General features: G+C 59.7%; 110 protein-coding genes and 1 rRNA gene (1 of these 111 cut by a window edge). 48 read left to right on the plus strand and 63 right to left on the minus strand.

Annotated features, from left to right (window positions below):
• Positions 1-80 (plus strand): 5S ribosomal RNA (rrf, locus tag WA302_RS25355); the annotation flags it as partial.
• Positions 81-152: 72 nt separating this feature from the next.
• On the opposite strand, the gene mobB is transcribed toward rrf, so the two are convergent.
• Complete coding sequence (mobB, locus tag WA302_RS24195) at positions 153-671, minus strand: molybdopterin-guanine dinucleotide biosynthesis protein MobB (protein ID WP_049295012.1); 519 nt, start codon at positions 669-671, stop codon at positions 153-155.
• Positions 671-1258, minus strand: coding sequence for a molybdenum cofactor guanylyltransferase MobA (mobA, locus tag WA302_RS24200; RefSeq protein ID WP_025304724.1), 588 nt, complete (start codon positions 1256-1258; stop codon positions 671-673). The genes mobB and mobA overlap by 1 nt, the downstream gene beginning before the upstream one ends.
• 148 nt (positions 1259-1406) lie before the next feature.
• Between mobA and WA302_RS24205 the strand changes: the two genes are divergently transcribed.
• The 3 genes from WA302_RS24205 to dsbA all read left to right on the plus strand — a co-directional run bounded on the left by WA302_RS24205 (position 1407) and on the right by dsbA (position 3414).
• Positions 1407-1676 carry a YihD family protein gene (locus WA302_RS24205; RefSeq protein ID WP_004931268.1) on the plus strand — a complete coding sequence of 90 codons (270 nt, stop codon included), beginning with the start codon at positions 1407-1409 and terminating at the stop codon, positions 1674-1676.
• A 98-nt stretch (positions 1677-1774) separates the two neighbouring features.
• Positions 1775-2761 carry a serine/threonine protein kinase gene (locus WA302_RS24210; protein ID WP_049209084.1) on the plus strand — a complete coding sequence of 329 codons (987 nt, stop codon included), beginning with the start codon at positions 1775-1777 and terminating at the stop codon, positions 2759-2761.
• A gap of 29 nt (positions 2762-2790) precedes the next feature.
• Entirely contained in the window at positions 2791-3414 is a 624-nt protein-coding gene (dsbA, locus tag WA302_RS24215) for a thiol:disulfide interchange protein DsbA (protein WP_025304721.1), read from the plus strand.
• Positions 3415-3457: 43 nt separating this feature from the next.
• On the opposite strand, the gene WA302_RS24220 is transcribed toward dsbA, so the two are convergent.
• The gene (locus WA302_RS24220; RefSeq protein WP_025304720.1) at positions 3458-4354 is read right to left on the minus strand and encodes an acyltransferase; all 897 of its coding nucleotides are present in this window, start codon (positions 4352-4354) and stop codon (positions 3458-3460) included.
• A 497-nt stretch (positions 4355-4851) separates the two neighbouring features.
• Between WA302_RS24220 and polA the strand changes: the two genes are divergently transcribed.
• Together polA and WA302_RS25360 are read left to right on the plus strand one after the other, a co-directional pair.
• Positions 4852-7650: a DNA polymerase I gene (gene polA / locus WA302_RS24225; RefSeq protein WP_336064770.1), complete on the plus strand. Its 2799-nt coding sequence runs from the start codon at positions 4852-4854 to the stop codon at positions 7648-7650.
• A gap of 191 nt (positions 7651-7841) precedes the next feature.
• Positions 7842-7889 (plus strand): spot 42 RNA, inhibition of DNA synthesis, encoded by a 48-nt coding sequence (locus WA302_RS25360; RefSeq protein ID WP_071892919.1) that lies wholly within the window; start codon positions 7842-7844, stop codon positions 7887-7889.
• Between the two features lie 278 nt (positions 7890-8167).
• Here the strand turns inward: WA302_RS25360 and yihA are convergent, their stop codons facing one another.
• A complete protein-coding gene (gene yihA / locus WA302_RS24230) occupies positions 8168-8812 on the minus strand; it encodes a ribosome biogenesis GTP-binding protein YihA/YsxC (RefSeq protein WP_025304719.1) in 645 nt (214 codons plus the stop codon).
• Between the two features lie 734 nt (positions 8813-9546).
• Between yihA and yihI the strand changes: the two genes are divergently transcribed.
• Both yihI and hemN read left to right on the plus strand, forming a co-directional pair.
• Entirely contained in the window at positions 9547-10086 is a 540-nt protein-coding gene (gene yihI / locus WA302_RS24235) for a Der GTPase-activating protein YihI (RefSeq protein WP_072008264.1), read from the plus strand.
• A gap of 182 nt (positions 10087-10268) precedes the next feature.
• Positions 10269-11642, plus strand: a complete 1374-nt coding sequence (hemN, locus tag WA302_RS24240) for an oxygen-independent coproporphyrinogen III oxidase (protein ID WP_049209085.1) — start codon at positions 10269-10271, stop codon at positions 11640-11642.
• Between the two features lie 34 nt (positions 11643-11676).
• Here hemN and WA302_RS24245 read toward each other — a convergent pair whose 3' ends face one another.
• The 4 genes from WA302_RS24245 to glnA all read right to left on the minus strand — a co-directional run bounded on the left by WA302_RS24245 (position 11677) and on the right by glnA (position 15986).
• Entirely contained in the window at positions 11677-11799 is a 123-nt protein-coding gene (locus WA302_RS24245) for a YshB family small membrane protein (protein ID WP_015379453.1), read from the minus strand.
• A 113-nt stretch (positions 11800-11912) separates the two neighbouring features.
• Complete coding sequence (gene glnG, locus WA302_RS24250) at positions 11913-13325, minus strand: nitrogen regulation protein NR(I) (protein ID WP_025304716.1); 1413 nt, start codon at positions 13323-13325, stop codon at positions 11913-11915.
• An 8-nt stretch (positions 13326-13333) separates the two neighbouring features.
• On the minus strand, positions 13334-14383 hold the full coding sequence (gene glnL, locus WA302_RS24255) for a nitrogen regulation protein NR(II) (protein WP_004931246.1): 1050 nt from the start codon (positions 14381-14383) through the stop codon (positions 13334-13336).
• Between the two features lie 193 nt (positions 14384-14576).
• On the minus strand, positions 14577-15986 hold the full coding sequence (glnA, locus tag WA302_RS24260) for a glutamate--ammonia ligase (protein ID WP_025304715.1): 1410 nt from the start codon (positions 15984-15986) through the stop codon (positions 14577-14579).
• A gap of 370 nt (positions 15987-16356) precedes the next feature.
• Between glnA and typA the strand changes: the two genes are divergently transcribed.
• From typA to fabY, 5 genes are all read left to right on the plus strand, one after another.
• Positions 16357-18180, plus strand: coding sequence for a ribosome-dependent GTPase TypA (gene typA, locus WA302_RS24265; RefSeq protein WP_004931243.1), 1824 nt, complete (start codon positions 16357-16359; stop codon positions 18178-18180).
• Positions 18181-18345: 165 nt separating this feature from the next.
• Positions 18346-18936 carry a glucose-1-phosphatase gene (gene yihX / locus WA302_RS24270; protein WP_025304714.1) on the plus strand — a complete coding sequence of 197 codons (591 nt, stop codon included), beginning with the start codon at positions 18346-18348 and terminating at the stop codon, positions 18934-18936.
• A gap of 51 nt (positions 18937-18987) precedes the next feature.
• Positions 18988-19881, plus strand: a complete 894-nt coding sequence (locus tag WA302_RS24275) for a virulence factor BrkB family protein (RefSeq protein WP_025304713.1) — start codon at positions 18988-18990, stop codon at positions 19879-19881.
• The gene (gene dtd, locus WA302_RS24280) at positions 19878-20315 is read left to right on the plus strand and encodes a D-aminoacyl-tRNA deacylase (RefSeq protein WP_025304712.1); all 438 of its coding nucleotides are present in this window, start codon (positions 19878-19880) and stop codon (positions 20313-20315) included. The genes WA302_RS24275 and dtd overlap by 4 nt, the downstream gene beginning before the upstream one ends.
• Before the next feature lie 21 nt (positions 20316-20336).
• Positions 20337-21284, plus strand: a complete 948-nt coding sequence (fabY, locus tag WA302_RS24285; protein ID WP_025304711.1) for a fatty acid biosynthesis protein FabY — start codon at positions 20337-20339, stop codon at positions 21282-21284.
• A 38-nt stretch (positions 21285-21322) separates the two neighbouring features.
• On the opposite strand, the gene WA302_RS24290 is transcribed toward fabY, so the two are convergent.
• Entirely contained in the window at positions 21323-22984 is a 1662-nt protein-coding gene (locus tag WA302_RS24290) for an AsmA family protein (RefSeq protein ID WP_043141072.1), read from the minus strand.
• Between the two features lie 128 nt (positions 22985-23112).
• On the minus strand, positions 23113-24513 hold the full coding sequence (locus tag WA302_RS24295; protein WP_025304709.1) for a nucleobase:cation symporter-2 family protein: 1401 nt from the start codon (positions 24511-24513) through the stop codon (positions 23113-23115).
• Positions 24514-24753: 240 nt separating this feature from the next.
• Between WA302_RS24295 and gltS the strand changes: the two genes are divergently transcribed.
• Entirely contained in the window at positions 24754-25965 is a 1212-nt protein-coding gene (gene gltS / locus WA302_RS24300) for a sodium/glutamate symporter (protein ID WP_025304708.1), read from the plus strand.
• A 42-nt stretch (positions 25966-26007) separates the two neighbouring features.
• Here gltS and recG read toward each other — a convergent pair whose 3' ends face one another.
• The 6 genes from recG to WA302_RS24330 form a co-directional block, all read right to left on the minus strand.
• On the minus strand, positions 26008-28089 hold the full coding sequence (gene recG, locus WA302_RS24305) for an ATP-dependent DNA helicase RecG (RefSeq protein ID WP_060448516.1): 2082 nt from the start codon (positions 28087-28089) through the stop codon (positions 26008-26010).
• Positions 28086-28781 (minus strand): tRNA (guanosine(18)-2'-O)-methyltransferase TrmH, encoded by a 696-nt coding sequence (gene trmH / locus WA302_RS24310; RefSeq protein WP_033639122.1) that lies wholly within the window; start codon positions 28779-28781, stop codon positions 28086-28088. Before trmH ends, recG begins: the two co-directional genes overlap by 4 nt.
• 5 nt (positions 28782-28786) lie before the next feature.
• Entirely contained in the window at positions 28787-30898 is a 2112-nt protein-coding gene (gene spoT / locus WA302_RS24315; protein ID WP_015379445.1) for a bifunctional GTP diphosphokinase/guanosine-3',5'-bis pyrophosphate 3'-pyrophosphohydrolase, read from the minus strand.
• A gap of 18 nt (positions 30899-30916) precedes the next feature.
• Entirely contained in the window at positions 30917-31192 is a 276-nt protein-coding gene (gene rpoZ / locus WA302_RS24320) for a DNA-directed RNA polymerase subunit omega (RefSeq protein WP_004931221.1), read from the minus strand.
• A 54-nt stretch (positions 31193-31246) separates the two neighbouring features.
• Positions 31247-31870, minus strand: a complete 624-nt coding sequence (gmk, locus tag WA302_RS24325; protein ID WP_033636481.1) for a guanylate kinase — start codon at positions 31868-31870, stop codon at positions 31247-31249.
• Between the two features lie 211 nt (positions 31871-32081).
• Entirely contained in the window at positions 32082-32699 is a 618-nt protein-coding gene (locus tag WA302_RS24330; RefSeq protein WP_025304704.1) for a trimeric intracellular cation channel family protein, read from the minus strand.
• A 253-nt stretch (positions 32700-32952) separates the two neighbouring features.
• Here WA302_RS24330 and WA302_RS24335 point away from each other — a divergent pair, with 253 nt between their 5' ends.
• Positions 32953-33387, plus strand: a complete 435-nt coding sequence (locus WA302_RS24335) for a DUF3574 domain-containing protein (protein WP_060448514.1) — start codon at positions 32953-32955, stop codon at positions 33385-33387.
• Positions 33388-33421: 34 nt separating this feature from the next.
• Here WA302_RS24335 and WA302_RS24340 read toward each other — a convergent pair whose 3' ends face one another.
• On the minus strand, positions 33422-34606 hold the full coding sequence (locus tag WA302_RS24340; RefSeq protein WP_230121145.1) for a NupC/NupG family nucleoside CNT transporter: 1185 nt from the start codon (positions 34604-34606) through the stop codon (positions 33422-33424).
• Between the two features lie 361 nt (positions 34607-34967).
• On the opposite strand from WA302_RS24340, the gene WA302_RS24345 reads away from it, so the two are divergent.
• Positions 34968-35357 carry a hypothetical protein gene (locus WA302_RS24345; protein ID WP_049205347.1) on the plus strand — a complete coding sequence of 130 codons (390 nt, stop codon included), beginning with the start codon at positions 34968-34970 and terminating at the stop codon, positions 35355-35357.
• Between the two features lie 55 nt (positions 35358-35412).
• On the opposite strand, the gene WA302_RS24350 is transcribed toward WA302_RS24345, so the two are convergent.
• Complete coding sequence (locus WA302_RS24350) at positions 35413-36276, minus strand: YicC/YloC family endoribonuclease (RefSeq protein WP_015379441.1); 864 nt, start codon at positions 36274-36276, stop codon at positions 35413-35415.
• A 126-nt stretch (positions 36277-36402) separates the two neighbouring features.
• Between WA302_RS24350 and rph the strand changes: the two genes are divergently transcribed.
• Complete coding sequence (rph, locus tag WA302_RS24355) at positions 36403-37119, plus strand: ribonuclease PH (protein WP_025160305.1); 717 nt, start codon at positions 36403-36405, stop codon at positions 37117-37119.
• A gap of 96 nt (positions 37120-37215) precedes the next feature.
• The gene (gene pyrE / locus WA302_RS24360) at positions 37216-37857 is read left to right on the plus strand and encodes an orotate phosphoribosyltransferase (RefSeq protein WP_004931204.1); all 642 of its coding nucleotides are present in this window, start codon (positions 37216-37218) and stop codon (positions 37855-37857) included.
• Between the two features lie 31 nt (positions 37858-37888).
• Here the strand turns inward: pyrE and slmA are convergent, their stop codons facing one another.
• From slmA to coaBC, 3 genes are all read right to left on the minus strand, one after another.
• Positions 37889-38485 carry a nucleoid occlusion factor SlmA gene (slmA, locus tag WA302_RS24365; protein WP_025304700.1) on the minus strand — a complete coding sequence of 199 codons (597 nt, stop codon included), beginning with the start codon at positions 38483-38485 and terminating at the stop codon, positions 37889-37891.
• Between the two features lie 251 nt (positions 38486-38736).
• Positions 38737-39195, minus strand: coding sequence for a dUTP diphosphatase (gene dut, locus WA302_RS24370; RefSeq protein ID WP_016929680.1), 459 nt, complete (start codon positions 39193-39195; stop codon positions 38737-38739).
• The gene (gene coaBC, locus WA302_RS24375; protein ID WP_038630299.1) at positions 39173-40390 is read right to left on the minus strand and encodes a bifunctional phosphopantothenoylcysteine decarboxylase/phosphopantothenate--cysteine ligase CoaBC; all 1218 of its coding nucleotides are present in this window, start codon (positions 40388-40390) and stop codon (positions 39173-39175) included. The genes dut and coaBC overlap by 23 nt, the downstream gene beginning before the upstream one ends.
• 183 nt (positions 40391-40573) lie before the next feature.
• Here coaBC and radC point away from each other — a divergent pair, with 183 nt between their 5' ends.
• The 4 genes from radC to mutM all read left to right on the plus strand — a co-directional run bounded on the left by radC (position 40574) and on the right by mutM (position 42832).
• Positions 40574-41257, plus strand: coding sequence for a RadC family protein (radC, locus tag WA302_RS24380; RefSeq protein ID WP_025304698.1), 684 nt, complete (start codon positions 40574-40576; stop codon positions 41255-41257).
• Positions 41258-41519: 262 nt separating this feature from the next.
• Positions 41520-41756 (plus strand): 50S ribosomal protein L28, encoded by a 237-nt coding sequence (gene rpmB, locus WA302_RS24385; RefSeq protein WP_004931195.1) that lies wholly within the window; start codon positions 41520-41522, stop codon positions 41754-41756.
• Between the two features lie 11 nt (positions 41757-41767).
• Positions 41768-41935, plus strand: a complete 168-nt coding sequence (rpmG, locus tag WA302_RS24390) for a 50S ribosomal protein L33 (RefSeq protein WP_002442576.1) — start codon at positions 41768-41770, stop codon at positions 41933-41935.
• A gap of 81 nt (positions 41936-42016) precedes the next feature.
• Positions 42017-42832 carry a bifunctional DNA-formamidopyrimidine glycosylase/DNA-(apurinic or apyrimidinic site) lyase gene (gene mutM / locus WA302_RS24395; RefSeq protein WP_025304697.1) on the plus strand — a complete coding sequence of 272 codons (816 nt, stop codon included), beginning with the start codon at positions 42017-42019 and terminating at the stop codon, positions 42830-42832.
• A gap of 3 nt (positions 42833-42835) precedes the next feature.
• Here mutM and coaD read toward each other — a convergent pair whose 3' ends face one another.
• The 3 genes from coaD to waaA are packed head-to-tail and all read right to left on the minus strand — an operon-like array spanning position 42836 to position 45376.
• A complete protein-coding gene (gene coaD / locus WA302_RS24400) occupies positions 42836-43321 on the minus strand; it encodes a pantetheine-phosphate adenylyltransferase (protein WP_033631353.1) in 486 nt (161 codons plus the stop codon).
• A gap of 3 nt (positions 43322-43324) precedes the next feature.
• Positions 43325-44098, minus strand: coding sequence for a glycosyltransferase family 2 protein (locus WA302_RS24405; RefSeq protein ID WP_025304696.1), 774 nt, complete (start codon positions 44096-44098; stop codon positions 43325-43327).
• A complete protein-coding gene (gene waaA / locus WA302_RS24410; RefSeq protein ID WP_025304695.1) occupies positions 44099-45376 on the minus strand; it encodes a lipid IV(A) 3-deoxy-D-manno-octulosonic acid transferase in 1278 nt (425 codons plus the stop codon).
• 125 nt (positions 45377-45501) lie between these two features.
• On the opposite strand from waaA, the gene WA302_RS24415 reads away from it, so the two are divergent.
• Complete coding sequence (locus WA302_RS24415; protein ID WP_025304694.1) at positions 45502-46515, plus strand: glycosyltransferase family 9 protein; 1014 nt, start codon at positions 45502-45504, stop codon at positions 46513-46515.
• A gap of 44 nt (positions 46516-46559) precedes the next feature.
• Here WA302_RS24415 and WA302_RS24420 read toward each other — a convergent pair whose 3' ends face one another.
• Genes WA302_RS24420 through rfaQ form a run of 3 tightly spaced genes read right to left on the minus strand, consistent with a single transcriptional unit; the run spans position 46560 to position 49869 of the window.
• Positions 46560-47660, minus strand: coding sequence for a glycosyltransferase (locus WA302_RS24420; RefSeq protein ID WP_197791478.1), 1101 nt, complete (start codon positions 47658-47660; stop codon positions 46560-46562).
• Between the two features lie 2 nt (positions 47661-47662).
• Positions 47663-48790, minus strand: coding sequence for a glycosyltransferase family 4 protein (locus tag WA302_RS24425; protein WP_197791479.1), 1128 nt, complete (start codon positions 48788-48790; stop codon positions 47663-47665).
• Positions 48787-49869 (minus strand): putative lipopolysaccharide heptosyltransferase III, encoded by a 1083-nt coding sequence (gene rfaQ, locus WA302_RS24430; protein WP_043141032.1) that lies wholly within the window; start codon positions 49867-49869, stop codon positions 48787-48789. The genes WA302_RS24425 and rfaQ overlap by 4 nt, the downstream gene beginning before the upstream one ends.
• A 210-nt stretch (positions 49870-50079) precedes the next feature.
• Between rfaQ and WA302_RS24435 the strand changes: the two genes are divergently transcribed.
• Positions 50080-51036 (plus strand): polysaccharide deacetylase family protein, encoded by a 957-nt coding sequence (locus tag WA302_RS24435; RefSeq protein ID WP_025304690.1) that lies wholly within the window; start codon positions 50080-50082, stop codon positions 51034-51036.
• Positions 51037-51044: 8 nt separating this feature from the next.
• Complete coding sequence (locus tag WA302_RS24440; protein ID WP_025304689.1) at positions 51045-52139, plus strand: glycosyltransferase family 9 protein; 1095 nt, start codon at positions 51045-51047, stop codon at positions 52137-52139.
• Between the two features lie 36 nt (positions 52140-52175).
• Here the strand turns inward: WA302_RS24440 and WA302_RS24445 are convergent, their stop codons facing one another.
• The 6 genes from WA302_RS24445 to rfaD are packed head-to-tail and all read right to left on the minus strand — an operon-like array spanning position 52176 to position 58549.
• A complete protein-coding gene (locus WA302_RS24445; protein ID WP_197828612.1) occupies positions 52176-53153 on the minus strand; it encodes a glycosyltransferase in 978 nt (325 codons plus the stop codon).
• Positions 53150-54391 (minus strand): O-antigen ligase family protein, encoded by a 1242-nt coding sequence (locus tag WA302_RS24450; protein WP_043141024.1) that lies wholly within the window; start codon positions 54389-54391, stop codon positions 53150-53152. Before WA302_RS24450 ends, WA302_RS24445 begins: the two co-directional genes overlap by 4 nt.
• 28 nt (positions 54392-54419) lie before the next feature.
• On the minus strand, positions 54420-55586 hold the full coding sequence (locus WA302_RS24455; RefSeq protein WP_197828613.1) for a glycosyltransferase: 1167 nt from the start codon (positions 55584-55586) through the stop codon (positions 54420-54422).
• The gene (rfaC, locus tag WA302_RS24460) at positions 55583-56548 is read right to left on the minus strand and encodes a lipopolysaccharide heptosyltransferase RfaC (RefSeq protein ID WP_025304685.1); all 966 of its coding nucleotides are present in this window, start codon (positions 56546-56548) and stop codon (positions 55583-55585) included. Before rfaC ends, WA302_RS24455 begins: the two co-directional genes overlap by 4 nt.
• 2 nt (positions 56549-56550) lie before the next feature.
• The gene (gene rfaF / locus WA302_RS24465) at positions 56551-57597 is read right to left on the minus strand and encodes an ADP-heptose--LPS heptosyltransferase RfaF (protein ID WP_142591858.1); all 1047 of its coding nucleotides are present in this window, start codon (positions 57595-57597) and stop codon (positions 56551-56553) included.
• Between the two features lie 22 nt (positions 57598-57619).
• Positions 57620-58549, minus strand: a complete 930-nt coding sequence (gene rfaD / locus WA302_RS24470; RefSeq protein ID WP_025304683.1) for an ADP-glyceromanno-heptose 6-epimerase — start codon at positions 58547-58549, stop codon at positions 57620-57622.
• Between the two features lie 239 nt (positions 58550-58788).
• Between rfaD and kbl the strand changes: the two genes are divergently transcribed.
• Both kbl and tdh read left to right on the plus strand, forming a co-directional pair.
• Positions 58789-59985, plus strand: a complete 1197-nt coding sequence (kbl, locus tag WA302_RS24475) for a glycine C-acetyltransferase (protein ID WP_004931154.1) — start codon at positions 58789-58791, stop codon at positions 59983-59985.
• Positions 59986-59994: 9 nt separating this feature from the next.
• Positions 59995-61020 carry an L-threonine 3-dehydrogenase gene (tdh, locus tag WA302_RS24480; RefSeq protein ID WP_025304682.1) on the plus strand — a complete coding sequence of 342 codons (1026 nt, stop codon included), beginning with the start codon at positions 59995-59997 and terminating at the stop codon, positions 61018-61020.
• Positions 61021-61060: 40 nt separating this feature from the next.
• Here tdh and WA302_RS24485 read toward each other — a convergent pair whose 3' ends face one another.
• Genes WA302_RS24485 through gpmM form a run of 3 tightly spaced genes read right to left on the minus strand, consistent with a single transcriptional unit; the run spans position 61061 to position 64905 of the window.
• On the minus strand, positions 61061-62014 hold the full coding sequence (locus tag WA302_RS24485) for a divergent polysaccharide deacetylase family protein (RefSeq protein ID WP_049205333.1): 954 nt from the start codon (positions 62012-62014) through the stop codon (positions 61061-61063).
• A gap of 2 nt (positions 62015-62016) precedes the next feature.
• Positions 62017-63351, minus strand: coding sequence for a murein hydrolase activator EnvC (envC, locus tag WA302_RS24490; RefSeq protein ID WP_025304680.1), 1335 nt, complete (start codon positions 63349-63351; stop codon positions 62017-62019).
• 9 nt (positions 63352-63360) lie between these two features.
• A complete protein-coding gene (gpmM, locus tag WA302_RS24495) occupies positions 63361-64905 on the minus strand; it encodes a 2,3-bisphosphoglycerate-independent phosphoglycerate mutase (RefSeq protein ID WP_089181448.1) in 1545 nt (514 codons plus the stop codon).
• A gap of 297 nt (positions 64906-65202) precedes the next feature.
• Between gpmM and WA302_RS24500 the strand changes: the two genes are divergently transcribed.
• From WA302_RS24500 to cysE, 5 genes are all read left to right on the plus strand, one after another.
• Entirely contained in the window at positions 65203-65637 is a 435-nt protein-coding gene (locus tag WA302_RS24500) for a rhodanese-like domain-containing protein (protein WP_016929700.1), read from the plus strand.
• Positions 65638-65665: 28 nt separating this feature from the next.
• Positions 65666-65914, plus strand: coding sequence for a glutaredoxin 3 (grxC, locus tag WA302_RS24505; protein WP_019452217.1), 249 nt, complete (start codon positions 65666-65668; stop codon positions 65912-65914).
• Positions 65915-65971: 57 nt separating this feature from the next.
• A complete protein-coding gene (secB, locus tag WA302_RS24510; RefSeq protein WP_025304678.1) occupies positions 65972-66442 on the plus strand; it encodes a protein-export chaperone SecB in 471 nt (156 codons plus the stop codon).
• On the plus strand, positions 66442-67461 hold the full coding sequence (gpsA, locus tag WA302_RS24515; protein WP_060448503.1) for an NAD(P)H-dependent glycerol-3-phosphate dehydrogenase: 1020 nt from the start codon (positions 66442-66444) through the stop codon (positions 67459-67461). Before secB ends, gpsA begins: the two co-directional genes overlap by 1 nt.
• A gap of 106 nt (positions 67462-67567) precedes the next feature.
• Complete coding sequence (gene cysE, locus WA302_RS24520) at positions 67568-68389, plus strand: serine O-acetyltransferase (RefSeq protein WP_025304676.1); 822 nt, start codon at positions 67568-67570, stop codon at positions 68387-68389.
• A 61-nt stretch (positions 68390-68450) separates the two neighbouring features.
• Here cysE and WA302_RS24525 read toward each other — a convergent pair whose 3' ends face one another.
• From WA302_RS24525 to cpxR, 5 genes are all read right to left on the minus strand, one after another.
• Positions 68451-69122 (minus strand): DUF3313 domain-containing protein, encoded by a 672-nt coding sequence (locus WA302_RS24525; RefSeq protein WP_025304675.1) that lies wholly within the window; start codon positions 69120-69122, stop codon positions 68451-68453.
• A 104-nt stretch (positions 69123-69226) separates the two neighbouring features.
• Positions 69227-70000, minus strand: coding sequence for a CHAD domain-containing protein (locus WA302_RS24530; RefSeq protein WP_025304674.1), 774 nt, complete (start codon positions 69998-70000; stop codon positions 69227-69229).
• A gap of 50 nt (positions 70001-70050) precedes the next feature.
• Positions 70051-70524, minus strand: coding sequence for a tRNA (uridine(34)/cytosine(34)/5-carboxymethylaminomethyluridine(34)-2'-O)-methyltransferase TrmL (trmL, locus tag WA302_RS24535; protein WP_025304673.1), 474 nt, complete (start codon positions 70522-70524; stop codon positions 70051-70053).
• A 43-nt stretch (positions 70525-70567) separates the two neighbouring features.
• Entirely contained in the window at positions 70568-71962 is a 1395-nt protein-coding gene (cpxA, locus tag WA302_RS24540; protein ID WP_015379421.1) for an envelope stress sensor histidine kinase CpxA, read from the minus strand.
• On the minus strand, positions 71959-72657 hold the full coding sequence (gene cpxR, locus WA302_RS24545) for an envelope stress response regulator transcription factor CpxR (protein ID WP_025304671.1): 699 nt from the start codon (positions 72655-72657) through the stop codon (positions 71959-71961). The genes cpxA and cpxR overlap by 4 nt, the downstream gene beginning before the upstream one ends.
• A 148-nt stretch (positions 72658-72805) precedes the next feature.
• Here cpxR and cpxP point away from each other — a divergent pair, with 148 nt between their 5' ends.
• The 4 genes from cpxP (at position 72806) to WA302_RS24565 (ending at position 76687) form a co-directional block, all read left to right on the plus strand.
• Positions 72806-73285 carry a cell-envelope stress modulator CpxP gene (cpxP, locus tag WA302_RS24550; RefSeq protein WP_004931122.1) on the plus strand — a complete coding sequence of 160 codons (480 nt, stop codon included), beginning with the start codon at positions 72806-72808 and terminating at the stop codon, positions 73283-73285.
• A gap of 132 nt (positions 73286-73417) precedes the next feature.
• The gene (gene fieF, locus WA302_RS24555; RefSeq protein WP_141999164.1) at positions 73418-74320 is read left to right on the plus strand and encodes a CDF family cation-efflux transporter FieF; all 903 of its coding nucleotides are present in this window, start codon (positions 73418-73420) and stop codon (positions 74318-74320) included.
• A gap of 231 nt (positions 74321-74551) precedes the next feature.
• Positions 74552-75514 (plus strand): 6-phosphofructokinase, encoded by a 963-nt coding sequence (gene pfkA, locus WA302_RS24560; RefSeq protein WP_004931116.1) that lies wholly within the window; start codon positions 74552-74554, stop codon positions 75512-75514.
• 183 nt (positions 75515-75697) lie between these two features.
• On the plus strand, positions 75698-76687 hold the full coding sequence (locus WA302_RS24565) for a sulfate ABC transporter substrate-binding protein (RefSeq protein WP_043140999.1): 990 nt from the start codon (positions 75698-75700) through the stop codon (positions 76685-76687).
• A 65-nt stretch (positions 76688-76752) separates the two neighbouring features.
• Here WA302_RS24565 and tpiA read toward each other — a convergent pair whose 3' ends face one another.
• Both tpiA and WA302_RS24575 read right to left on the minus strand, forming a co-directional pair.
• The gene (gene tpiA, locus WA302_RS24570) at positions 76753-77520 is read right to left on the minus strand and encodes a triose-phosphate isomerase (RefSeq protein WP_004931113.1); all 768 of its coding nucleotides are present in this window, start codon (positions 77518-77520) and stop codon (positions 76753-76755) included.
• A 127-nt stretch (positions 77521-77647) separates the two neighbouring features.
• Positions 77648-78232 carry a DUF1454 family protein gene (locus WA302_RS24575; RefSeq protein ID WP_043140996.1) on the minus strand — a complete coding sequence of 195 codons (585 nt, stop codon included), beginning with the start codon at positions 78230-78232 and terminating at the stop codon, positions 77648-77650.
• A 199-nt stretch (positions 78233-78431) separates the two neighbouring features.
• Here WA302_RS24575 and WA302_RS24580 point away from each other — a divergent pair, with 199 nt between their 5' ends.
• Positions 78432-78851 carry a DUF805 domain-containing protein gene (locus WA302_RS24580; RefSeq protein ID WP_043140990.1) on the plus strand — a complete coding sequence of 140 codons (420 nt, stop codon included), beginning with the start codon at positions 78432-78434 and terminating at the stop codon, positions 78849-78851.
• Positions 78852-78862: 11 nt separating this feature from the next.
• On the opposite strand, the gene fpr is transcribed toward WA302_RS24580, so the two are convergent.
• Together fpr and WA302_RS24590 are read right to left on the minus strand one after the other, a co-directional pair.
• Complete coding sequence (gene fpr, locus WA302_RS24585) at positions 78863-79609, minus strand: ferredoxin--NADP(+) reductase (protein ID WP_043140987.1); 747 nt, start codon at positions 79607-79609, stop codon at positions 78863-78865.
• A gap of 3 nt (positions 79610-79612) precedes the next feature.
• Positions 79613-80224, minus strand: a complete 612-nt coding sequence (locus tag WA302_RS24590; RefSeq protein WP_043140982.1) for a helix-turn-helix transcriptional regulator — start codon at positions 80222-80224, stop codon at positions 79613-79615.
• 297 nt (positions 80225-80521) lie between these two features.
• Here WA302_RS24590 and emrD point away from each other — a divergent pair, with 297 nt between their 5' ends.
• Positions 80522-81706, plus strand: coding sequence for a multidrug efflux MFS transporter EmrD (emrD, locus tag WA302_RS24595; protein ID WP_025304666.1), 1185 nt, complete (start codon positions 80522-80524; stop codon positions 81704-81706).
• A 194-nt stretch (positions 81707-81900) separates the two neighbouring features.
• Here emrD and glpX read toward each other — a convergent pair whose 3' ends face one another.
• The 3 genes from glpX to WA302_RS24610 form a co-directional block, all read right to left on the minus strand.
• Positions 81901-82911 (minus strand): class II fructose-bisphosphatase, encoded by a 1011-nt coding sequence (glpX, locus tag WA302_RS24600; RefSeq protein ID WP_025304665.1) that lies wholly within the window; start codon positions 82909-82911, stop codon positions 81901-81903.
• A gap of 130 nt (positions 82912-83041) precedes the next feature.
• On the minus strand, positions 83042-84550 hold the full coding sequence (glpK, locus tag WA302_RS24605; RefSeq protein ID WP_025304664.1) for a glycerol kinase GlpK: 1509 nt from the start codon (positions 84548-84550) through the stop codon (positions 83042-83044).
• Between the two features lie 42 nt (positions 84551-84592).
• Positions 84593-85438, minus strand: coding sequence for an MIP/aquaporin family protein (locus WA302_RS24610; RefSeq protein WP_004931095.1), 846 nt, complete (start codon positions 85436-85438; stop codon positions 84593-84595).
• A 524-nt stretch (positions 85439-85962) separates the two neighbouring features.
• Here WA302_RS24610 and zapB point away from each other — a divergent pair.
• Entirely contained in the window at positions 85963-86202 is a 240-nt protein-coding gene (gene zapB, locus WA302_RS24615) for a septal ring assembly protein ZapB (RefSeq protein WP_004931092.1), read from the plus strand.
• Positions 86203-86262: 60 nt separating this feature from the next.
• Here the strand turns inward: zapB and rraA are convergent, their stop codons facing one another.
• The 7 genes from rraA to priA all read right to left on the minus strand — a co-directional run bounded on the left by rraA (position 86263) and on the right by priA (position 94313).
• Positions 86263-86748, minus strand: a complete 486-nt coding sequence (rraA, locus tag WA302_RS24620; RefSeq protein ID WP_004931090.1) for a ribonuclease E activity regulator RraA — start codon at positions 86746-86748, stop codon at positions 86263-86265.
• A 75-nt stretch (positions 86749-86823) separates the two neighbouring features.
• Positions 86824-87741 (minus strand): 1,4-dihydroxy-2-naphthoate polyprenyltransferase, encoded by a 918-nt coding sequence (locus WA302_RS24625; protein ID WP_015379416.1) that lies wholly within the window; start codon positions 87739-87741, stop codon positions 86824-86826.
• A gap of 96 nt (positions 87742-87837) precedes the next feature.
• The gene (gene hslU / locus WA302_RS24630) at positions 87838-89172 is read right to left on the minus strand and encodes an HslU--HslV peptidase ATPase subunit (protein WP_025304663.1); all 1335 of its coding nucleotides are present in this window, start codon (positions 89170-89172) and stop codon (positions 87838-87840) included.
• Positions 89173-89184: 12 nt separating this feature from the next.
• Positions 89185-89715 carry an ATP-dependent protease subunit HslV gene (gene hslV, locus WA302_RS24635; protein ID WP_004931085.1) on the minus strand — a complete coding sequence of 177 codons (531 nt, stop codon included), beginning with the start codon at positions 89713-89715 and terminating at the stop codon, positions 89185-89187.
• A gap of 102 nt (positions 89716-89817) precedes the next feature.
• A complete protein-coding gene (ftsN, locus tag WA302_RS24640; RefSeq protein WP_197825473.1) occupies positions 89818-90732 on the minus strand; it encodes a cell division protein FtsN in 915 nt (304 codons plus the stop codon).
• A 65-nt stretch (positions 90733-90797) separates the two neighbouring features.
• On the minus strand, positions 90798-91826 hold the full coding sequence (gene cytR / locus WA302_RS24645) for a DNA-binding transcriptional regulator CytR (RefSeq protein WP_025304661.1): 1029 nt from the start codon (positions 91824-91826) through the stop codon (positions 90798-90800).
• A 291-nt stretch (positions 91827-92117) separates the two neighbouring features.
• Positions 92118-94313: a primosomal protein N' gene (gene priA / locus WA302_RS24650; protein WP_049205326.1), complete on the minus strand. Its 2196-nt coding sequence runs from the start codon at positions 94311-94313 to the stop codon at positions 92118-92120.
• A gap of 200 nt (positions 94314-94513) precedes the next feature.
• Between priA and rpmE the strand changes: the two genes are divergently transcribed.
• Positions 94514-94729, plus strand: a complete 216-nt coding sequence (gene rpmE / locus WA302_RS24655; protein WP_004931078.1) for a 50S ribosomal protein L31 — start codon at positions 94514-94516, stop codon at positions 94727-94729.
• Positions 94730-94806: 77 nt separating this feature from the next.
• Here rpmE and metJ read toward each other — a convergent pair whose 3' ends face one another.
• Positions 94807-95124 (minus strand): met regulon transcriptional regulator MetJ, encoded by a 318-nt coding sequence (gene metJ, locus WA302_RS24660; RefSeq protein WP_006317756.1) that lies wholly within the window; start codon positions 95122-95124, stop codon positions 94807-94809.
• A gap of 304 nt (positions 95125-95428) precedes the next feature.
• Between metJ and metB the strand changes: the two genes are divergently transcribed.
• The 3 genes from metB to metF all read left to right on the plus strand — a co-directional run bounded on the left by metB (position 95429) and on the right by metF (position 100153).
• Positions 95429-96589: a cystathionine gamma-synthase gene (gene metB / locus WA302_RS24665; RefSeq protein ID WP_025304659.1), complete on the plus strand. Its 1161-nt coding sequence runs from the start codon at positions 95429-95431 to the stop codon at positions 96587-96589.
• Between the two features lie 2 nt (positions 96590-96591).
• On the plus strand, positions 96592-99027 hold the full coding sequence (locus tag WA302_RS24670; RefSeq protein ID WP_043140969.1) for a bifunctional aspartate kinase/homoserine dehydrogenase II: 2436 nt from the start codon (positions 96592-96594) through the stop codon (positions 99025-99027).
• Positions 99028-99256: 229 nt separating this feature from the next.
• Positions 99257-100153, plus strand: coding sequence for a methylenetetrahydrofolate reductase (gene metF, locus WA302_RS24675; protein ID WP_004931071.1), 897 nt, complete (start codon positions 99257-99259; stop codon positions 100151-100153).
• A gap of 107 nt (positions 100154-100260) precedes the next feature.
• On the opposite strand, the gene ppc is transcribed toward metF, so the two are convergent.
• Both ppc and argE read right to left on the minus strand, forming a co-directional pair.
• Entirely contained in the window at positions 100261-102897 is a 2637-nt protein-coding gene (gene ppc, locus WA302_RS24680; RefSeq protein ID WP_025304657.1) for a phosphoenolpyruvate carboxylase, read from the minus strand.
• A gap of 257 nt (positions 102898-103154) precedes the next feature.
• On the minus strand, positions 103155-104300 hold the full coding sequence (argE, locus tag WA302_RS24685; RefSeq protein ID WP_038630012.1) for an acetylornithine deacetylase: 1146 nt from the start codon (positions 104298-104300) through the stop codon (positions 103155-103157).
• A gap of 216 nt (positions 104301-104516) precedes the next feature.
• Between argE and argC the strand changes: the two genes are divergently transcribed.
• From argC to argH, 4 genes are all read left to right on the plus strand, one after another.
• Positions 104517-105521, plus strand: a complete 1005-nt coding sequence (argC, locus tag WA302_RS24690; protein WP_025304655.1) for an N-acetyl-gamma-glutamyl-phosphate reductase — start codon at positions 104517-104519, stop codon at positions 105519-105521.
• Between the two features lie 20 nt (positions 105522-105541).
• Positions 105542-106315, plus strand: a complete 774-nt coding sequence (argB, locus tag WA302_RS24695) for an acetylglutamate kinase (RefSeq protein WP_016929723.1) — start codon at positions 105542-105544, stop codon at positions 106313-106315.
• Between the two features lie 25 nt (positions 106316-106340).
• Positions 106341-107561: an argininosuccinate synthase gene (locus WA302_RS24700; RefSeq protein WP_019452247.1), complete on the plus strand. Its 1221-nt coding sequence runs from the start codon at positions 106341-106343 to the stop codon at positions 107559-107561.
• Between the two features lie 69 nt (positions 107562-107630).
• Positions 107631-109004, plus strand: a complete 1374-nt coding sequence (gene argH, locus WA302_RS24705; protein ID WP_025304654.1) for an argininosuccinate lyase — start codon at positions 107631-107633, stop codon at positions 109002-109004.
• 36 nt (positions 109005-109040) lie between these two features.
• Here the strand turns inward: argH and WA302_RS24710 are convergent, their stop codons facing one another.
• The 4 genes from WA302_RS24710 to WA302_RS24725 form a co-directional block, all read right to left on the minus strand.
• Positions 109041-109367, minus strand: a complete 327-nt coding sequence (locus tag WA302_RS24710) for a type II toxin-antitoxin system HicB family antitoxin (RefSeq protein WP_019452249.1) — start codon at positions 109365-109367, stop codon at positions 109041-109043.
• Complete coding sequence (locus WA302_RS24715; RefSeq protein WP_025304653.1) at positions 109354-109614, minus strand: hypothetical protein; 261 nt, start codon at positions 109612-109614, stop codon at positions 109354-109356. The genes WA302_RS24710 and WA302_RS24715 overlap by 14 nt, the downstream gene beginning before the upstream one ends.
• A 162-nt stretch (positions 109615-109776) precedes the next feature.
• Entirely contained in the window at positions 109777-111225 is a 1449-nt protein-coding gene (locus tag WA302_RS24720; RefSeq protein ID WP_089196355.1) for a dihydrolipoyl dehydrogenase, read from the minus strand.
• A gap of 72 nt (positions 111226-111297) precedes the next feature.
• A complete protein-coding gene (locus WA302_RS24725; RefSeq protein ID WP_015379403.1) occupies positions 111298-112029 on the minus strand; it encodes a glutathione peroxidase in 732 nt (243 codons plus the stop codon).
• 151 nt (positions 112030-112180) lie between these two features.
• Between WA302_RS24725 and oxyR the strand changes: the two genes are divergently transcribed.
• Positions 112181-113098: a DNA-binding transcriptional regulator OxyR gene (oxyR, locus tag WA302_RS24730; RefSeq protein ID WP_025304651.1), complete on the plus strand. Its 918-nt coding sequence runs from the start codon at positions 112181-112183 to the stop codon at positions 113096-113098.
• Here oxyR and sthA read toward each other — a convergent pair.
• Positions 113081-113542, minus strand: partial view of a Si-specific NAD(P)(+) transhydrogenase gene (sthA, locus tag WA302_RS24735; protein ID WP_004931047.1) — the 3' portion only. The gene runs 936 nt beyond the window's last position; 462 of the gene's 1398 nt are visible here — the last part of the coding sequence; its start codon lies beyond the right edge, outside the window; its stop codon occupies positions 113081-113083. The genes oxyR and sthA overlap by 18 nt on opposite strands.

Below are 113542 nucleotides of genomic sequence, written 5' to 3' on the forward strand. Positions count from 1 at the left end.
ATGCCGAACTCAGAAGTGAAACGCCGTAGCGCCGATGGTAGTGTGGGGTCTCCCCATGCGAGAGTAGGACACTGCCAGGCATCAAATAAAGCCGAAAGCCCTGAACTGACGTTCAGGGCTTTTTGCTGTGCGTAAAACGTAAAAAAGCGCAGCTACGCTGCGCCTTTCAACCACTCGACAATAAAATCGGCGATGCTTTCCGGCTGATTGAGATCCAACTGCTTAGCCGTGATGGATAGCGGTCGGTCGCTGGCTACCGCCACGACAAACTGATCCAGCATGTCTTCTAGCGGCCTACCGATCTCGGCCCGATAAAGCAGGATCTTGCTGACCGGCTCATGTTTGAACCCTTCCACCAGAATCAAGTCGACCTTATCGGCATCAAAACGCTCTGCCAGGTAGCGTAGATCCAAAGGTTGTTGCTCCGGCGTTTCGGTCATCAATGCCCAGCGGCGATCGCTGGCGACCAACGTTTGGTCGGCACCCGCTTTGCGCAGCTCATAGCTGTCTTTACCCGGTATATCCACATCCATATCGTGGTGCGTATGCTTTATCAGCCCAACCCGCACCTGGCGCTGTTTCAGCAGCGGGATCAGCTGTTTGAGCAAGGTGGTTTTTCCCGTTCCGCTATAGGCACCGATGGCCAGCAAAGGGGGCAATGAACGATTCATTACTTTAGCTCTCGTGCTTGCTGCCAATTCCGGCAGTCTTCCGGCGTATTCAGGTTATGAAATGCCGCTTGTTGTCCGCAGAACGCCACGCGTTGTGCCCCAATTTGATGCAGGAACAGCATCAGCTTGCGTTCACCTCGGGCCAGATAGTCAGCCAGCTGCGGTGCTATTTGGCTATGCAATAACGCCAGCGTAGGGTGATCTCGTTCACCATCGCTGGCAAAGGCCGCCTGCGCCGCGCCTTTTTGCCGCCAGAGTTGTGCGACTAAGTCGGCGGGAAAGTCGGGGACATCACAGGGGACAAAGACCACCCATTCGCTGTGAGCCTGTGTGAGCCCGGCGAGCATCCCGGCCAACGGCCCGGCGAAGTCGGGCGTCAGATCGCCAATCACCGGCAAACCGCTCGCCTGGTAACGTGCCTGATTGCGATTGGCGCTGATGGCGACGGAGGCCACTTGCGGGCGTAACCGAGCCAATACGTGTTGATAGAGTGCGATCCCGCCAATCGACACTAGGCCTTTGTCTTCACCGCCCATGCGCGTGGCCCGTCCGCCGGCCAAAATGACGCCGCTGATTTCTTTATGCATCTCGTTTATCCCGCCTTGTCGATGCGCTGATTGTAGCGCTAAAGCCAGCGCGACATCAGGATTTACCTTTATTGACAAGCCGGTTCTTTCACTGCGTGGGTAAGCCTGTTACTTTGTGAGTTTATTCATGCTATTGGACGATATTGAGATGAAAACGCATCGCGTAAACGAGTTGATCGAGCTGTTGCACCCGGCCTGGCAGGAAGATCCCGATCTCAATTTGATGCAGTTTTTGCAAAAGCTGGCGAAGGAAGCGGGCTTCCAGGGCGAGTTGTCCGAATTGAGCGATGATATTCTTATTTACCACCTGAAAATGCGCGGTAGCGCCGGCACGGATCAGATCCCGGGTCTGAAGAAAGATTACGAAGAAGATTTTAAAACGGCGCTGTTGCGCGCTCGCGGCGTTATCAAGGACTGATCCTCGTGCGGTGCGAGAAAGCATAGCGCGTGAAATGCGCCATTAATGCTACTATTTCTCATTCCCGGCACCATGCTGTCAGCGATCAAACGAACGTTATGAATAACTCTGCTTTTAATTTCGACACCCTGTCGCCCGATTTGATTATGGACGCGCTAGAAGGGATTGGCCTGCGCGTTGATTCCGGCCTGACGGCGCTGAACAGCTATGAGAACCGCGTCTATCAGTTTATGGACGAAGATCGCCGACGCTACGTGGTGAAGTTTTACCGTCCGGAGCGCTGGAGTGCCGCACAAATCGGTGAGGAACATCAGTTCGCTCTGGATCTGGCCGGCGCGGAGATCCCGGCGGTGGCGCCGCTGGCGCTGCAAGGCACTACGCTGCATATGCACGGCGGTTTTTTCTTTACGCTGTTCCCCAGCGTGGGGGGCCGGCAATATGAGATAGACAATCTGGATCAGTTGGAATGGGTAGGCCGTTTTCTGGGGCGTATCCATCAGGTCGGCGGTGAGCGTTTGTTTGCTGAGCGGCCGACCATGGGGATTGAAGAGTATCTTATTGCCCCGCGTCAGGCGCTGGCCGATTGCGAGCTGTTGCCGGCAGCGCAGCGTGAAGCGTTCCTGCAGGCGACGGATAACCTGATTGCGGCGATCAAGCCGCACTGGCATCTGAACTGGCAGCCGCGTCGTTTGCACGGCGATTGCCATCCGGGCAATATTCTGTGGCGCGACGGCCCGCTGTTTGTCGATCTTGATGACGCGCGCAACGGCCCGGCGGTGCAGGATTTGTGGATGCTGCTGCACGGTGAACGTCGCGATCAACTGATGCAGCTGGATGTCTTGCTGGAGGCGTACGGCGAATTTGCCGAGTTCGATCAGCGCGAGCTGGCGTTGATTGAACCCCTGCGGGCGATGCGCATGGTGTATTACCTGGCCTGGGTCGCTCGCCGTTGGCAGGATCCGGCCTTCCCTAAGAGTTTTCCGTGGATGGCGGAGTCTGATTTCTGGTTGTCTCAGACTGCGGCCTTCACCGAACAGGTTAAGCTGTTGCAGGAGCCTCCTCTGCAGCTGACGCCAATGTATTGAAGCTTTAACACAATGGAGAGTTTAGTCTTATGAAAAAAATATGGTTGGCGCTCGTTGGCATGGTGATGGCATTCAGTGCCTCGGCGGCACAGTTTAGCGATGGCACTCAGTATGTGACCTTGGACAAGCCGGTGACCGGCGAGCCGCAGGTACTGGAGTTCTTCTCCTTCTACTGCCCGCACTGCTACCAATTTGAGCAGGTCTATCACGTGTCCGAAAACGTGAAAAAGGCGCTGCCTGCCGGCACCAAAATGACCAAGTACCACGTGGAGTTCCTGGGGCCACTGGGCAAACAGCTGACTCAGGCGTGGGCGGTGGCGATGGCGCTGGGCGTGGAAGATAAAGTAAGCCCGCTGATGTTTGAAGCGGTGCAGAAAACCCAGACCGTGCAAACGCCGGACGATATCCGTAACGTCTTCGTAAAAGCGGGCGTGACCGCCGCAGATTATGACGCAGCTTGGAACAGCTTCGTGGTGAAATCTCTGGTGGTTCAACAGGAGAAAGCCGCGGAAGATCTGCAGCTGCGCGGCGTGCCGGCGGTATTTGTGAACGGCAAATACATGGTTAAAAACGATGGCCTGGATACCAGCTCGATGGACGCTTACGTGAAGCAGTTCGCCGACGTGGTTAAATTCCTCAGCCAGCAGAAATAAGCCTGATTCAACATGAAAAACGCCGGCATTGCCGGCGTTTTTTTTATCCATATTGCCGCTTCAATTTATCCAGCAACCGGTCTTTTTCCTGCCACAGCGTATTCAGCCATAGCTGGAAGCGCCGCTTGAACAGCTTGTCGTTGAAGTAGTCCCCGTGCAGGGTTTCATCGATCGGCAACGTCTCAATTCTTACTACGATACGCGTCAGACGACCGCACAGCATGTCCAGAAAAGGCCGTTGGTTATTTTCCGGATAGAGCAGGGTAACGTTCAGCACTTTGTCGAACTGATTGCCCAGCGCGCTAAGGGTAAACGCGATGCCGGCGGCTTTGGGCGCCAGCAAATTGCGGTAGGGTGAATTGCTTTTAATTTTCTTGGCTTCGGTGAAGCGCGAACCTTCGACGAAATTGACGATGGTGGTTGGGCGCTGGCGGAATTTTTCGCAGGAACGGCGCGTCGTTTCGATATCCTTGCCGCGTTTCTCCGGGTGCTTGAGCAAATAGGCACGGGAGTAACGTTTCATGAATGGCATATCCAGCGCCCAGCAGGCCAGGCCGACGAAAGGTACCCAGGCGAGCTGTTGCTTGAGGAAATACTTATTCATTGGAATATGATTTCTGAACAGCACGCACAACACGACAATGTCTGACCAACTTTCGTGATTGCTGATCAGCAGATACCAGTTTTTACGATCCAGCCCTTCCAGCCCTTCAATATCCCAACGCAATTGCCCGTTAATACGCAATAACAGCGCCAGCCCCTGACACCAACACCACATCATGAAATCGGCGAAAGCCGAGATATATCGCCAGACGGCGGGAATGGGCACCAGGAGTTTCACGATGCCGGCCAACGTGATGGGGATGGAACACAACACCGTCACCAGAATGGTGAGTATGACGGAAATGATAAAGATAACAGGCGTTAACAATCTTGGCATGGTTATGGGCTGACGGTTGTTGGGAACATCGTTGCATGCCAAAGCGCATGAACAAAAGCCTATTTTAACAGAGATCGTCGGGGTAAAGCGCCGCTAAAAATCACTGTTTTTCGTCTCATCGGATAACCATTTGCTGAGTTTTCGTGCAACTTTCCCAGCTTGTGCTAGGGTAATTGAGGCGCCGAATTTGATTAATAGTGCGATTAAAATCCGGCGAAAGTTATATCCACAAATTCAATAAAAGCCAGTAATAAAGCGTCGCCGGAATTCGTTCTTTTAACGCGGTGATTTAAATAGGAATTTTATTCGCCGTTATAACGATAATCACAGCGTTATAATTCGGTCTCTTTTCTATGCACAAAGTTATCCACAGGTAAGATCTTGCGGATCCTCGCGCACCATCACATCATTTTCGTCCGCAATGCACGCTAAGGTTCGTCTCCGGCGGCCAGCTATGGCATGCTTACCCCTATGTCCGATCACGATAAAGAAACGCTATGGCCCAGATTGCAGAAAACCCACTAATCCTGGTTGACGGTTCCTCCTACCTCTACCGCGCTTATCACGCCTTCCCGCCGCTGACCAACTCGGCGGGCGAGCCAACCGGCGCGATGTATGGCGTGCTGAATATGCTGCGCAGCCTGCTGCTGCAGTATCAACCGAGCCACGTTGCCGTGGTGTTTGATGCTAAAGGGAAGACCTTCCGCGACGATCTGTTCGCTGAATACAAGTCACACCGGCCACCGATGCCGGACGATTTGCGTGCGCAGATCGAGCCGCTGCACAGCATGGTCAAGGCGATGGGCCTGCCGCTGCTGGTGACGCCCGGCGTTGAGGCGGACGACGTCATCGGTACGCTGGCGCTGGAGGCCGAAAAGGCCGGCCACGCGGTGCTGATCAGCACCGGCGACAAAGACATGGCGCAGTTGGTGACGCCGAACGTCACCCTGATCAATACCATGAACAACACGATCCTCGGCCCGCAGGAAGTGTGCGATAAATATGGTATTCCGCCGGAGCTGATCATCGACTTCCTGGCGTTGATGGGCGATTCATCGGACAACATTCCCGGCGTGCCGGGCGTGGGCGAGAAAACCGCCCAGGCGTTGCTGCAGGGGATCGGCGGGCTGGATGCGCTGTACGGCAATCTGGAGAATATCGCCACGCTGAGCTTCCGCGGCGCCAAAACCATGGCGGCCAAGCTGGAACAGAACAAAGAGGTCGCGTATCTCTCCTATAAGCTGGCGACGATCAAAACCGACGTCGAGTTGGATCTGACCTGTGCGGACCTGACGGTCTCCGCGCCGGATGTCGACACGTTGCAACAGCTGTTCAAACAGTACGAGTTCAAACGCTGGCTGGCGGACGTGGAGGCCGGCGTCTGGCTGGAAAACAAGAAAGCCGCGGGCGCGAAAGCTGCCGGCGCCGCCAAATCGGCCATCGCTGCGGAAACGCCGAAAGCGCTGGCGGAGGCCAAGCTGTCTCAGGACGGTTATGTCACCATCCTGGACGAAACGACCTTTACCGACTGGCTGGCGCGGCTGAAAAAGGCCGACGTATTTGCCTTCGATACCGAAACCGATGGCCTGGATACGCTGACCGCCAACCTGATCGGCCTGTCCTTCGCGATCGCGCCGGGTGAAGCGGCTTATTTGCCGGTGGCACACGATTATCTGGATGCACCGCCACAGCTGGATCGCACCTACGTGCTGGAAGCGCTCAAGCCGCTGCTGGAGGACGAGAAGGCGCTCAAGGTCGGGCAAAACCTGAAGTTCGACATGAGCCTGCTGGCGCGCTACGGCATCGAGATGCGCGGTATCGCCTATGACACCATGTTGGAGTCCTATGTGCTGGACAGCGTCGGTGGCCGTCATGATATGGACAGCCTGGCCGATCGTTATCTGGGCCACAAAACCATCACCTTCGAAGAGATCGCCGGCAAGGGTAAAAACCAGCTGACGTTCAACCAGATCGCGCTGGAGCAGGCGGCGCCTTACGCCGCCGAAGACGCGGATGTCACGCTGCAGCTGCACCTGGCGATGTGGCCGCAGCTGAAACAGAGCGCGGAGCTGCTGACGGTATTCAATGAGATTGAAATGCCGCTGCTGCCGGTGCTGTCGCATATCGAACGCACCGGGGTGCTGATCGATCCGGCCATTTTGTCGGCCCACTCTCAGGAGCTGGCCAAGCGTTTGGCGGAACTGGAGGTGCAGGCCCATGAGCTGGCGGAAGAGCCGTTCAACCTGGCGTCGACCAAGCAGCTGCAGGCTATCTTGTACGAAAAACAAAAGCTGCCGGTGCTGAAGAAAACCCCGGGCGGGGCGCCGTCCACCAACGAAGAGGTGCTGGCCGAGCTGGCGCTCGACTACCCGCTGCCGAAGGTGATCCTGGAATACCGCGGCCTGGCGAAGCTGAAGACCACCTATACCGATAAGCTGCCGCTGATGATCAATCCGGTCAGCGGCCGGGTGCATACCTCGTACCATCAGGCGGTGACCGCTACCGGCCGTCTCTCCTCGAGCGATCCGAACCTGCAGAACATCCCGGTGCGCAACGATGAAGGGCGACGCATTCGCCAGGCCTTTATCGCGCCGGAAGGCTACCGCATCGTCGCGGCCGACTACTCGCAAATCGAGCTGCGCATCATGGCGCATTTGTCACAGGATGAAGGGCTGCTGAAGGCCTTCGCCGAAGGGAAAGACATTCACCGCGCCACGGCGTCGGAAGTTTTCGGCGTGCCGTTGGATAAAGTGACCGGCGAGCAGCGCCGCAGCGCCAAGGCGATTAACTTCGGCCTGATTTACGGCATGAGCGCCTTCGGCCTGGCGCGTCAGCTGGGGATCCCGCGTGGGGAAGCTCAGCGCTATATGGATCTCTACTTCGAGCGTTACCCAGGCGTGCTGGACTACATGGAGCGTACCCGCCAGCAGGCCTCAGAACAGGGCTATGTCAGCACGTTGGATGGTCGCCGTCTGTACCTGCCGGACGTCCGCTCCAGCAATGGCATGCGCCGCAAGGCGGCCGAGCGCGCCGCTATCAACGCCCCGATGCAGGGCACGGCAGCTGATATCATCAAGCGTGCGATGATTGAGGTCGACGCCTGGCTGCAAGGGCAGGAGAAGCCGTTGGTGCGCGCAATCATGCAGGTGCACGATGAATTGGTGTTTGAGGTGCACGAGTCGGTGCTCGAAGAAGCCAGCCAACGTATCCGCCAATTGATGGAAGGCAGCATGACCTTGGCGGTGCCGCTGAAGGTTGACGTGGGCGTCGGCATGAACTGGGATGAGGCGCACTGATCGTCGGGTTATCGCCGGATGCGCTAACTGGCGATAACCTAAGCACTTTTCGTAATTAAGCTACAAGATTCGGCGATAGTTTCCCCAACTTCGCCGTTCTTGCGCCGCAAATTGTGTAAGTAAACTACAAAAAATTCTTTTTCCCTGCGAAAAAATGATGTAGAGTTACAGGCGTAGGGTACAGAGGTAAGATGTTCTATCTTTCAGACCTTTTACTTCACGTAATCGGATTTGGCTGAATATTTAGCCGCCCCAGTCAGTATTGACTGGGGCGTTTTTTATTGTAAAAACAGCAGCAAACCATACGTTTTTCCTATCGCTCCGCACCGCTTTTCGTTCCTGCTTCCATCCTTTCGACTCGCGTAATCCGGCGAGATAAGCCAGCCCTGGCGATAAGTTTTTATGATGGCTTTATTTCAAAACTGTAATTAGATAACAAAAAATTTCGTCTGCGGCCGTTCGACGGGGATAAAAAAGCCGATGCGGTGAGGCATCGGCTCTGGCGTTAGGCCTGGGCTTATTCGCCGGTTTCGTCTTCCGGCAGCACTTCCGGCGGGATCTCGTTAAACCAGGTGTCCAGCTTCTGGCGCAGTTTGTCGACGCCGATCTTTTTCAGCGATGAGAAGGCTTCGACCTGGATATCCCCCATAAACGGCAGCACCGCTTCACGCACCATGTTGAGCTGCGCCTTGCGTGCGCCGGAGGCCAGCTTGTCGGCCTTGGTCAGCAGCACCAGCACCGGCGTGCCGACGTCGACCGCCCACTGGATCATCTGCTGGTCGAGATCTTTCAGCGGATGGCGAATATCCATCAGCACCACCAGGCCTTTCAGGCTGTTGCGCATCTGCAGATATTCGCCCAGCGCGCGCTGCCATTTGCGCTTCATCTCTTCCGGCACTTCGGCGTAGCCATAGCCCGGCAGGTCGACCAGGCGGATGCCGTCTTCCACTTCGAACAGGTTGATCAGCTGGGTGCGCCCCGGCGTTTTACTGGTGCGCGCCAGGCTTTTTTGGTTGGTCAGCGTATTCAGCGCGCTGGATTTACCGGCGTTGGAACGGCCGGCAAAGGCGACTTCAATTCCTGCATCCCCCGGCAGATGGCGAATATCGGGTGCGCTGGTGACGAAATGGGTCACATGATAGTTGTAGTTCTTGCTGGTCAAAATTTTTCGTCTCCGTGAGGATGGCTAACTGGTTGGCGATTATAACTGCATCAGCGGTAAAAATGGCGTGTTTCTCCGTTTTTAAGCGGCGGGACGCGATAAAACGGCAGTTATGCCGCGTGTGCGTTGTGAGACATTTGCCATTCGAATCGCGGGTAATGTCGCTTTATTCGAAAGTGATATTTTTGTTTTTGTTTTAAAAACAAAGCGTTGTTTTTTCGTTGTAGGGAAATGTCGTTCAAATTGGCGTCAGGTGCCTTGAGCCTTCGCAACAATAACGTAAAGTAGTCGTTAACGCAGGGTTGCGCAGGATTAGGGAACATCCGGGAAGGATGACAAATCTCAGGGAATGCACAGGGCGTGCAATGAGTGCCAGGATGAACGCAAAAGGAAGTGACCCTTTCGCACCGGAACAGGCGGCAGGCACATCGGATGGTGAAGTATCGGCAGTTTGGATGCCCGCAGGAAGCGCGCTCGGGAAGAGCGGATGCGAATGGATTGCGCCATGGACGATTTTCCTTTCAGGATGAAGGACGTAGTGGCAGGGAATGCGGTTATAGCAGAAGGAAAAACCGGGATGTTGCATGTACGCAAGGAGCGCGTAACAGGAATACCCTTCGCAAGAAGGTGCGAAATAGGCGGCAGGTTTAACCTGCCGCCTTTTTTCTTTGTCCGCTTTCTGCTAGATTCCGCCGCAATTCTATACTGAATCTACATACCTAAGAGCACACGCTATGAACCAGCCATCAAAAGCACCTCGCGGCAGCGCGGCGAAGTCAAAAACGAAAAAGAAAAGCCGTATGGAGCTCGATCAGGAAGCGCGTGAGCGCAAACGCTTGAAAAAGCGCCGCGGCCTCGCTTCCGGTTCGCGCACCCAGGTCGAGTCCGGCAGCCAGAAGAACAAATCGGCGGCAGAAGCCAAAGATCCACGTATCGGCAGTAAAGTGCCGGTTGCGCTGGTGGTCGACGAAACCAAAGTGAAGGCCAAACCGCAGCCGAAGCCGAAGGCCGAAGCGAAACCACGCCTGTCGCCGGAAGAAGAGTTGGCGAAGCTGGAAAATGACGAGCGCCTGAACGCGCTGCTGGATCGCATCGACGACGGCGAAACGCTGAACGCGGAAGAGCAGACCTATGTCGACAAAACGCTGGATCGCATCGATGTGCTGATGGACGTGTTGGGTATCGAACTGGGTGAAGACGACGACGAAGAAGAAGAGAAGCAGGAAGATATTCTGAAGCTGCTGAAAGGCGGCAATCCGAAAGACGCCTTTTAACGCGCCATGTGGCTAATCCCGACAATAGCCCTACTCTTGATGTGTTATCTGCTGTGGTTATTCGGTAAACTATGGCGGCTGTCTAAGCGCAAAGCGCGTTTTCGCAGTGCTTCCGTGGCCAGACAGCGCAGACAACCGCCTCTCTCCCGGCCCGGTAGAAAAAGATATCGGAAGGAGTGAGCATGTCAGAGCAGACGATTGTCTGGGATTTGGCCCTGATCCAAAAATATAACTACTCAGGGCCGCGTTATACCTCATACCCCACGGCGCTGGAGTTTAACCAGTGCTACGACGAAGCGGCGTTTCAACGCGCCGCTGCGCGCTATCCTGAGCGACCGCTGTCGCTGTACGTGCATATCCCCTTCTGCCATAAGCTGTGCTACTTCTGCGGCTGCAACAAGCTGGTGACGCGCCAGACGCACAAGGCCGACGAATACCTGAACGTTTTGGCGCAAGAGATCGCCAGCCGTGCGCCGCTGTTCGCCGGCCGTAAAGTCGGCCAGATGCACTGGGGCGGCGGTACGCCAACCTACCTGGACAAAGCACAAATCAGCCGGCTGGTGGCGTTGCTGCGCGAACACTTTGATTTCCTGCCCGATGCGGAGATGTCGATCGAGGTCGATCCGCGCGAGATAGAGCTGGATGTGCTCGATCATTTACGCGCAGAAGGCTTTAACCGTCTGAGCATGGGGGTGCAGGATTTCAACAAGCAGGTGCAGCAGCTGGTCAACCGCGAGCAGGACGAAGCCTTTATTTTCGCCCTGATCGAGCGGGCCAAAGCGCTGGGCTTCCGCTCAACCAATATCGATCTGATCTACGGCCTGCCGAAACAGACGCCGGAAAGCTTCGCTTTCACGCTGCAGCGGGTGGCTGAGCTGAATCCCGATCGCCTCAGCGTGTTCAACTACGCGCATATGCCCAACTTGTTCGCCGCCCAGCGCAAAATCAAAGACGCCGATCTGCCGGGCGCGCAGCAGAAGTTGGATATCCTCCAGCAGAGCATCGCGTTCCTGACCGACGCCGGCTATCAGTTCATCGGCATGGATCACTTTGCCCGCCCGGACGACGAGCTGGCGATCGCCCAACGCGAAGGCAAGCTGCACCGCAATTTCCAGGGCTACACCACTCAGGGCGACAGCGATCTGCTGGGGCTGGGCGTGTCGGCCATCAGCATGCTCGGCGACAGCTATGCGCAGAACCAGAAAGAGCTGAAGCGTTACTATGACAGCGTGCAGGCGCAGGGCAACGCGCTGTGGCGCGGGCTGGCGCTGACGGACGACGATTGCCTGCGGCGCGATCTGATCAAAACGCTGATCTGTAACTTCCGATTGGCGTATCAGCCGCTTGAACGGCAATACGGCATCGATTTCACCGCTTACTTCGCCGAAGACCTGCAGCTGCTGGCGCCGTTTGAACGCGATGGGCTGGTGGAGCGCGACGAGCAAGGCATTCGCGTCACGCCGCGCGGGCGCTTGCTGATCCGCAATATCTGCATGTGCTTCGACCGCTATCTGCGGCAACAGGCGCGCAGCCAGCAGTTCTCTCGGGTGATCTGAGGATGAAAAAACAGCCGCTGATGCGGCTGTTTTTTTAACTGAAGAAGTTAATCAGCGCGGCGCACAACACCGCGGCGACCGCCGCCTGCGGGGTGTGGCTGGCGGCGGAGCCCAGCTCCGCGCCCTGAGAAATGAACACGATGAATGAGTCCAGCATCGTCAACCTCCAGAGTGTGCGACATGATCATACTGCGCCCGCTCCGGCTGTAAAGCCTGAGGTTGGCGTTTTTTTGTGCGCCGGACTGCGTTTTTCATCATCCACCCACGCTCCTATTCCATGCCCAGCTCTTTGAGCTTGCGGGTCAGGGTATTGCGTCCCCAGCCCAGCAGGCGTGCGGCTTCCTGTTTGTGCCCCTGGGTGTGGCGTAGGGCGGTGGTGAGCAGCGTACGCTCCATCTCCGGCTGCGCTTCCGACAGCAGGTTTTGATGACCGGAACGCAGCGCGCGATCGGCCCACTGAGCCAGCAGCGTGGCCCAGCTGTCCGGCAGGCTGTGGCTGGGGCTCTCCGGCGCGGCGGTTTCGAACAGTTCGCTCGGCAGATCCTGAATCAGCACCTCTTGCCCGGCGGCCATCACCGTCAGCCAGCGGCAGGTATTCTCCAGCTGGCGCACGTTGCCCGGCCAGGGCAGGCGGGTCAGCGCGGTTTCGGTTTCCGGATGCAGGTTCTTGGCCTCGACGCCTAACTCTTTGGCGGCGATCTGCAGGAAGTGGCGCGCCAGCCGCGGGATGTCTTCCCGGCGCTCGCGCAGCGGCGGCAGGTGTACGCGGATCACGTTCAGGCGATGGAACAGGTCTTCGCGGAACTTGCCTTCCTGTACCCGCAGCTCCAGGTTTTGGTGCGTGGCGGCGATAATGCGCACGTCGACCTTCACCGGCGCATAGCCGCCGACCCGGTAGAACTGGCCGTCCGCCAGCACCCGCAGCAGGCGCGTTTGCACGTCGAGCGGCATATCGCCGATCTCGTCGAGGAACAGCGTGCCGCCGTCGGCCTGTTCAAAGCGTCCCTGACGGATTTGGTTCGCACCGGTGAAGGCGCCTTTCTCGTGGCCGAACAGCTCCGACTCGATCAGATCCTTGGGGATGGCAGCCATGTTCAGGGCGATGAACGGCGACTTGGCGCGCGGGCTGTGGCGGTGCAGCGCATGCGCCACCAGCTCCTTGCCGGTGCCGGATTCGCCGTTGATCAGCACGCTGATCGACGAACGCGACAGCCGGCCGATGATGCGAAACACGTCCTGCATCGCCGGCGCTTCGCCGATGATGTCCGCCGCCGGATCGCTGGCCGGCTGGCTGCGCACCGGCTGCTGCTGCTCCTGATAATGGCTGATGGCGCGCTCGACCAGCGCCACTGCTTCGTCGATGTCGAACGGCTTCGGCAGGTAGTCGAAGGCCCCTTGCTGATAGGCGCTGACGGCGGCATCCAAATCCGAATGCGCGGTCATGATAATCACCGGCAGCATCGGATGGCGCTGTTTGATCTGTTTGAGCAGCGCCAGGCCGTCTATACCCGGCATGCGGATATCGGATAGCAGCACGTCGGGGGTTTGCGTGGCCAAGGCTTCCAGCACGTCATTGCCGCCTTCGAAGGTGGCGCAGCTCAGGCCCGCGCCGGTGAGCGCGCGCTCAAGCACCCAGCGGATGGAGCTATCGTCATCGACGATCCAGACTATCCCTCGTTGCATAGCAAACCTCACTGACGAATGGGCAGGTAGACCGAGAATTCGGTATGACCTGGCCAACTGTTGAATTCAATTTTTCCGCAATGCTGATCGATCAGATTGCGGGCGATGGATAATCCCAGGCCGGTACCGCCTTCACGGCCGCTGACCATCGGGTAGAACAGCGTGTCCTGCAGCTGCGCCGGCACGCCGGGGCCGTCGTCTTCGACGTCGATACGTGCCGCCAGGCGGTAGCGGGTACCGTGCAACGTAATCTGAAACGCGGTGCGGGTGCGCAGCGTGATGGTGCCGCCCGCCTCGCCCAGCGCCTGCAGCGCATTGCGGGTGATGTTCAGCAGCACCTGTTCTATCTGATCCGGGTCATGAGCCATTTCCGGCAGACTCGGATCGTAGTCGCGCACCAGCGTGACGTTATCCGGCATTTCCAGGGACACCAGTTGGCAGACGCGCTCCGCGACCTGATGAATGCTCTGGGTAATATGCTGGCCGGGCCGCTGCGGCCCGAGCAGACGATCCACCAGATTACGCAGCCGATCGGCCTGCTCAATGATCACCTTGGTGTATTCGGTCAGCGCCGGATCGGGCAGCGCTTTGGCCAGCAGCTGCGCTGCGCCGCGCAGGCCGCCCAGCGGGTTTTTAATTTCGTGCGCCAAACCGCGCACCAGATCGCGGGCTGCCACCTGTTGGGCATGTTGCAGCTGTTCCTGGCTCAGGCGGCGCTGATTGTCCATCGGCGCCAGCTCGACCAGGATATAGCCTTCCGGCAGCGCCTGAGCGGTCAGGGAAAGGATATGCGCGCGGCCGTCGACCACCAGGGTCACTTCGTTGTCCGTGAAGCCCTGCCCGGCGCGCAGGCTTTCACGCATCAGAGAGACGTTCAGCGAAAAATAACCGAGCAAATCGGGCAGCGGCGTGCCGAACAGCTTGCGGGAGCTTTGCGCCAGCAGCTGCTGTGCCGCCGGGTTGGCGTAGTGAACCGCCAGAGAGTCATCCAACAGCAGGATGCTGTTGATGAGTGAATTGAGGATCTGCCCAGCATCGGGCAGCTTGCCAGTTGCCATACAGCAGACTCCTGCACCTTTTTAGTGCATCTATCCTACTCCATCCGGGATCGGCGCGGTATGGAATAGTTTTGCAGAAAATACGGTGGAGAAAAAAACCCATCCGAAGATGGGCTGAAAGTTTCCACGGCAACAAAAAAGCGATAACAAAAATATGGGCGCCGTCCGCCTGCGCAGACGGCGCGGGTAGGGCTTAGACGCTGTAGTACAGTTCGAACTCAACCGGGTGTGGCGTCATACGAACGCGGTCCATCTCTTCTTTGCGCAGTTCGATGTAGGCATCGATCGCATCGTCGGTGAACACGCCGCCGCGGGTCAGGAACTCGCGGTCTTCGTTCAGTGCGGCCATCGCCTCGTCCAGCGAGCCGGCCACTTTTGGGATCTCGGCTTCTTCTTCCGGCGGCAGGTCGTACAGGTTTTTGTCCATGGCGTCGCCAGGGTGGATCTTGTTGATGATGCCGTCCAGGCCGGCCATCAGCAGTGCGGCGAAGCACAGGTATGGGTTAGCCGCCGGATCCGGGAAGCGGGCTTCGATGCGGCGCGCTTTCGGGCTGGCGACCACCGGGATACGGATGGACGCGGAGCGGTTACGGGCGGAGTAGGCCAGCATCACCGGCGCTTCGTAGCCCGGCACCAGACGTTTGTACGAGTTGGTGGTCGGGTTGGCCAGGGCATTGATCGCCTTGGCGTGCTTGATGATGCCGCCGATGTAGAACAGCGCGGTTTCAGACAGGCCGCCGTATTTGTCGCCGGCGAACAGGTTGGTGCCGTTCTTGGACAGCGACATGTGGCAGTGCATGCCGGAACCGTTGTCACCGAACATAGGCTTCGGCATGAAGGTCGCGGTTTTACCGAAGGCGTGCGCCACGTTATGCACCACGTATTTGTAGATCTGAATTTCGTCGGCTTTCTTGGTCATGGTGTTGAAGCGGGTTGCCACTTCGTTCTGACCGGCGGTCGCCACTTCGTGGTGGTGCGCTTCAACCACCAGGCCCATCTCTTCCATGGTCAAACACATGGTGGAACGCAGATCCTGCGAAGAGTCGACCGGTGGAACCGGGAAGTAACCGCCTTTCACCGCCGGACGGTGGCCTTTGTTGCCGCCGTCGTATTTTGTGCCGGAGTTCCAGGCGCCTTCGATGTCGTCGATGGCCACGTGGGAACCGCGGATGCTGCTGCCGAAGCGAATGTCGTCGAACAGGAAGAATTCAGGCTCTGGCCCGAACAGGACGGTGTCCGCGATGCCGGAGGAGCGCAGGAAATCTTCGGCGCGTTTGGAGATGGAACGCGGGTCGCGATCGTAGCCTTGCATGGTGCCCGGCTCGAGAATGTCGCAGCGAATGATCAGCGTTGGTTCTTCGAAGAACGGATCCAGAACCGCCGTGCTGGCATCCGGCATCAGTACCATGTCAGATTCGTTGATGCCCTTCCAACCACCGATAGAGGAGCCGTCAAACATTTTGCCTTCTTCGAAGAAGTCGGCGTTTACCTGATGAGCCGGGATAGTCACGTGCTGTTCCTTACCCTTGGTGTCAGTGAAACGCAGGTCTACGAATTTCACTTCATGCTCATTCAGCATCGTCAAAACGTGTTCAGCGGACATACTTAACTCTCCCGGTTTATCATTGTCGTCGTCGTGGAACGAATCTGTGGAACTGGCTTTTTTTCGCCTTGAAAAGACTAAAGCGAAAAGCGTGCCAACTTTTTAAAAAGGCGTTCATCGCCTTTCTGCGCGGGTTTTACCCAGCCACAGTATGCACCATCAGCGATAAATTGCACCGTCATGGTGCAATTGGGGTGAGCGTGGGCACCGAAATGGTGCAAAAGTGCAACGATTGCGGCTTTTTGCACCGTGAAAGGGATCACAAACTGACCGGTACGCGGTTGTTTATAAGAGATGGTTGTGATCTTGTTTAGTCCCTCGCTTAATACGTGTACAATAGCGCGCTATTTCTAATGCCCGAGGCAAAGCTGTGATCGAAAATTTGCGTAACATCGCCATTATTGCCCACGTTGACCATGGTAAAACCACCCTGGTTGACAAGCTGCTGCAACAATCCGGTACTTTCGGAGAGCGTGCGGAAGCCACCGAACGCGTAATGGACTCCAACGATTTGGAGAAAGAGCGTGGGATTACCATCCTCGCAAAAAACACCGCCATTAATTGGAATGGTTACCGTATCAACATCGTGGATACCCCAGGACACGCCGACTTCGGCGGTGAGGTAGAGCGCGTGATGTCGATGGTTGACTCGGTGCTGCTGGTTGTGGATGCAATGGATGGCCCTATGCCGCAAACCCGCTTCGTGACCAAGAAGGCCTTCGCCAACGGTCTGAAGCCGATCGTGGTCATCAACAAGGTTGACCGCCCTGGCGCGCGCCCTGACTGGGTTGTGGATCAGGTGTTCGACCTGTTCGTGAACCTCGACGCGACCGACGAGCAGCTCGACTTCCCGATCATCTACGCTTCTGCGCTGAACGGCATCGCCGGCGTCGATCACACCGACATGGCGGAAGACATGACCCCGCTGTATCAGGCGATCGTCGACCACGTGTCTGCGCCGCAGGTTGAGCTGGAAGCGCCATTCCAGATGCAGATCTCCCAGTTGGACTACAACAACTACCTGGGCGTTATCGGCATCGGCCGCATCAAGCGCGGTAAAGTGAAGCCGAACCAGCAGGTCACCATCATCGACAGCGAAGGTAAAACTCGCAACGGTAAAGTGGGTAAAGTGCTGGGTCACCTGGGTCTGGAGCGTATCGACAGCACCCTGGCGGAAGCGGGCGACATCATCGCCATCACCGGCCTGGGCGAGCTGAACATCTCCGACACCATCTGCGACACCAATGCCGTAGAAGCGCTGCCGGCGCTGTCCGTCGACGAACCGACCGTCACCATGTTCTTCAACGTCAACACCTCGCCGTTCTGCGGTAAAGAAGGTAAGTACGTGACGTCGCGTCAGATCCTTGACCGTCTGAACAAAGAGCTGGTGCACAACGTGGCGCTGCGCGTTGAAGAAACCGACGATGCGGACGCCTTCCGCGTCTCCGGCCGTGGCGAGCTGCACCTGTCGGTGCTGATCGAAAACATGCGCCGTGAAGGTTTCGAGCTGGCGGTTTCCCGTCCGAAAGTTATCTTCCGCGAAATCGATGGCCGCAAGCAGGAGCCATTCGAGAACGTAACGCTGGATATCGAAGAGCAGCATCAGGGTTCCGTGATGCAGGCGATGGGCGAGCGTAAAGCTGACCTGAAAAACATGGATCCGGACGGTAAGGGCCGCGTACGTCTCGACTACGTGATCCCAAGCCGCGGTCTGATCGGCTTCCGTAACGAATTCATGACCATGACTTCGGGTACCGGTCTGCTGTACTCCACCTTCAGCCACTACGACGACGTGCGTCCGGGCGAAGTGGGCCAGCGTCAGAACGGCGTGCTGATCTCTAACGGCCAGGGCAAAGCGGTCGCGTTCGCGCTGTTCGGCCTGCAGGATCGCGGCAAGCTGTTCCTGGGCCACGGTGCGGAAGTGTATGAAGGCCAGATCATCGGTATTCACTCACGTTCCAACGACCTGACCGTAAACTGCCTGACCGGTAAGAAGCTGACCAACATGCGTGCTTCCGGTACCGACGAAGCGACTACCCTGGTTCCGGCCATCAAAATGACCCTGGAGCAAGCTCTGGAGTTCATCGATGACGACGAACTGGTAGAAGTGACGCCGACCTCGATCCGTATCCGTAAGCGTCACCTGACGGAAAACGATCGTAAGCGTGCCAGCCGCGGTCCAAAAGATGCTTAATCGCTGATTGAGTGTCCCCTGCTTAGGGCGCGGTTCTCGCGCCCTGAGTTTTTTCCTCTGTTGTTCCCCGTTTGTGCGGCGCGCTATGCGCTTTTCCGTTCGCTCCCTGTTCAGCTGTTCCTTTTCCCGCTACAGTGAAATCTCACCGGCCCATAGGAGAGGACTATGCTGTATATCTTTGATTTAGGTAATGTGATCGTCGATATCGATTTCAAGCGTGTGCTGGGCGTGTGGAGCAATTTGAGCGGCACGCCGTTGGCGGTGCTGTCCGATCGTTTCACCATGGGTGAGGTGTTCCAGCAGCATGAGCGCGGTGAAATCAGCGATGAAGACTTCGCCGGCAAACTGTGCGATGAAATGGGCATCGCGCTCAGCTTTGAGCAGTTCGCCACCGGTTGGCAGGCGGTATTCGTCGCGCTGCGCCCGGAGGTGATCGACATCATGCAGCGCCTGCGCAACGAAGGTCACCGGGTGGTGGTGCTGTCGAACACCAACCGTCTGCACTGCAACTACTGGCCGCAGCATTACCCTGAAGTGGCTGCCGCCGCCGATCATCTCTATTTGTCGCAAGATCTCGGCATGCGCAAACCGGAAGCCAACATCTACCAGCATGTGCTGGCCGCGGAAAACACCGCTGCCGCCGACGCGGTGTTCTTTGACGATCACCCGGCGAACGTCCTCGCCGCGCAGGCGCTGGGGATCAAGACGGTGCACGTCACCGATCGCGACGTGGTGCCGGCCTATTTTGCTCAATGAGCACAGGGCGCGTTAAGCTTAAGGCGTATCAACGGACATCAAGGAGTGACCATGTCGTTTTTCCGCCGCAAGAAGCTACCCTCTGCGATTAAGCCAAGCGTCACCTTCGGACGGCTCCTGTACCAACGCATCGACCACGATGGCCTGACGATGTTGGCGGGCCATCTCGCCTACGTTTCCCTGCTGTCGCTGGTGCCGCTGGTCACCGTGGTGTTCGCCCTGTTCGCCGCTTTCCCGATGTTTTCCGACATCAGCGAACAGCTGAAGAGCTTTATCTTTTCCAATTTCGTGCCGGCCGCCGGCAATGTGATCCAGAACTACCTGGAACAGTTCGTCGCCAATTCCAACAAGATGACCGCCGTCGGCACCTGCGGGCTGATCGTTACCGCGCTGCTGTTGATTTCCTCGGTGGACAGCGTGCTGAACACTATCTGGCGCAGCAAGAACAAGCGGCCGATCGTCTTCTCCTTCGCCGTGTACTGGATGGTGCTGACGCTGGGGCCGCTGCTGGTGGGCGCCAGCATGGCCATCAGTTCTTACCTGCTGTCGCTCAACTGGTTGGCGCAGACCGGCGTCAATGGCCTGGTGGATCAGGTGCTGCGCATCTTCCCGCTGATTTTGTCGTGCATCTCCTTCTGGCTGCTGTATTGCATTGTGCCGACGGTGCGCGTGCCGCCCAAAGATGCACTGATTGGCGCGGTGGTGGCCGGATTGCTGTTCGAACTGGGCAAGAAGGGATTCGCGCTGTACGTCACCATGTTCCCCTCCTATCAGCTGATTTACGGCGTGCTGGCGGTGATCCCGATTTTATTCCTGTGGGTCTACTGGAGCTGGTGTATCGTGTTACTCGGTGCGGAAATCACCGTGACCATCGGCGAATACCGCGACTACCGTCGGCAGAAGGCGGAGCAACAGGAACAAAAACCAGAAGGGCAGCAGGAATGATTGCGTTGATTCAACGGGTGTTAAACGCCAGCGTCACGGTGGGTGGCGAGACAGTAGGCAAGATTGGCCCCGGTTTGTTAGTGTTATTGGGCGTGGAGCAGGGCGATAACGAGCAAAAAGCGCAGCGCCTGTGCGAACGCGTGTTGGGATACCGCATTTTCGGCGACGAAAACGACAAGATGAATCTCAACGTCCAGCAGGCCGGGGGCAGCGTGCTGGTCGTTTCGCAGTTCACCCTGGCGGCGGACACCCAGAAGGGCATGCGGCCCAGCTTTTCGCGCGGCGCCGCGCCGCAGGAAGCCGATCGGTTGTATCAATATTTTGTAGGCCAATGCCGTGAACGCGGCGTAGAGACCCAGACCGGCGAGTTCGCCGCCGACATGCAGGTGGCGCTGGTCAACGATGGTCCGGTGACATTCTGGCTACAGGTCTAAGCATTCGGAGAACAGGCGTCTATGTATCACCTACGAGTACCCGTAACAGAGCAAGAACTGAAGGAGTATTACCAGTTTCGCTGGGAAATGCTGCGCAAGCCGCTGCACCAGCCGGTGGGTTCGGAAAAGGATGCCTATGACGCCATGGCCCATCACCAAATGGTGGTGGACGAGGCCGGTAAAATTGTCGCCATCGGGCGGCTGTATATCAATGCCGACAACGAGGCGGCGATCCGTTTTCTAGCGGTAGACCCGACGTTGCAGGATAAAGGGTTGGGAACGCTGGTGGCGATAACGCTGGAGTCCGTCGCACGGCAGGAAGGCGTGAAGCGGGTGGTGTGCAGCGCCCGTGAAGACGCGGTGGATTTCTTCGCCAAGCTGGGCTTCGTCAATCAGGGCGAGATCACCGCGCCGCAGACCACCCCGATCCGTCACTTTTTAATGATCAAACCGGTGGCGACGCTGGACGATATCCTGCATCGCCCTGATTGGTGCGGCCAATTGCAGCAGGCCTGGTATGAACACATTCCGCTGAGCGAAAAGATGGGCGTGCGCATCAGCCAATACACCGGCCAGCGCTTCGTCACCACCATGCCGGAGATCGGCAACCAGAATCCGCACCACACGCTGTTCGCCGGCAGCCTGTTCTCGCTGGCGACGCTGACCGCCTGGGGGCTGATTTGGCTGCTGCTGCGCGAGCGCCATCTCGGCGGCACCATCATTCTGGCGGACGCGCACATTCGCTACAGCAAACCGATTACCGGCAGGCCGCGTGCGGTGGCGGATCTGGGCTCGCTGAGCGGAGATTTGGCGCGTCTGGCGCGCGGCCGCCGCGCGCGCGTGCACGCCGAAGTGCATCTGTTCGGCGACGAGGATAAGGGCGCGGTATTCGAAGGCACCTACATGGTGTTGCCGGCCGAGCCGGATGTGCCGCTGGATCAGGGCGGCTCTGAAGCGCTGGAAGAGTAGGGTGGCGGCCCTGCCCTGAGAGCGGGCCGCGCAGCGCATTACGGCAGCTGTTGGTTCACCGCTTGGCCGTCGCCGGCGGTGGCCTGTAGATTGCCCTTCAACGAGGCTTTGAACGGCCCGTCGCTGTTCAGCAGCCCTTTCAACTGCAGCTCAAGGTTGCCGTCGCCCGTCAGCGGCACCGGCTGCCATCCCCATTGCTGCAAGGTATTGATCGGTACCGAACGGCCGCGCAACGTCAGCTGGAACGGCTTGCCTGGCAGCTGATCGACGGTCGCTTTGGCTTCCAGCAAGCCATTGGGCATGAAGGCGCTGAGCTCGGTGACGGTGATCTGGTTGCCGTCGGCGTTCAGCGCCAGCGAAGGGCGCCGCACGTCGATCTTGTTGAAGGTGGCCTCGCTGCCGTTCAGGTTCAGCGAACCGGACCAAATGCCCAACTGGTGGTCGCGCGCCAGCAGCAGGTTGCTGCCGTAACCGTCCAGCGCAGTGATCTGGAACGGGAATGCCGGGTTGATATCGATGATCAGATTGCGGTTGGTGGTCAGCTTGGTGACGTACACCTCCGCCAGCCAGCCCGGCAGCGGTTTCAGCCACAGCTCGCGCCAGTCGATCGGCAGGGTGTACTCTAGCGCCGCCATGGCCACTTCATCCAGCTGCAGGCGTTTGCCGGCGCGCAGCCAGTTGCCGGAGGTGCGCAGCAGCCCGCCTTCCCAGCGGGTGGTGAATTGCTGAATGGCGATGCCGGCGGAAGAGAGCCGTAGGGTGGCGATCGGATCGATCAGGTGGAAACCGCCGTTGATCACGTCGCTGGCGTTGAAGTTGAGCGAGCCGTCTTCGCTGCGCCAGTCGCCTTTTTCGACGCTGACGTTTTGCAGCGACAAATCGAGATCGTTAACCGCCCATGCCTTGCCTTCCAGGCGCGCGTCGATAAGATCGAAACGCTTGAGGGTGACCGGCGGCAGAGTGGTAAAGCGCTGCATGAATTCTGCCAGCGTCAACGGGGTCTGCAGGCGCACGCCGCTCAGCCGCAGGCGATCCACCCGCCAGCTGCCGTCGGCGGCGCGGCTGGCCACGCCGGTCAGGTCGCCCTGCGCCAGATCGGCGCCGAAGTTGTTCAACAGCAGTTGGCCCTGCTTTTGCTCCCCCTGCACCAACACCTTCGAGGCGGGGATGCCGTTCAGCGTCATCGAACCGGCGCTGAACTGAAACTGGTTGTTGTCCCCCAGCAGATGGCCGGCCAGCGGGCGCCACGGCGTGATGCCGGCAGTGACCTGCTGCGCGTTGAGCTGCCACTCGTTATCGTTGGACTGCAGCGCCATGTTGCTCAACTGCAGCACGTCGGCCTGTACAGGCAACGCCGCCGCCTGTGGCTGCACGTTCAGCGTGCCGTCGCGCAGCGTGACGCTGTGAAAATAGCGCGGCTCGGTGATTTGGCGCAGGCTGAGGCCGAGATCGACGCGTTTGGCAACCAGCGCCTGCGGCTGGCCGCTGCGCGCCAGCTGCACGTCTTCCAGACCGATCTGGTCCGGTTGGCTCCACGAATGGGTGATTTTTCCTATCGACAGGCGGTATTCGCTGTTGTCGCTGATCCAGGCACTCAGGCGGCCTGCCGCCCAGCGGGTTTGCCCGACCAGGTACAGCACCACCACCGCCAGCACGATCAGCAGCAGCAACGTCAGCAACAGCTTTCCGATAAATTTCATCGTCTACATCCGCATCGGTCAAAAAAGATACCCTGTTTATGCCGCAATTGGCCGGGCATCTCAAGGGCAATGGTCTGATAGACAATAAAAAACGGCCGCAAGCGGCCGTTTGAACGCCAATGGGCGGGTTACTTTTTCTCGTGTTCCTGCGGGAACACCAGGTTCAGCACGATGGCGGTAATGCCGCCGGCGGCGATGCCGGAAGAGAGTAGGGTTTTCAGCCAGTCCGGCGCGAACTGCAGGATCAGCGGCTGCTGGGAGACGCCCATGCCGACGGCCAGCGACAGCGCCATGATCATGATGGCGCGGCGGTTCAGGCGCTCGCGTGACACGATGCGCACGCCGGAGGCGGCGATGGTGCCGAACATCACGATGGTCGCACCGCCCAGTACCGGCTCGGGGATGTGCTGCACGAAGCCGGCTACCGCCGGGAACAGCCCCAGCGCGATCAGCATCAGCGCCACCACAAAGCCGACATAGCGGCTGGCGACGCCGGTCAGCTGGATCACGCCGTTGTTCTGGCCGAAGCAGGAGTTGGGGAAGGTATTGAACACCGCCGACAGCATCGAGTTCAGGCCGTTGGCCAGTACGCCCCCTTTTAGACGCTTCATGTACAGCGGCCCGCTGACCGGCTGTTCGGAGACATCAGAGGTGGCGGTGATGTCGCCGATGGTTTCCAGCGAGGTGACCATAAAGATCAGCATCAGCGGCAGCAGCAAGTTCCAGTCGAAGCCCAGGCCGTAATAGAGCGGCGTGGGAATAGTGATCGCCGCCGTGGGTGCCGCCGGAGCGTCGGCGGGCAGCATGTCCATCGCCCAGGCCAACAGATAGCCGACCGCCATGGCGATCACCAATGAAGCGACGCGCAGGTAAGGGTTGCGCTGGCGGTTCAGCAGGATGATGACCGCCAGCACCGCGCCGGCCAGCAGCAGGTTTTTCGGTGAGCCGAAGCTGTGATCGTTCATCGCGGCATAACCGCCGCCGATCGAGGTCAAACCGACCTGAATCAGCGACAGGCCAATGATCATCACCACGATGCCGGAAACCAGCGGGGTGATGATGCGGCGCGCCAGATGCAGCACGCGCGACAGCAAAATTTCGGTGCAAGAAGCGACCATCAGGGTGCCGAACAGCGCGGCCATCATGGTCGGCACGTCGGCGCCGCCGTTTTTCAGCGCCAGACCGCCCATGATCAGCGGCGAAACGAAGTTGAAGCTGGTGCCCTGAATCGACAGTAGCCCGGAACCCACCGGCCCCCAGGTTTTGATTTGCAGAATGGAAGCCAGGCCGGAGGCGAACAGCGACATGCTGATGATGTGCTGGGTATCCTGCGCCGGCAGGCCCAGCGCCTGGCAGATCAGCAGCGCCGGAGTGATCACCGCAACGAACATCGCCAACAGATGCTGGCCGGCGGCAAACAGCGTTTGCGGCAGCGGCGGGCGGTCTTCGAGGCGATAAATCAGTTCGCTGGCGCGGGATTCTGAGGCGGCTTGGCGTGTGGCATCAAGCTCGGAGGATGACATGCTCATGGTGTGGCGTTTCCAGATACGGCAAAGCAGGCATTTTAATGCGCCGCCCCGCAAAAGCAAACGGTTGCGCCTAAATATTATATTGTCAACTTTCCTGTTTATGTCGCATTTTCATTCATTTTTTCTTGTCATCTTAGCGTTTTTTACTTCTAATCCTGGACTCATCAAGTTTAAAAACTCAGTGGTTTTCTATAACTTATTATTTTTATTTGGATCTTTTCCCTTACATGGAGTACCTGGATGTTTCATCTTGATACTTATGGCACGTTAGTCGCCGCGACGCTGGTTTTGCTCCTCGGGGGCAAGTGCGTCAGAAGCATTCCTCTGCTGCGAAAATATACCATTCCTGCCCCCGTCGCCGGCGGTTTGCTGGTGGCCCTTCTGTTGTTAGCCCTGAAAAAGTTCGCCAACTGGGAAATCAGCTTTGACATGTCGCTGAAGGATCCGCTGATGCTGGCCTTCTTCGCCACTATCGGGCTGAACGCCAACCTGGCGCGGTTGCGCGCCGGCGGCAAGGCGCTGATGGTATTCCTGTTCGTGGTGCTGGGGCTGCTGTTGGTGCAGAACGCCATCGGCATCGGCATGGCGAAAATGCTGGGGTTGGATCCGTTGATGGGCCTGATCGCCGGGTCGATCACCCTGTCGGGCGGCCACGGCACCGGGGCGGCCTGGAGCAAGCTGTTCATCGAGCGCTACGGCTTTGAAAACGCGACGGAAGTCGCCATGGCCTGTGCCACCTTCGGCCTGGTGCTGGGCGGCCTGATCGGCGGTCCGGTGGCGCGCTATCTGGTCAAACATTCCTCTACGCCGGAAGGTACGCCGGAAGACAGCGTGCAGCCGAGCGGTTTCGAGAAGCCGGAAAGCGGCCGCCTGATCACCTCGCTGGTGATGATCGAAACCATCGCCATGATCGCTATCTGTCTGAGCCTGGGGCAGCTGATTGCCGGCTTGCTGAACGGTACGGTGTTTGAGCTGCCTAACTTCGTTTGCGTGCTGTTCGTCGGGGTGATCCTCAGCAACACGCTGGCCTTCACCGGTTTCTATACCGTGTTCGAACGGGCGGTATCGGTGCTGGGTAATGTCAGCCTGTCGCTGTTCCTGGCGATGGCGTTGATGAGCCTGCGCCTGTGGGAGCTGGCTTCGCTGGCGTTACCGATGCTGGCGATCCTGGCGGTGCAGACGCTGGTGATGGCGCTGTACGCGATCTTTGTTACCTACCGGGTGATGGGCAAGAACTACGACGCGGCGGTGCTGGCCGCCGGCCACTGTGGTTTCGGCATGGGCGCCACGCCGACGGCGATCGCCAACATGCAGGCGATCACCGATCGCTTCGGCCCGTCGCATCTGGCGTTTCTGGTGGTGCCGATGGTGGGAGCGTTCTTTATCGATATCGCCAACGCCATCGTTATCAAGCTGTATCTGCTGCTGCCGGTGTTCCCGGCGGTGGGGTAATATCGCGAGTCATCATGAGAAGGGCGCCTGCGGCGCCCTTTTTTATGCGTTGGAGTAGCGCGCCTTCTCCGGCAGCCAGCGTTCGATCAGCGCCTGGGCGTGTTCCGGGTAGTGCTGATGGAGATGGCGGGCGACGCGTTGCACTTCGGGGATCATCACCTGGTCGCGCAACAGGTCCGCCACCTTGAATTCGGCGCTGCCGGTCTGGCGGGTGCCCAGCAGCTCGCCCGGGCCGCGGATCTCCAGATCGCGCTGGGCGATGACAAAGCCGTCGTTGCTGTCGCGCAGCACTTGCAGGCGCGTTTGCGCGGTTTTGCTCAGCGGCGTTTTGTACAGCAGCACGCAGTGTGAAGCCACCGCGCCGCGCCCTACGCGGCCGCGCAGCTGGTGCAGCTGCGCTAGGCCCAGCCGTTCCGGGTTTTCGATGATCATCAGGCTGGCGTTGGGCACGTCGACGCCGACCTCGATCACCGTGGTGGCGACCAACAGCTGCAGCTCGCCCTGTTTAAACGCCTGCATCACCGCCTGCTTTTCCTGCGCTTTCATGCGGCCGTGCACCAGCGCCACCTTCAGCTCCGGCAGCGCGGCTTTCAATTCTTCCCAGGTGGCTTCCGCCGCCTGCGCTTCCAGCAGCTCGGACTCTTCGATCAGCGTACATACCCAGTAAGCCTGCCGTCCTTCTTCCAGACAGGCGCTTTTCACCCGTTGAATGATGTCGGCGCGGCGGGTATCGGGAATGGCGACGGTGGTCACCGGCGTGCGGCCTGGCGGCAGCTCGTCGATGACCGAGGTATCGAGATCGGCATAGGCGGTCATCGCCAGCGTGCGCGGGATCGGCGTGGCGGTCATGATCAGCTGATGGGCGTGGAAGCCCTGTTCTTCGCCTTTCTCCCACAGCGCCAGCCGCTGATGCACCCCGAAGCGGTGCTGCTCATCGATAATCACCAGCGCCAGGCCGTTGAACTGCACCTGCTCCTGGAAGATGGCGTGGGTACCGACCACCATCGATACCTGGCCGCTGGCGATGGCTTCCTGCTGCGCGATGCGCGCCTTGCCTTTCTGTTTGCCCGCCAGCCAGCCGACCTGCAGCCCCAGCGGTTCGAACCACTGGCGGAAGTTGTTGGCATGCTGTTCGGCCAGCAGCTCAGTCGGCGCCATCAGCGCCACCTGCTTGCCGTGCGCGATGGCGCGCAGCGCCGCCAGCGCCGCCACCAGCGTTTTGCCGGAACCGACGTCGCCCTGCACCAGCCGCATCATCGGGAAGTCTTTTTGCATGTCGGCTTCGATGTCGGCCACCACGCGCGTTTGCGCGCCGGTCGGCGAGAACGGCAGCTGTGCGAGAAAACGGTTTTTCAGCCGATCGTCCGGCAGCAGCGGTTGCGCCTGATAACTCTGCGCGCCGGCGCGCACCGCCAGCATGCTGAGGTTATGCGCCAGCAGCTCTTCGAGGATCAGGCGTTTTTGCGCTGGGTGTTTGCCCAGTTCCAGATCCGCCAGCTGAATGTCCGGCGGCGGGCGATGCAGGGTGTGCAGCGCCTGCGGCAGGCTCATCAGGCCGCCGCTCAGCTCCGGCGGCAGCAGTTCGGCGATGGCGCAGGTATCCAGCAGCGCCAGCGCCTGGTCGGTCAGCTTGCGCAGCGTGGCCTGCCGCACCCCCTCGGTGGTGGGGTAGACCGGCGTCAGCGACTCCTGCAGCTCGACCTCGCTGGCTTCGCCCTGAATACGGTATTCCGGATGAATGATCTCCGCGCCGTGGTTGCCGCGTTTGATCTCGCCGTAGGCGGTCACGCGGCGGCCGGTGGCCAGGCTGTTCTTCATTGCGGCGTTGAAGTTGAAGAAGCGCATGGTGAGGATGCCGGTGCCGTCGCTGATCTGGCAGGTCAGCATGCGGCGGCGGCCGAAGCTGATGTCGCTGCGCAGCACTTCCCCTTCTACCGTGGCGTAGATGCCCGGCAGCAGATCGTTGATCGGATAGAGGCGGGTGCGGTCTTCGTAGCGCAGCGGCAGGTGCAGCAGCAGATCCTGAATGGTCTCGAGGCCAAGCTTGGCCAGTTTGCCCGCCTGGCTGGCGCCAACCCCGGAAAGCGTGGTGAGTGGGACAGCATCCAGCAGGCGGCCTTTCATTTGCGCACCGTCGCCTGCATGGCCGCCCACCATTCGGCGCTGGCGACCACCTGACCCTGTTCGTCGATCTGCGGACGCGGCAGCCCCTTGCGTTTGGCCACGTTGGCCAGCACCGGATAGCCGCCTTCGAACAGCAGACGCTGCTGCTCTTCTTCGTCCAGCATGCTGTTGTCGCGGCGGTACAGGCCGGCGTTTTGCCGCTGGCGCTGCGCCTCATACAGGATCAGCGCCGAAGCCACGGAGACGTTGAGCGATTGCACCATGCCGATCATCGGAATGACGATGTCTTGATCGGCGAGCGCCAGCGCTTCTTCGGTGATGCCGGTTTTTTCCTGGCCGAGCAGCACGCAGGTTGGCCGGGTGTAGTCCACCTCGCGGAAATCGACCGCGCGCGCAGACAGGTTGGTGGCCAGAATTTGCATGCCCTGCGCTTTCAGGTGGCCGACCGCGTCGCCGATGGTGGGATGGGTTTTAACGCTGACCCAGCTGTTGCTGCCGGCGGCGGAGGAAACCAGGGTGCGCATGCGGGTGGTGGGCCACACGGCGTGGACCTGATGCACGCCGACGGCGTCGGCGGTGCGGATAATGGCGGAGACGTTATGCGGCTTGTGCACTTGCTCCAGGCAGACCGTCAAATCCGGCTGCCGGGTCGCGAGCATTTCACAAATCCGCGCATAGCGTTCAGGACTCATAAGCGCTAGTTTCGGTTGCGGTTAACTTTGATCACATCCGGCATAATACGGATTTTACGCATAATGTTTGCCAAATGGATGCGATCGCGGGTGGTCAAGCGGATAAAGGCGCTATAAACCCGACCGTCTTTCTCTTCGGTGTTCAGGCTCTGAATATTGGACTCGGCCGCGTTGATCGCTGCCGTCAGGTTGGCCAGCGCGCCCTGGTGGTTAAACATATCCACCTTGATCTCGGCGATGAACTCCTGCTCGGTCTCTTTATCCCACTCGACCGCCATGAACTTCTCAGGCTCTTTCTGATAGCCGCGAATATTGCGGCAAGATTCATGGTGGATCACCAGCCCTTTGCCCGGGCTGACGTGAGCGATAATCGGGTCGCCCGGAATCGGACGGCAGCACTTGGCGAAGGTGATCAACACGCCGTCGGCGCCCTTGATGGCCAGGTTACGCACGCCGGAGGTGGTGCCCAGGCTGGACTGATCGCCCTGCAGATTCTTCGCCACCACCACGCTCATGGCGTTGCCGAGGCCGATTTCCGCCAGCAGATCGTCCAGCGTCGCCAGCTTCATGCGGTCCAGCTCGTGCTGAATGTTTTCCTGCGGGATTTCGGCCAGCTTGCGGCTACCGCCCAACGCATGGTTGAGCAGGCGGCGGCCGAGGCCGACGGAGTCGTCGCGCTTGAGGTTCTTCAACATCTGGCGAATTTTGGCACGTGCTTTCGAGCTGACCACGAAGTTCAGCCAGGCGGCGTTGGGCCGCGCGCCCGGTGCGGTGATGATCTCGACGGTCTGGCCGCTGGTCAGCGACTGTGACAGCGGGTATGGCTGACGATCGACGCGCGCGCCGACGCAGGCATGGCCGATATCGGTATGCACCGCATAGGCGAAGTCGACCGGCGTGGCGCCGGCGGGCAGCTCGACGATGCGGCCTTCCGGGGTGAAAACGTAAATCTCATCCGGGAACAGATCGGATTTGACGCTCTCGATAAATTCAAACGAACTGCCAGCGCTTTGCTGCAGCTCCAGCAGGCTTTGCATCCAGCGTTGGGCGCGGATCTGCGCCGTGGTGCCGGTTTCGCCCTGTTCTCTTTCCTTGTAAGCCCAGTGCGCGGCCACCCCCATCTCAGCCATCTGGTCCATGTCTTCGGTGCGGATCTGCACTTCGACCGGCACGCCGTGCGGGCCGATCAGCGAGGTGTGGAGCGATTGATAGCCGTTGGCCTTGGGAATGGCGATGTAATCTTTCACCCGCCCCGGGCGCGGTTTATACAGGCTGTGCACCTGGCCGAGTACGCGGTAGCAGGTATCGACCTCTTTCACGATCACCCGGAACGCGTAGATATCCATGATGGAATGGAAACGCTGTTCTTTCAGGTGCATCTTGAGGTAGATGGAGTAGAGGTGTTTTTCCCTTCCGCTGACGCGGCAGGCGATGCCGGCCTCGGTCAGCCGCCCTTCGATCTCGGAGAGGATTTTTTGAATCATCTCTTTGCGGTTGCCGCGCGCGGCTTTCACCACTTCCTTGATCACGCGATAACGGTTTGGGTACAGCGCCTCGAAGCCCAGCTCTTCCAGCTCGGTTTTCAGGTGATGAATACCCAGACGGTGGGCGAGGGGGCTGTAGATTTCCAGGGTTTCACGCGCGATGCGCCGGCGTTTGTCGGGGCGCAGCGAACCGAGGGTGCGCATGTTGTGCGTACGGTCGGCCAGCTTGATCAGCACGACGCGGATATCCTGCACCATCGCCATGATCATCTTGCGGAAGTTTTCCGCCTGCGCTTCTTTCTTGTCCTGGAACTTCAGCTTGTCGAGCTTGGAGACGCCCTCAACCAGTTCGGCGACGCTCTTGCCGAACAGCTGTTCCATATCTTGATAGGTGGCTGGGGTGTCTTCGATGACGTCGTGCAGCAACGCCGCCATCAGCGTCTCGTGATCGAGACGCATTTCCGCCAGGATGCAGGCCACGGCGACCGGGTGAGTAATGTAGGGCTCACCGCTGGAGCGTGTCTGGCCCTCGTGCGCGTCGCGCGCGACGAGGTATGCCTGTTTGAGGCGCTTAATCTGCTCCTCGGGCAGGTAACGTTGAATCAGCAGATTCAGGCTTTCAAACAGGTACAAGGCGGACTCGCAGTCTAATTAACGACGACCTTCAGCAATCGCGGTAACCGCTTGAATCTCTGCGGCTTCCTGCTCTTGCTGTTCCTGGCGCTCACGCACGTCGAGGATCTGGCTGGTGATCAGGCCTTCTTCGATTTCGCGCAGGGCGATAACGGTGTACTTGTCGTTCTCTTCCGGAACCAGTGCATCTTTGCCGCCGGTCTGGATCTGACGCGCCCGACGAGCAGCGACCAACACCAGGTCAAAACGGTTACCAATTTTCTCTACAGCGTCTTGAACAGTTACGCGTGCCATATTTGTGCTACTCCACAGGTGACGAAAAGACTGGGCATGATACTGAAACTGCCTTCAGTCTGCCAATAGTTTGCTGATTAAAGCGTCATGCCGCAGCAACTGGCGGCCCAAACGCAGGCGTTCGGCGCGAATGATGGTCTTCAGATCGGACAGCGCCAGATCGAAATCATCGTTCACGATCAGGTAATCGTACTCCGCGTAATGCGTCATTTCCGCCACGGCCTGAGCCATGCGTTTGGCGATCACCTCTTCGGAATCCTGCCCGCGCCCGCGCAGGCGGCGGCCCAGTTCTTCCTTCGACGGCGGCAGAATGAAGATGCTGCGCGCCTGCGGCATTTTGGCGCGGATTTGCTGCGCGCCCTGCCAGTCGATATCCAGAAACACATCCACGCCGGTCGACAAGACTTGTTCGATGGCGGCGCGCGAAGTGCCGTAATAGTTGCCGAACACTTCGGCGTGCTCAAGAAACGCGTCCTGCTCGATCATCCGGCGGAATTCGTCTTTCGAGACGAAGAAATAATGCTCGCCGTGATTTTCACCCGGGCGACTGTCGCGCGTGGTGTGCGAAACCGAAACCTGCGTGTCGTACAGCGGTTGCGTCTTTAACAAAGCCTGAATCAGACTTGATTTACCTGCGCCACTGGGAGCAGAGACAATATAAAGCGTGCCTTGAGCCATGATGATGTTCGTTGATAACGGTTGATATGCCAAAAACAGCGGATGTGTATTTTCTCCGCACAGTATACACGGCTAACGCGCCGGGTGCAGCGTTAGCTCGCATTTTGCCCGCGGCTTTGCGTGGAAAAAGCGTCGAAAGGGCGAATTTGCGCGTCGAAGGGCGACATTTTTGCAGTTTTGGCCTCGGCGGCGGCGCGTTGCCGCCCCGAGATCAGTGATCCGGATGCTGGTAGTTGAACACCGGCAGGCCGAGGCGGAAGCGCAGGGCGATAAGACGCGCGCTCAGGCCGGCGACCAAGGTGAGGATCACCACCAGATTGTGCGGCAGGCTGAGGTGCTGCAGGCCGATATACAGCCAGGCGGCGCTGAAGGAGATGCCGGCGTAGATCTCTTTCTGGAAAACCAGCGGGATGCGGTTGCAGAACATATCGCGCAGCACCCCGCCGAAGACGCCGGTGATCACCGCGGCGATGGCGGCGATAATGGCGCTGTGCCCCATATCCAGGGCCACCTGCGCACCGATGATCGAGAAAACGATCAGGCCGACGGCGTCGAGCACCAGAAACAGGCGGCGCAGATGGCGCATCAGAGGAGCCACCCAGGTGGTGACGATCGCCGCTATCGCGACGATGACGATGTATTCCGGGTGTTTGACCCAGCCCAACGGAAAATGCCCGAGCAACATATCGCGCACCGACCCGCCGCCGATTGCGGTGACAGAGGCGATGATGATCACGCCGAACATGTCCATTTGGCGGCGGCCGGCCGCCAGCGCGCCGGTCATGGCTTCGGCGGTGATGCCGATGATATAAAGGATGCTCAGTAACATAAGGGGTTCACAGCGTAATTGCGTCAGAATGATGGCCGGCAGGGTAATCGCCGCCGAGGACGCGCGCCACTGAGTTTTTTTCACCGATGGCGTTTCGGATTAATATAGCTAATCCAAACTCCATTTTTATTGCCGATAACCAGCCTTTTTTAACATCTGGCTGTTAATGAAAGCATTAGAAATTTCGCGCTAATTTCCATCGCTGACTATGACTTTTGCAGCGAATCCTTCAACCGAAAAATCGAGACTGCAGATGAAAAACTCCCCGAGACTGGCCGCCGGCGCCATGGTGGCCGCCCTGCTGCTGAGCGGCTGCGTGGCGCCAGGCCACCAGGCTGTTTCCCCCGCCCCGACTTGTCGCACCGGCGATCCGCTGGTGCAGACAACGCTCTACTTCGGCCTGAACCGGCCGGCGGGGCCGGCGATCACCGCCGCCGAGTGGCAAACCTTCGTCGATAGCCAGGTGACGCCGCGTTTTAAAGACGGGCTGACGGTGTTTGATGCCAAAGGGCAGTGGCTGGGTCACGACGGCAAGCTGGCGCGCGAGAACAGCAAGGCGCTGCTGTTGATCCATGCGCAGGGCAAAGAGAGCGAGGCGAATATCGAGGCGCTGCGCAGCGGCTATAAGCAGCAGTTTGCGCAGGATTCGGTAATGCGGGTGGATGCGCCGGTGTGCGTGGCGTTTTAAAGCGAACTCCCGGCCGCCTGGCCGGGAGTGGGGATTACAGCACCAGGCCGGCGATGGCCGCCGACAACAGGCTCACCAAGGTTGAGCCGTAAACCAGCTTCAGGCCAAAACGGGAAACCACGTTGCCTTGCTGCTCGTTCAGCCCTTTGATGGCGCCGGCGACGATGCCGATGGAGGCGAAGTTGGCGAACGACACCAGGAACACCGACAGAATGCCCAACCCGCGCGGCGACAGCTCCGCCGCGATCTTCTTCAGCTCAATCATCGCCACGAATTCGTTGGCCACCAGTTTGGTCGCCATGATGCTGCCCGCCTTCAAGGCCTCTTCCGCCGGGATGCCGATCAGCCAGGCCAGCGGATAGAACACGTAGCCGAGGATCTGCTGGAAGCTGATGCCGAGCACCGCCGAGAACAGCGCATTGACGGCGGAGATCAGCGCGATAAAGCCGATCAGCATCGCCGCGATGATCATCGCAATCTTGAAGCCGGCCAGAATGTACTCGCCCAACATTTCGAAGAAGCTCTGATCTTCATGCAGTTTGTTCAGCTTCAGCTCCGGCTCGTCTTCAACCTGATACGGGTTGATGATCGACAGGATGATGAAGGTGCTGAACATATTAAGGATCAACGCCGCCACCACGTACTGCGCGTCGATCATCGACATGTAGGCGCCGACGATGGAGAGCGAAACCGTCGACATGGCGGTCGCGGCCATGGTGTACATGCGGCGCGGCGAGATATCGCCGATGATGCCTTTATAGGCGATAAAGTTCTCCGACTGCCCCAGCACCAATGTGCTGACGGCGTTGAACGATTCCAGCTTGCCCATGCCGTTGACCTTGGACAGCAGAGTGCCGACCAGGCGGATGATCAGCGGCAGGATGCGGAAATGCTGCAAAATGCCGATCAGGGCGGAAATAAAGATGATAGGGCACAAAACGCCGAGGAAGATGAACGCCAGGCCATCCTTGCTCATGCCGCCGAACACGAACTCCGATCCTTGGGCGGCGTAGGTGAGCAGGGTGTCGAAGAAGCCGGCGACGTGTTTGATCACGCTGAGCCCGCTGGCGGAGTGCAGGAAGAAGTAGGCCAGCGCGCCTTCGATCACCAACAGCTGGATGATATAGCGCAGGCGGATTTTCTTGCGATTATTGCTGACCAGCAGCGCCAGGGCGATGATCACCACCAGAGCCATAATAAATTGCAGAATTTGTGGCATAAACGGTCCGTACGGTTCACGGGCAGGAAAAAAACACATTTAGCCACAGCATCGCCGTCCTTTCATTACCTTGCGTGATAATTAGAACAAAATACTTATGGCATGCGGGATATCTTGCCGATTGTCATCCGCACGCGCTGCTCGGCAGTTTTTCATAAGCCCCCGGTGAGCCGTCTCCCCAGAGGCCTGCCGGCTCGCAACTTGATGTAATCCCCGTTACTTATGTGCAAACGCCTGGAATCTGGTTCGCAATCGGCGATTTTTCCCGACGTAAAGCGTGGTTTTCTTGGCTGAGGAAGAGAAACATGTTTGGAACAGGCGCCGTGACCGGCGCGCATTTTCTTGGACAAGGAGGCGAACGATGAATACCGGCACTTTGCTCAGGGCGCTGGCCAACGGCGTTAATCCCGACACCGGCGAGCTGTTGAAACCGGCTTCAGCGGCCTGCGCACCGGAGGCTATCCGGCTGCTGTTCGCGTTAGCCAACGAGTTTGGAGGTGAGGCCGAACTGCAGAAAAAAGCCCGGTTGACGCCGGAGGAGAAACGGCAGAAGAATCTGGTCGAGGGCCGACCTGCCAATGCCTACTTCCCCTGGCCGGAAGAGGAAAAACTGCGGCTGCGCGAGAGCCATGCGGCCGGGGCGACGCTGGAAGCGCTGAGCGATGAGTTCGAGCGCTCAACCTGGAGCATTGCGGTGCAGCTGCAGAAAATGGGGTTGATCGGTGAGGAGCAGGTGGCCGCCTATCGCTGATTTGCAGCCATAAAAAAGCCCGCGTGGCGCGGGCTTGATGACATAAGGGGCAGGATCACTCGATATTCTGGATCTGCTCGCGCATTTGCTCGATCAGCACTTTCAGCTCGATGGCGGAAGCAGTGACGTCGGCATTGATCGACTTGGAGGCCAGGGTGTTCGATTCGCGGTTGAACTCCTGCATCATAAAGTCGAGGCGGCGGCCGACGGCTTCTTTCTTTTTCAGGATGTTGTGCGTCTCTTTCACGTGCGCTTCCAGACGGTCCAGCTCTTCGGCGACGTCGATACGCTGCGCCATCAGCACCAGCTCTTGCTCCAGGCGGGTGTTTTCCAGCTGTACCTGCGCCTCTTCCAGCTTGCTGACCAGGCGCTCGCGCTGCCATTGCAGGATGTTCGGCATCTGGGCGCGCACTTTGACCACTTCGGCGCTGACGCCGTCGAGGCGTTGTTCGATCAGCGTCTTCAGCGCGGCGCCTTCGCTCTCGCGTGCGACGATAAAGTCATCCAGCGCGCCGTCCAGCGCTTGCATCAGCTCGGCGCTGATGGCGTCCAGATCCTGCTCCTGCGCGGACATCACGCCCGGCCAGCGCAGCACGTCGATCGGGTTGATTTCTCCTTCGTCGCTCTGCATTTTCACCCAGTTGGCGGCTTCGACCAGCTGTTTGGCCAGTTTTTCGTTCAGGATCAGCGAGCTTTGCGCGCTTGGATCCAGTTCGAAACGCAGGTTGCATTCGACTTTGCCGCGGGTCAGGCGGCCACGGATACGTTCACGGATCACCGGCTCCAGGCTGCGGAATTGCTCCGGCAGACGGATGTAGGTTTCTAAGTAGCGCTGGTTAACGGAACGCAGCTCCCAGGCTGCGCTGCCCCATTCACCCTTGATTTCACGCCGGGCGTAGGCGGTCATGCTGCGGATCATTGATGCGTACCCGTAATAGGAAAAGATGGGGCGATTATAGCGTCGCGACTGCGGGCAGGATAGGCATTACGTCACGAAGCCCGTATAATGCGCAGCCAATAGTTGATTTGAAGCCGGAGAGAGCCCATGCGTCCTGCAGGCAGAGCACCACAGCAAGTTCGCCCCCTGACACTGACCCGTCACTATACCAAACACGCTGAAGGCTCAGTGCTGGTTGAGTTTGGCGATACCAAAGTCTTGTGCACCGCCACGGTAGAAGAGGGCGTTCCGCGCTTCCTGAAAGGCCAGGGGCAAGGTTGGATCACCGCCGAGTACGGCATGCTGCCGCGCTCCACCCACAGCCGCAACGCACGTGAAGCCGCCAAAGGCAAACAAGGTGGCCGCACGCTGGAGATCCAGCGCCTGATCGCGCGCTCGCTGCGCGCCGCGGTGGATCTGAAAAAGCTCGGTGAATTCACCATCACCCTCGACTGCGACGTACTGCAGGCCGACGGCGGTACCCGCACCGCCTCCATCTCCGGCGCCTGCGTGGCGCTGGCCGATGCGCTGAACACCCTGGTGGCCAACGGCAAGCTGAAAGCCAACCCGATGAAGGGCATGGTAGCGGCGGTTTCCGTCGGCATCGTCAACGGCGAAGCGCTGTGCGATCTGGAGTATGTGGAAGATTCCGCGGCGGAAACCGACATGAACGTGGTGATGATGGAAGACGGCCGCATGATTGAAGTGCAGGGCACCGCCGAAGGCGAGCCGTTCAGCCACGATGAGCTGTTGGCGCTATTGGCGCTGGCCCGAGGGGGCATCGAAACCATCTTCCAGGCGCAGAAAGCGGCGCTGGCGGACTGATTTTTTAAGGCGACTGAGAAGTCGCCTTTTTTATGCCCGACGATCGGGCGGCAGTAATGACAAGACCCAAGCAGATTCAGACGAGGAGAAGCAGTAATGAAAGCCTATCAGCGCCAGTTTATCGAGTTCGCGCTTAACAAGCAGGTATTGAAATTCGGCGAGTTCACCCTGAAATCCGGCCGCACCAGCCCGTATTTCTTCAACGCCGGCCTGTTTAATACCGGGCGCGATCTTGCGCTGTTGGGGCGCTTCTACGCCGAAGCCCTGATGGACTCCGGCATCGATTTCGATCTGCTGTTTGGCCCGGCCTATAAAGGCATTCCTATCGCCACCACCACGGCGGTTGCGCTGGCGGAACACCATGAGCGCGACGTGCCTTACTGCTTTAACCGCAAGGAAGCCAAGACCCACGGCGAGGGTGGTTCGCTGGTCGGCAGCCCGCTGCAGGGGCGTGTGATGCTGGTGGATGATGTGATCACCGCCGGCACCGCGATCCGCGAGTCGATGGAAATCATCGGCGCCAGCGGCGCTTCGCTGGCGGGGGTGCTGATCTCCCTCGACCGTCAGGAACGCGGCCGCGCGGATATCTCCGCCATTCAGGAAGTGGAACGCGACTATCACTGCAAGGTGATTTCGATCGTGACGCTGAAGGACCTGATCGCTTATCTGGAAGAGAAACCGGAAATGGCGGACCACCTGGCGGCGGTGCGCGCTTACCGCGAGCAGTACGGGGTATAAATAAAAACGCCGGGCATGCCCGGCGTTTTCGTTATTGCAGCTGTGCCGCCAATAGCGGCCAGCGGGCGTCGAATTCCTGCGTTGGACGATAGCGGAATTCCGAACGCACATAGCGCGACAACATGCCTTCGCAGAAGGCCAGCAGCTGGCTGGCCAACAGCGTTTCATCGACGATGAAGCCTTTGCCTTCGCGCAATTTGCGCTCTTTCAGCACCTGACGCAGCTGCGCCTCGATGCGTTCGAACAGCTGGTTGATGCGGCCCTGCAGGCGATCCTGTTCAAACATCAGCGCGTGGCCGGTCATGATGCGCGTCAGCCCCGGGTTGCGTTCCGCAAAGCCCAGAATCAGCAGTAAAATCAGGCGCAGACGATTAAACGTCTCTTTCTCGTCCTGCAAGATCAGGTTGATGCGGGTGATTAGGCTGTCTTCGATAAACTCGATCAGACTGTCGAACATCCGTGTCTTGCTGGGGAAATGCCGGTACAGCGCAGCTTCAGAAACACCCACGTTCGCGGCGAGCTTGGCGGTGGTAATGCGCTGGCTGCCGTCGCTGGATTCCAGCATCTGGGCTAACGCCTGCAATATTTCCTCGCGCCGATTCCTTTTCGTATTTTCTTTTTCTGCCATGTCTGATTAGACCCTTGCTAAAACTTAACTGACGGAAACCCGGGCACCGGCCGCTGCAGAGCAGGCTCTGTGCGGCTTATGTGATAGCTTTTTTACGATGCTGGGGTCAGCGGCCTTAACGGCCTTTTTCCGCGCTGCCTGGTGTGCGCTGCAATTGTCGCGGTAAAACCTTGCCGCAGAGACATCCTTCTCCCCGGAAAGGCAAGGTTCAGGCGACGTTTCCCTGCCGGCCATCGTGCATTGGGTGGCGCTTAGTGGCGCCCCGAGTGGCCGAAGCCGCCTTCGCCGCGCTCGCTACTGTCGAACTCTTCCACCAGGTTGAATTCGGCCTGCACCACCGGCACGAAGACCATCTGCGCGATGCGTTCGCCCGGCTCGATGGTGAAGTGCTTCTGGCCGCGGTTCCAAACGGACACCATCAGCTGGCCCTGGTAATCGGAGTCGATCAGGCCGACCAGGTTGCCCAGCACGACGCCGTGCTTATGGCCCAGGCCGGAGCGCGGCAGGATCACTGCCGCCAGGCCGGCGTCGGCGATGTGGATCGCGAGGCCGGTGGGCAGCAGCGTGGTTTCACCCGGCGCCAGCTCTACCGCGCTGTCCAGGCAGGCGCGCAGGTCGAGACCGGCGGAGCCCGGCGTGGCGTAGGTCGGTAGCGGGAAATCCTGACCGATACGCGGGTCGAGGATCTTAACGTCGATTTTTTTCATCATAACGGCTGACTATCTCGTCTATTAAACGTTGGCCAAGGAGTGCCTTGTCGCTCAGCGCCAGGCGCTTTTCTCCATCCTGCCAAAAAAGGTGCAGGGCATTGGTGTCGCTGTTGAACCCGTGCTCTGCAAGCGATACATCGTTAGCGCAAATCAAATCCAGCTTCTTACGCGCCAGTTTTTGCCGCGCGTATTCTTCCACATTCTGGGTTTCGGCGGCAAACCCCACGACAAACGGTCGATTTTTGGTCATCGCGGCCACGCCGGCGACGATATCGGGGTTTTTTACCATCTTGAGGACGATTTCATCACCCTGTTTTTTTATTTTTTCATCGGCGATCTGCTCGGGGCGGTAGTCGGCCACGGCGGCGCAGGAGATGAAAATCTGCTGCTGCGCCGCGCGCTGTTGCACCGCCTGCTCCATCTCCAGCGCGCTGGTGACGTCCACTCGGGTGACCGATGGCGGCGTCGGCAGGCTGACCGGCCCGGCGATCAGCGTCACCTGCGCGCCGCGGGCGGCGGCGGCGCGGGCGATGGCGAAGCCCATTTTGCCGGAGCTGTGATTGCTGATGAAACGTACCGGATCCAGCGCTTCACGCGTTGGGCCGGCGGTGATCATAACCTGCAAATGTTGCAGATCCTGCGGGGCGGAGAAATGCGCGTTCGCCAGGTCGACGATGTCCAGCGGATCCAGCATGCGGCCCGGGCCGACGTCGCCGCAGGCCTGGCTGCCGCTGTCCGGCCCCCAGAGCAGCATGCCGCGCGTCTGCAGCGTTTGCAGGTTGGCCTGCGTGGCGGCGGCGCGATACATCTGCTGGTTCATGGCGGGGGCGGCGGCGATAGGGGCGTCGGTCGCCAGGCAGACGGTAGTCAGCAGATCGTTGGCCATGCCGGCGGCGACGCGCGCCAGCAGATCGGCGGTCGCCGGCGCCAGAATCACCAGATCCGCCCACTTGCCCAGTTCGATGTGGCCCATGGCGGCTTCGGCGGCGGGATCCAACAGATCGTCGGACACCGGGTAGCCGGAAACGGCCTGCAGCGTCAGTGGCGTAATGAACGCCTTGGCGGCGTGGGTCATCACCACGCGCACTTCTGCACCCCTGTCGCGCAGGCGGCGCACCAGCTCTGGGCATTTGTAGGCGGCGATGCCGCCGCTGATGCCAAGCACAATATGTTTGCCGGAAAGTCCCGTCATCATCATTGTCCGATTGAAAGCCGAAAGATGCGCCATTTTAGCATATCCGCCGTTCAGGTGAGTGATTCCGCAATGGCTGCAGGGCGTTACATTGTGCTTTGCGAAACACTTCGCAATGTTATCAAACACCTGTCGAACGCGCCGGGCAGCACATGGCATGCTGTAGCCCTTTCAGGGAGGAACACGATGAGCAACCCGATTGTGGCGTGCTGGCCGGGCGCGCTGGCGCCGCGTGAAAAGCTGTTGATGCAGGGGGCGGCGGCGCTGTCCGACGCAGAGCTGTTGGCCATTTTCTTGCGCACCGGATTGCCCGGCGTGCACGTGATGCAGCTGGCGGAGCAGCTGCTGCGCCGGTTCGGCTCGCTTTATCACCTGATGTCGGCCGATCATCAGGCTTTTTGTAGCCAAAAAGGCCTGGGGGATGCCAGCTATACGCAGCTGCAGGCGATTGCCGAGCTGGCGCTGCGCTTCTTTTCCAGCCATTTGTCGCAGGAAAACGCCATGCTCAATCCGCGCGTCACCCAGCATTATCTGCAAAGCCTGCTGGCCCATCGCGAGCGAGAGGTCTTTTTGGTATTGTTTTTAGACAATCAGCACCGGGTTATTCGCCATCAGGAGATGTTTGCTGGTACCATCAGCAGCGTCGTCGTCTACCCGAGAGAAATTGTGCGTGAAGCGTTGAAGGCTAATGCCGCCGCGCTGATTCTCGCGCATAATCACCCCTCGGGTAAGGCTGAACCCAGTCATGCCGACCGTTTGATAACGGAACAGGTGGTGAAAGCCTGCCAGTTATTGGAGATCCGAGTGCTCGATCATTTGGTGATCGGTCGGGGTGAATGCGTCTCTTTTGCCGAGCGCGGATGGCTTTAAGCGATTTTTTCGCGATCCTTGTGGGATCTTTAGCTGTTCGGGACTTGAGCACTTACGCTTCAGAGCGTATACTACGCCACCTTTGAGAATCTTGGGTTTGGCGCAAGAGCCTATCTCAGCAGGTTTCTGACCTGATGTGTGGTTTCTACCTGATGACGAGAGTCTCCTCAGTATGAAGTTTGCTGAGATGGGCTCTAAAAGCCTGACGAGGCGGCCATACCCTATACGAAGCTCGAGCTGATTTGATTTTTGGAGAATAGACATGTCCCGAGTCTGCCAAGTTACTGGCAAGCGCCCGGTGAGCGGTAACAACCGTTCCCACGCAATGAACGCGACCAAACGCCGTTTTCTGCCTAACCTGCACTCACACCGTTTTTGGGTTGAGGCTGAGAAGCGCTTTGTAACTCTGCGTGTATCTGCTAAAGGTATGCGTGTTATCGATAAGAAGGGTATTGAGACGGTTCTGGCCGATCTGCGTGCCCGTGGTGAGAAGTATTAAGGAACTGAATCATGGCTAAAGGTGTTCGCGAGAAGATCAAGCTGGTTTCTTCTGCTGGTACTGGTCACTTCTATACCACCACGAAGAACAAGCGTACTAAGCCGGAAAAATTGGAACTGAAGAAATTCGATCCAGTTGTCCGTCAGCACGTAGTATACAAAGAAGCTAAAATTAAATAATTTTAGTGGATTAATGAAAAACCCGGCCTTGGCCGGGTTTTTTGTTTTATAAAGGGTAGAAAACGTCGGAGGGGAAGCCAGATGCCTGAATTACCGGAAGTTGAGACGAGCAGACGCGGTATAGAGCCTTATCTTGTTGGCCACAGCATTCAGTATGCGGTGGTGCGCAACGCGCGCCTGCGCTGGCCGGTTTCCGAGCAGATCCTGACGCTGAGCGATAGGCCGGTGCTCAGCGTGCAGCGCCGAGCCAAATACCTGCTGATCGAGCTGGAGAACGGTTGGATTATCGTGCACCTGGGCATGTCGGGCAGCCTGCGCATGCTGCGCGAGGAGAACGAAGATGAAGCGGGCAAACACGACCACGTCGATTTGGTGATCAGCAACGGCATGATCCTGCGCTATACCGATCCGCGCCGTTTCGGCGCCTGGCTGTGGTGCGAAGACCTGGCGACCAGCAGCGTGTTGGCGCATCTGGGGCCGGAACCGCTGAGTGAAGCGTTCAACGGCGACTACCTGTATGAAAAATCACGCAATAAGCGCACGCTGATCAAACCGTGGCTGATGGATAACAAGCTGGTGGTCGGCGTCGGTAACATTTACGCCAGTGAATCGCTGTTCAGCGCCGGGATCCTGCCCGATCGTCCGGCGGGATCGTTGAGCAAAGCCGAAGCGGAACGGCTGGTGAAGACCATCAAGGCGGTGTTGCAGCGCTCCATCGAGCAGGGCGGTACGACATTGCGCGACTTTTTGCAGTCGGACGGCAAACCGGGGTATTTCGCGCAGGAGTTGCAGGTTTACGGGCGGGCGGGAGAACCTTGCCGCGCGTGCGGCACGCCGATCGAATCCGCCAAGCACGGGCAGCGCAGCACCTTCTTTTGCCGGCGCTGCCAGCGCTGAGCATCACTCGGCGGCGAGCTTCGCCATCAGCGCCTGCGTAACCACGTCAGGCAGGAAAGGCGCGATATCGCCGCCGTGACGCGCGACCTCTTTCACCAGTGAAGAGGAGATGAACGACCACTCTTCGGAAGGCATCAGGAACACGCTTTCCAGCGTCGGCATCAAATGGCGGTTCATGTTCGCCAGCTGCAATTCGTACTCAAAGTCAGACACCGCCCGCAGGCCGCGCACCAGGATATTGGCATTCTGGTGAGCGGCAAAGTGCGCCATCAGCTCGCTGAAACCCAGCACTTCCACATTGCCCAGATGCGAGGTGACCTGCGTCGCCAGCGCCACGCGCTCATCCAGGCTGAACAGCGGCTTTTTGCTCGGGCTGGCGGCGATGGCCAGAATCACGTGATCGAACATCAGCGACGCGCGCGTCACTAAATCCAGGTGGCCGTTGGTCATGGGATCGAAGGTCCCGGGATAGATGGCTTTGCTGGTCATGATTCACTTCTCTGAGTAGTTGCGGCCCAATGCCCATAATGCGGCATATTTATTGAAGGTATATTGCGCGTTGACCACCGCTAACAGCAACCCCTGTTTACCGTCAAGGAAACCGGCCCGCAGCAGCCAGGTTTTGACGAAGGCACCGAGCGTGTGGGTCAGGATGGACAGATAGCCGCAACGCTTGCCGGCCCGGTGGCGTTGCGTGGCCCACTCTTCGGCATAGCGCAGCTGTTTGCGCTGGAAGGCGAAGAAGTCGCGGCAGGTCAGGTGCAGCATATCGCCGCTGAGGGGGATCACTTTGGCGTCGCCGATGTTCAGCGATTCGTGCACCAGATCGTCGTTATAGCGATAGCGTTGGTTGGCGTACAGGCGGTTGACGCGGTCGGGATACCAGCCGCTGTGGCGCATGAAACGGCCAAGGAACAGGTTGCGCCGCGCACAGCTGTAGACGGCGCCGTCGTCCGGTGCGTTCAACACCCGCTCGATGGATTGCCGCAGCTCGGGGGTGACGCGTTCGTCGGCGTCGATCATCAAAACGTAGTCATGACTGGCGTAGCTTTGCGCCAGCTGACGCTGCTTGCCGAATCCTTGCCAGTCGGTGTGCGTGAAGACTTTGGCGCCCAGACTTTCGGCGACGGCGACGCTGTCGTCCTCGCTGCCGGAGTCCAGCACGATGATTTCATCGGCCCAGGCGACAGAGCGCAGGCAGTCCGGCAACAGCCCGGCTTCGTTTTTGGCGATCATCACCACCGACAGGCTTTTGCGGCTGCTCATTCAGTGACTCCGGGGCGGCAGGTGCGGTTCCAGCAGCTGCAGCAGGCGCTGCAACGCTCCCTGATTCTGATACAGCACTTCCACCGCATGGCGGCCGTAGTAGCGACGGTAATCTTCGTCGGTCAACAGGGTTTCCACTTCCTTCACCAGCGAATCCACGTCGGTCACGGTGATCAGGCCTTCGGCCTGCGAGAGCTTGGCGCAGATGTCTTTAAAGTTGAAGGTATGTGGGCCCATCAGCACCGGGATGGCGTGCGCGGCGGCTTCCAGCGGGTTGTGCCCGCCGCGTTCCACCAGGCTGCCGCCGACAAAGGCCAGATCGGCGATGCCGTACAGCAGCATCAGTTCGCCCATGGTATCGCCGATCACCACCTGGGTGCTGCCGGACGGGATTTCGCCGCTGCTGCGCAGGGTGTAGCTGAAGCCGGCCTTCTGCACTAGCTCCTTGGCGGTCGGGAAGCGCTCCGGATGACGCGGCACCAGGATCAGCAGCAGGTCGGGGTGTTTTTCCAGCAGTTTGCGGTGCGCTTCCAGCAGGATGGTTTCTTCACCGTCATGGGTGCTGGTGGCGATCCACACCGGGCGGCGCGGCGCCCATTGGCGGCGCAATGTAACGGCGCGGGCGGCCAGCTCCGGGGTGACGGAGATATCGAATTTCAGGCTGCCGGTTACGGCCAGCTGCGAGCGTTTCAGGCCCAGTTCGATAAACCGATCGCCGTCTTCCTGGTTCTGTGCGGCGATCAGCGTAATGCGGCGCAGCATATCGCGCATGAATCCGCCAATTTTCTTGTAGCCGGCGGCGGAACGAGCCGACAGGCGCGCATTGGCGATCACCAGGGGGATTTGCCGCTGATGCAGTGCGTTGATCAGGTTAGGCCATAGCTCGGTTTCCATGATGATCACCAGCTTGGGATTCACCTGGTCGAGGAAGCGGTTCATGGAACCGGGCAGATCGTAGGGCAGATAGACATGATGCACGTCTTTGCCGAAAGCGGACTGGACGCGTTCTGAACCTGTCGGGGTCATTGTGGTCACAGTTATCGGCAAAGCGGGGTAACGATGGCGCAGCGCCCGCACCAGCGGGATGGCCGCCAGCGTTTCGCCGACGGAGACGGAATGCAGCATAATGCCGCCCGGCACGACTTTCCCGGCGCAGAAGCCATAGCGTTCCGCCCAGCGTTTACGGTAGGCTGGAGCTTTGCGGCTGCGCAGCAGTAAGCGGAGCCAGATCAGGGGTTGGATGAGGTAGAGTAGTACCTGATATAAACGCAGCAACATTCTATCAATTTCATTTATATGGGTTATTCGGAATAGTACCATAACTGGAAGGGAAAGGCGCTAATTTGGTAACCTTGGGTGTCAGTTTCAGACAACCGGCGAGCGATTTCGCCGATAGGCTCGGAATGAAGAATATTTTAATTATTCGCCGCGACAACATCGGCGATCTTGTTTGCACTACGCCCTTGATTGAAGGGGTGAAAATTGCCTATCCAGACGCAAAAGTTTATCTGCTGATCAATAAAGTCAGCCAGGACGTTGTTAAAAACAACCCTCATCTCGAGAAAGTCTTTGTCTATAAAAAGGCCAAGCACAAGGCGAAAAATGAAACGACGTTGGGCGTTTATTTCGAACGTCTGATGATCTTCCTGAAGCTGCGCAAAATAAAGTTCGATGCGGTCATTCTGGCCAACCCGGTGCCTTGCAAATACAGCCTGCGTTTAGCAAAAATGGCCGGCGCCACCCATATCATCGGTGCCGATCTGGGCACGAAAGAGATTCAGCGCCCGTTCCGCAAGGACGATTTCCGCGGCCTCCATCAGGTTGAACACACCTACAGCTATTTATCGGCGATCACCGATCAAGCCATTCCGATCCCGCCGGTGCGGGTATTCCTGACGCCGGAAGAGCGGCAATTGGCGGTGCAGCGGCTGCAGGAACGTCTGCCGTCGGTCGAACGGGTATGCGCCGTGCATATCAGCAGCCGCAGCCCGAAAAGACGCTGGCCGGTTGAACGCTATGCCGAAATCATCAACCGTCTGACCGCCGATCCCCACACCGGCGTGCTGATCTTCTGGTCGCCGCAGGGCACGCTGGCGCCGGACGACATCGGCGATCGGCTGCGCGCCGAACAGCTGCTGGCGCTGTGCCAAAACGAACGCGTCGCGCTTTATCCGACGGCGTCGGTGCGCGAGCTGTTGGGCGGGTTTGATTTATGCGACCGGGTGCTGTGCAGCGACGGCGGGCAGATGCATCTTGCCGCCGCGTTGAATAAGGACATGGTGGTGTTCTTTGGCGATACCGATAAAACGTCCTGGCATCCATGGACTGGCCGCCATCATATTTTGCAGAGTGAGTCGGGGCACTGTGAAGATGTTTCTGTCGATGAGGTTTGGCAGAAAATGCAGGCACTCAGCTAACGAAAAAAATAAGGCAGGTATCACCTGCCTTATTTATTTTTTTATTATTTTTCTTTCAGCTCAATATATTGACGGCAAATAGGGTCCAGCCCATAGTTCAGCAATTGCTGTTGATTTATCTGTGGCGGATTGGCGTAAATTTCCGCCATTTTTTCTGCCAGCGACGCTTCGTTTAATTCCGCCAACGCGTTAGCCATGCCGGCTTTTTCCAGAATTTCCGCAGGGCCGCCCGGACAGCGGGTGCTAACCACCGGCGTGCCGCACAACAGCGATTCTACCAGCACGTTGCCAAACCCTTCGCTATCGGAGCTGAGCACCAGCAGCGAGGCATGGCGGATAAACGGGTAGGGATTGGCCTGGAAACCGAGGAATAGCACGCGCTCTGCGATACCCAAGTCTGCCGCCAGACGCTTGACCTCGGCGACGCGGGCGTCATCCCCGGTGCCGATCAAAGCCAGCGGCGCCTGAATACCGGATTGCACATAGGCTTTCAGCAGGCGGTCATGCCGCTTGGTGGCGTGAAAGCGGCCGACGTGCACCAGATAGTCCTGACCGGCCAGTTCGCAAGGTGCCGCCGCCTGTTGCCGGATGGCGTCGATGTCGAACGGGTTATTGATGACCGCCAGCCGACGCGGGCGGATCGGCAAATTCTGCTGCAGATCGCCGCCGACCGCCTGTGAAACGGCGACGATATTTCTCCCCTGGTAAACGTTGGCGATTTTACGTTGCTTGAGCCAGCGATCCAGGCCTTTGCGGTGGCCGAGGTAGGAGGTGGAGAGAATGCCGTGAATGCAGAACCACAGGCGATCCGAAGCCAGCCGCTTGCTGCGGCTGACGATGCGATCGGTTTTGTGCAGGTTGGAGAACACCAGATCGAACGCGCCGTGTTGGCGCTCGTGTTCGGCTATCGCCCGATCCAGCGCGGTGGCGCGGCGCGACAGCTCGGTCAGCTTGCGCCAGGGGGCACGGCTGCGATCGGCCACCACCTGATAATCAATGCCTGACGGGATAGGGTAATTGCAGACGTCACGCAGCGAGATCAGACTGACGTCATGCCCCTGTTGCTGCATGCCTTGACACAGGGTCAGCACCACTTTTTCCGCGCCGCCTCCCGGCAGGCCATCGATGATCATCAGAATACGCATAGCTAATCCAGTAACCGGTTATAGAGGGAAATGAGCTGTTCGGACAGATGCGCCGGCGTAGCCGTCATAATGCGCAATCTTGCCGCTTCGCCCATGGAGGATCCCAGCGCCTGGCGCGGCAGCGCCCGAATGGCTTCCGTGATGGCCGGCACGTCGAGCGCGTCGGTCACGAAGCCGTTCTGGCCCGGGGTGATAAACTCGGCGCCGCCGCAGGTGGTGCTGGTGATAACCGGCAGGCCGCAGGACATCGCTTCCAGAATCACATTCGGGAACGGATCGTACAGCGTCGGCAGCAGCAGCGCGTCCGCGGCCTGATAGAACGGCAAGGTCTGTTTCTGCACGCCCATAAAGTGAATGCGATCGCCGCAGCCCAGCGACTGCGCCAGCGCCCGGTAGCGTTTTTCGGCCTTGTCTTTACCGACCACCAGGAGGTGGCTGTCGGTCACCGCCACGGCGCGGATGGCGGCGGCCAGCCCTTTGCGCTCGAAACCGGAGCCGACGAAGACCAGGCAGTGCGTCTGTTGCGGGATCTGATATTGCTCGCGCAGACGCCGGCGCTGGGCCTCGTCGGCGGGCGGGAACTTTTGGTTGTCGATGGCGTTATAGATCACCGTGATTTTGTCGGCGGGCACGCCAAAGTCGGCGATGATTTCCTGCTTGATCATCTCGGCGTTGCAGATGACGGCTTTCAGCTCCGGCGCGGCGTACATGGCGCGTTCGGCGCACATCACATAGCGGTGATAGCGGTTGGAGAACAGCCACTTGCGGCGCCACTCTGGCAGCAGACGCGCGCGTTGCAGCAGCCAGCGGCGGTGTACGCCGTCGCCGGCGCGGTAGATGTCGCAGCCGGGAATGCGTTCGTGGCTTTGCACCAGATCGAAGCGCTCTTTCTGCCACAGCGCCCTGGCCGCCACGGCGAAGCCCCGTTCGCGGCTGATGCGGCCGAGCTTTAACGGATTGCACAGGTGAATGTGCCAGTTGGGATTGGCGTCACCTTGCCATTCGCGGGTGATGACGTTCAGATCGAGATCCTGTTGTTCCAGCGCTTCCAGGGCGCGGGAAACGAAACGTTCGGCTCCGCCGTCCGGGCGGTATTTTTGGCGAACGATCGCCAAACGAAATGCTTTCATGCCAGCGTGCTCCGCGCGGCTGCAATCACCGCGTCTGTAGGAATAAGGTCGAGATACCGTTCGTCTGTGCCGGTATCAATGGCGTCCGGATCGGGCAGTTCGCCGAAGTCGCCGGCCCAGATCACGGCGCCGGTAGCCTGCCACGGCCGCCAGAAAGTCAGCTTGGAAGGGCCGAACAGCGCCACGCACGGCGTTTGCAGCGCGGCGGCCATGTGCATCGGCACTGAATCCACGCCGATAAACAGCTTGGCGTGATCAATCAGGGCGGCCAGTTGGCGCAGCGTCAGCTGGCCGGCCAACGAGATTACGCCCTGCGGCGGGCAGAGCGCCAAAATGCGCTCTACCATGGCTTGTTCTCTGGCGTCGGGGCCGGAGGTGATCACCAACTGGTGTCCGTCGGCCTGCAAGGCGGTGAGGGTGGCGGCCATTTTCTCTTCGCTCCAGCATTTGAAGAACCAGCGCGAGGTGGGCTGCACCACAATATAACTGCCGGCGACGCCCTGTTTCTGCAACCGTTGCTCACAGGTCTGCCAATCCTGCGGATCGTAACTCATGGTGACATGCTCATTGAGCGTGGGCAGGTTCAGCGGCGCCAGCAACGAGAGATTTTGTTCGACGGTATGCAGGTGGGCGTGATTGTCCACCGGCACCAGCTGCGTGTGACAGTGGCGCCACAGGAAGCCGCGGCGTTTGGGGAAATCGAAGCCCAAACGGATGCGCGCGCCGGTCAGGCGCGTGATGATGGCGCTGCGCCACTGATCGGCCAGGTTGACCACCAGATCGTAGCGCTGCGCCTTCAGGCGGCGCAGCAGCGCCAGCTCGTGCCCCAGATGCGCGCGGACGCCCTGTTTCTTCCATTGGCGGTCGATGGCGAACAGCGTCGACAATTCCGGATTACTGGCCAGCATCTCCTGCGTTTCCTGATACAGCAGCACATCGATCTGCGCCTGCGGGTAGTTTTGCCGCAGGCTGCTGATGACCGGCGTGACCAGCAGCATATCGCCGTGATGGCGCAGTTTTATGATCAAAATACGCTGTACGGATGGGGCGGAAGTTAGTGCTGGCGCGTCGTTCATCATGAGTCGCTTTCTGGGAAACCAATCTTTGATTCTAAATGACCCGATCGCATGTGGCTACTGTTGCACGGTTTTCTTGCCGGGCCGCAAAAAAATCGCCGAGCCGGGGACGAATGCGCTTCAACGTTGTCCAAACCAGGCAGCAAAGTCGTTTGCCCTGGCGAAACGGCCTGCGTAACATAGTGCATTCTGTTGATATCAGGCTCGATATTCATGACTAAACCGGCGTTTCTCATCACCATTGATACCGAAGGCGATAATCTGTGGCAAAACCACGATCGCATCGCGACCGAAAACACGCGTTTCTTGCCGCGCTTTCAGGCGCTGTGCGAGAAATACGCCTTCAAGCCGGTTTATCTCACCAACTATGAAATGGCGATGGACCCGGCTTACGTCGAGTTCGCGCGCGACGTGATCGCCCGCGACGCCGGCGAGGTCGGCATGCACCTGCACGCCTGGAACAGCCCGCCGTTGACGCCGCTGACCGACGATGACTGGCGCCACAAGCCTTATTTGATCGAGTATCCCGCCGATCAGATCCGCGCCAAGGTCGATCACATGACCAAGTTGCTGGAAGATGCCTTCCAGACCAAAATGCTTAGCCATCGCGCCGGTCGTTGGGCGTTCAACGAATACTATGCCTCACTGCTGCTGGAATACGGCTATCAGGTGGACTGTTCGGTGACGCCGCGGGTCAACTGGCAGTTTTCGCCGGGTAACCCGCAGGGCAACGGCGGTACCGATTACAGCCGGTTCCCGTCGCAGGCCTATTTCATCGATCCGCAGAACATCGCCAAGCCGGGCGCTTCGGCGCTGCTGGAAGTGCCGATGAGCATCCAGTACAAGCATTCGGCGCTGATGAATGCGTTCAAGCAGGGCTATGATCGGCTGCGCGGCAAGCGCCGTTCGCCGTCCGTCAACTGGCTGCGGCCGAGTGGCGGCAACGTGGCCAAGATGATCAGCGTGGCCGAGACGTCGCTGGCGCAGGGGCATGACTACGTCGAGTTTATGCTGCATTCCTCCGAGTTTATGCCGGGCGGCAGCCCGACGTTCAAAACTGAACAGGATATCGAAGTGCTGTACCGCGATCTGGAGCAGCTGTTTGACTGGCTGCAGCAGCGCACGGTGGGCATGACGCTGGCCGAGTATTATCAACTTAAAGCGAACTAAGCACGCACATGTCGAAGAAATGGAAAATCAAGGTTGCCGACTGGTTCTTGCGGCGCTATACGGCGAAGTACGGCCGTTTTCAGGACAAGGCGACGTTCGACGGCGCCCAGCAGTTTGACAATATCGTCATCTATTCCACCACGGCGTTGGGCGACTTCATGTTCAACACGCCGGCATTGAGGGCGATGCGGGAACGCTACCCCAACGCGCACATCACGCTGGTGGTGCACAAGAAAAACCGCGAGCTGGTGGAAAACGGCCGCTATTACGATCGCGTGGTGTATTGGGACAGCAAGATCAAGACGATACGCCCGTTGCTGAAATCGCTGCGCGAACATCAGCCGGATTTGGCGCTGATCCTGCACTCCCATCTGCCTTATGACATCATCAGCGCCGTACTGGCCGGGGCGAAGTACATTATCCGCGATAACTACAGCTCGGGCATTTGCGGGCTGGAGCCTTGGCTGACCAACTATGTCTTCCATTATTACGGCCACTTCGTGCGCCGCAAGCTGGAGCTGATTTCCATTTTGGGTTGCCGCAGCGACGATCCGACGATGGAAATTCCCGTGGATTATCAGCGCGGCGTCAAAAGCAGCGACCACCCCACCATCGGGTTTCAATTGGGGGCATCTACGGAGTCGCGTTGCTGGCCGGTTTCACACTATGCGCGGCTGGCCGATGAGCTGGTGGCGAAGCACCCCAATGTACGCATCGTGCTGATTGGCGCACCGTTTGACGACGGCAAGGCCAAACAGTTTATGAGCTTGATCGGCCCGCAAACGCAGGCCTGCGTGGATAACCAGATCGGCAAAACGGGGCTGCAAGGCTTGCTGACGTTGCTCGACAGTTTCCATGTTCTTGTCACCGGCGACACCGGGCCGCTGCATCTGGCGGTGGCGTTGAAGGTGAAAACCATCAGCCTGTTCGTGACCGCCGATTCACGCTCCACCGGGCCGATTCAGGATCCTGAACTGCACCGCATCATTCAGGTGTCGCGCACCGGCTATACGATGCCGTTGGAGGCGGAAAGCCCGATGGGGGTTATCCAGCCGCAGCGGATTTATGACGAGTTGGTCGCGCACGTGCCTTTAGCGCGCTAAAGGCGAGACGACGCATCGGCCGCCCGGCCGATGCGGTTAGTGCGGCCTGCGCCCGCGCAGCTTCGAAAGAAAGGTATCCACTCGCGCATAGCGCATCTGACGGACTTTTTTGCCCGGCACGTCGCTGTTGCGGCAGATATCGGCGGCGCGGCGCAGGATATGCAGCGTTGCCGGCGCGTAATGGTAATAGCCGTACACCGCCTTCGACATGCTTTTCACCTCGGAAAAGCAGTTAGCCAGCATCAGGGCGGCTAACCGGCGCAGCGGCTCATCCCCGGGATGCTGCGCCACAAAACGCAGCATCTTCTCCATGGCGAACAGCAGATCGTCAATATCTTTGGATTTGATATTGCGGGTGATGCCCTGGCTGTTGTCCCGATAGAAGTAGAGCTCGCAGTCAAGATGGGCGATGCGGCGAGTTTTGAAATACTGAAAAGGCGTGAAAATCACGTCTTCGTAGCGCCTGCCGTCTTCGAACGCCTCCCCTTCCAGCAGCGTGCGTTTATATACCCGGCTCCAGAGATGCCACATCGAGCGTGCAAACAGCGGTTGCAAGCAGCCGAGCCCCAACTGTGAAAAGTCGTAGGCTGCGGGCTGCGCCGCGCGGTTATCCGCTGTCGACGGATGTTCGGTGAACTTCTGATAATTAAAATCGATCAGGTCATATTCACCGGCGATCAGCAGGGGATGCAGGATCGCCAGATAGTCGTCGCTTAGCAGATCGTCGCCGTCGAGAAAGGTGACGTAGCGCCCGGTGGCTTGCTGCAGGCCGACATTGCGGGCGTGTGCAATACCGCCGTTGGCCTGAGAAATAAAAGCCACCTGCGGATGCTGCCGCTGCGCCAGATACCGGCTGACCAGCGCCCCCGACGCATCGGTAGAGCCATCGTCGATGATCACCACCTCAATATCATCAGAAATCTGCGCAAATAAAGAATCCAGCGCAGCGATGATGAACGCTTCGTTATTATAAAACGGCACGATAATGCTGAGCAGCGGTGGCTGAATGTTCACGCGGCCTGCTCCTGTGTGGAAGTCTGTCTCGCCACGGAGAGCACTCCAGCGATCAGCGCCAGACAGAACATGGCGGTGCCTTCCGTGCTGAAGAAGATGACGTCGCTCAGCCCGTAAACGAACAGGCTGGCGCTGACGCTCAGCAACAGCGCGTTGCGCTGCGGCCGGAACGAAGAGAAGAACAGGCAGACATAGAGTGCCAGCAGCAGCAGTACGCCCCAGACGCCCTTGAGCGAATAGGTTTCCAGCAGCTCGTTGTGCAGGTGGACGTTGATATAGGGCATAACGCCAGACAGGCGAGGTTGCTGTGCGACCATCGCACGGATCTCTTCGCCGCGCTGTTCGGCGGATTGGCCCCAGGGGGCTTGTGAGCCGGTACGCCATGCCAGCGTTTGCATCGACAGCCGTGAAATGATCGAGTTTTCAGTCTGTGGCTGATCCATCAGACGCATATCGGTCTCAAAGGCCTGAATGCGTTCTTCTATCTGCGGTTTAAACACCAGGCCGCAGGCTACGAGCAGCAGCGGTACCGAGGCCATCAACGCGAGCTTGTGTTTTCTGGAAACCAGTTGCTTGGTGGCCAGCAGCGACAGACAAATCGCCACCGGGTAGACCAGCATCGCCGCGCGGGTGCCGGTGAGCACCAGCGCAGAGAAGGACAGCAGGAATGCCGCAATGTACAACACCAGACGGTAGCGGGTGCGCAGCATCAGGATGGCTTGCATCATGACCAGATCGATGGCGGTCATCAGGTAGGCGGCGACCGTGGCGCGATCGAAGTTGAGCTCTACGCGCGGGATATCCAGACGCAGCCCTTGATAGAGGGAATAACCGTTGATCGCCAGACCGGTGACGAGAGCCACAACGATCAACAGGCGCTGCACGCACAACCGCTCATTGAGCGCAATCAGCAAGATGAAAGCGGTCGCGAGCTGCAGTTTGCCGGTCGACATATAAGAGCGATAGATATTGATGTAGTCACCCGGCTGTTTGAAGTGATGCATCCAGAGGATGGTTCCCATACCTACGCTGAACATCAACGCGGGCAGCAGCAGATTTCTAACGTTGCTGAAGTAGTAGCGCGGATACAGGCAAACGGCGATAAAGGCGATGTAGCTGGAAACGTAAAACAGATTGCGTCCGGTCGCGGAACCGAAAGGGATGGTGCAAAAAGCGATGGCGCACCCCAGATAGATCAGATAGCTGAAGGCAGGGTGCGGCGTTCTGTATTTTAGCATCGGGCGTGTTTTCCGGCTCACGTTTCAATTAAGCGATAAAGGATCGCAGCGTGTCGTCGAATTCAACTTTGAACTGAGCATAGTTGAAATGTTCCGCAGGATAGCGCTGCGCATTTCGGCTCAGAGTCTGGTAGGTTTCTCGCTCCAGCAATTTCTCAACGGCATCCGCACAGTCGATATGCGACAGCAGCTTGGGCGCTACCAGGCTGTCGGTCAACGGGTCGTAGACCTCATGCGGGAAGTCGACCTCGATATCGGTGAGCTGCCGGTGCTGTTCGATGGTGACCGACGGCGTCAGGCCAATGCCGCAGACCCCGTCTTTCACCGCTTCCGGCTGGCCGTCGACCTGCGGGAAGATGACCGGCACGCCGAAATAGAGCGATTCCATGCAGGACAAGCCGAACGGCTCGGTAATCGGCGTGCTCATGTAGATGTGCGTGCGATTGAAGAAACCGGCGACGTCATCCTGATAACCGCTGAAAGTGATGCGGTCGCCGAGCTGAAGCCGATCCGCCAGCGCCTCGAACGCCGCGCGATCCGGCCCTTTGCCGGCCACTTCCAGCGTGACGTCATGCCCGCGCCGCAGCAGCTCCTGCATCATCAATAAGGAAACGCTGATGCCTTTCAGGCTGACCAGGCGTGAGGCCGTGCCGATCCGGACCGGCTGCGACAGCGTTTTCGGCGCAGCGTCGATCCCTGCCGGCGTCTTGATGCGGTTGATCACCACGTGATTGGGGCAAGGCAGATTAAAGCGCAGCTCCATCACTCGCTTCGACGCGTGTGAGGCGGAAGTGACGCCGTCCAGCATGGCGAAGAAACGCAGCGTCTTTTTATTCTTGGGGTAACGCCAGGAGCAGCCGTGATCGTAGTAAACCAGCTTGCCGCGCTTGGGTTTGGCCGCCAGCCCCGGCACCAGGTCCCAGACGATCACCACGTCGGCGTTGGCCCGCTCGATTTTCCACTTCAGCAAAAATTTGCGCAGGAACTGCGGGCAGCGCAGCGGCAGCGCATTGATCAGGCGGTTGGCGAAGGTGACGGGCTGATGCGCAGGCAACTGGCGGCGGATCTCTTCGCCAATGTCGCCGCTGATGCACAGGACCTGGTTGCTGCCGTCGGTGGTATCGTTGATGTACTGCAGGAACAGGCGCTCGACGCCGCCCATTTTACCCAGGTTGATAATGTGCAGTTTTTTCATGCTATAACCTTTTGCAACGCCTGCCATGCCGTATCGGCGTCAATTGTCGCCATGCTTTTTTCCGGCGAAATCAGCGAGTGCTGATTTTGCCCGTAGCCGCCGATCAAGCCGGGATCGGTTGGCCCGAACAGCGTGATATTCGGTTTGTCGAGCGCGGCGGTCAGATGACTGAGTCCGGTGTCGACCGAGACCACGCCCTTGGCGCCGGCCAGCACGTCAGCCACCTGCTGCAGGCTGAGCTTCGGCAGCACTTCGACATGTGGAAAACCTTCCGCCAAGCGTAGCGCGCGCTGATGTTCATGCTCTGCGCCCCACGGCAGTTTGATCTTCAGCCCGCTGTCGGCCGTCAGCGCGATCAGCTCGCGCCAGTTCTGCTCCGGCCAATGCTTATCGTCACGGGTTGTCGCGTGCAGAAACACCAGATATTGACCGGCATCGACCGGCGGCTGGCTGAGAAAACGCGCGGCGATGGCGTAATCGCCGTAGCTGCCCGGTTTATCGTAGCCGAGGCTTTTGGCGAACAGCTCGCGCGTGCGTTCCACCGCGTGCTGCTGTTTGTCTATCTCATGACGCACGTTGTAGAACCAGCTGGCGAACGGCTCGCGCGCGCTCTTGCAGTCCGGGCCATGTTTGTTGCCTTTGGCGACGCGGGTGATCAGCGCGGCGCTTTTGATCAGGCCCTGCGCGTCGATCACCACGTCGTAATGGCGTTCTTGCAGCGCGCGCTTGAAGTCGCAGCGCTGCTGTCGGGTGTCGCTGCCGAACCAATTTTTACGCCAGCGGCGAATGGCCACCGGGATCACGCGATCCACTGCCGGATGCCAGGTGGGGATTTGGCTGAAACCTTCTTCCACCACCCAGTCGAAGCGGATATCGGGAATGGCCTGCAGCGCGTCGGTCAGGGCGGGCAGCGTATGCAGCACATCGCCCATCGAGGATGTTTTTACGATTAACACCTGCATGACTATTCCTCGCTGGCGACAAGTAACGGCGTCAGCGCATCCAACACTTGCTGCGGCTGAATATCGATCAAACTTTGGTGGTATCCCTGCTCGGCATCGCCTTTACGCACCTTGTGATAACCGCTGATCAAGCGGATAACCCGCGCCTTGTCGGAGAGCGGCGGCGTGAAGTCGGGGCTGCTTGGGCCGTACAAGGCTATCAGCGGTTTGTTCAACGCTGCGGCAACGTGCATTAAACCGGAGTCGTTGCTGACCACCGCCCGGCAGGCCGCGATCAGGATCACCGCCTGCTCCAGCTGGGTTTTTCCGGCCAGGTTAAGGCAGAAATCGCGCGTGTCTTCCTGCAACGCGGCGCGGATCTGTTCGCCGGCCTCGTGGTCTTTTGCCGAACCGAACAGCGCGATTTGATAGCCGTTCTCGATCAGCCGTTGAGCCAGCGCTGCGTAGTGATAGTGCGGCCAGCGCTTGGCGGGGCCGAACTCCGCGCCTGGGCAGAAGCCGACGATCGGGCGGCTGTCGGTCAGGTTGAAGGCCGAAGTAGTTTCGGCGATCTCTTCGTCGCTCACCCGCAGCTGCGGCCACAGCAGCGGCTGCGGCAGATCGTCGGCGCGCTGAACGCGGCCTTTGTCATAGGCCAGCGCCACATAGCGCTGCACCATCAGCGGGAAAGCGGCCTTGTCGAGCACGCGGACGTCGTTCAGCAGGCCGTAGCGCATTTCGCCCCGCCAGCCGGTGCGCTGCGGGATATCGGCGAAGAAAGGCACCAACGCGGATTTGAACGAGTTAGGCAGAACGTAAGCGCGATCGTAACGGTTGGCGCGCAGGGCGCGCCCCAGGCGGCGGCGTTCGCCGAGCCCCAGCGCGCCGTGGCCCAGCGGCATCGCCAGCGCCTGATTGACTTCCGGCATGCGCGCCAGCAGCGGACGGCACCAGGCCGGTGCCATCACATCGATCTCCGCCGACGGGTATTCGGCCTTCAGGGTGCGATAGAGACTTTGCGACATCATCATGTCGCCAACCCAAGAAGGGCCGATAACCAGTATTTTCATACCCAGCGTTAATTCCTTCAGCTTATGCGGTGCGGTTCAACCAGGCCATATACTCTTTCACGCCTTCGGCGACCGTTTTGAACGGTGCGTCGTAGCCGGCGGCGCGCAGCTTGGTCAGATCGGCCTGGGTGTACGCCTGATAGCGGCCCTTCAGCTTTTCCGGGAACTCGATGTATTCCACCGCGCCTTTCTGATGGAAGTCCACCACCGCGTCGGCCACCGCCTGGAAGGTTTCCGCCCGGCCGGTGCCGCAGTTGAAGATGCCGGATTTGCCGGTTTCCCAGAACCACAGGTTAACCGCCGCCACGTCGCCGACGTAGATGAAGTCACGCTTGAAGTTTTCGCTGCCGGCGAACAGTTTCGGGTTTTCGCCGCGGTTGATCTGGGTGTTCAGGTGGAAGGCGACGCTGGCCATACTGCCTTTGTGGCCTTCGCGCGGGCCGTAAACGTTGAAGTAGCGGAAGCCGCAGATCTGCGAGTCCGCTTCCGGCAGGATCTCACGCACGTACTGATCGAACAGGAATTTGGAGTAGCCGTACACGTTGAGCGGCGCTTCATACTGACGCTCTTCGATAAACTCTTCGCGGCCGCCGTAAGTGGCGGCGGAGGAGGCGTAGAGGAACGGGATTTCGCGATCCAGGCAGTAGTGCAGCAGATCTTTGGAGTACTGATAGTTGTTGTCCATCATGTACTTGCCGTCCCACTCGGTGGTCGCGGAGCAGGCGCCTTCGTGGAACACCGCTTCGATTTCGCCCAGATCGTCGCCGGCCACGATGCTGGCGATAAAGTCTTCTTTATCGATATAGTCGGCGATGTCCAGATCGACCAGGTTGACGAATTTGGTGCCGTCTTTCAGGTTATCCACCACCAGGATATCGCGATATCCCTTGTCGTTCAGTGCCTTAATGATGTTGCTGCCGATCATGCCGGCGCCGCCTGTGACGATAATCATTGGGTTACCCCTGCTAAGCTGCTGGCGGGGCACAATGCCCCACGCTCAATGGCGGTTATCATAGCATTTCATGCCGCGGCAAACAGCGGAAGGGCTCCGAATATCCCGCATTGCCATTGAAGTCCGCTTTTTGCCGTGATATCTGCTGCAATTTTAATATTCTCTCCCGCGCATTCTCGTCAGTTTGGTTACAAATCAGTAAAATATGCCGTAAATAGCCCAATCCTGGAGATAACCGAATGTCAGCGTCTTTTTATCAGCAGTTGGAACAACAGCTTGCCGCCACTCGCAGTGAAGGGCTGTTCAAGGAAGAACGCATCATCACCTCCGCGCAGCAGGCGGATATCGCCGTCGCCGACGGCAGCCATGTGATCAACTTCTGCGCCAATAACTACCTGGGCCTGGCCAACCATCCGGCGCTGATCGCCGCCGCCAAGTCGGGGATGGACAGCCACGGTTTCGGCATGGCGTCGGTGCGCTTCATCTGCGGCACCCAGGACAGCCACAAGCAGCTGGAACAGAAACTGGCGGCCTTTTTGGGCATGGAAGACGCGATCCTGTACTCCTCTTGCTTCGACGCCAACGGCGGGCTGTTCGAAACCCTGCTCGGCCCGGAAGACGCGATTATCTCCGATGCGCTGAACCACGCGTCGATCATCGACGGCGTGCGCCTGTGTAAGGCCAAGCGCTATCGCTACGCCAATAACGACATGACCGAGCTGGCCGCGCAGCTGAAACAGGCCAAAGCCGACGGCGCGCGGCACATTCTGATCGCCACCGACGGCGTATTCTCGATGGACGGCGTAATCGCCAACCTGAAAGGGGTTTGCGATCTGGCGGACGAGTATCAGGCGCTGGTGATGGTGGATGACTCCCATGCGGTGGGCTTTGTCGGCGCCAACGGGCGCGGCACCCATGAATACTGCGAAGTGATGGGCCGCGTCGATATCATTACCGGTACGTTAGGCAAAGCGCTGGGCGGCGCGTCCGGCGGCTACACCGCCGCCAAGAAAGAAGTGGTGGAGTGGCTGCGCCAGCGCTCGCGTCCGTACCTGTTCTCCAACTCGCTGGCGCCGGCGATCGTCGCCGCGTCGATCAAAGTGCTGGAACTGCTGGAAGAGGGCGACGCCCTGCGCGATCGCCTGTGGGCCAACGCGCGTCTGTTCCGCGAAAAAATGACCGCCGCCGGCTTCACCCTGGCCGGCGCCGATCACGCCATCATCCCGGTCATGCTGGGTGAGGCGAAGCTGGCGCAGGAATTCGCCAATGCGTTGCTCAAGGAAGGCATCTATGTGACCGGTTTCTTCTATCCGGTGGTGCCGAAAGGCCAGGCGCGCATTCGTACCCAGATGTCCGCCGACCACACCCCGGAGCAAATCGAACGCGCAGTGGCGGCGTTTACACGTATCGGTAAGGATCTTGGCGTTATTGCATAAGGTAAAACCATGAAAGCACTGTCAAAACTGAAAGCGGAAGAAGGGATTTGGATGACCGACGTGCCTCAGCCGGAGCTGGGCCACAACGACATCATGATCAAAATCCGCAAAACCGCGATCTGCGGCACCGATGTGCATATCTACAACTGGGACGAATGGTCGCAAAAAACCATTCCGGTTCCGATGGTGGTCGGCCATGAATACGTGGGCGAGGTGGTGGCGATCGGTCAGGAAGTCAAAGGCTTCAGCATCGGCGATCGCGTGTCCGGTGAAGGTCACATCACCTGCGGTCACTGCCGCAACTGCCGCGGCGGCCGCACGCACCTGTGCCGCAACACCGTCGGCGTGGGCGTGAACCGTCCGGGCAGCTTCGCGGAATACCTGGTGATCCCGGCGTTCAACGCCTTCAAGATCCCGGATAACATCTCCGACGAACTGGCTTCGATCTTCGATCCGTTCGGTAACGCGGTACACACCGCGCTGTCGTTCGATCTGGTCGGGGAAGACGTGCTGGTGTCCGGCGCCGGCCCGATCGGCATCATGGCGGCGGCGGTGTGCAAACACGTCGGCGCTCGCCATGTGGTGATCACCGACGTTAACGAATACCGTCTGGAACTGGCGCGCAAGATGGGCGTGACCCGCGCGGTGAACGTCAGTAAGGAAAACCTCAACGACGTGATGGCCGAGCTGGGTATGACCGAAGGATTCGACGTCGGTCTGGAAATGTCCGGCGCGCCGCCGGCGTTCCGCACGCTGCTCAATGCCATGAACCACGGCGGACGCATCGCCATGCTGGGCATTCCGCCTTCGGATATGTCGATCGACTGGAACCAGGTCATCTTCAAAGGTCTGTTTATCAAAGGGATTTACGGCCGCGAAATGTTCGAAACCTGGTACAAGATGGCGGCGCTGATCCAGTCCGGCCTGGATTTGACCCCGATCATCACCCACCGTTTCTCGATCGACGAGTTCCAGCAGGGCTTCGACGCCATGCGCTCCGGCAAGTCGGGTAAAGTGGTGCTGAGCTGGGATTAATCTCGGCAGACGTGAAAAAGGCCGGAATTCCGGCCTTTTTTTATGCTTGCGGTTTGGCTTGCGTCCAGTGTTGCCAATGACGCTTGATGAAGGTCACCGGCGGCGAGGTGGCTATGCTGTCGGCGATGACGCCCAGCGCGGTGCCGGCGTTGGCTTTTTCCTTCGGCGGTTTGACCTTGCACTGTTTGATGCCACCGCTGAACGGATTTTTCGGCTGCGGTTTTTGCGGTTTGACCGGCGGCGGGACGTAGCTGCCGCCGCCGTTGCCCTGCGGTTCGTTCAGCAGCGCGCTCGGTTTGACCAGCACGATATCGGCGGGCAGCGACGGCAGCATCTGCTGCAGCACTTTCACCGTCGCCGGACGTGGATGCCCGATGGCGATGGCGGAACCGTTGCGCCGCGCCAATTCAACCGCGCGATTGAACTGGCGGCGGATGTCGGCTTCGTTCGCGGTATCGTCGAGGAACACCTTGCGTTTGATCACTTTCACGCCGGTGCCGGCCGCGGCGCGGGTCGCCTGGCTGTTGCCGATGGTCATGCTGTCGAGGAAGTACAGGCGGTAGCTTTCGAGCGCCTGCATCACTTTCTGCATGCCCGGCAGGCTGGAGGTCATGGCGCTGCCCATGTGGTTGTTCATGCCGACCGCGTAAGGCACATTGTTCACCGCGTTGCGGATGATGCGCTGGATCTCGTCGCTGCTCATGGCAGGCTGCAGGGTATCGCGCTCCAGCGGCTGCTTGCTGAGCGGCGCCATTGGCATGTGGATCAAGACTTCGCGGCCCTGGCTGTGGGCGCGAGTGGCCATCAGGCGGGCATGCGGCGCGTTGGGCAATACCGCAACCGAGATCGCCGTTGGCATTTGCAGCACTGCGTTTTCTTCGTGAGGGCGGTAGCCCACGTCATCGATGACGATGGAGAGTTTTCCTGCCTGCGCAGCGTAAACCTGCAGCAGACAGCCTATTAACAGAGCTGTACGGGTTTTGACATAGTGCAAATCTATCTTCCCAACCACGGCAGTGGGTTAACCGCCTGTCCCTGACGACGGATTTCGAAATAGAGCGACGGCGTTCCCTGGCCGCCGCTGGTGCCGACCAGCGCGATCGGCTGGCCGGCGCGCACCTGCGCCCCGACGTTGACCAACGCGCTTTGGTTGTAGCCGTACACGCTCATGTCGCCTTTACCGTGTTCGACCACCACCATCAGGCCATAGCCTTGCAGCCAGTCGGCCAGCAGCACGCGGCCATCGGCGACGGCTTTCACTTCGCTACCTTCGCGGGCCTCAATCACCATGCCTTTCCAGCGTAGTTCGCCCTGCTGCTGTTCGCCAAAGCCGTGCAGCGTGCGGCCGCGTACCGGCCACATCAGCTGGCCGGCCGGACGACCGAGACCGCCGGTGCGCGCCATCAGCGAGCGATCGGCTTCGCTAGGTTTGTAGGTGGTGCCGGTTTTCTTCGCCTGCTGTTCCTTGATGCGCACCTGTTCGCGCACTTTGGCCGCTTCACGCGCTTCGCGTTCGGCGCGCGCACGGGCTTCGCGCTCCGCCCGGGCGATCTTGTCGCGCATGCGGGCTTCGTTTTGGCGCAGTTCCACCAGGCGTTGTTGGTCTTTTTCCAGCGAGGCTTCCAGCGCGGTCAGCGTTTTCTTGCGGGCGCCGCGCGCCTGCTCCAGCTTCTGCTGCTGTGTTTGTTGTTCGCTCAGTAAGGATTTTTGCTGGCCCTGTTTGGCCACCAGCGTGGTTTTTTGCTTCGCCAGCTCGGCGCGGGTCTGTTTCAGCTCTTCGATGGTTTTCTGGCGCGCTTCGTTCAGATAGCCGAAATAGGCCAGAATACGTTCGCTGCGCTGGCTTTCTTCACCGCTGAGGATCAGTTGCACGGCGCTGTGCTGCCCTTGCCGGAAGGCGGCGTCGAGCTGTTTGGCGAGGAGGTTTTGTTGGGTCGATTGCTGCTTTTGCAGTTTGGCTATCGAGGCGTTCAGGCCGGAAATATCCTTGCTCAACTGGGTGAGCGTGCCCTGGGTGTCGCGCAACTGGCGGCTGGCCTGGGCGATGGTTTTTTCCTGCTGACGCAGCTGATCCTGCAGCGAGCTGCGCTGCTGCTGCTGCTGCTTCACCGCTTTTTCTTTCTCGGCGATGCTCTGCTGGATGTCTTTCAGCTGGGATTTATTGTCTTCCGCCGCCTGGCCGGCGAGCGGCAACAGCAAGACGCCAGCGCAAAATACGCTGGCGCACATGGCGGTGAACGTCCTTGGCGCGGTGCGTTCAGGCAGCGGCCGGCTGCCTGCGTTTGCGCTTCGGGTTACCCTTGATAGTGCAAAAAACGCCTTCTCCCTCATGGAGAAGGATTATTCCACGATGAACAGCGGCTTACCAGTCATCTCTTGCGGGATTTCCATTCCCATCAGCGTTAACAGGGTGGGCGCGATGTCCGAAAGCTTGCCGCCTTCGACCGCCCGTGCCGGTTTGCCGACGTAAATCAGCGGTACCGGCAGGCTGGTGTGGGCGGTATGCGCCTGGCCGGTGGCCGGATCGCGCATCTGCTCGGCATTGCCGTGATCGGCGGTGATCAGCAGTTGGCCGTCGACGTCGCGCACCGCGTCAACCACCTGGGCGATGCAGGCATCCAGCGTCTCCACCGCTTTGACCGCTGCTTCATACACGCCGGTATGCCCCACCATGTCGCCGTTCGGGTAGTTGCAGATAATGGCGTCGTATTTGCCGCTGCGGATGGCGCTCAGCAGTTTGTCGGTCAGCTCGGCGGCGCTCATCTCCGGCTGCAGATCGTAGGTGGCGACCTTCGGCGAATTGACCAGCACGCGGTCTTCCCCTTTGAACGGCGCTTCCACGCCGCCGTTATAGAAGAAGGTGACGTGGGCGTATTTTTCGGTTTCCGAGATGCGCAGCTGGGTTTTGTCGTGCTTCATCAGCCATTCGCCGAAGGTGTTGGCCAGCGACGCCGGCGGATAGGCGCAGGCGGTCGCGATGTCGGCGGCGTACTCGGTCAGCATCACGAAATCGCCGAACTGCACCCGCTTGGCGCGCGGGAAACCGTCGAAATCCGCGTTCACGAAAGCGCGGGTGATCTGGCGCGCGCGGTCGGCGCGGAAGTTCATGAAGATCAACGCATCGCCGTCCTGCATCGCGGCATCGGCCTCACCGGCGGCGCGAATGACGGTCGGTTTGACGAACTCGTCGTTTTCACCGCGCTGGTAGGCGGCCTGCAGGCCGGCGATCGCATCGTCGGCCACGTAGTCGCCTTTGGCCGCGGTCAGCAGGTCATAGGCCAGCTGCACGCGATCCCAGCGGTTGTCGCGGTCCATCGCGTAGTAGCGGCCGATCAGCGAGGCGATGCGCCCAACGCCCAGCGTGGCGAAGGCGTCGCGGCAGCGTTGCAGCGGGGCTTCGGCGCTGCGCGGCGGCGTGTCGCGCCCGTCGAGGAAGGCATGCAGATAAACGGCTTTGGCGCCGCGTTGGGCGGCCAGCTTGATCATGGCCAGAATGTGCTCGTCGTGGCTGTGCACGCCGCCCGGCGACAGCAGGCCCATGATATGCACCGCCTTGCCGGCCGCTACGGCTTTATCGACCGCGGCGGTCAGCACCGGGTTGGCGAAGAAGTCGCCGTCGGCGATCGCTTTGTCCAGCCGGGTCAGATCCTGGTAGACGATGCGCCCGGCGCCCAGGTTGACGTGGCCGACTTCGGAGTTGCCCATTTGGCCGTCGGGCAGGCCGACATCTAGCCCGGAGGCGGCGATCAGCGTATGCGGCTGCTCCCGCCACAGACGGTCCATCACCGGGGTGCCGGCGTTCAGGATCGCGTTGTCCTGCCGCTCCTCACGGTGGCCGTAACCGTCCAGGATCACCAGTACCATCGGTTTTTTGTTGCTCGACATTGCATTGACCTCTTATGAACTTTTTAAGCTGCGAATAGCCATGCGCCCGCCGCAAGCATGGCTGTTCGCCCTCGAAAAACCGGCTGATTTTACATCGCCGCCGGCGAGAAATAGCCCAAAGAGATCAAGGTTGCGGCGAATCGCGCGGGCTTTTATGCTCTGACCTCGGGAATTTCTCAGCGCAGCCCGCAGTTTCTACAATCGCGCTTGCTTATTGGCTGTATTTGCCGCACTCGGCAGGTATACTCTGGAACCTTGACTTATTTATCCCTTAACTGACGGGAGTTGTTACACCCCATGCTGCAAGAAATTATGCCATTCGTAAGCAGACACCCGATTCTGAGCCTGGCTTGGATCGCTCTGCTGGTCGCCGTGATCGTCATGACCTTCAAAAGCCGTTTCTCCAAGGTCAAAGAGATCGCTCGCGGTGAAGCTATCCGCCTGATCAACAAAGAAGAAGCCGTGGTGGTCGACACCCGCAGCCGCGACGATTTCCGCCGTGGTCACCTGGCCAGCGCCATCAACCTGACCGCCAGCGAAATCAAAAGCGGCAGCCTGGGCGAGCTGGAAAAACACAAAGCGCAGCCGATCATCGTCGTGTGCGCCAACGGCACCGCCTCCCGCGAGCCGGCGGAGAACCTGAGCAAGGCCGGTTTTGAAAAGGTGACGATGCTGAAAGACGGCATCGCCGGCTGGAGCGGAGAAAACCTGCCGCTGGTGCGCGGTAAGTAACCGTTTAACCTATTTGAGGTGGCAATCCATGGCTAACATTGATATCTACACCAAAGCGACCTGTCCGTTCTGCCATCGCGCCAAGGCGCTGTTGAACAGCAAGGGCGCGGCGTTTAACGAGATCGCCATCGACGGCGATAGCGCCAAGCGCGAAGTGATGATCGAGCGCAGCGGGCGCACTACCGTGCCGCAGATTTTCATCGATGGCCGGCATATCGGCGGCTGTGATGATTTATATGAACTCGATGCTCGCGGCGGCCTGGATCCGCTGCTTTAAGCAGCTTGCCGGCTCACCGAGTGTCAATAAGGACGTTTAACCAAGGGTATTACTCACATGTCAGAACAAAACAGCACCGAAATGGCTTTCCAGATCCAACGTATCTATACCAAGGATATCTCCTTCGAAGCGCCGAACGCGCCGCAGGTTTTCCAGCAGGAATGGCAGCCGGAAGTTAAACTTGATCTGGATACCGCGTCCAGCCAGCTGGCTGACGAAGTGTATGAAGTGGTACTGCGCGTAACCGTGACGGCGAGCCTGGGCGAAGAGACCGCGTTCCTGTGCGAAGTGCAACAGGCGGGCATCTTCTCGGTAGCAGGTATCGAAGGCACGCAGCTGGCGCATTGCCTGGGTGCATACTGCCCGAACATCCTGTTCCCGTATGCGCGCGAGTGCATCACCAGCCTGGTTTCCCGCGGTACATTCCCGCAGCTGAACCTGGCACCGGTCAACTTTGACGCGCTGTTCATGAACTATCTGCAGCAGCAGGCGGAAGGCGAAGGTGCCGCACCACATCAGGATGCCTGATGAACACCGTCAATGCTTCAATGACTGTTATCGGTGCCGGCTCGTACGGCACCGCATTGGCCATTACGCTGGCGCGTAACGGCCATGCCGTGGTGCTGTGGGGGCACAACCCCGCGCAAATTCAAACGTTGCAGCAAGATCGCTGCAATCAGGCGTTTCTGCCCGACGTTCCTTTCCCCGATACCCTGCTGCTTGAGGCCGATTTGGCGCGTGCGCTGGCGGCCAGCCGCGACGTGCTGGTGGTGGTGCCAAGCCACGTGTTTGGCGACGTGCTGCGTCAACTGAAGCCGCATCTGCGCCCGGACGCCCGCATCGTGTGGGCCACCAAGGGGTTGGAAGCGGAAACCGGGCGATTGCTGCAGGACGTGGCGCGTGAGGCGTTGGGCGAGGCGATCCCGCTGGCGGTGCTCTCCGGGCCGACGTTCGCCAAAGAGCTGGCCGCCGGTCTGCCGACGGCGATCGCGCTTGCGGCGACCGATGCGCAGTTCGCCGACGATCTGCAACAGCTGTTGCACTGCGGCAAGAGCTTCCGCGTCTACAGCAATCCCGACTTTATCGGCGTGCAGCTTGGCGGCGCGGTGAAGAATGTGATCGCCATCGGCGCTGGCATGTCCGACGGCATCGGTTTCGGCGCCAACGCCCGCACCGCGTTGATTACGCGCGGGCTGGCGGAAATGAGCCGTCTGGGTTCTGCGCTGGGCGCCGATCCTTCGACGTTCATGGGCATGGCGGGGCTGGGGGATCTGGTGCTAACCTGCACGGACAACCAATCGCGCAACCGCCGCTTCGGCATTATGCTGGGGCAAGGTAAAGGCGTGCAGGAAGCGCAGGACAGCATCGGTCAGGTGGTCGAGGGCTATCGTAATACCAAAGAGGTGTTGGCGCTGGCGCAGCGGCACGGCGTGGAAATGCCGATCACCGAACAGATTTATCAGGTGCTTTACTGCCATAAAGACGCCCGCGAAGCGGCGCTGAGCCTGCTGGGGCGAGCCCGAAAGGACGAAAAACCCAGCGCGTGACATAAAACGATATGTCGGGGCAGCGGAATGCTGACCCCGCAAATGACCTGGGCCGCTCCGCGCTACCGTGTGAAGCGGCCCGTTTGGCAAGGCAAAGGGGTATGTGATGTCGTCAGAAGAGTTGGAACAGGTCTGGAACAGCATTAAATCAGAAGCGCGAGCACTGGCTGATTGTGAACCGATGCTGGCCAGCTTTTTCCATGCGACGTTGCTCAAGCACGAGAATCTGGGCAGCGCGCTCAGCTATATGCTGGCCAACAAGCTGGCGACGCCGATCATGCCCGCCATCGCGGTGCGCGAGGTGGTGGAAGAGGCCTACAAGTCCGACAATCAGATGATCGTTTCGGCGGCGCGCGATATCCTCGCGGTGCGGCTGCGCGACCCGGCGGTCGATAAATACTCCACGCCGCTGCTTTACCTCAAAGGGTTCCATGCGCTGCAGGCTTACCGCATCGGCCATTGGCTGTGGCAGCAAGGGCGGCAAGCGCTGGCTATCTACCTGCAAAATCAAATTTCCGTCGCCTTCGGCGTGGACATCCACCCGGCGGCGACCATCGGCTGCGGCATCATGCTTGACCACGCTACCGGCATCGTGATCGGTGAAACGGCGGTGGTGGAAAACAACGTTTCTATTCTGCAGTCGGTCACCCTGGGCGGTACCGGTAAAACCAGCGGCGACCGTCACCCGAAAATTCGCGAAGGGGTGATGATTGGCGCCGGCGCCAAAATTCTCGGCAATATCGAAGTGGGCAAGGGCGCCAAGATTGGCGCGGGCTCGGTGGTTTTGCAGGCGGTGCCGCCGCACACCACCGCCGCCGGCGTACCGGCGCGTATCGTCGGGCGCCCGGAGAGCGATACGCCGTCGATGGATATGGATCAATACTTCAACGGCACCAACCACGGATTCGAGTACGGCGACGGCATCTAAGCCGTGCCTGCGGGTCCATTCAGGGGGAGCTTTGGCTCCCCCTGTGTTTTTCAGGCGGCGGTCAGCCCTGTTTCGGGAACTGGGTGATATCGGTAACGATGTCGTCGATCGCCGCCTTGACGTCATCCGCCGTGACCGGCGTGCTGTCGTTGTTGACGGTTTTACCGTAGGCCTTGCGTACCACTTCCATCACCGTTTTACCGGTATCCTGGTCGATCAACTCGCCTTCAATATACAGCGCGGTATTTTGCGTCCGGTGCCCGGTAGCCGCCATGGTGCTGGCAACCACTGCAGCGACCGGCACCACTTCATAGAACTTCATGTCTTCGTTTTCGGCCGAAACGGCGGTGATGGCGAGTTTGGCCACCAGAACGCGCGAGCCCGTCGGGCTTGGCAGAATGGTAAAGCGGTTCTGCAGCGCGGTTTTGATTCGCTGGGTCGCGTAGGCCTTAATCTTGTTCAGCGTGTCCTGGCTGACGCGCGCCGTGGGTTTCTCCGCCGGGAAATAGACCACCGGTTGGAAATAGATACCGCGATAGTTGGATTCCTTGTAGCTCGGATCTACCCAGCGCAGCGTTTTATGACCGCTTGGCGAGGTGGTTTCCTGCAGTTTGCTGTAATCGGACAAGAAGCCCGAATATTGCGACGTTTGGGTGACTTTGGACGAACAGCCCGCCAGCAACAGGCCCGCTGCCAGAACGGCCATGGCAACGCTCAAGCGTTGTTTTTTCATGTGGTTTCCTATGATGAGTGGTGATTACCCTTACAAAACATAGCGCATTATCTGCGCCTCATCGGGCATTTTCGGGGCCGGGCGTGCCCTGCTGCGGCCTTTTTTCAGGATCGTGATGCGCCGCCGGTTTTCGCCACCAGTGCGGGTGATAAGGCAACGAGCAAGACGTCCGCTCTGGCCAGCGCCTGGTGTTGCTCTGCTTGCCATCGGGGCAACAAGGGCCAGAGATCCTCCTGATGTTCTGCCTGCAGGCACCAGACCTCCCGGTCGTGCCAATCGCCGAGGGCGTTTTGCACCGCTTTCAGGCCCGCCATTGCGGCGGGAGAGAGGGGGAGGCGTTGCGGGTAGGCTTCGGCCGCGTAGCGCAGGCGTTTGACCAGCAGCCGCAGACGGTGGCGATCGTAGCCGGTATCAGCCAACGCCCGGCGTAATTGCCGCTGCTGGCGCTGCAGGCGTCGATTCACACGGTGTTTGGCGAGGCGCTGCGCGATGCGGCGAAAGCGGTGCGGCCAGGCGTGCAATAGCGAAGGGAAGCTGATGAGCAGCGGGTTGGCGAGCAGTTGGCGGCAGCGGGCCTGAAAATCGCTTTGGCGCACGTTGGCCTGCCAATCGAGGCGATGGTGCGCCAATTCGATGATCAGCACCTCGAGATCGCGCAGAGGCGTCGTGAGCTTGCCCAACTCGGCGGCGGCCCGATCGAGCCGCGTTGCGCCGGGGCAGCCGCGCAACGGACGCAGCAGGCTGCGAATGCGGCGCAGGCAGACGCGCAAGTCGTGTAGCGCCTCGGTGTCTTGCGCCTGTTGCAGCCGCAACAGCGCCTCGTTCAGCGCCGATTCGAGCCGGCGAAGCTGGGTAACAATATCTGCGATGAAAGCCATGTGCCGTATCTGGAGAGGTTAACCCTTCCAGTATGGCGCGTTGTCACGGATTACGCTTTGATCAGCGCGCCGGCATAGTCCAACTGCCGCCAGGCTTCATACACCACCACCGATACGGCATTCGACAGGTTCATGCTGCGGCTTTGCGCCTGCATTGGGATGCGGATTTTTTGCTGCGCGGGCAGCGCATCGAGGATGTCGGCAGGCAATCCACGCGTTTCCGGACCGAACAGCAGGTAGTCGCCGGCCTGGTAGCTGACGGCGCTGTGCGCCGGCGTGCCCTTGGTGGTGAGGGCAAACAGCCGCTGCGGGTTTTCGGCGGCGAGAAAAGCGGCGTAGTCGGCATGACGGTGGACGCGGGTGAACTCATGGTAATCCAGCCCGGCGCGGCGCAGGCGTTTGTCGTCCCACGGAAAACCCAGCGGTTCGATCAGATGCAGATTAAAGCCGGTATTGGCGCACAGGCGGATGATATTGCCGGTATTGGGTGGAATTTCGGGTTCAAATAAAACGATGTTCAGCATGTTGCAGGCCCCTCGTGAACGAGGGGCGCAGGATAGCAAACTCTTACTGTTCTGTCTTAGACGATAGGCGTTGATGATGCAGCGGCAGCCACAGCACCAGCCGCAGGCCGCCAAGCGGGCTGTCTTCGGCCTTCACCCAGCCGCGATGCTGGTTGACCGCCGCCTCGACGATCGCCAGGCCGAGGCCGGTGCCGCCGGACTCACGGTCGCGCGCTTCATCGGTGCGGTAGAACGGACGGAAGATCTGCTCGCGGTCTTCGGCGCTGACGCCGGGGCCGTCGTCGTCAACCTGGATGGTCACGCCCTGATTGTCGGCGCTGAACGCCACGGCAATGCGGGTGTGTGAATACCGCAGGGCGTTGCGCACGATGTTTTCCAACGCGCTGTCCAGCGCGCTCGCGTTGCCGAACAGCGTCCACGGACCTGGCGGCGCAGCGATCTCCAACTGCTTGCCCATCTGTTCCGCTTCGAAACGGGCGTTGTCCAGCACGTCGGCCCACAGTTCGTTGGCCTTCAACTGCTCGCGCGCCAGCTCGCCCTTTTGCTGCCCGCGCGACAGCGCCAGCAGATCGTTGATCATCGAATCCAGCCGCTGCGCTTCGGTTTCGATGCGCGCCAGTTCGTGCCCTTCGCCGTGGCGGCGGCGCATCAGCGCGGTGGCCAGCTGCAGGCGCGTCAGCGGCGTGCGCAGCTCGTGCGAGATGTCCGAGATCAGCCGTTGCTGAGCGTTCATCATGCGTTCCAGCGCGCTGACCATCTGGTTGAAGCTGGCGCCGGTGGCCAGGAACTCCTGCGGGCCGGCCTCCAGTTCCGGATGCTGCTTCAGGTTGCCGCGCGCCACGTCATCGGCGGCGTTCTTCAGCTTGCGTGCCGGTTTCGCCAGGCTCCAGGCCAGCCACAGCAGCAGCGGGGCGCTGATCAGCATGGTGACGATCAGCAGCAGCAGCGGCCGGTCGAACATCAGGTTGATGAAATCGGATTGCGGGCTGTTGGCGGGACGGATCAGGTACAGCTGGTAGTTGTCTTCGCCGTCGCGCACCGCGAACGGCCCGACCAGCTCGACGCGGCCGTACTTTTTCTTCTTGGGATGATCCGAATTATCGGATTGGCCGATGAAGTTGCGGACGATCTGCATTTCGTTGCGCTGCGCGCCGATCACCCGGCCTTCGCTGGTGACCAGCAACAGGCGTTGGCCCGGCGGCGCCCATTTGTCGATGGCGCGGAACAGGCGGCGCCACCACATCAGATCGTTGGCCGGATCGTTTTGCAACTCGGCCTCGACGTGCTGTTCCAGCATCAACCCCTGCCGCTGCTCGCTGTCGAGCAGCGAGGTCATTTGGCGGGAGTCGAGCTTGGGCACCATCAGCACCAGCATTAGCACCAGGGCTAACGTAAACCAGAAAATGGCGAAGATGCGTGCCGTCAAACTGTTGATCATGTTGCAGATACCATCAAATAACCACGCCCGCGCAGGGTTTTGAACCACGGATGCCCGTCTTTGCGATCCGGCAGCTTACGCCGCAGGTTGGAGATGTGCATGTCGATAGCGCGATCGAACGGAGTCAGGCGTTTGCCCAGCACTTCCTGGCTCAGCAGTTCGCGCGATACCACCTGCCCGAGGTGTTGCGCCAGCAGGTAAAGCAGGGTGAACTCGGTGCCGGTCAGATCCAGCACCTGGCCGTCGAAGCTGGCCTCCTGGCGGCCGGGATTCAGCTGCAGGCCATCGACATCCAGCGTCGGGGCGCCGCTGTCGACCTGCTGCTGCTGTTCGCTCCAGTTGGAACGGCGCAGAATGGCGCGAATGCGCGCGACTAGCTCGCGATCGTTGAAGGGTTTCGGCAGGTAATCATCGGCGCCCAGCTCCAGGCCCAGCACGCGGTCCAGTTCGCTGCCGCGCGCGGTCAGCATGATGACCGGTGTCTGGTGATGTTGGCGCAGTTCTTTCAGCGTATCGATGCCGTTTTTCTTCGGCATCATGATGTCGAGCAGCAGCAGATCGATGGAGCTGTCCAGCAGCGACAACGCCTGCTCGCCATCGTGCGCGACGACGATATTAAAACCTTCCATTTCAAGCAGTTCTTTTAACAGCGAGGTCAACTCGCGGTCGTCGTCAACTAACAGAATCTTGTTCATTATGATTTACCTCCAGACGCAAAATACGTCATCAACTGTTGCCATTCCATGACTTTACGTAGTTTTACATGCACTGACGCAGGTTTTCAGGTGTAGCGGTACACTGCTCCTCGTTGATTCGCAAAGTGAGAAAGCTTGAGGAGTTGAAATGCGTAAGGTGACCGCATTAGTTATGGCATCACTGCTGGCAATTGGTTCGACCGCTGCCTTCGCTGCCGACACTATACCGGACACAGCCCAACCTCCCGGCAACGACGCGATGACCCGAATACCCGGCCAGCACCATATGTTCGACGGTGTCAGCCTCAGCGAACAGCAGCGTCAGCAAATGCGCGATTTGATGCGTCAGGCCCGGCACGATCTGCCTGGTGTCAATGTAGCTGAAATGGAAGCCATGCATAAACTGGTGACCGCAGAGAAATTTGACGAAGCCGCCGTGTACGCCCAGGCGGAGAAGATGGCCCAACAGCAGGTCAAGCGCCAGGTCGAAATGGCCCGGGTGCGCAACCAAATGTATAACCTGCTGACGCCAGAGCAAAAAAGTGTTTTAGACCAGAAACATCAGCAGCGTATGCAGCAGATGGAGCAACAAATTTCTGGTTTGCAGCAAGCTTCTGCCCAGAAGTGAAGTACGACTGAGTAGTCCCCTGTTTTTCCTTGCCATAGACACCATCCCTGTCTTCCCCGCCATGATGGCGGGGTTTTTTTTATCCGACATTTCGCTATATTGAGCGCCACACCTTTTGACCGGGATCCCTTAATGGAACAGCGTTATGCTCGCCTGGTAAAGTCCGCTGCGTTGGCCGCAACTGCGTTGGCGTCGTCGCTGCTGTTGATCAAAATCGTCGCCTGGTACCACACCGGTTCGGTCAGCCTGTTGGCGGCGCTGGTGGATTCGTTGGTCGATATCGCCGCCTCGCTGACCAACCTTCTGGTGGTGCGCTATTCGCTGCAGCCGGCCGATGCTGAGCACGCCTTCGGCCACGGCAAAGCGGAGTCGCTGGCGGCGCTGGCGCAAAGCATGTTTATTTCCGGCTCCGCCCTGTTTCTGTTCCTCACCGGCTTCCAGCACCTGTATGCGCCGCAAACGCTGCGCGATCCTGGCGTTGGGGTCGTCGTGACGGTGATCGCGTTAATCAGCACCCTGATTCTGGTCACCTATCAACGTTGGGTGGTCAGAAAAACCCGTAGCCAGGCGGTGCGCGCAGATATGCTGCATTATCAGTCAGATGTCATGATGAATGGTGCTATTCTTATCGCTCTTGGGCTAAGCTGGTACGGCTTCCACCGGGCAGATGCGCTGTTCGCGCTGGGCATCGGCGTATACATCCTCTATAGCGCGCTGCGCATGGGCTACGAAGCGGTGCAGTCGCTACTGGATCGGGCGTTGCCGGATGACGAACGCCAGGCGATTATCGAGGTGGTTTCCTCCTGGCCCGGGGTGAAAGGCGCGCACGATCTGCGCACGCGTCAGTCGGGGCCGACGCGTTTCATCCAGCTGCATCTGGAGATGGAAGACACGCTGCCGCTGCGTGAGGCGCATCGGTTGGCCGATCAGGTGGAACAGGCGTTGCGACACCGTTTTGCGGGGGCGGACGTCATCATTCACCTGGATCCGTGCTCCGTGGTGCCGCCGGGTAGGCAGGGGCATTGGGAGCTATAATCAGATAGAGGCATAGCCCGAAGTATTATCATGAATATCTGAGTTAGCTCAGCGTGCCATGCGGTGTTTTTACCGTTATATTGCGTGACTTGAATCAATTCAGCTGGGTGTTTTTGATATAATATCCAGCAATAAGCCGTAAAGCTGGTTTTCTGCAGCCGGAGAGGTTTCAAGACGATCGGCGGAGACAGAATTCTTAAGAAATTGCATCTACACAGTTCAGAGGTAGTCATGATCAAGAAAATCGGTGTACTGACGAGCGGCGGTGATTCGCCGGGTATGAACGCTGCAATCCGCGGCGTTGTGCGTTCTGCGCTTTCAGAAGGTCTGGAAGTTTTTGGTATTTACGATGGCTACCTTGGCTTGTACGAAGATCGCATGGAGCAGCTGGACCGCTATAGCGTGTCCGACATGATCAACCGCGGCGGCACCTTCCTCGGCTCGGCCCGCTTCCCGGAGTTCAGGGATGAAAACGTGCGCGCCAAGGCGATTGAAAACCTGAAGAATCGCGGCATCGACGCGCTGGTGGTGATCGGCGGCGACGGTTCCTACATGGGCGCCAAACGCCTGACGGAAGAAGGCTTCCCATGCATCGGTCTGCCGGGCACCATCGATAACGACGTTGCCGGTACCGACTACACCATTGGTTACTTCACCGCGCTGGAAACCGTGGTGGAAGCGATCGACCGCCTGCGCGATACCTCCTCGTCGCACCAGCGTATCTCCATCGTGGAAGTGATGGGCCGTTACTGCGGCGATCTGACGCTGGCGGCGGCGATTGCCGGCGGTTGCGAATTCATCGTGCTGCCTGAAATCGAATTCAATCGCGAAGATCTGGTGTGCGAAATCAAGGCCGGTATCGCCAAGGGTAAAAAACACGCCATCGTGGCGATCACCGAGCACATCTGCGACATCGATGAGCTGGCGCGCCACATCGAGCAGGAAACCAAGCGTGAAACCCGCGCCACCGTGCTGGGCCACATTCAACGCGGTGGTTCACCGGTCGCCTACGACCGCATCCTGGCCTCGCGCATGGGCGCCTACGCCATCGAACTGCTGCTGCAGGGTTACGGCGGCCGCTGCGTCGGTATCCAGAACGAAAAAATGGTGCATCACGACATCATCGACGCGATCGAAAACATGAAGCGTCCGTTCAAGGGCGACTGGCTGGAAACGGCGAAAAAGCTGTACTGATTCGCCGCTCTCCGCGCGCCGAAAGCCTCCGCTTGCGGGGGCTTTTTTATGCTTGTCGGCGACATATTCCAGAATCATCTATCCCAAAAATTTTTATTCTTTAATTGCCGGGAAAGTTTCTGGCAGGCTCTGATGCTAAATCAACCGATTGAGGTTGCGTTAATTTTCTGGGAGAGCCTGTCGATGCGTAAATGGGGTGTAGGTCTGACATTGGTGCTGTTGGCGTCCGGCGCCATGGCGAAGGATATTCAGTTGCTGAACGTGTCATACGATCCGACGCGTGAGTTCTATCAGGCTTACAACACGGCATTCAGCAAGCACTATCAGGCGGAAACCGGCGACAAGGTGACGGTGCGCCAGTCGCACGGTGGTTCCGGTAAACAGGCGACCTCGGTGATCAACGGCATCGAGGCCGACGTGGTGACGCTGGCGCTGGCCTATGACGTCGACGCCATCGCCGAACGCGGGCGCATTGAGAAAGACTGGATCAAACGCTTGCCGGACAACTCGGCGCCTTACACGTCGACCATCGTCTTCCTGGTGCGCAAAGGCAACCCGAAGCAAATTCATGACTGGCCTGACTTGATTAAGCCGGGCGTGTCGGTGATCACCCCGAACCCGAAAACCTCCGGCGGCGCCCGCTGGAACTACCTGGCCGCCTGGGGCTACGCGTTGCACCACAACAACAACGATAAGGCCAAGGCGCAGGACTTCGTCAAAAACCTGTACAAGAACGTCGAAGTGCTGGATTCCGGCGCGCGCGGCTCGACCAACACCTTCGTTGAGCGCGGCATCGGCGACGTGCTGATCGCCTGGGAAAACGAAGCGCTGCTGGCGGAGAAAGAGCTGGGCAAAGACAAGTTCGAGATTATTACGCCGAGCGAATCGATCCTGGCCGAACCGACGGTGTCGGTGGTGGATAAGGTCGTCGATAAACGTGGTACCCGCGACGTGGCGACCGCCTACCTGAAGTATCTGTATTCACCGGAAGGGCAGACTATTGCGGCGCAGAACTATTATCGCCCGCGCGATGCGGCGGTGGCGGCCAAGTTCGCCGGGCAGTTCCCGCAGCTGAAGTTGTTCACCGTGGATGACACTTTCGGCGGCTGGACCGAAGCGCAGAAGGTGCACTTCGCTACCGGCGGCGTGTTCGACGAAATAAGCAAACGCTGATGCCGTTTGAGCGGCAATAAAAAACCCCGGCAAGCCGGGGTTTTTTTATGGCAAGCCTAGGGCAATCAGGCTTTTTTTGCTGCGGCAGCGGCTTTGACGATCACGGCGAAAGCGTCGGCTTTCAGCGAGGCGCCGCCCACCAGCGCGCCGTCGATATCCGGCTGGGAGAACAGCTCTGCGGCGTTCTTGTCGTTCACCGAACCGCCGTACTGGATGATGATTTCAGCGGCAACCGCGGCATCGTGTTTGGCGATGTGATCGCGGATAAATTTGTGCACGGCCTGTGCCTGTGCAGGGGTCGCGGATTTGCCGGTACCGATGGCCCAGACCGGCTCATAGGCGATCACGGTGCCTTTCATCGCCGGTGCGCCCAGGGTTTTCAGCACGGCGTCGATCTGGCGCGCGCACACTTCTTCAGTTTTGCCCGCGGCGTTTTCCGCTTCGGTTTCACCGATGCACAGTACCGGGATCAGGCCGGCTTCTTTCAGCACGGCGAATTTCTCGGCGATCACTTCGTCGCTTTCTTTGTGGTAGGTACGACGCTCGGAGTGGCCGATGATGATGTACTGGGCACCGACGTCTTTCAGCATGTTGGCGGAAACTTCACCGGTGAAGGCGCCGGACAGGTTAACGTCCACGTTCTGCGCGCCCAGCGCGATGCGGCTGCCGGCCAGCGCGTGCTTGGCCTGATCCAGATACATCACCGGCGGGGCGATGGCGACGCCACAGCCGTCAACGCTGCTCAGCTCATTGCGCAGACCGGCGATCAGTTCGTTGACCATGTGAGTGCTGCCGTTAAGCTTCCAGTTACCCATAACTAATGGATGACGCATGTTTTTTCCTCCAACTAGGGAACGCGAGAGTCGAAATGACAACTGCCGGACCGGCAGTTTACCTGCCCAACAGTATAGAGATCATTAAGCGCGAAGGCTTTGCTTTTCGTCATTAAATGCCGCGCCGTTACGGCTCGGAAAGCGCTAGCTTAATCGGTTCAACCGCGAAGGTTACGCCTTTATCGCCGTTGTCCGAGACGACATAACGAATGGCGCCGACCTGCTGTTGGTAAAAGCGCGATCCTTTGCCTTTTTCCAGCAGGCTGTTCACCTTGTTCTGGCTCTGCTCCACCGTCAACGCCGGTTCGAACTGGCGCATCAGCGCCGCCATGTAGTTGATGGCGATGGCGCGCGCGGCTTTTTCTTCATTGGCCTGCTGCAGCGGCAGATGAGTGATCTGCAACGTTTTGATTTTACCGGTGCCTTTCTCCAGCGCGGTGGAGGCATACAGGTTTTCGTTGAGTTTACTGGCGGCGCGCGTCAGCAGCGGCGAATCGTCTTCGGTGGCCGGAATGGCGCGGAATTCGCCAATCGGCAGCTTCGGGTTGTCGCGATTGTATTTTTCGCGGAATTTGACCACCGTCAGATCGAACGTCGGCGCCCCGGCCAGCAGGTAAGGTGCGGCGGGTGCTGCATCGGCGGGCGGCGGATCGGCCCAGGCGCTGGCGGCGGCCTGCAACAGGCAGGCGATGACGAGGGTTTTTCTCAGCATGGCGTATGGCATCAAGGACAAAGATGGCTCCGATTAAAGCGATAACTCGCGGGCCTTGTCAAAGATCCCACGCCATTATCGGTTCGCTGACGAGAAAGCTGTGCGGCGCACCGCGTTATGCGAGGCGGAAAACTCGGCCCGGCAGCGCCTATGTTACACTGCGGCGCAGAATATGGGCAGGCTTAGAGCGCAGGAATCGATGACGTTACAACAGTGGTGTTTTTCTTTTAAGGGTCGCATCGGGCGGCGCGACTTCTGGATCTGGATGGGGCTGTGGTTGGTGCTGATGGCGGCGGCGTTTACGCTGGCCAATTATCAGCTGATCGCCATCCAATCCATCGCCTTCTTTATCGTGGCGCTGCTGTGGCCGACGGCGGCGGTGCTGGTCAAACGCCTGCACGATCGCAACAAGGCCGGCTGGTGGGCGCTGCTGCTGATCCTGGCGTGGATGCTGGCGGCAGGGAACTGGCAGATGCTGGCGCCGATCTGGCAATGGGGCGTCGGACGTTTCATTCCGACGCTGATTATCGTGATGATGATGATCGATCTGGGTGCCTTCGTCGGCACGCCGGGGAGCAATCGGTTCGGCCCGGAAGCCGAACCGGTGAAGTTCCGCTGACCCTCGCCGGGTTACCAGTAGTGCTCGCTGGTGATGTGGCCCGGTTTGCGGCGCAGGTGTTTGCGCATTTGGCGGTGGTCTTTCAGCGTTTGCTGGGTGTCCCGCACCATTTGCGGGTTGCCGCACAGCATCACGTGGCTGGTTTCGGCGTCGATGGTCAAGCCGGTCGCCGCTTCCAGCCGGCCGTCCTCGATCAGCGCCGGCACGCGGCCGGTCAGTGAGCCGGGCGTTTCTTCGCGGCTGACGACGGTCTGGATGCGCAGCTTGCCGTTGTAGCGTTGCTGCAGTTGCTGCATCAGCGGCAGGTAGCTCAGGTCGCGCGCGAAACGCGCGGCGTGCACCAGCACCAGGTTGTTAAAGCGCTCCAGTCCGATGCCCTGCTGCAGAATCGATAAATAGGGGCCGATGGCGGTGCCGGTCGCCAGCATCCACAGCGTGTCGCAATCGGGCACTTCGTCCAGCACGAAGAAGCCGGCCGCTTCTTTGGTCACCATTACATCCGACCCCGGCCGTAGCTGATTGAGGCGCGGGCTCAGTTTGCCTTCCGGCACCGTCACCAGATAGAACTCCAGGTTGGCGTCGTCGGGGGCATTGACGTAGGAGTAGGCGCGTTGCACCCGTTCGCCGTCGATCTCCAGCGCCAGTTTGGCGAATTGCCCGGCGGTGAAAGGATCGATGGGGGCATTGACCACCAGGCTGAACAGCCCGTCGGTCCATTGTTTTACCTGCGTAACTTTGCCGTTTACCCATTCAGCCATACTCTAAAGCTCCCGTGGTCGAATCAAATAAGCACAATGTCGTGAGCCGGAAATGGCGTGCGCGGTGCGCTCTACCCGGTAGTTGTTGCCGAACAGGCGATGAAACAGCTGCAGTTCGGAATTGCACAGGCTGCTGCAGTTGGAACCGGCCACGCCGATCGGACAGTGGTTTTCCACCAGTAGCGCACCGTGCGGATGGTCGAGCAATTCTGCCATGTAACCGTCGTGTTGCCGCAGACGCACTAGGCGGGTTAACCGGTCCTGATGGCTGCGTTCGGCGGACAGCTCTTCGGTGTAACGCAGATAAAGCTGCTCTTCGCGCGCGCTGAGCAACGGTTCCACGCCGGCGCCGCCAAACAGCTGCAGCGCGGATGCCCGCAGCCGCTCCTGATCGGCGGCCACATAGGCGTGCCCCCGTTCGGTCAGCGACCAGTAGCGCGTCGGGCGGCCGACCTTGCTGCGCGCTTCTTCGTAACAAACCAACTCACGTTTTTCCAGGGATTGCAGATGTTGTCGGATGCCCATCGGCGTGATGTCCAGACGCTCCGCCAGCATTTTGGCCGAGTGCGGGCCGAGAGCCTTTAACTGCAATAAAATCAGCTCAGGTGTTTTCATGAACCAAATCCCTATGGTGTTATTTTATTTCAAGTTGATGAAAATAATTATCGATTAAATGCTAAAGCCCGGCTACTGCAAGGGCGCTATTTTTAACTCCAAAGCGTTAGACGTACAGTTTAATTTACGAGCCTGGTCGGGTTTGCTGCCAGTGTGACCTGGATCAATATCTGCCTGAAACTCGCTAAAAAAATCAGATTTGATTAGTTTATGCCGCCATAGAGGGCTGCTCGCCGTTCTGGCTGCTGCAACGGCCATACCGGGACGCTGTGACGAGTTGAAACGTTAACGAAGATAATGAGAAAACTAGAGAATTTTCACCTGCTGGTGATGCTTATCCTGTTGGTTGCCGTCGGCCAGATGGCGCAAACCATTTATGTTCCCGTGATTGCTGATATCGCCCACGATCTGTCGGTTCGTACCGGCGCCGTGCAACGGGTGATGGCGGCGTATCTGCTAACCTACGGTTTCTCCCAGCTGATTTACGGGCCAATATCGGATCGTATTGGGCGTCGTCCGGTGATCCTGACGGGTATGATGATCTTCCTGGTTGGCGCGCTGGGCGCGTTGCTGTCCACCAACCTGACGATGCTGGTCGCCGCCAGCGCCATCCAGGGGATGGGCACCGGCGTGGCGGGCGTGATGGCGCGCACCATGCCGCGCGATCTGTATGCCGGCACCGCGCTGCGCTATGCCAACAGCCTGCTGAACATGGGGATTTTGGTCAGTCCGCTGCTGGCGCCGGTGATCGGCGGCGCGCTGGCAATGGTGTTCGGCTGGCGCGCCTGTTACGCCTTCCTGCTGGCGCTGTGCGCCTGCGTCGCCTTCGCGATGTTCCGATGGTTGCCGGAAACCCGCCCGGTGCAAACTGAAAAACGCCGCATGCTGGCCAGTTTCCGCCAGCTGCTGAGCGACAGCACCTTCAGTTGCTATCTGGTGATGCTGATCGGCGCGCTGGCGGGGATTGCGGTATTTGAAGCCAGCTGCGGCGTGTTGATGGGTGGCGTGTTGGGGCTGAGCGGCCTGACCGTCAGCATCCTGTTCATTCTGCCGATCCCGGCGGCGTTTTTCGGTGCCTGGTACGCCGGGCGCGACGGCAAAACCTTCCACACCCTGATGTGGCATTCGGTGCTGAGCTGTCTATTGGCGGGAGCGATGATGTGGATCCCGGGCTGGTTCGGCGTGATGAATATCTGGACGCTGATCGTGCCGGCTGCATTGTTCTTCTTCGGCGCCGGCATGCTGTTCCCGCTGGCGACCACCGGGGCGATGGAGCCGTTCCCTTACCTGGCCGGCGCGGCGGGCGCGTTGGTGGGCGGTATGCAGAACATGGGGTCCGGTCTGGCGACCTGGCTTTCCGCCATGCTGCCGCAAACCGGGCAGTTCAGCCTCGGATTGCTGATGTTCGCGATGGCGCTGTTGATCCTGCTGTGCTGGTGGCCGCTGTCCAACCGGATGCAGCATCAGGGACACACCGCATAACGACAGGGCGCCATTCGGCGCCCTCATACCGTTGACAAAAGGGAGAAAAAGCGTGGTTTTTCTCCCCTTTGTGGTTATTAGCCGAAAATCAATAAATTGATTTTCCTTGTTTTCTATTCGCTGCTCTCTGCCAACCCGGCAAGGGCATGAGGTTTGCCATCAATCATCAGGGCGCCATTCGGCGCCCTGTTTCGTTACAGCAGAAACTCGTGCAGCGCCGGGTCTTTGCGATCCAGATAGTGGGTTGAACGGATGCGGCGGATGGTGCGCGACTTGCCGCGGATCAGCAGGGTTTCGGTTGTGGCCATGTTGCCCTGGCGGCTGATGCCCTCCAGCAGATCGCCCTTGGTGATGCCGGTGGCGGAGAAGATCACGTTGTCGTTGCGCGCCATCTGATCCAGACGCAGCGCCTGACCGGCTTCGATACCCATTTCCCGGCAGCGCGCCAGCTCCTGTTCGCCGATGCGGCGGTTTTCGGCGCTGTCGCCTTTCACCTTATGGCGCGGCAGCAAACGCGCCTGCATGTCGCCGTCCAGCGCGCGGATCACTGCGGCTGAGATCACCCCTTCCGGCGCGCCGCCGATGCCGTACATCACATCGACCTCGCTTTCCGGCATGCAGGTGAGAATGGAGGCCGCCACGTCGCCGTCAGGAATGGCGAATACCCGCACGCCCAGCTGCTGCATCTGCGCGATGACGCCGTCGTGGCGCGGTTTGGCCAACACGATGACCGTCAGCTGTGACAGCGGTTTGCTCAGCCGCGCGGCGACGTTCCGCAGGTTCTCCGCCAGCGGCAGATTGAGATCGATGGCGCCGCGCGCCGCCGGGCCGACCACCAGCTTCTCCATGTACATGTCCGGCGCGTGCAGGAAGGTGCCGCGATCGCCCACCGCCAAGACCGCCAGCGCGTTGGATTGGCCCATGGCGGTCATGCGGGTGCCTTCGATCGGATCAACAGCGATGTCGACCGCGTCGCCCTGGCCGCTGCCGACCTGTTCGCCGATATACAGCATCGGCGCTTCGTCGATCTCGCCTTCGCCGATCACGATGCGCCCATCGATGTCCACTTTGTTGAGCATGATGCGCATGGCGTGGACCGCCGCACCGTCGGCGGCGTTCTTGTCGCCGCGTCCCAGCCATTTGTAGCCCGCCAGCGCAGCGGCTTCGGTAACGCGGGAAAATTCGATGGCTAATTCACGTTTCATGGCAAACCTGTCTGTGAGAAAGGGAAGAAAATATCGGCAAAGTCTATCACAGCGCGGCGCCGGCGGGGCGGGGCAAAAAAAAGCGCCGCCCGCAGGCAGCGCAATTTGGGGGGTAACGGCAAGGCTGGGTTTAGTCGTGATCTTCCCACGCCTGCGCGCGTGCCACCGCTTTTTTCCAGCCGCTGTAGCGGTAGTTGCGTTCGGTGGTTTCGATGCTTGGGCGGAATTCACGCTCAATCACCGCTTTGCTCTTCACCTCATCCAGATCGTTCCAGTAGCCGATGGCCAGGCCCGCCAGGAACGCGGCGCCCAACGCCGTCGATTCACGCACTTCAGGGCGCTCTACGCGGGTGCCGAGGATATCGGACTGGAACTGCATCAGGAAGTTGTTGGCGACCGCGCCGCCGTCCACGCGCAGCGATTGCAGGCGGGTGTTGGCGTCGGCCTGCATGGCGTCCAGCACGTCGCGAGTCTGGAAGGCGATGGATTCCAGCGTGGCGCGGATGATGTGGTTGCTGTTGGCGCCGCGGGTCAGGCCAAAGATGGCGCCGCGGGCATACGGATCCCAGTAGGGCGCGCCCAGGCCGGTGAAGGCCGGCACCACGTAGACGCCGTTGCTGTCTTTCACTTTGGTGGCGAAATATTCGGAGTCGGCGGCGTCGCTGATCAGTTTCAGCTCGTCGCGCAGCCACTGGATAGACGCACCGCCGATGAACACCGCGCCTTCCAGCGCATAGTTCACTTCGCCGCGTGGGCCGCAGGCGATGGTGGTCAGCAGGCCGTTTTTCGAACGCACCGCTTCTTTGCCGGTGTTCATCAGCAGGAAGCAGCCGGTGCCGTAGGTGTTCTTCGCCATGCCCGGTTGAACGCACAGCTGGCCGTACAATGCCGCTTGCTGGTCACCGGCGATACCGGCGATAGGAATACGCGTGCCGCCCTTACCGCCGATGTTGGTCTGGCCGTACACCTCGGAGGAAGGACGGACTTTCGGCAGCATGGCGCGCGGGATATCCAGCACTTCCAGCATGCGCTCGTCCCAGTCCAGCTCGTGGATGTTGAACATCATGGTACGTGAGGCGTTGGTGTAATCGGTGACGTGTACGCGCCCCTGGGTCATCTTCCACACCAGCCAGGTATCGACGGTGCCGAACAGCAGTTCGCCGCGTTTGGCGCGCTCGCGGGCGCCTTCGACGTTGTCCAGGATCCACTTCACCTTGGTGCCGGAGAAGTACGGGTCAACCACCAGGCCGGTGTTGTGACGGATGTACTCTTCCAGGCCGTCGCGTTTGAGCTTCTCACAGATGTCGGCGGTGCGGCGGCACTGCCAGACGATGGCGTTGTAGACCGGCTTGCCGGTCTCTTTTTCCCAGACGATGGTGGTTTCGCGCTGGTTGGTGATGCCGATGCCGGCGATCTGATCGGAATTGATGTCGGCTTTCGCCAGCACTTCTACCAGCGTCGAGCTTTGCGACGCCCAGATTTCCATCGGGTCGTGCTCAACCCATCCGGCCTTTGGATAGATCTGCGGGAATTCGCGCTGCGATACCGCAACGATGTTGGCGTCGTGATCGAGCACGACGGCGCGTGAGCTGGTGGTCCCTTGGTCGAGTGCGACAATGTATTTTTTTTCTACAGTCATGGTAATTATCCTGCTGTTGTTAACCGTGTAAAACTGCACCCATCACGCTTTGCGCTGCTGGGTCTTGGCGTCGGGCTCTTCTTCCGTCACGCAGACGTCGCACGGCAGGTGGCGGCCAATCAGCGCGCGGTAACCGAAAGCGCCCAGGCCACAGCCGACGATAGGAGCGAAGATCGGCACCAGGAAGTATGGGATGTCGCGTGCGCCGGTGAAGGCGACTTTGCCCCAGCCGGCCAGGTAGGCGAACAGTTTCGGGCCGAAGTCACGCGCCGGGTTCAACGCAAAGCCGGTCAATGGTCCCATGGAGGCGCCGATCACGGCAATCAGAATACCGATCAGCAGCGGTGCCAGCGGGCCGCGCGGAATGCCGTTGCCGTCGTCGGTCAGCGCCAGGATCAGGCACATCAGGATTGCCGCGATCACCATTTCTACCAGGAAGGCCTGGCCGACGGAGATGTGCGCGTTAGGGTAAGTCGAGAAGATGCCGGCCAGTTCGAGGCTTTCGTTGCTGCCGCGCACCATGTGGTGCGCCGCTTCGAAGTCGAAGAACAGGTTGTAGTACAGCCCGTAAACCAGGGCGGCGGCGCAGAAGGCGCCGGCGATCTGCGCAATGATGTAAGGCACCACTTTGCGCCCGTCGAAGCAGGCGAACAGCCACAGGGCGAGGGTGACCGCCGGGTTGAGATGCGCGCCGGAAATGGCGGCGGTCAGATAGATGGCCATGGCGACGCCGAGGCCCCAAATGATGCTGATTTCCCACTGGCCGAAGCTGGCGCCCGCCAGTTTCAGTGCGGCAACGCAGCCTACGCCAAAGAAGATCAGCAGCGCCGTGCCGAGGAACTCGGCGATGCACTGGCCTTTTAATGTCGGACTGGTGGTTTGGCTCATAATGTTGGTGTCCTGCAAAACGGCGGTTGTTGGTTTATAGGCTCAGTTGGGTAGAGATCCGGCCTATGGGCACAGTTTTTTTCATCTCGTCCAATTATTGAATGAGGACGTGATGTAAATTTATCGTTAACGAACATAAACGAGAAATAGCGAAATCAAAATGTGTGTGGCGCGTCATAAAATTGAGCGATTTCGCGTCGTTTAGTGTTCTTTCTGAGCCATAAAAGTGTGATCTGACCAGTGGTTTGGTGAGGGCTGTTAACAACTCGCGGCGATGATGGTGGGGATTTTCAGTTTTTACTGATGGTGAGGGCAGGAAAATTGCAACAGACTGCGCGATGATCCGGTATGTTGCTAGACAGGCGGAGACTGGCTACTTACAATCGTTTTTAACGAATCGAGACTGGCGCGCCTTCCGTAACGGCGCGCGTCACTGAGCGCGATGCAATATTCGCAGTAGCTGCAGCCGACGTTGCGGCCGCTACTTATAGATGTACGCCTTGCTATCATGAGGGGACTGAAGCATGTCATTTGAAGTATTTGAGAAACTGGAAGCAAAAGTACAGCAGGCGATTGATACCATCACCTTGTTGCAGATGGAAATTGAAGAGCTGAAAGACAAAAACAACTCTCTGTCGCAGGAAGTTCAGGCTGCCTCCGGCAACCACGAAGCGCTGGTGCGCGAAAACCAACAGCTGAAAGAAGAACAGCACGTATGGCAAGATCGCCTGCGCGCGCTGCTGGGCAAAATGGAAGAGGTCTGATTCCTCACGCCATGCAGCAACGAAAAGGGCGCCTCAGGCGCCCTTTTTCATGTCCGAAAATCACTCGATGTCGAGCGGGTCTTCGGAGAGGATGATGCCGGTGTTGTCGGCATACAGATGATCGCCGGAGAAGAAGGTGACGCCACCGAAGTTGACGCGGATATCGCTTTCGCCCACGCCTTCGCTTACGGCACCCGCCGGGATCGCCGCCATCGCCTGAATGCCGATGTCGAGCTCTTCCAGATCGTCCACCTGGCGCACCGCGCCGTACACCACGATGCCTTCCCATTCGTTCTGGGCGGCCAGGCGCGCCAGTTCGGCGTTGATCAGCGCCCGGCGAACCGAACCGCCGCCGTCGACCAACAGCACGCGGCCGCGGCCGTTTTCTTCAAGCAGATCGAATAACAGGCCGTTATCCTCAAAGCATTTCACCGTGGTGATCTGCCCGCCAAATGAAGTACGCCCGCCAAAATTGGAGAACAGAGGTTCAACAACGTTCACCTCTTCATGATAGATGTCGCAAAGTTCGGAAGTATCGTATTTCATAGGATTTTACGTCTGTTTGCCGCAGGAATGTTCAGTATATCCCTTTATTCGCCCTGTTGGCAAAATCATCAGTTTTTAACTGAGCGCCACGCCGATGGCGAACAGCAGGTTGGCCAGCAACGCCGCCTTGACCATGTGCTCCAGCATCGGCCGCATGCCGACCGGCGTCGGATCGCGCAGCACGCGCAGGCCGTGGCGCACCAGCAGCGGGATCGCCAGCACGAACAGCCAACCCCACGGACTGTGGAGGTTGAACAGCGTAAACAGCGCGAAACACAGCACCGCGCCGCCGAGCAGCAGGGCATGGTAAATGCGCGCCTTGTGCGGGCCGAGACGCACCGCCAGCGTATTCTTGCCGTTTTCGCGATCGCTCTCGATATCGCGCAGATTATTGATGTTGAGCACCGCCGTCGCCAGCAGGCCGCAGGCGGTGGCCGGCAGCATCACGACGCTGTCGAAGGTGTGCGTTTGCAAATAGTAGGTGCCGGCCACGCTCAGCCAGCCGAAGAACACCAGCACCGAGATGTCGCCCAGCCCCAAATACCCGTAGGGTTTGTTGCCGACGGTGTAAGTGATCGCCGCCACGATAGACAGCCCGCCCAGCACCAGGAAGCCCACCACGTCGCTGGGTTGCTCGCAGGCGACGGCGATCAGCGAACAGCCGGCGAGGGCGATCAGCACCACCGTCACCACCAGCGCCCGCTTCATCTGCGCCTGGGTGATCATGCCTTTTTGCATGCCGCGCAATGGCCCGATGCGATCTTCTTTGTCGCTGCCTTTGACCGCATCGCCGTAGTCGTTCGCCAGGTTGGAGAGGATCTGCAGCAGACCGGCGGTCAACAGCGCCAGCAGCGCCACTTCAGGTTTCAGGCTGCCGTGCCAGGCGGCGATCGCCGAGCCGACCACGATGGAGGCAAAGGCCAACGGCAGGGTGCGGGGGCGTAGACTTTCCAGCCAGGCGGAAATCGGGGTGGTGGAGGTTGATGAGCTCATGTTTCGCTTCTGTCAGTAAGTTGCGGTGTCCGTTAGAAATAATTGTGGGAGGCAATGCCTCCCACACAGATGACTGACAAGACAATGATTGAGCGATTATAGGATAAAACGACTCAAATCTTCATCCGCCACCAGTTCATCCAGATGACTGCGCACGTAATCCGCATCAATTGTAATGGATTGGCCATTAATTTCACTCGCATCGTAGGAAATATCTTCCATCAGACGCTCCAGCACGGTGTGCAGACGACGCGCGCCGATGTTCTCGGTGCTTTCGTTGACCTGCCACGCGGCTTCGGCGATGCGGCGGATGCCGTCGGCGGTGAACTCGATATTGACGCCTTCGGTGCCCATCAGCGCTTTGTACTGTTCGGTCAGCGATGCGCTCGGCTCGGTCAGGATGCGCTCGAAGTCTTCGGTAGTCAGCGCCTGCAGCTCAACGCGGATCGGCAGACGGCCCTGTAGTTCTGGGATCAGATCCGACGGGTTGGCGGTCTGGAACGCACCGGAAGCGATGAACAGGATGTGGTCGGTCTTCACCATACCGTGCTTGGTGGATACGGTGCAGCCTTCCACCAGCGGCAGCAGATCGCGTTGCACGCCTTCGCGCGAGACGTCCGGGCCGGAGCTCTGGCCGCCGCGCTTACAGATTTTGTCGATCTCATCGATAAACACGATGCCGTGCTGTTCAACCGCTTCGATCGCCTGCTCTTTCAGCTCTTCCGGGTTCACCAGCTTGGCGGCTTCTTCTTCCACCAGCAGCTTGAAGGCTTCTTTGATCTTCACCTTGCGCGGTTTTTGCTTCTGTCCGCCGAGGTTCTGGAACATCGACTGCAGCTGGTTGGTCATCTCTTCCATGCCCGGAGGCGCCATGATTTCCACGCCCATTGGCGCGGCGGCCAGATCGATTTCGATCTCTTTGTCATCCAGCTGGCCTTCGCGCAGCTTCTTGCGGAATGCCTGGCGGGCGGCGGACGGCTCCTGATGCTCTTCCGGCTGGCCCCAGTTGTTCTTGGCCGGCGGGATCAGCACGTCGAGAATGCGCTCTTCGGCCAATTCTTCGGCACGGGTGCGGTTTTTCTCGATCGACTGCATACGCACCATTTTGATGGCGGCATCGGTCAGATCGCGGATGATGGAATCCACTTCTTTGCCCACATAGCCCACTTCGGTGAACTTGGTGGCTTCAACCTTTATGAACGGCGCGTTGGCCAGCTTCGCCAGACGACGGGCGATTTCGGTTTTACCGACGCCGGTCGGGCCGATCATCAGAATGTTTTTCGGGGTCACTTCGTGGCGCAGCATCTCGTTGAGCTGCATCCGGCGCCAGCGGTTGCGCAGGGCAATGGCGACAGCGCGTTTGGCCTTGTTTTGGCCAATGATATAGCTGTCCAGTTCGCTGACGATCTCGCGCGGGGTCATTTCAGACATGGTATTCGATCCTTACGCTTTGGAAGGCAATTCTTCAATGGTGTGGAAATGGTTGGTGTAAATACAGATGTCACCGGCGATGTTGAGGGATTTCTCAACGATATCGCGGGCGCTCAGCTCGGTATTTTCCAACATGGCGCGGGCGGCGGCCTGAGCGTACGGGCCGCCGGAACCGATGGCGATCAGATCGTTTTCCGGCTGCACCACATCGCCGTTGCCGGTGATGATCAGCGAAGCGGTTTCATCAGCGACTGCCAGCAGCGCTTCGAGCTTGCGCAACATGCGGTCGGTGCGCCAATCTTTCGCCAGCTCGACGGCGGCTTTCACCAGGTGGCCCTGATGCATTTCCAGTTTGCGTTCAAACAGTTCAAACAGCGTGAAGGCGTCAGCGGTGCCACCGGCGAAACCGGCGATCACTTTGTCGTTATACAGGCGACGCACTTTCTTGACGTTACCCTTCATCACCGTATTACCCAGGGTTGCCTGGCCATCACCACCGATGACGACCTGGCCGTTGCGGCGTACGCTTACAATTGTTGTCACGAGCAGACCCTCGTTAAAGACGGAAAGAAGTCCCCGCAGCGCCTGCTTTCGCAGACGCTACGAGGCATATTGAGAGTATAGATGGGGGGGGATTGACGCTTTTCAACCCCCAACGGAGAGGGGAATGCAACTCGACATGCCGACGCCCTTCAGGCGCGAAAGGGTTTTATCCGCTGCTGCGCGGCTGCTGTAGGGGCCGAGCACCACGCGATTCCAGCCGCCGCCGGCGGTGATGCGGCTCTCGATGCCTTCGAACGCCAGACGTGCACGCACGGATTCAGCCTGATCGGTGGCGCGGAACGAACCGCATTGCACCATCCACTTCTGTTTCGATTCCGGCTTGGTTTCCTGCTTGGCCGTTTCCTGTTTCACTTCCGGTTTCGGCTCCGGCTTCGGTTGCGGCTTCGGCTCAGGCTGTTTCGCCTGCACCGGCGGTGGGGTGACCGGCTTCGGTTGCTGGTGTTGCTGCACCGGCGCGGTGGTGGCTCCGTTGTTGAACGGGTTGCGCGGCGCCTGGGTAACCGGCTGCTGTTGCATTTGCTGTTGTTGCATCTGCTGCTGGCGGTTACTGCGCGCGTTGACCTGGCCCGGATCGTTATATGGCACTTCGTTCAGCTGCGTCGGACGCTGCTGCATGTCGGCCTGCATCTGCTCCAGCAACTGCCGCTGTTCGGCGGTCAGCTGAGTTTTGGAATTGAGCTCGCCGCCGGCCGTCGGTTCGGTCGGTGTTTGCACGCCGATCTGCCGGTTTTCCAGCTCTTTGATGTAGCGCCAGCGCTCTTCCGGCTTCGGCGGCAGGCCGTTGCCGGGGCGCGTGGTGTGCGCAGGCAACAACGGCGCGTCTTCCGGCTTGTTGTGGGTAATGAAATAGAGGCCACCGACAAAGATAACCAGTAACGCGGCGGCTAACGCCAGCACGGTTTTGGAAACCTTCGGAGAACTGCGTTTTTTACGGCTGGGGGTTTTACGCTTAGCTCCTGCTGCGCGCCCACGGCTTACATAGTCTTTTTGTGCCACTATTATTCCGCTGTGTCCTGATGAGAGGATAAGTCCGTCATGTTACTGAACCCTAAAATATTTGACTAGCGTTTCGGGGCAGCGGTGCTGCCTCTGATAATCAATTCACTGTCCAACAGCCGGGAGCCGCTGGCCACCGTCTGGCCGTTCAACTGCTCCAACAGCAATAACATCGCCTGTTGGCCTATCTGGAAACGCGGCTGCGCCACCGTGGTCAGCGGCGGATCGCAATACTGCGCCAGCTTGAGGTCGTCAAAGCCGACGATCGACAGATCCTGCGGTACCCGCAGCCCCATTTTCTTCGCCTGGGACAGCACGCCGATTGCCATGACATCGCTGTGGCAGAACACCGCCGTCGGCGGTTTCGGCTGAGCCATCAGCTGGGTCAGCGCTTGCGCGCCGGCTTCGTAGGTAAAATCACCCCGGGTAATATAGCTGCTTTCGACGGTAATGCCATTACGACGTAGCGCTTGAACGTAACCCTGTAGCCGATAATGGCTCAGCGGCATCTGTTCCGGCCCGGCGACGCAGGCGATCTGCCGGTGGCCCAGTTGATGCAAATAATGCACGGCTTCAAAGGCGGCGGTCAGGTTGTCGATATGCACCGTCGGCAGTTCCAGCTCGGGCGCGAACTCGTTGGCCATCACCATCGGCGGCAGGTTGCGCTGCTCTTCCTTGCTGGCGTCGAACGGCAGGTTAGAGCCCAGCAGCAGCATGCCGTCGATCTGTTTGGTGATGATCAGATTGACGAAGGTGCGTTCTTGCTGGTTTTGCTGCGCGCAGTCGCCGATCAGCACCAGATAGCCTTGTTGGGCGGCGGTCTGTTCGATCCCCTGGATCACATCGGCGAAAAACGGATCGCAGATGTCGGGCACGATCACCAGGATAGTGCGAGATTCGTTGCGTTTGATATTGCGTGACAGAGCATGAGGAGAATAACCCACGGCCAGCACGGCCTGTTCTACTTTCTGGCGCGTTGGCGTCGACACCTTTTCCGGGTTCATCAGCGCACGCGATACGGTAGCCGTTGAAACGCCCGCCATTTCGGCGACGTCTTTCATGGTCGCCATGGATAACTCTTTCTTGTGTTCCAACGCCTTTCTCCTTGCGTCAGCCCCATGCCGACGCCACTACTGCTGTTTGCTCACAATGTCCGGCATGCGGTGGCGGGATTGTTGTCATTGAGCGCCACTCGCGTTTGGGCACTCCGTCGCGCTGCGATGTGGCGACAAAATTTGCCCTCGCAGACATTCTAAACAGAATACGCCCCGCCTTTGTTACCTAATTTGCATAAAAAATGTGACCTGAGAAGGTTTTTTAGCGTTCGCTCGCAATTTCAAGGGTAAACGTTTGCACTGCCGCAGCTAAATCGGACTTTTCCGGGATCAGCTGTCGATCGGATCGACATCCAGCGTCCATTTCACCTTGCGCGTTTGCGGCAGAGTGCCGATCAGCGGCAGCGAGCTTTTCATCAGCTGTTGCAGGACGCGCCGCGTCGGATGTTGCAGCAACAGCTGCCAGCGGAAACGGCCGCCGCGTTTCGACTGCAGCGCCGGCACCGGGCCCATCACCCACAGCGAGTCGTCCTTCAGCGGGCTGGCTTCCAGCAGGTTGCGCAGCTGCTGCAGGAACAGCGGGGCCTGCTGGTTGTCGTGATCTTCGGCGCGCACGATGATGTGGCTGGTGTAAGGCGGCAGAAACACGCTGTTGCGCTCCGCCAGCGTCTGTTTGGCGAAGGCGTCGTAACCCTGTTGCAGCAGCACCTGCAATAACGGGTGCTCCGGGTGGTGGGTTTGCAGCAGCACTTCACCCTGTTTGCCCGCGCGGCCCGCTCGCCCGGAGACCTGAGTATACAGCTGAGCGAAACGCTCGGCGGAGCGGAAGTCGGCGGAGAACAGCGCGCCGTCCACGTCCAGCAACGCCACCAGCGTGACGTCGGGAAAATGGTGGCCTTTGGCGAGCATCTGTGTGCCGATCAGAATGCGCGCTTCGCCGCGATGAATATCCGCCAGGTGCTGCTCCAGCGATCCTTTGCGGCTGGTGGTGTCACGATCGATGCGGGTGATCGGCGTGTCGGGGAACAGCGGCGCCAGCTCATGCTCCAGCTGTTCGGTGCCGACGCCGACCGACACCAGATGGGTGGAGCCGCACTGTGGGCACTGGTGCGGCACCGGTCGCTGGCTGTCGCAGTGGTGGCAGCGCAGCTGGCGCTGATGCTGGTGGAAGGTGTAGTAGTGATCGCAGCGCTGGCACTCGGCGATCCAACCGCACTCGTGGCACAGCAGCGCCGGGGCGTAACCGCGGCGGTTGAGGAACAGCATCACCTGGTTGCCAGCTTTTAAATGGTGCTGCATGCTTTTCAAAAGCGGTTGCGACAGGCCGACCTTCAGCGGCAGCCCTTTCAGATCGATCAGGTGCTGCGCCGCCGGTTTGGCGTTGCCCGCGCGCTGGGTGAGCTTCAACTGGCGATATTTGCCCAGTTGCACGTTGTGCAGCGTTTCCAGTGCCGGCGTGGCGGAGCCCATCACCATCGGGATGTCTTCTTCCCGGGCGCGGAACACCGCCAGATCGCGGGCGTGGTAGCGCCAGCCTTCCTGCTGTTTATAAGAGCTGTCGTGCTCTTCGTCGATGATGATCACGCCCAGCTGCCGGAATGGCGTGAACAGCGCCGAACGGGTGCCGATGACGATGGCGGCTTCGCCGCTGCGCGCGCGCAGCCAAACCGCCAGCCGCTCGCTGTCGTTCAGTCCGGAGTGCAGCACGTCCACCGGCGCGTTGAAGCGCTCGCGAAAGCGGGCGATGGTTTGCGGCGTCAGGCCGATTTCCGGCACCAGCACCAGCGCCTGTCGGCCTTTGGCCAGTACGTTTTCCAGCACGCTGAGGTACACCTCGGTCTTGCCGGAGCCGGTCACCCCGGCCAGCAGCCAGGCGGCGAACTGCTCATCCTCGCTTCTGATCGCCCCGACAGCGGTAGCCTGTTCGGTGTTCAGCCGCAGCCGCTCGCCGAGCACCGCGAAGTTGGGGCGCCAGTCGTGCGTATCCGCGACCTGAGCGCGCAGATCGATCAGCCCTTTGGCGCGCAGCGCCTGCAGGGCGCTTTCCGTCAGCTCCAGCTGGCTTACCTGATGGCGATAGACCGGGCGTTGCAGCAGCGCCGCCAGCGCCTGCTGCTGTTTCGGCGCGCGTTTCAGGCTTTCGGGCGGGGTGGCGCGCCCCTCTTCGGTGGCGAACCACTGCCACAGCGGCGCGGCTTCGGCCGGTTTGCCTTGCCGCAGCAGGATCGGCAGCGCGTGAAACAGCACTTCGCCGATGGGGTAGTGATAGTAATCGCTGGCCCAGCGCAGGATGCGCCACAGGCTGGGGGAGAACAGCGACTCGGCGTCTATCACGCTGTCGATCGGTTTGAGCTTGTCCAGCGGCAGTTCGCTGGTGTCGCTGCAGCCGGTGACGATGCCGATCGCATGCTGCCTGCCCCAGGGCACGCCCACGCGCGCGCCGGCCACCGGCTGCATGCCGGGCGGCAGCAGATAGTCGAAGGTGCGGGCGAGGGGGACCGGCAAGGCAACGTGTACGACGGGCATGATCTCATCCAAATTGAAAAAAAGTGGGCATCAGTTTACACGGCGCATCGGCAAATGTACGGTTCCGATTGCGCGCCTCGGCTAATGCTGTATAATTTGCCGCCTTTGGTATAATTCGATACCAAAATTCTATTATCAACCACGTGTGGTGTCTGGCGAAACAGGGCTGGATAGCGACACGGCCTTAACTGAGGTTTCCCATGAAACAAGGTATCCACCCAAAATACGAAGAAGTTACTGCTAACTGCTCTTGCGGTAACGTGATGAAGATCCGCTCCACCGTGGGCCACGATCTGAACCTGGACGTTTGTGGCGCATGCCACCCGTTCTACACTGGCAAGCAGCGTGACGTTGCTACCGGTGGCCGCGTTGACCGCTTCAACAAGCGTTTCAGCGTACCAGGCGCTAAGAAATAAGATTTCTTATCGTCCGATGAAAAAGGCGCCTTGGGCGCCTTTTTTCGTTTCTGCCGCCGGCGTTCGCCGGGCGGTTCTCAATATTCCCAGGTATCGGGATCGACACCCAGTTCGCGCATCAACACTTTTGCGGCTTCCGGGATTTCATCGCTGCGCTCTTTGCGCAGGTCTTCATCGTTCGGCAGCGGCTGGCCGGTAAAGGCATGCAGAAACGCTTCGCACAGCAGTTCGCTGTTGGTGGCGTGGCGCAGGTTGTTCACCTGGCGACGGGTCCGTTCGTCGGTGAGGATTTTCAGGACCTTCAGCGGAATGGATACCGTGATCTTTTTGACTTGCTCGCTTTTTTTACCGTGTTCAGCGTAAGGGCTGACATACTCGCCGTTCCACTCAGCCATGGGACACCTTAACTTTGTCAGAAAAATTACAAAATTCTAAAAACCGGCCAATTATGCCCGATCTTCACTGTTCTCACTAAATAAATGTCAATTTTACGCGACCAGGGTCACTGAATGCCCCGCTTCGGTCAGGCATTGCCGCTTAACATCTTATCGTCATGTCATATCGGCATAATTTTAGCGGGTATTGTGTCATTGCTCAATCTATACGCAAAGAAGTTTAGATGTCCAGATGTATTGACGTCTATCAATCCTGCGATTACTCTTTAGGCCTCATTCACCGAACCGAGAGCCGAGCGAGACCATGACGCGTAAACCAGCCACGATTGCCGTACGCAGCGGCCTGAACGATGACGAACAGTACGGCTGCGTCGTCCCGCCGATTCATCTGTCCAGCACCTATAACTTTACCGACTTCAACCAACCCCGAGCCCATGACTACTCGCGCCGCGGCAACCCGACGCGCGACGTGGTGCAACGTGCGTTGGCGGAGCTGGAAGGCGGCGCCGGCGCGGTGATGACCGGCAGCGGGATGTCGGCGATCCATCTGGTGACCACTGTGCTGCTGAAGCCCGGCGATCTGCTGGTGGCGCCGCACGACTGCTACGGCGGCAGCTATCGGTTGTTCGACAGCCTGAGCAAGCGCGGCGCCTATCGCGTGCTGTTCGTCGATCAGGGTAATGAAGCCGCCCTGCAGCAGGCGCTGGCGCAAAAGCCGAAGCTGGTGCTGATTGAAAGCCCCAGCAATCCGCTGCTGCGGGTGGTGGATATCGCGGCGATCTGCGCCGCCGCGCACGCGGCGGGCGCGTTGACGGTGGTGGACAACACCTTCCTCAGCCCGGCCCTGCAACAGCCGATCGAACTCGGTGCCGATCTGGTGGTCCATTCTTGCACCAAATATCTGAATGGGCATTCGGACGTGGTGGCCGGCGCGGTGATTGCCAAAGATCCCGAGCTGGCGGTCGAATTGGCTTGGTGGGCGAACAATATCGGTGTAACCGGCGGTGCGTTCGACAGCTATCTGCTGCTGCGCGGCATGCGCACGCTGTCGCCGCGCATCAAGGCGGCGCAGCAAAACGCCGAAGCGATTGTCGGTTATTTACAGCAGCAACCGCTGGTGAAAAAGCTGTATCATCCCTCCCTGCCGGAAAATCCGGGGCATGAGATCGCCCGCCGGCAGCAGCGTGGTTTCGGCGCGATGCTGAGTTTTGAACTGGACGGCGATGAAGCGGTGCTGCGCCGTTTTCTCTCTGCCCTTGAGCTGTTTACTCTGGCAGAATCGCTGGGCGGCGTAGAAAGCCTGATCTCGCATGCAGCGACCATGACCCACGCCGGCATGGCGGCGGAGGCGCGGGCAGCGGCCGGCATCTCCGAGAGCCTGCTGCGCATTTCCGTGGGTATTGAAGACAGTGAAGATTTGATTGCCGATCTGGAACGCGCTTTCCAGGCGGCGGCAACGAGGTAAGCATGAATGCAATTGCTGTAGCAGGGCCGGTGAGCGGGCGTCAACTGCACAAGTTTGGCGGCAGCAGTCTGGCGGATGTGAAGTGTTATCTGCGTGTGGCCGGGATTATGGCGGAATACAGCCAGCCGGGCGACATGATGGTGGTATCGGCCGCCGGCAGTACCACCAACCAGTTGATCAACTGGCTGAAGCTCAGCCAGAGCGATCGCCTGTCTGCGCACCAGGTGCAGCAGACGTTGCGTCGTTATCACAGCGATCTTATCAGCGGCCTGTTGCCGCCGGAAAGCGCCGAGCCGCTGATCGCCGAGTTCATTCAGGATCTGGAACGTCTGGCGGTGCTGCTGGACGGTAAAGCTGACGAGGTGTGCTATGCCGAAGTGGTCGGGCACGGCGAGATCTGGTCGGCGCGCCTGATGGCGGCGGTGCTCAACCACCTGGATATGCAGGCGGCCTGGCTGGATGCGCGTGATTTCCTGCGTGCCGAACGCGCCGCGCAGCCGCAGGTGGATGAAGGCCGTTCTTATCCGCTGCTGCAGCAATTGTTGGCTCAACATCCGGGCAAGCGCCTGGTGGTGACCGGCTTCATTTCGCGCAACGACGCCGGGGAAACCGTGCTGTTGGGGCGCAACGGCAGTGATTACTCCGCCACTCAGGTCGGCGCGTTGGCCGGCGCTGCGCGCGTCACCATCTGGAGCGACGTGGCCGGGGTATACAGCGCCGACCCGCGCAAGGTGAAAGACGCCTGCCTGCTGCCGCTGCTGCGCCTGGACGAAGCCAGCGAGCTGGCACGCCTGGCGGCACCGGTGTTGCATACCCGCACCCTGCAGCCGGTCTCCGGCAGCGATATCGATCTTCAGCTGCGCTGCAGCTACCAGCCGGAGCAGGGCTCGACGCGCATCGAGCGCGTATTGGCGTCCGGCACCGGCGCCAAGATTGTCACCAGCCACGATGACGTGTGCCTGATTGAGCTGCACGTCGCCGCTCAGCATGACTTCAAACTGGCGCAGAAAGAGTTGGATCTGGTGCTCAAACGCGCGCAGATTAAACCGCTGGCGGTGGGCATCCATCCTGACCGCAATCGGGTGCAGCTGTGCTACACCTCCGAGGTGGTCAACAGCGCACTGGCGATCCTGCAGGCCTCGGCGCTGCCGGGTGAACTGCATCTGCGTGAAGGGTTGGCGCTGGTGGCGATGGTCGGCGCCGGGGTATGCAAGAACCCGCTGCACAGCCACCGTTTCTATCAGCAACTGAAAGATCAGCCGGTCGAATTTATCTGGCAGGCGGAAGATGGCATCAGCCTGGTGGCGGTATTGCGCCAGGGGCCGACCGCGCTGCTGATTCAGGGGCTGCACCAAAGCCTGTTCCGCGCCGAGAAGCGCATCGGTCTGGTGCTGTTCGGCAAGGGCAACATCGGGTCGCGCTGGCTGGAGCTGTTCGCCCGTGAACAGACCAATATCTCCGCGCGCAGCGGCTTCGAATTTATCCTGGCGGGGGTGGTGGACAGCCGCCGCAGCCTGCTGAACTATGACGGGCTGGACGCCAGCCGCGCGCTGGCATTCTTTGAGGACGAAGCGCAGGAGCTGGATGAAGAATCGCTGTTCCTGTGGATGCGCGCGCACCCGTTCGACGATCTGGTGGTGCTCGACGTGACCGCCAGCGAAGAGCTGGCTGGGCAGTATCTGGATTTCGCCAGCTACGGTTTTCACGTGATCAGCGCCAACAAGTTGGCGGGGGCCTCGTGCAGCGACAGCTATCGCCAAATACGCGACGCCTTCGCCAAAACCGGCCGCCACTGGCTGTATAACGCTACCGTCGGTGCCGGCCTGCCGGTCAACCACACGGTGCGCGATCTGCGCGACAGCGGCGACAGCATTCTGGCGATCAGCGGCATCTTCTCCGGCACGCTTTCCTGGCTGTTCCTGCAGTATGACGGCACGGTGCCGTTCACCGAGCTGGTGGATCAGGCCTGGCAGCAGGGGCTGACCGAACCGGATCCGCGGGTCGATCTCTCCGGCCAGGACGTGATGCGCAAGCTGGTGATCCTGGCGCGCGAGGCGGGCTACGACATCGAACCGAACCAGGTACGGGTCGAGTCGCTGGTGCCGGCGGGCTGCGAGCTGGGCTCCGTCGATCAGTTCTTCGAGAACGGTGAGGCGCTGAATCAGCAGATGCAGCAGCGCTTTGAGGCCGCCAGCGAAATGGGCCTGGTGCTGCGCCACGTGGCGCGTTTCGACGCCAACGGCAAGGCGCGGGTCGGCGTGGAGGCGGTGCGCCCTGAGCACCCGCTGGCCTCGCTGCTGCCGTGCGACAACGTGTTTGCCATCGAAAGCCGCTGGTATCGCGATAATCCGCTGGTGATCCGCGGGCCGGGCGCCGGCCGCGATGTGACCGCCGGCGCTATCCAGTCAGACCTTAACCGTTTGGCGCAGCTGCTTTAATCCTCTGCGGGCGCGGGCTCAACGCGCCCCTTTGCTTTTCCTGCCATACTTATCTTTGCCGCGATCATGAAATTCCCTCGTTGAGCGGGTGAGGATTAATCATCTTATTCCCCTCATTTTCCTGTTGACTCTTTAGCCAACATGCGGCATTTTCTATCTAGACGTCTAAACGTATAGACGCTCATCAAGATGAAATAAAAACAGTGATCGATAAAGAGGTGAGCAGGGTATGAGTTTTTTCCACGCAAACCAGCGGGAAGCGCTGAATCAGAGTCTGGCGGAGTTGAACGGCCAGATTAACGTATCATTCGAGTTCTTCCCGCCACGCACCAGCGAGATGGAAGAGACCCTGTGGCAGTCGATCGATCGTCTGAGCATCCTCAAACCTAAATTCGTTTCCGTCACCTACGGCGCCAATTCCGGCGAGCGCGATCGCACCCACAGCATCATCAAGGGGATCAAGGAGCGCACCGGCCTGGAGGCGGCGCCGCACCTGACCTGCATCGACGCCAGCCCGGCGCAGCTGCGCGACATCGCGACCGATTACTGGAACAGCGGCATCCGCCATATCGTGGCGCTGCGCGGCGATCTGCCGCCGGGCGGCGGCAAGCCGGACATGTACGCGACCGATCTGGTGGCGTTGCTGAAAGACGTGGGTGACTTCGACATTTCCGTCGCCGCCTACCCGGAAGTGCACCCGGAGGCGAAAAGCGCCCAGGCCGATTTGATTAACCTGAAACGCAAGATCGATGCCGGCGCCAGTCGCGCCATTACCCAGTTCTTCTTCGACGTTGAGAGCTATCTGCGCTTTCGCGACCGCTGCGTTGCCGCCGGTATCGATGTGGAAATCGTGCCGGGCATTCTGCCGGTGTCCAACTTCAAGCAGCTACAGCGCTTTGCCACCATGACCAACGTGCGGGTGCCAAGCTGGATGACCAGCATGTTCGAAGGGCTGGACGACGATGCGGAGACCCGCAAAATGGTCGGCGCCAACATCGCCATGGACATGGTGAAGATCCTGAGCCGCGAAGGGGTGAAAGATTTCCACTTCTATACGCTGAACCGTGCAGAGATGAGCTACGCGATCTGCCACACGCTGGGCGTGCGCCCGGTGGCCGCCGCCTGACAGGCTTGTTCCATTGAAAAAGGGCGTCGCTTTACCGCGGCGCCCTTTTTTTGTGGGGGAAAGGCATAAAAAAACGGCCCCGATAAACGGGGCCGCGATGAGGCTCACTAGCCGGTGTTGCGCATCCCGGCGGCGACGCCGGCGATGGTGACCATCAGCGCCTGCTCCACTCGGGCGTCCGGCTGCTCCTGCTGACGCGAACGGTGCAGCAATTCGGCCTGCAAGACGTTCAGCGGGTCGGTGTAAACGTTGCGCAGCGCGATGGATTCAGCGATCCACGGCAGGTCTTCCATCAGGTGCGCATCGTTGGCGATGGTCAGCACCACCTTGATGTCGCTTTCCAGCTGATCGCGCAGCTGTTGACCCAGCGGCCACAGTGCTTTATCCACCAGGCGCTGATCGTAGTATTCCGCCAGCCACAGGTCGGCTTTGGCGAACACCATTTCCAGCATGGCGATACGGGTGGAGAAGAACGGCCAGTCGCGACACATCGCTTCCAGCTCCGCCTGTTTGCCGGCTTTCACCGCTTCCTGCAATCCGGCGCCGGCGCCGAGCCAGGCCGGCAGCATCAGGCGGTTCTGCGTCCAGGCGAAGATCCACGGAATGGCGCGCAGGCTCTCTACGCCGCCGTTCGGCTTGCGCTTGGCCGGGCGTGAACCCAGCGGCAGTTTGCCCAGCTCCAGCTCCGGCGTGGCCGCGCGGAAGTAAGGCACAAAGTCCGGGTTTTCACGCACGTAGCCGCGATACATCCGGCAGGAGGTCTCGGACAGGTCGTCCATCAGCGCCCGCCATTCTTTCTTCGGTTCCGGCGGCGGCAGCAGGTTGGCCTCGAGGATCGCGCCGGCATACAGCGCCAGGCTGCTGATGGTGACTTCCGGCAGGCCGAACTTGAAGCGGATCATCTCGCCCTGTTCGGTGACGCGCAGGCCGCCCTTCAAGCTGCCCGGCGGCTGAGACAGCAGCGCCGCATGCGCCGGTGCGCCGCCGCGGCCGATGGAGCCGCCGCGGCCGTGGAACAGCGTCAGCGCTACGCCGGCCTTTTCACAGGTTTTGATCAGCGCGTCCTGCGCGCGGTACTGCGCCCAGGAAGCGGCCATCACGCCGGCGTCTTTCGCCGAGTCGGAGTAACCGATCATCACCATCTGTTTGCCCTGGATGAAGCCGCGATACCAGTCGATGTTCAGCAACTGGGTCATCACGTCGTCGGCGTTGTTCAGGTCGTCGAGGGTTTCGAACAGCGGGGCGACCGGCAGCGCGAACGGGCAGCCGGCCTCCTTCAGCAGCAGGTGCACCGCCAACACGTCGGAAGGCGTGCGCGCCATCGAAATCACGTAGGCGGCGATCGAACCCTGCGGCGCTTCGGCGATCACCCGGCAGGTTTCCAGCACTTCCTGCGTATCGGCGCTCGGTTGCCATTTCAGCGGCACCAGCGGGCGCTTGGAGTTCAGTTCGCGGATCAGGAACGCCTGCTTATCGGCTTCCGACCAGCTTTCATAATCGCCCAGCCCCAGATAGCGGGTCAGCTCGGCGATGGCTTCGGTATGGCGGGTGCTTTCCTGGCGCACGTCGATACGCACCAGCGGCACGCCGAAGCAGCGCACGCGGCGCAGGGTATCCAGCAGTTGACCATTGGCGATGATGCCCATGCCGCAGGCCTGCAGCGACTGGTAGCAGGCATACAGCGGCTCCCACAGCTGCTCGTTGTTCACCAGCAGGTCGTGCGGTTTCAGCACGCGCTCGCCCTTCAGGCGACCTTCCAGATAGGCCTGGGAGCTCATCAGCTGGCTGCGCAGCTGCTTCATGATTTCGCGGTAAGGCTCCTGCACCTCATCGCCGCCGGCGCGGGCGCGCAGCTCAGGGGTGCACTCGGTCATCGACAGCTCGGAGACCAGTACCTGAATATCGCGGGTGAACAGGTCGCAGGCTTTCCAGCGGCTGAGCAGCAGCACATGGCGGGTAATTTCGGCGGTGACGTTCGGGTTGCCGTCGCGATCGCCGCCCATCCAGGAAGTGAAGCGCACCGGCACCGCTTCTACCGGCAGGCTGTAATCGATGGAGTTTTCCAGCTGTTCGTTGAATTCGCGCAGGAACGCCGGCACGCCTTCCCACAGGCTGTTTTCCACGACGGCAAAACCCCATTTGGCTTCGTCGATCGGAGAAGGGCGGTGTTTGCGAATTTCATCGGTGTGCCACGACTGGGCTACCAGCTGACGCAGGCGGCGCATGATCTTGTTGCGCTCGTAGTCGGCCAGATCGTTGTGATCGAGCTGGCTGAGGCAGGTGTTGACCTCCACCAGCTTGTGGATCAGGGTGCGGCGGGTGATCTCCGTCGGGTGCGCCGTCAGCACCAGTTCGATGGAGAGTTGCGACACCGCGTGCTGCAGCTCTTTGTCGCTGAGCTTTTTGTCTTTGAGGCGGCTGAACAGTTGAGCCAGCGCTTCCGGATTGCTGGCTGCTTCGCCGTTGGGCGAAATGCTGTGGTACTGCTCGGCGACGTTGGTCAGGTTGAGGAACTGGCTGAAGGCGCGCGCCACCGGCAGCAGCTCGTCGTTGGACAGGTTCTGCAGGGTGGAGAGCAGCTCCTGGCGATGCGCTTCGTTGCCGGCGCGTGAGGATTTGGAAAGCTTACGGATGGTCTCAACGCGATCGAGAATATGCTCGCCCAGCGCTTCTTTGATGGTATCGCCGAGCAATTTGCCGAGCATACTGACATTACTGCGCATTGCCGAATATTGTTCGTTCATATAACCCCTGACCCAGTTCTGTATGATTTTTATCTTGTAAATAAATTTCACGCGTCAGGCGCAGACCGCCTGCCTGATCACATCGCGTTCCTGTCCAATCGTCAATTGACACTATTTTTAGCAAAAAAACATCAAAATCGGCGCATTTTCTGAAATTTAATTACGCCTCGTGGGTTATCAGCGTGGCTTATTTCGCTGCCTTCTACTTATTTTGAGTTAGGGGAAGCATAAAGCATTTCCCCTGCTAAATGTCGGGTTTATTGCTGGCAAAAGTGATTGATCAGCTGGCCCAACAGTTTGCGCGTCGGTTCGATAAACGCGGTGTCGATGTATTCGTCCGGCTGGTGGGCCTGATCGATGGAACCGGGGCCGAGCACCAACGTCGGGCAGACCTGCTGAACGAACGGCGCTTCGGTGCAGTAGTTGACCACCTGCGTGCGGGTGCCCAGCAGTTCCTCGATCACTGCCACCATGCGGTGGTCGGTCGGGCATTCGTAGCCCGGTACCGACGCGTGCAGCTCTTCGATGGTCAGGCGGCCCGGCCAGCGTTGGCTCACCGGCTCCAATGCCTGATGCATCAGTTCGTTGATGTTGTCGAGCGTCATGCCGGGCAGCGGGCGGATATCCAGGTGCAGCTCGCAGCAGGCGCAGATACGGTTGGCCGCGTCGCCGCCGCTGATATGGCCGAAGTTCATGGTGGGATAAGGCACGGCGAACGCCGGGTTGTTGTAGCGCTCCTGCAGGGTTTTGCGCAGCTCCATCAGGCGGCCGATGGACTCGTGCATCAGATCGATGGCGTTGACGCCGCGCGCCGGATCGCTGGAGTGACCGGACTGGCCGACGATGCGAATGGCGTTGGCCATGTGGCCCTTGTGCGCGCGCACCGGCTGCAGCGAGGTCGGCTCACCGATGATGGCGAAATCTGGACGAATGGCGGTAGAGGCGGCGAAGTAACGCGCGCCGGCCATCGTCGTTTCTTCATCCGCGGTGGCTAAAATGTACAGCGGCTTGGTCAATTTGCTCGCGTCGATATCGCGCACCGCATCCAGAATAAAGGCGAAGAAGCCTTTCATGTCGGCGGTGCCTAGCCCGTAGAGCTTGTTGTCGTGCTCGGTCAGGGTGAAGGGATCGCGCGTCCAGCGGCCTTCGTCGTAAGGCACCGTATCGGTGTGGCCGGCCAGCAGCAGGCCGCCGCTGCCTTCGCCGATGCTGGCCAGCAGGTTGAATTTGTGGCGCGACTCCGGCACCGGCTGTACGTCGACGCGAAAGCCCAGGTCGGCAAACCATCCGGCCAGCAAGTTGATTAACGCCTCATTGCTCTGATCGAGGCCGGCATCGGTGGCGCTGATTGACGGAGTGGCGATCAACGCCCGGTACAGCTCAATAAATGGAGGTAATTTCATCTTCACTGTTGACAGCCTTTGGTTAGGATAGTATCAATATTCATGCATTTATTTTGAATAAAAATACAGTAAGCCGACGCGTAAGGGAACCCGATACCCGGATGTTTATAAAAGCATCAACGCCTGGCTCCGTGGGTGAACGGCGCAACAACGCTGGCTAGCCCTGTTACCTGGGTCGCAAGCGACCGCACGTCAGTTTAGAAGGTGAAAGGCCACATGTTGAATACGCTGATCGTTGGTGCCAGCGGTTACGCCGGAGCGGAGCTCACGGCTTACCTGAATCGCCACCCACACATGAACATAACCGCTTTAGCGGTTTCAGCGCAAAGTGCAGATGCAGGAAAGTTGCTTTCCGATCTCCATCCCCAGTTGAAAGGCATCGTCGATCTGCCGCTGCAACCGTTGACCGACGTTGCCAAGGCGGCGCAGGGCATCGACGTGGTGTTCCTCGCCACCGCCCATGAAGTCAGCCACGATATCGCACCGGCCTTCCTGGCGGCGGGCTGCGTGGTGTTCGATCTGTCCGGCGCCTTCCGCGTGCAGGACGCCGGTTTTTATAGCCAGTACTACGGTTTCGAGCATCAGCATGGCGCCCTGCTGGAGCAGGCGGTGTATGGCCTGGCGGAGTGGCAGAGCGACAAGATCAAACAGGCGCAGCTGATCGCGGTGCCGGGCTGTTACCCGACGGCGGCGCAGCTGGCGCTGAAACCGTTAATCGAAAAACAGCTGCTGAATCTGGATCAGTGGCCGGTGATCAACGCCACCAGCGGCGTTAGCGGCGCCGGTCGCAAGGCCAGCATGACCACCAGCTTCTGCGAAGTGAGCCTGCAGCCGTACGGTATCTTCACTCACCGGCACCAGCCGGAGATCGCCGCGCACCTGGGCGTGCCGGTTATCTTTACGCCGCACCTGGGCAACTTCCCGCGCGGCATCCTTGAAACCATCACCTGCCGCCTGAAAGCCGGCGTGACCGCGCAGGACGTCGCGGCCGCCTATCATGCCGCCTATGACGACAAGCCGCTGGTGCGGTTGTACGACCAGGGCGTGCCGGCGCTGAAAGCGGTGGTGGGGTTGCCGTTCTGCGATATCGGTTTTGCGGTGCAGGGCGAGCATCTGATCGCCGTCGCGGTGGAAGACAACCTGCTGAAAGGCGCGGCGGCGCAGGCGGTGCAATGCCTGAATATCCGTTTCGGCTTCCCGGAAACCCAGTCACTCCTTTAAACCAGCGTGAGTAAACAGCAATGAACCCGTTAATTATCAAGTTAGGTGGCGTGTTATTAGACAGTGAAGAAGCGCTGGAGCGTCTGTTTACCGCGCTGGACAGCTACCGCCAGCAGCATCAGCGTCCGCTGGTGATCGTGCACGGCGGCGGCTGCGTGGTGGACGAACTGATGAAGCAGCTCGCTTTGCCGGTGGTGAAAAAGAACGGACTGCGGGTCACGCCGGCCGATCAGATCGACATCATCACCGGCGCGCTGGCCGGCACCGCCAACAAAACGCTGCTGGCGTGGGCGATTAAACATCAAATCAACGCCGTCGGCCTGAGCCTGGCGGACGGCGGCAGCGCGGTCGTGACCCCGCTCGATCCGGCATTGGGCCACGTCGGCAACGCGCAGCCCGGTTCGCCCGCGCTGCTCAATACCCTGCTGGGCGCCGGCTACCTGCCGGTTATCAGCTCCATCGGCATCACCGCCGAAGGGCAGTTAATGAACGTGAACGCCGATCAGGCGGCGACGGCGCTGGCGGCGACGCTGGGGGCGGACCTGATCCTGCTGTCGGACGTCAGCGGCATCCTCGACGGCAAGGGGCAACGCATTGCGGAAATGACGGCGCAAAAAGCGGAACAACTGATCGCGCAAGGCATCATCACCGATGGTATGGTGGTGAAGGTGAATGCGGCGCTCGACGCCGCCCGCACCCTCGGCCGCCCGGTGGATATCGCCAGCTGGCGCCATGCCGATCAGCTTCCTGCTTTGTTTAACGGCGTGTCGATTGGCACCCGGATCCTCGCTTAATTTTAGAATTAGAAAGGAATAGATCATGCAAAACCAAGGCATCAAAAAAATCGTTCTGGCGTACTCCGGCGGCCTGGATACCTCGGCCATCATTCCATGGCTGAAAGAGAACTACGGCGGCTGTGAAGTGGTGGCGTTCGTGGCGGACATCGGCCAGGAGCGCAGCGATCTGGAAGGCGTGGAGCAAAAAGCCCTGCAGTCCGGTGCCTCTGAATGTCACGTGGTCGATCTGCGTGAAGAATTTATCCGCGATTACGTTTATCCGGTGCTGCAGACCGGCGCCCTGTACGAGGGCAGCTACCTGCTGGGTACCTCGATGGCGCGGCCGATCATCGCCAAGGCGCAGGTCGAGCTGGCGTTGAAAGTGGGCGCCGATGCGCTGTGCCACGGCGCGACCGGCAAAGGCAACGACCAGGTGCGTTTCGAGACCACCTACACCGCGCTGGCGCCGCAGCTGAAAGTGGTGGCGCCGTGGCGCGAGTGGAACCTGCGTTCCCGTGAAGCGCTGCTGGATTACCTGAAAGAGCGCAACATCCCGACCACCGCGTCGCTGGAAAAAATCTATAGCCGCGATGAGAACGCCTGGCACATCTCCACCGAAGGCGGCGTGCTGGAAAGCCCGTGGAATGCGCCGAACAAAGATTGTTGGGTATGGACCGTCGATCCGCAGGAAGCGCCGGATCAGCCTGAGCAGGTGACCGTCACCGTTGAGAAAGGCCGCGTCGTGGCGGTTAACGGGAAAGCGCTGTCGCCGTACCAGTGCCTGGAAACCTTGAACGCGCTGGGCGCCAAACACGGCGTCGGCCGGATCGACATCGTGGAAAACCGCCTGGTGGGCATCAAATCCCGCGGCTGTTATGAAACCCCAGGGGGCACCATCATGGTGGCGGCGCTGCGCGCCGTCGAGCAGCTGGTGCTGGATCGCGACAGCTTCAAATGGCGCGAGCAGCTGGGCCTGGAGATGTCCTATGTGGTGTACGACGGCCGTTGGTTCGCGCCGCTGCGCCGCTCGCTGCAGGCCTCTGCCGAAGCATTGGCTGAAGAGGTGAACGGCGAAGTCGTGCTGCAGCTGTACAAAGGTCAGGTGACGGCGACCCAGAAAAAATCCGCCAACAGCCTGTACTCCGAAGAGTTCGCCACCTTCGGCGAAGACGAAGTTTACGATCACAGCCACGCGGGCGGCTTTATCCGCCTGTTCTCTCTGTCTTCACGCATCCGCGCGTTGAACGAGAAAAAGAATAAATAACCGATTGGCGTGACTCTGCAAGGGCGCAGCATGCTGCGCCCTTTCGCATAAAAATTCAGGAGTAAAGGTATGGCACTTTGGGGCGGACGGTTCACTCAGGCGGCGGATCAGCGGTTCAAGCAACTCAATGATTCGCTGCGGTTCGATTATCGCCTGGCGGAGCAGGATATCGTGGGCTCGGTGGCCTGGTCGAAGGCGCTGGTGACCGTTAACGTGTTGACGGCAACGGAGCAACAGCAGCTGGAGCAGGCGCTGAATGCCTTGCTGGCGGAAGTCCAGGCCGATCCTTTGGCGATCGTCCAAAGCGATGCCGAAGACATCCACAGCTGGGTGGAGCAGAAGCTGATCGAGAAGGTCGGCGATTTGGGCAAGAAGCTGCACACCGGCCGCAGCCGCAACGATCAGGTCGCGACCGATCTGAAGCTGTGGTGCAAACAGCAGATCGGCGATCTGCATCAGGCGATCGTCCAGCTGCAGCAGGCGCTGGTGGAGACCGCCGAAGCCAATCAGGATGCGGTGATGCCGGGGTATACCCACCTGCAACGCGCGCAGCCGGTGACTTTCGCGCACTGGTGCCTGGCCTATGTCGAGATGCTGGCGCGCGATGAGAGCCGACTGCAGGATACCCTGAAACGGCTGGACGTCAGCCCGCTGGGCAGCGGCGCGCTGGCCGGCACTGCGTATCCTATCGATCGCGAGCAACTGGCCGGCTGGCTGGGCTTTGCCTCGGCGACCCGCAACAGCCTGGACAGCGTATCCGATCGCGATCACGTGCTGGAGCTGCTGTCCAACGCCGCCATCAGCATGGTGCATCTGTCGCGCTTCGCCGAAGATCTGATCTTCTTCAACAGCGGCGAGGCGGCGTTTGTCGAGCTGTCTGACCGCGTGACCTCCGGCTCTTCGCTGATGCCGCAGAAGAAAAACCCGGACGCGCTGGAGCTGATCCGCGGCAAGTGCGGCCGCGTACAGGGCGCGCTGACCGGCATGATGATGACGCTGAAAGGCCTGCCGCTGGCGTACAACAAAGACATGCAGGAAGACAAAGAAGGGCTGTTCGACGCGCTCGACACCTGGATGGACTGCCTGCAGATGGCGGCGCTGGTGCTGGACGGCATTCAGGTGAAGCGCCCGCGCTGTCAGGAAGCGGCGGAGCAGGGCTATGCCAACGCCACCGAGCTGGCGGATTACCTGGTCGCCAAGGGCGTGCCGTTCCGCGAAGCGCACCATATCGTCGGTGAGGCGGTGGTAGAGGCGATTCGCCAGGGCAAACCGCTGGAAGCGCTGCCGCTGGCGGATTTGCAGCAGTTCAGCGCGACGATTGGCGACGACGTCTATCCGATCCTGGCGTTGCAATCTTGCCTGGACAAACGTGCGGCCAAAGGCGGCGTCGCGCCGCAGCAGGTGGCCGCGGCAATCGCCGCAGCGAAACAGCGTTTAGCTTGAGGACGATAAGGGCGGCCTGGTGCCGCCCTTGCACCTCTACCCCGCCAGGCGTGCGCACAGATAACGGTTCAGGCTCACGCCTTCCTCCATCGCGCCGATCGCCAGCCGGCGATGCTGTTCCGGCGTCATGCGTAACACCAGTTTTCCGCTGAAGTTCTTTTCCGCCAGCGCCTGCGGCGGCGTTTCACCTTGCGCCAGCATGTCGGCGATCGTTTCGCTCACGACTTTTTCGATACCCTCCAGTGCGCCGGTACGCGTGGCGGCCAGCCAGGACAGCGAGGGGAATTCGGCGCACAGCCCGACATATTCACGATCTTCCGCTGACCAGGTGATGCGATAGGTATAGTGTTCATGCTTTTCCATGTTCTTCCTCCATTCTGGCCAGTGCGGCGATGACCTGCTTAACCTGATATGCCTTGGCCGCGCCGTTGTTGCCGCGTTGGATATTGATGCGCGGATCGCCTGGCCAGGGCATGCGATAAACGTGATGGCTGCTACCGTTTATGCGCGGCGGCCCAAACCATCGCACGCAGACTTTCGCTAACTCGGCGAATTTGATGCTGTTCTGCCGCTGTTGCAAATCAGCGATGTCATCCCTGATCTCGTTCATGCCGCCTCCATTTTAGTATCGTTATTGGTATCACTTCAATGCCAAAGCATAAAAAATGAGCGCGGGCGGGCCGTGAGGCAAGCGGAGGGAGGAAATTGTGGAAAGTGCTGCGCAAAAAAACCGGGCCTGAAGGCCCGGTGGATATAAACGGAGAATAAGAGGTTACTCACCCGGACAGCGCTGGCAGCGCTCGATTTCGGCCGTGCCGAGTTTGAGCTTCGCCTGCAGATCGCGCAGCGCGGTGCGCAAGCCTTCTTCGATCACCGGATGATAGAACGGCATGTCCAGCATCTGATCGACGGTCATCTGCTGTTGGTGCGCCCAGGCTAACAGGTGCGCAATGTGTTCGGCGTCGGGGCCGATCATTTCCGCGCCGAGGAAACGGCCGGTGCCTTGCTCGCCGTAGACGTGCAAAATGCCCTTATTGCGCAGCATCACCCGCGAGCGGCCCTGATTCTCAAACGAGACTTTGCCCACTTCAAAGCAGCCGCAGGCGCTGAACTTCTCGCTCAGCTCGCGGAAAGTCGAGCCGACCATGGCGATCTGCGGATCGGAGAACACCACCGAAATCGCGCTGCGGCGCAGACCTGGATTGATCTCCGGGAAGCTGCCGGCGTTGGCGCCGGCGATGCGCGCCTGATCGCTGGCCTCGTGCAACAGCGGCAGCTGGTTGCTGGCGTCGCCGGCGATAAAGATATGCGGCACGCTGGTTTGCATCGTCAGGCGGTCGGCCAGCGGCACGCCTCGAGCGTCGAGCTGCAGGTCGGTGTTTTCGAGACCCAGCCGATCGACGTTGGGGCGGCGGCCGGTGGCGGCCAGCACGTAGTCCACCAGGATCTCCTGCGACTGGCCCTGCAGATCCTGATAGCGGATAAATACGCGGTCGCCTTCGCGCTGCATCATCTCCACTTTCACGTCGGCGTCGAGGTAGAACTCTTCTCCCAGCGTTTTGGCGGCGTAATCGCGCACGGCGCTGTCGGTCAGCGGCCCGACGGCGCCGCCGATGCCGAAGACCTTGGTGTCGACGCCGAGGCGGTGCAGCGCTTGCCCCAGCTCCAGCCCGATGACGCCGGGGCCGAATACCGCCACGGACTGCGGCAAGTCATCCCAGTTGAACAGATCGTCGTTGACGATCAGGCGATCGCCCAGTTCGTTCCACGGCGCCGGCCAGCTGGGGCGAGAGCCGGTGGCGATCACGATGCGCTGCGCCACGATGCGCGTATGGTCATCGACCTGCAGCGTGTTGTCGTCGATAAAGCGGGCATAGCCCTGAATTTTGTCGGCGGCCGGGATCTCGTCCACGCCTTCCAGCACGAAGCCGACGAAACGATCGCGTTCGCGTTTGACGCGCGCCATCACCTCGCGTCCGTCGATACGCGTTTTGCCGGTTGGGTGCACGCCAAAGCCCGGCGCACGTTCGATTTGATGCACCGCTTCGGCGGCGGCGATCAATAATTTGGATGGCATGCAGCCAACGCGCGCACAGGTGGTGCCGTAAGGCCCGCCTTCAATCATCACCACGCTGGGGGTAGACAGTTTGGCCGCGCGATAGGCGCCGAGCCCTGCGGTGCCGCCGCCGATGACCGCAACATCAACGTTCAACAGTTTCATATCCGCTCCTGAAAGGTAAAAAAAGGGCGGGCCGTAGCCCGCCAAAGTTCACGTTGGCTTTGTTATTACTTATTAAGCTGACAGGAAAGTTTCCAGATCGTCGCTGCCGCCAATGTGACGGCCGCCGATGAATACCTGCGGCACCGTGGCGCGGCCGCTGACGGCGCGCAGGCTGACGGTGGTGGCGTCTTTGCCCAGGACGATCTCTTCATACTGAATGCCGCGCTCTTGCAGCATCTGTTTGGCTTTGGCGCAGAATGGGCAACCCGGTTTGGTGAACAGGGAGACCGATTCCTGCACTTTGAATTCCGGCGCCAGGTATTTCAGCATGGTGTCGGCGTCGGACACTTCAAACGGGTCGCCCGGCTTGTTCGGCTCGACGAACATTTTCTCGACCACGCCGTTGCGCACCAGCATCGAGTAGCGCCATGAACGAGGGCCAAAGCCCAGGTCCGCTTTCTCGACCAGCATGTTCATGCCTTTGGTGAATTCACCGTTGCCGTCCGGCACGAAGGTGATGTTTTCCGCATGTTGGTCGGCTTTCCAGGCGTTCATCACGAAGGTGTCGTTCACGGAGACGCAAAGAATGCTGTCGACGCCGTGCTGCTTGAATACGCTGGACAGTTCGTTGTAGCGCGGCAGGTGGCTCGAAGAACAGGTCGGCGTGAACGCGCCCGGCAGCGAGAAAACAATGACGGTTTTGTTTTTGAACAGGTCATCAGTGGTCACATCAATCCATTGGTCGCCCTGACGGGTGTGGAAAGTAACCTGAGGAACTTTCTTGCCTTCTTGACTGGTAAACATTGATTAACCCCTTAATTAGGAAAAGTAATTTTTAGCATTTAGCGCGATCTCGCTTCGTTGGGACACATTATTGTCGCTGGGACTTGATAGATCTAATCGCTCATTGCTATCTTATCTATCGCCATGAGCTATCATGGAATGGAGGGAAACAATGAATATTCGTGATTTAGAGTATCTGGTCGCCTTGGCCGAGCACCGGCACTTCCGCCGCGCGGCCGATTCATGCCATGTAAGCCAACCCACGCTGAGCGGGCAGATCCGCAAGCTGGAAGACGAGTTGGGCGTCATGCTGCTCGAACGCACCAGCCGCAAGGTGCTGTTCACCCAGGCGGGTCTGTTGCTGGTGGAGCAGGCGCGCACCGTGCTGCGAGAAGTGAAAGTATTGAAGGAGATGGCCAGCCAGCAGGGCGAGGCCATGTCCGGGCCGCTGCACATCGGTCTGATCCCGACCGTGGGGCCTTATCTGCTGCCGCAGATCATCCCGACGCTGCACAAAACCTTCCCGAAACTGGAAATGTACCTGCACGAAGCGCAAACCCACCAACTGCTGGCGCAACTCGACAGCGGCAAGCTGGACTGCGCCATTCTGGCGCTGGTGAAGGAAACCGAGGCGTTTATCGAAGTGCCTCTGTTCGATGAACCGATGAAGCTGGCGGTGTATTCCGATCACCCGTGGGCGCAGCGCGAGCGCGTGGCGATGCCGGATTTGGCGGGAGAAAAGCTGCTGATGCTGGAAGATGGCCACTGCCTGCGCGATCAGGCGATGGGCTTCTGCTTCCAGGCGGGCGCGGACGAGGATACCCACTTCCGCGCCACCAGTCTGGAAACGCTGCGCAATATGGTCGCGGCCGGCAGCGGCATTACCCTGCTGCCGTCCCTGGCGGTGCCGCCGCAGCGCGAGCGCGATGGCGTCTGCTATCTGGATTGCTACAAGCCGGAGCCGAAGCGCACCATCGCGTTGGTGTATCGCCCCGGTTCCCCACTGCGCAGCCGTTATGAGCAGTTGGCCGAAGCGATCCGCGAGCACATGCAGGGCTACATCGACAACGCGTTAAAACAGGCGGTTTAAGCCGTTAAGCGCTGCCACCCGGTAGGCTTCGGCCATGGTCGGATAGTTGAAGGTCGTATTAACGAAATACTCGATAGTATTGCCTTCACCTTTCTGTTCCATGATCGCCTGACCGATGTGGATGATCTCCGCCGCACGTTCGCCGAAGCAGTGGATCCCGAGGATCTGCAGGGTGTCGCGATGGAACAGGATCTTCAGGCTGCCGACGTTCATCCCGGCGATCTGCGCACGCGCCAGATGTTTGAACTGGGCGCGGCCCACTTCATACGGCACCTTCATCGCCGTCAGTTCCTGCTCGGTTTTGCCGACGGAGCTGATTTCCGGAATGGTGTAGATGCCGGTCGGGATATCTTCGATTAAGTGACCGCTGGCTTCACCGGAGGCGATCGCCTGCGCGGCGATGCGGCCCTGATCGTAGGCGGCGGAAGCCAGACTCGGATAGCC

It is taken from the genome of Serratia sp. 201 (assembly GCF_037027545.1).
GTDB classification, from domain to species: Bacteria; Pseudomonadota; Gammaproteobacteria; order Enterobacterales; family Enterobacteriaceae; genus Serratia; species Serratia bockelmannii.

Coding starts and splice junctions, on each gene's coding strand:
- mobB (WP_049295012.1), bottom strand. CDS start 671: ATGAATCGTTCATTGCCCCCTTTGCTGGCCATCGGTGCCTATAGCGGA.
- mobA (WP_025304724.1), bottom strand. CDS start 1,258: ATGCATAAAGAAATCAGCGGCGTCATTTTGGCCGGCGGACGGGCCACG.
- WA302_RS24205 (WP_004931268.1), top strand. CDS start 1,407: ATGAAAACGCATCGCGTAAACGAGTTGATCGAGCTGTTGCACCCGGCC.
- WA302_RS24210 (WP_049209084.1), top strand. CDS start 1,775: ATGAATAACTCTGCTTTTAATTTCGACACCCTGTCGCCCGATTTGATT.
- dsbA (WP_025304721.1), top strand. CDS start 2,791: ATGAAAAAAATATGGTTGGCGCTCGTTGGCATGGTGATGGCATTCAGT.
- WA302_RS24220 (WP_025304720.1), bottom strand. CDS start 4,354: ATGCCAAGATTGTTAACGCCTGTTATCTTTATCATTTCCGTCATACTC.
- polA (WP_336064770.1), top strand. CDS start 4,852: ATGGCCCAGATTGCAGAAAACCCACTAATCCTGGTTGACGGTTCCTCC.
- yihI (WP_072008264.1), top strand. CDS start 9,547: ATGAACCAGCCATCAAAAGCACCTCGCGGCAGCGCGGCGAAGTCAAAA.
- hemN (WP_049209085.1), top strand. CDS start 10,269: ATGTCAGAGCAGACGATTGTCTGGGATTTGGCCCTGATCCAAAAATAT.
- WA302_RS24245 (WP_015379453.1), bottom strand. CDS start 11,799: ATGCTGGACTCATTCATCGTGTTCATTTCTCAGGGCGCGGAGCTGGGC.
- glnG (WP_025304716.1), bottom strand. CDS start 13,325: ATGCAACGAGGGATAGTCTGGATCGTCGATGACGATAGCTCCATCCGC.
- glnL (WP_004931246.1), bottom strand. CDS start 14,383: ATGGCAACTGGCAAGCTGCCCGATGCTGGGCAGATCCTCAATTCACTC.
- glnA (WP_025304715.1), bottom strand. CDS start 15,986: ATGTCCGCTGAACACGTTTTGACGATGCTGAATGAGCATGAAGTGAAA.
- yihX (WP_025304714.1), top strand. CDS start 18,346: ATGCTGTATATCTTTGATTTAGGTAATGTGATCGTCGATATCGATTTC.
- WA302_RS24275 (WP_025304713.1), top strand. CDS start 18,988: ATGTCGTTTTTCCGCCGCAAGAAGCTACCCTCTGCGATTAAGCCAAGC.
- dtd (WP_025304712.1), top strand. CDS start 19,878: ATGATTGCGTTGATTCAACGGGTGTTAAACGCCAGCGTCACGGTGGGT.
- fabY (WP_025304711.1), top strand. CDS start 20,337: ATGTATCACCTACGAGTACCCGTAACAGAGCAAGAACTGAAGGAGTAT.
- WA302_RS24290 (WP_043141072.1), bottom strand. CDS start 22,984: ATGAAATTTATCGGAAAGCTGTTGCTGACGTTGCTGCTGCTGATCGTG.
- WA302_RS24295 (WP_025304709.1), bottom strand. CDS start 24,513: ATGAGCATGTCATCCTCCGAGCTTGATGCCACACGCCAAGCCGCCTCA.
- gltS (WP_025304708.1), top strand. CDS start 24,754: ATGTTTCATCTTGATACTTATGGCACGTTAGTCGCCGCGACGCTGGTT.
- recG (WP_060448516.1), bottom strand. CDS start 28,089: ATGAAAGGCCGCCTGCTGGATGCTGTCCCACTCACCACGCTTTCCGGG.
- trmH (WP_033639122.1), bottom strand. CDS start 28,781: ATGAGTCCTGAACGCTATGCGCGGATTTGTGAAATGCTCGCGACCCGG.
- rpoZ (WP_004931221.1), bottom strand. CDS start 31,192: ATGGCACGCGTAACTGTTCAAGACGCTGTAGAGAAAATTGGTAACCGT.
- gmk (WP_033636481.1), bottom strand. CDS start 31,870: ATGGCTCAAGGCACGCTTTATATTGTCTCTGCTCCCAGTGGCGCAGGT.
- WA302_RS24330 (WP_025304704.1), bottom strand. CDS start 32,699: ATGTTACTGAGCATCCTTTATATCATCGGCATCACCGCCGAAGCCATG.
- WA302_RS24335 (WP_060448514.1), top strand. CDS start 32,953: ATGAAAAACTCCCCGAGACTGGCCGCCGGCGCCATGGTGGCCGCCCTG.
- WA302_RS24340 (WP_230121145.1), bottom strand. CDS start 34,606: ATGCCACAAATTCTGCAATTTATTATGGCTCTGGTGGTGATCATCGCC.
- WA302_RS24345 (WP_049205347.1), top strand. CDS start 34,968: ATGAATACCGGCACTTTGCTCAGGGCGCTGGCCAACGGCGTTAATCCC.
- WA302_RS24350 (WP_015379441.1), bottom strand. CDS start 36,276: ATGATCCGCAGCATGACCGCCTACGCCCGGCGTGAAATCAAGGGTGAA.
- rph (WP_025160305.1), top strand. CDS start 36,403: ATGCGTCCTGCAGGCAGAGCACCACAGCAAGTTCGCCCCCTGACACTG.
- pyrE (WP_004931204.1), top strand. CDS start 37,216: ATGAAAGCCTATCAGCGCCAGTTTATCGAGTTCGCGCTTAACAAGCAG.
- slmA (WP_025304700.1), bottom strand. CDS start 38,485: ATGGCAGAAAAAGAAAATACGAAAAGGAATCGGCGCGAGGAAATATTG.
- dut (WP_016929680.1), bottom strand. CDS start 39,195: ATGATGAAAAAAATCGACGTTAAGATCCTCGACCCGCGTATCGGTCAG.
- coaBC (WP_038630299.1), bottom strand. CDS start 40,390: ATGATGACGGGACTTTCCGGCAAACATATTGTGCTTGGCATCAGCGGC.
- radC (WP_025304698.1), top strand. CDS start 40,574: ATGAGCAACCCGATTGTGGCGTGCTGGCCGGGCGCGCTGGCGCCGCGT.
- rpmB (WP_004931195.1), top strand. CDS start 41,520: ATGTCCCGAGTCTGCCAAGTTACTGGCAAGCGCCCGGTGAGCGGTAAC.
- rpmG (WP_002442576.1), top strand. CDS start 41,768: ATGGCTAAAGGTGTTCGCGAGAAGATCAAGCTGGTTTCTTCTGCTGGT.
- mutM (WP_025304697.1), top strand. CDS start 42,017: ATGCCTGAATTACCGGAAGTTGAGACGAGCAGACGCGGTATAGAGCCT.
- coaD (WP_033631353.1), bottom strand. CDS start 43,321: ATGACCAGCAAAGCCATCTATCCCGGGACCTTCGATCCCATGACCAAC.
- WA302_RS24405 (WP_025304696.1), bottom strand. CDS start 44,098: ATGAGCAGCCGCAAAAGCCTGTCGGTGGTGATGATCGCCAAAAACGAA.
- waaA (WP_025304695.1), bottom strand. CDS start 45,376: ATGTTGCTGCGTTTATATCAGGTACTACTCTACCTCATCCAACCCCTG.
- WA302_RS24415 (WP_025304694.1), top strand. CDS start 45,502: ATGAAGAATATTTTAATTATTCGCCGCGACAACATCGGCGATCTTGTT.
- WA302_RS24420 (WP_197791478.1), bottom strand. CDS start 47,660: ATGCGTATTCTGATGATCATCGATGGCCTGCCGGGAGGCGGCGCGGAA.
- WA302_RS24425 (WP_197791479.1), bottom strand. CDS start 48,790: ATGAAAGCATTTCGTTTGGCGATCGTTCGCCAAAAATACCGCCCGGAC.
- rfaQ (WP_043141032.1), bottom strand. CDS start 49,869: ATGATGAACGACGCGCCAGCACTAACTTCCGCCCCATCCGTACAGCGT.
- WA302_RS24435 (WP_025304690.1), top strand. CDS start 50,080: ATGACTAAACCGGCGTTTCTCATCACCATTGATACCGAAGGCGATAAT.
- WA302_RS24440 (WP_025304689.1), top strand. CDS start 51,045: ATGTCGAAGAAATGGAAAATCAAGGTTGCCGACTGGTTCTTGCGGCGC.
- WA302_RS24450 (WP_043141024.1), bottom strand. CDS start 54,391: ATGCTAAAATACAGAACGCCGCACCCTGCCTTCAGCTATCTGATCTAT.
- WA302_RS24455 (WP_197828613.1), bottom strand. CDS start 55,586: ATGAAAAAACTGCACATTATCAACCTGGGTAAAATGGGCGGCGTCGAG.
- rfaC (WP_025304685.1), bottom strand. CDS start 56,548: ATGCAGGTGTTAATCGTAAAAACATCCTCGATGGGCGATGTGCTGCAT.
- rfaF (WP_142591858.1), bottom strand. CDS start 57,597: ATGAAAATACTGGTTATCGGCCCTTCTTGGGTTGGCGACATGATGATG.
- rfaD (WP_025304683.1), bottom strand. CDS start 58,549: ATGATTATCGTCACAGGCGGCGCCGGCATGATCGGCAGCAACATCATT.
- kbl (WP_004931154.1), top strand. CDS start 58,789: ATGTCAGCGTCTTTTTATCAGCAGTTGGAACAACAGCTTGCCGCCACT.
- tdh (WP_025304682.1), top strand. CDS start 59,995: ATGAAAGCACTGTCAAAACTGAAAGCGGAAGAAGGGATTTGGATGACC.
- envC (WP_025304680.1), bottom strand. CDS start 63,351: ATGAGGGAGAAGGCGTTTTTTGCACTATCAAGGGTAACCCGAAGCGCA.
- gpmM (WP_089181448.1), bottom strand. CDS start 64,905: ATGTCGAGCAACAAAAAACCGATGGTACTGGTGATCCTGGACGGTTAC.
- WA302_RS24500 (WP_016929700.1), top strand. CDS start 65,203: ATGCTGCAAGAAATTATGCCATTCGTAAGCAGACACCCGATTCTGAGC.
- grxC (WP_019452217.1), top strand. CDS start 65,666: ATGGCTAACATTGATATCTACACCAAAGCGACCTGTCCGTTCTGCCAT.
- secB (WP_025304678.1), top strand. CDS start 65,972: ATGTCAGAACAAAACAGCACCGAAATGGCTTTCCAGATCCAACGTATC.
- gpsA (WP_060448503.1), top strand. CDS start 66,442: ATGAACACCGTCAATGCTTCAATGACTGTTATCGGTGCCGGCTCGTAC.
- cysE (WP_025304676.1), top strand. CDS start 67,568: ATGTCGTCAGAAGAGTTGGAACAGGTCTGGAACAGCATTAAATCAGAA.
- WA302_RS24525 (WP_025304675.1), bottom strand. CDS start 69,122: ATGAAAAAACAACGCTTGAGCGTTGCCATGGCCGTTCTGGCAGCGGGC.
- WA302_RS24530 (WP_025304674.1), bottom strand. CDS start 70,000: ATGGCTTTCATCGCAGATATTGTTACCCAGCTTCGCCGGCTCGAATCG.
- trmL (WP_025304673.1), bottom strand. CDS start 70,524: ATGCTGAACATCGTTTTATTTGAACCCGAAATTCCACCCAATACCGGC.
- cpxA (WP_015379421.1), bottom strand. CDS start 71,962: ATGATCAACAGTTTGACGGCACGCATCTTCGCCATTTTCTGGTTTACG.
- cpxR (WP_025304671.1), bottom strand. CDS start 72,657: ATGAACAAGATTCTGTTAGTTGACGACGACCGCGAGTTGACCTCGCTG.
- cpxP (WP_004931122.1), top strand. CDS start 72,806: ATGCGTAAGGTGACCGCATTAGTTATGGCATCACTGCTGGCAATTGGT.
- fieF (WP_141999164.1), top strand. CDS start 73,418: ATGGAACAGCGTTATGCTCGCCTGGTAAAGTCCGCTGCGTTGGCCGCA.
- pfkA (WP_004931116.1), top strand. CDS start 74,552: ATGATCAAGAAAATCGGTGTACTGACGAGCGGCGGTGATTCGCCGGGT.
- WA302_RS24565 (WP_043140999.1), top strand. CDS start 75,698: ATGCGTAAATGGGGTGTAGGTCTGACATTGGTGCTGTTGGCGTCCGGC.
- tpiA (WP_004931113.1), bottom strand. CDS start 77,520: ATGCGTCATCCATTAGTTATGGGTAACTGGAAGCTTAACGGCAGCACT.
- WA302_RS24575 (WP_043140996.1), bottom strand. CDS start 78,232: ATGCTGAGAAAAACCCTCGTCATCGCCTGCCTGTTGCAGGCCGCCGCC.
- WA302_RS24580 (WP_043140990.1), top strand. CDS start 78,432: ATGACGTTACAACAGTGGTGTTTTTCTTTTAAGGGTCGCATCGGGCGG.
- fpr (WP_043140987.1), bottom strand. CDS start 79,609: ATGGCTGAATGGGTAAACGGCAAAGTTACGCAGGTAAAACAATGGACC.
- WA302_RS24590 (WP_043140982.1), bottom strand. CDS start 80,224: ATGAAAACACCTGAGCTGATTTTATTGCAGTTAAAGGCTCTCGGCCCG.
- emrD (WP_025304666.1), top strand. CDS start 80,522: ATGAGAAAACTAGAGAATTTTCACCTGCTGGTGATGCTTATCCTGTTG.
- glpX (WP_025304665.1), bottom strand. CDS start 82,911: ATGAAACGTGAATTAGCCATCGAATTTTCCCGCGTTACCGAAGCCGCT.
- glpK (WP_025304664.1), bottom strand. CDS start 84,550: ATGACTGTAGAAAAAAAATACATTGTCGCACTCGACCAAGGGACCACC.
- WA302_RS24610 (WP_004931095.1), bottom strand. CDS start 85,438: ATGAGCCAAACCACCAGTCCGACATTAAAAGGCCAGTGCATCGCCGAG.
- zapB (WP_004931092.1), top strand. CDS start 85,963: ATGTCATTTGAAGTATTTGAGAAACTGGAAGCAAAAGTACAGCAGGCG.
- rraA (WP_004931090.1), bottom strand. CDS start 86,748: ATGAAATACGATACTTCCGAACTTTGCGACATCTATCATGAAGAGGTG.
- WA302_RS24625 (WP_015379416.1), bottom strand. CDS start 87,741: ATGAGCTCATCAACCTCCACCACCCCGATTTCCGCCTGGCTGGAAAGT.
- hslU (WP_025304663.1), bottom strand. CDS start 89,172: ATGTCTGAAATGACCCCGCGCGAGATCGTCAGCGAACTGGACAGCTAT.
- priA (WP_049205326.1), bottom strand. CDS start 94,313: ATGCCCGTCGTACACGTTGCCTTGCCGGTCCCCCTCGCCCGCACCTTC.
- rpmE (WP_004931078.1), top strand. CDS start 94,514: ATGAAACAAGGTATCCACCCAAAATACGAAGAAGTTACTGCTAACTGC.
- metJ (WP_006317756.1), bottom strand. CDS start 95,124: ATGGCTGAGTGGAACGGCGAGTATGTCAGCCCTTACGCTGAACACGGT.
- metB (WP_025304659.1), top strand. CDS start 95,429: ATGACGCGTAAACCAGCCACGATTGCCGTACGCAGCGGCCTGAACGAT.
- WA302_RS24670 (WP_043140969.1), top strand. CDS start 96,592: ATGAATGCAATTGCTGTAGCAGGGCCGGTGAGCGGGCGTCAACTGCAC.
- metF (WP_004931071.1), top strand. CDS start 99,257: ATGAGTTTTTTCCACGCAAACCAGCGGGAAGCGCTGAATCAGAGTCTG.
- ppc (WP_025304657.1), bottom strand. CDS start 102,897: ATGAACGAACAATATTCGGCAATGCGCAGTAATGTCAGTATGCTCGGC.
- argE (WP_038630012.1), bottom strand. CDS start 104,300: ATGAAATTACCTCCATTTATTGAGCTGTACCGGGCGTTGATCGCCACT.
- argC (WP_025304655.1), top strand. CDS start 104,517: ATGTTGAATACGCTGATCGTTGGTGCCAGCGGTTACGCCGGAGCGGAG.
- argB (WP_016929723.1), top strand. CDS start 105,542: ATGAACCCGTTAATTATCAAGTTAGGTGGCGTGTTATTAGACAGTGAA.
- WA302_RS24700 (WP_019452247.1), top strand. CDS start 106,341: ATGCAAAACCAAGGCATCAAAAAAATCGTTCTGGCGTACTCCGGCGGC.
- argH (WP_025304654.1), top strand. CDS start 107,631: ATGGCACTTTGGGGCGGACGGTTCACTCAGGCGGCGGATCAGCGGTTC.
- WA302_RS24710 (WP_019452249.1), bottom strand. CDS start 109,367: ATGGAAAAGCATGAACACTATACCTATCGCATCACCTGGTCAGCGGAA.
- WA302_RS24715 (WP_025304653.1), bottom strand. CDS start 109,614: ATGAACGAGATCAGGGATGACATCGCTGATTTGCAACAGCGGCAGAAC.
- WA302_RS24720 (WP_089196355.1), bottom strand. CDS start 111,225: ATGAAACTGTTGAACGTTGATGTTGCGGTCATCGGCGGCGGCACCGCA.
- WA302_RS24725 (WP_015379403.1), bottom strand. CDS start 112,029: ATGTTTACCAGTCAAGAAGGCAAGAAAGTTCCTCAGGTTACTTTCCAC.
- oxyR (WP_025304651.1), top strand. CDS start 112,181: ATGAATATTCGTGATTTAGAGTATCTGGTCGCCTTGGCCGAGCACCGG.